Below are 111,210 nucleotides of genomic sequence, written 5' to 3'. Positions count from 1 at the left end.
CTACCCGGCCAAGGCCTTGCCGATTTCGCTTGCCGCCGTGTGCGGCCTGGGCTTGGTAGCCCTGTTCGTTGCCTGGCAGGAAAACCGCGAAGCCTCGCAATTGGCCCGCCTGGACCTGCGCCTGAGCTACGCTCCCGAGCAGTGCCCTGCCGACCGTGCCCTGCAGGTACGCATGAAGAACGGCAACAAGGCCCCGCTCACCGAACTGCGCTGGCGGGTAGCGGCGTATGCGCCGGGCGATACCGTGAACCTGGCCGAGAACACCTACAACGCCCCGCGTTACCGTGGACCGGGTGAGTTGCAGCCGGGGGCCGAGTGGAAAGACTGCCTGCCGGTGCCGCCATTGCGCTCCGGGTACCGACCGCAGACCCTGGAATTTCGCGCCGAGCACCTGCAAGGTACATTCGCCAATTAATCGAAGGCTTCTCCCATGCCCACTGTCCTGATTACAGGTTGTTCCAGCGGCATCGGCCGCGCCCTGGCCGATGCCTTTCGCGATGCCGGCCACCAGGTCTGGGCCACTGCCCGCAGGCCTGAAGATGTCGAGCAACTGAGCACCGCCGGCTACACCGCCCGGCAGTTGGATGTGAACGACGGTGAGGCGCTGGCCCGCCTGGCCAATGAACTGGAAAGCCTCGACATCCTGATCAACAACGCCGGCTACGGCGCCATGGGCCCGTTGCTCGATGGCGGCGTCGACGCCCTGCGCCAGCAGTTCGAAACCAACGTGTTCGCCGTGGTCGGCGTTACCCGCGCGCTGTTCCCGCTGCTACGCCGCTCACGCGGCCTGGTGGTGAACATCGGCAGCGTCTCCGGCGTGCTGGTCACGCCCTTCGCCGGTGCCTACTGCGCCTCGAAGGCCGCCGTGCATGCGCTGAGCGATGCCTTGCGCCTAGAACTGGCACCGTTCGGTGTGCAGGTGATGGAAGTGCAGCCGGGGGCGATTGCCACGCAGTTCGCCAGCCATGCCCAGCGCCAGGCCGAGCAGGTACTGGCGGCGGATTCGCCATGGTGGCCGTTGCGTGAGCAGGTGCAAGCACGGGCGCGGGCCTCGCAGGACAAACCGACCTCGGCGGCGGTGTTTGCCCAGGGGGTGTTGGCGGCAGTCGGCAAGGCACCCGTGCCAGGGCTGGTGCGGTTGGGCAATGGCAGCACGGCACTGCCGTTGATGGCCCGGTTGCTGCCGCAGCGCTTGCTCGACTGGGCGTTACGCAAGCGCTTTGGCCTGCTTCGCCCCCTCTGATTTTTTGGCGGCCTGTGCCGGCCTCTTCGCGGGCTCGCCCGCTCCCACAGAGATCGTGTTATGCCAAGGTTAACGCTGTACCTGTAGGAGCGGCCTTGTGCCGCGATGGGCCGCACAGCGGCCCCGCTTTTTAGGCTTTCTTCGCTGGCTGCTCATCAAACGCCTGCCAGCCACCGCCCAAGGCCTTGTACAACCCTACCAGCGCCTGCGACACCGCCGCCGAGCTGTCGATCCACTGCTCCTCGCTGGCCAGCAACGCCCCTTGCACCGTCAGCACATTGAGAAAGTCCACCGCCCCTTCCACATACTGGCGCTGGGCGGTTTCCAGGGCGATGCGGTTCTGCCGCACGGCCTCGGCCAAATGGTCGCGGCGCAATTGGCTGGCGTTGTACAGGCGTAGCACATCGTCAATTTCATGCCAGGCACCCAGCACCACCTTGCGGTAGTTCAACGCGGCCTCCTGCTGCTGTGCCTCGCGCAGTTCGAGGGTGCCCTTGAGCCGACCACCCTCGAAGATCGGCAGCGACAGCTGCGGCCCGAAGGCAAACCGGCGCGAGTCCCAGCCACCGAAATCAGACAATTGCATGGCCTGGAAGCCAACACTGCCCGACAGCCGGATGCTCGGATAGAAGTCCGCCTTGGCCACGCCGATGCTGGCGGTGGCAGCATGCAGGCGGGCCTCGGCCTGGCGGATGTCCGGGCGGCGCTCGGCCAGTTCGGAAGGCACCCCGATGGCAAATATCTGCTGCGGCGCCGGCAGCTCGCCGCGTTGCAGCAATTGGGTCTGCAAGCTGCGCGGTGGTTCGGCGGCGAGCAGGCTGAGGGCGTTGATCAGTTCATCACGGCGGGCTTCCAGGCTGGGCAGTCGCGACTCGATCGACGCGACCTGGGCGCTGGCCTGGGCCACATCCAGGCGCGTGGCAACGCCTTCGGCCTGGCGGTCCTCGGACAGCTTCAGGCTGTGCCGAGCAACCTTGAGGTTGTCCTGCGTCACCTCGAGGGTGTGCTGCACCGCGCGCAGCTGGATGTAGTTGCCGGCGGTTTCCGACAACAGGGCCAGCAGCACCCCGCGACGGTCGTTCTCGGCCACTTCGACGGTGGCATCGGCAGCCTCGACCTGGCGCCGCACACGGCCCCACAGGTCCAGCTCCCAACCTGCCACCAGGTCGCCCTGCCAGAGGTTGTACGCCGCTTTGCCCGCTTTACCGGACGGGTCGCTCAGGCCTTCGGCGCTGTTACGCGCGCGGCTATAGCCGGCGTTGGCGTCCACCGACGGCATTTCGTCGGCGGCCACGGTGCTGCGCAGGGCACGGCTTTGCAGCAACCGTGCGCTGGCCATCTGCAGGTCGAGGTTGCGTTCGGCCACCCGCTGGATCAAGGCGCTAAGCTGGGCATCGTGAAAGGACTCCCACCAGCGCAGTTCCAGCGGTTCGGCCTGCGGTTGGCTGGCCGCCGCCTCACCCTGCAGCGGCGCCCACTGTTGCGGTGCCTGGCTGTCGGGGCGCAGGAAGTCCGGGCCCATGGTGCAGCCGGCTAGCAACACGGCCAGCAGCAATGGGCTCATGCGTAATGCCGCTTTCATCGTGCGCTTACCTCTTTGCCATCGAGCTTGTCGCCACGGGTATCGATGGTCGCTTCCACCGACATGCCCACACGCAGGCGGGTGAGCAGTGGCTGGCCATCATCGAAAACGATCTTCACCGGAATGCGTTGCACCACCTTGGTGAAGTTGCCAGTGGCGTTGTCTGGCTTGACCGCGGCGAAGGTGACGCCAGTGGCCGGGGCAATGCTTTGCACATGGCCTTGCAGCTTTTCGCCGGAGAAGGTGTCGACGCTGATGCTCACCGGCTGCCCCGGCTGCACGTGGGTCAGTTGGGTTTCCTGGAAATTGCCGACCACATAGGCCTGTTGCAATGGCACCACCGACAGCAGGCGGGCACCTGGGTTGACGTAGGCACCGACGCGCAAGGCGCGTTCGCCGACCATGCCGTCAACCGGCGCAGTGATGCGGGTATAGGACAGATCCAACTGAGCCTTTTCCAGGCCCGCTTCGGCACGCTTGAGCTGGCCATCGGCGCTGGCCACCTGAGCGCTGAGAATGTCCACCTGCTTGCGCGCCGCCACCAGCGCCGCCTGGGCATTGGCCAGGCGTGCTCGGGCTTGATCGACACCGCTGCGCGCCTGCTGGGCGTTCTGCACGGTACCGGCGCCCTGCTCGGCCAGGCGGCTGTAGCGGTTGACTTCATGGTCGGCGAACGCCGCTTCGGCCTGGGCCGCTTTGACAGCGGCTTCGGCCTGGGCAATCAGCGCCGCCTGGCGCTCCAGGGTGGCGCGGGCATCGGCGCTTTGCGCCTGGGCTACCAGCAACTGCGCCTGCGCGGCATCCAGCGCGGCCTGGTAGTCACGGGCATCGATGGTCGCCAGTAACTGGCCAGCGGTGACCTGCTGGTTGTCTTCTACCAGCACTTCCTTGATGAAACCGGCGACTTTGGGCGCGACCACGGTGTAGTCGGCGATCACATAGGCGTCATTGGTGCTCTGGCGGTGGTCACTGCCAAACATCCAGGGGCCGACGATGCCAGCCAGGACGGCCACGGCCAGCACCGAGCCGATGAACAGGGTTTTGCGGTTGTTGGTCATTTCAGTATTTCTCGAATTCATCCAGGGTTCAGGCCACCGCACGCGGCGGATAGACCCGGGTAGGCACGAAAGGAATCAAGCAGATCAGGGCCACGGCAATGCAGGCCAGGACGAGGTACAGATCGGCCGAGGTCAGGACCAGCGCCTGGTCGTGGATGCGCTTGGCCAGGCCTGCAGCGCTGTCGTCGACCAGCGGGGCGTTGCCCAGGCTGTCCACCAGGTGGTTGGAATGGAAATGCCGGCGCAGCGTGCCAAGGGCGTCCAGCAGGCCAGCGGCGATGACGGCGGCCAGGCCCTTCACAGTGTTGAACCAGCTGGAGGCGAATGGGCCTTCCTGCGGGGTCATGCCATTGGTGGACAGCATCAGCAGCGGCAGCACCGCCATCGGCTGGCCAAACACCTGCAGCAGGTAGAACGGGTAGAAGTCGCCACGGATCCACTCGCTGGTCAGCAGGCTGCTGCCGACGCAGGACACCGCCAGCATCGCCAGGCCAATGCCCAGCACCCAGCGGCAGTCCACCGCACGGATGTTGCAAAGTGCCGCCGTCAGCGGCAGGGCGATCAGTTGCGGCATGGCCACCAACATCATCAGCGGGCTGGTCTGCGCCGGGCGGTAGCCCTGGATCTGCGCCAGGTAGGCCGAAGGGAGGCTGCCCACACCCGAGAGCACGATCAGGACACCGGCCAGGGTCACCAGGGCGAAACTCAGGTTGCGTCGCTGCAGCATGCGCAACTGGAAGAACGGCAGCGGCTCGGACCACTCGTTGAACATGAACAGCACCAGCAACACCAAGCCACCGCCCAGCAGCCAGCAGATCAGCGGCGAATCGAACCAGCCCCAGCGGTCGCCCAGCGACAGGCCCAGGACGATGCAACTGATAGCGGGCAGGCCGAGCAGTACGCCACGCCAGTCGAACTGCTTGAAACGCTCCAGCCGCAGCGGGTCCTGCGGCAGGCCCCAGCCGACGCAGGCAATCGCCAGCAGCGAGGGCAGGATGATCTGCCAGAACGCCCATTGCCAGCCAACGTACTCAGTCCACAGCCCTGCCAACGGCGTGCCGAGGTTTGGGCCAAAGGTGGCAGTCAGGGCGTAGCAAGCCAGGCCGTACACCTTGATACCTGGCGGCAAAAAGCGCAGGGCCACGCTCATCAGCATCGGCGGCAATGCGCCGGAGGCAAAGCCTTGCAGGATACGCAGCAACATGAGGCTGTGCAGGTTGGGGGCGAACGGTTGCAGCAGGCCGAGCACGGCGAACAGGCCGATGGCGCTCATGGTGAAGCGCCGCAGCGAGAAGGTGGTGGCCAGCCACGGCGCGAAGGCCATGGCCGATACCGAAGCGGCGCTGTACACCGCCAGCAACCAGGCACCTTCGTCGGCACCGATGCCCATGGCACCGCGGATGTCGGCCAAAGAAATCTTGGTCACCGACTCGTTGAGACCTGCGCACAGCACGGCCAGCAATACACCGAACAGCCCGACCACCACTTGCAGGCCGAACGCAGTCTGCGCAGGCGCGGCCGGCGCAGGGGCGGCGGCCAGCGCCGCAGAGGGCGCGGTCAGGGAACTCATTGGAATACATCTCCAGCAACAATTTCTAGGCTGGAGCAAGTTTAAGAAGGTCGAATGCTGACGAAAACTGACTTGTTGGCAGTTTTATATTGCGTCAGACGCAATCGACACCCTCCTCACGGGTCGATGCGGCCACAGGCTTTCAACGTCTGGCGCAACCAACGGTGCGCAGGGTCATTGTCGAAACGCGGGTGCCATGCCTGCTTCACATTGACCTTCTCCAACGGCACTGGGATCTCGAACGAGCGCAATGGCAACTTCAGCCGCTGCACACTGTTGAGGATATTGGCGGGTATTGGCAGGATCAGGTCGGAATCCGGTAGCGAAAACATCGCCGAGTGGAAGCTGGTGGTGATCAAGGCCACTCGCCGCTCCACTTTGTGGTTGGCCAACGCCACATCGATCGGGCCATTGGCACGGCCACGCCGCGATACGCTGATCTGCGGGTAGGCGGCGAAACGCTCAGGGGTGATTGGGGCGTCGAAGATCGGATGCCCCTCACGCGCCAAGCCCACGAAGTAGGTGTTGAACAGGCTCTGCACCTTGATTTCCGGGCCCAGCTCAACGGCCGAGCTGATGATCAGGTCGATATGCCCGTTGCGCAGCACCGCATCATCGTCCCCACTGCCCTCCGGGACGAACCGCAACACCGTACGCGGCGCCTGGTCCAGCATCATGCGCAGCAGTTGGGCCCCGTACAGGGCGATGAACAGGTCATTGGTGCGGATGTTGAAGGCACGGTCCAGGTTCACCAGATCGACATCGTCACGGCTGCGGAACACTTGCCCGGCCTGCTCTACCAGGCCATGCACCTGTTCGCGCAGGGCCAGCGCGCGCGGCGTGGGCACCAGGCCACGGCCGGCGCGCACCAGGATCGGATCGCCCATGGCCTCGCGAATGCGCCCCAATGTCCGGCTCATGGCCGCCGGGCTCAGGTTCATGCGCTGCGCCGCGCCGACCACGCTGCCTTCGTCGAGCAGGACATCGAGGGCGACGAGCAGGTTCATGTCCGGGAGTTGCATGGCCGTTTTCCGTTACAGCGGTAGGAATGGCGATGGTAGCAGGTTGGTGGATTGCACCAGACGCAATGCGCTCGTGCGTTGTGGGGCATTTATTCACCGACCGTGTTCGGCCTTAAATAGAGCATTGGCAGGTTCGGCCTCTTCGCGGGCACGCCCGCTCCCACAGGAACTCCACCATGCCCGAGCGGTGTGCAGGAGCTGTGGGAGCGGGCATGCCCGCGAAAGGGCCGATCCTGCAGATACACCCGCCAGCCATTGCCAAGGATCCCACATGCCCAGCCCCGTCCTGATCGCCATCGACGCCTCCCCGGCTTCCAGTGCCCTGCTGGCCCTCGCCCGCCGCTACTGCCGCCCCGGCGAGCACGAATTGCACGTGCTGCTGGCCATCGATTCCACCTTCGCCGTGCATGAGCAACCCGCGCCCTATACCACCGAAGAGTTGGAGGAATACCCCGCCGCTTGCGAGGAACAGCAACATGCCGACCACGCCGTGACCGAGGCCGTGTGCGAATTGCAACAAGCCGGCTTTACCAGCCGCGGTTGCATGGTGGCCGGGCAGCCGGTCGATGTGATCGTGACTAAGGCGCACGAACTCAATTGCGAGCTGATCATCATGGGCCACCGTCACCTGTCGCGGCTGGGGCGGTTGCTCGACCCTTCTATCAGCGCGAAGGTGATTGATCGGGTGAAGGTGCCGGTGTTGGTGGGGGCGGCGGGGTAGAAATCACAGAAGATTGGACGCTTGGCTCTGAGCTTCATTTGGGCATGCAGGTGCTCGCCATGATTTTTACAGCGCCTTTGAGATCAAGCGCCGCCCGCGCGGCGCATCGCGAGCGAAGCTCGCTCCTACGTTTGTTTCGGGCCAATTACGCCTGTGGGATTTGCGCGCGAACGCCTTGGCGCCTGGCGCGATACCGCGTCGAACAAACCAGGCGGTCGCGCGCGCCTGTCACAGGCGATACTGGCCCGAAACAAACGTAGGAGCGAGCTTCGCTCGCGATGCGCCGCGCGGGCGGCGCTCGATCTTCCTGACTACAAATCCCTCAAGGCGAACTCGGCTTCACCACCACCGTACAGGTCGTCCCCGCCGCCAGCAAAAACCCTTCCGGCACTTCATCGATGTGAATCCGCACCGGCACCCGCTGCGCCAGCCGCACCCAGTTGAACGTAGGGTTCACATCGGCGATCAGCTCGCGGCTTTGCGGGTTGTCGCGGTCGTAGATGCCACGGGCGATGCTCTCCACATGCCCCTTGATGCGCTCGCCACTCATCATCTGCAGCTCGGCCTGGTCACCCACCTTCACGTGCGGCAGCTTGGTCTCTTCGAAGAAGCCGTAGACCCAGAACGAGTTCTCGTCGACCACCGCCATCACCGCTTCACCGGTACGCGCATAGTCGCCCTTGTGGATATTCAGGTTGGTCACGTAGCCATCCACCGTGGCCACGATGTGCGTGCGCTTGAGGTTCAGCTCGGCGGCCGCCAGTTCGGCAAGGGCCTGCTGGTAGTCGGCCTGGGCGGAGTTGGCGATGTTGCTGGCGTCATCGCGGTTTTCCTTGGAGATCACCAGGTTGTCCATGTCGGCCCGGCGCTTGGCATTGACCTTGCGCATTTCCCAAGTGGCCTTGCGTGACGCGACCAGCGCCTTGGCCTGGTCGACCGCCAACTGGTAGTGCTCGGGGTCGATCTGAATCAGCAGGTCGCCCTTCTTCACCCGCTGGTTGTCTTTGACCGGCACGTCCACCACGTAGCCGGGCACGTCGGCGGCAACGTTGATGATGTCGGCACGCACGCGGCCGTCGCGGGTCCACGGCGTGGTCATGTAGTGCAGCCACAACTGACGACCGATGGCCACGGCAGCGACCAGCACCAGCAGGGTGGCGATCAGGCTGAAGAACTTTTTCATCGAAGGATTCTCACCAGTAGACAGTAAGCGCCATGGCGCCGAACAGGCAGACGAACAGGCTCAGGCGCAGCAGCGCCGGGTGCCAGAAGAAACGGTAGCCATCATGGCTGGCGATGAACCGGTCCAGGCCCCAGGCCAGGCCCAGGGCGAACAGGAACATCAAGGTCATGGTGGGCATGTACACGCCATGGAAGGCGATTTCACGGGGCATGGTGCAATCCTTTCGCCGGTGCCAGCGGCGACTGTGGGTCCAGCAGGGAAGAACGGATGAAGTGCAGGTAGCTTTGCGCGCGGCGCAGCACCGAAGTGTCGAAGTGCCGGGCGAATGGCTCGTCGGTGGCCTGCACGCGGGCGATGGCATGGTCCACGGCCACCAGTGCGCGCTCGTGGTTGCTGGCGCTTGGCTGCAGGAACAGCCGGGCCAGGGCCCGGCCCATGACGCGGATTGCCTGGCGCCACGGCTGCGACTCGGCGTAGGCCGGGTGCACTGGTGCGCGGGCCTGCTCTTTGCGCAACTCGATGACGGCGTGGCCGATCTCCAGCACGGTGAACATCCAGCCCATCAGCTGGCTCTGCACCTGCGGCTTGCCAGCCGCCAGGCCATAGGCCTGGTGCAGCAGATCGCGGGTGCGGCTTTCGAACGCCGTGCCAATGCCGCGCAGGCGGCCGCTGATGGCGAACAGCACCTGTTCGCGCAGCTCTTGCTCCAGGCGGCTCCACAACCAGCGGCTATTGGGCGGCAGGATGATCGCCCCGGCAGCGGCACAGACGAACATGCCGATGACCATGCCGATGTAGTCGTTGATGAAGGTGTACGGGTCATACACGGTGAGGTTGTTCGGCACCGAGCCAATCGCGAAGAACACCAGCAGGCCGATGCCGTAGCCGGCATAGGCCGGGCGCGACGACAAAAACGCGCCCAGCACGAACACCGGCGCCAGGACCATGCACAGCAGCGGGAAGCCGTCGATCCAGGGGAACACGAAGAAGGTTTCGAAGAACCCGACAAAAGCACCGATGGCGGTGCCGCAGGCCATCTGGAACGACATGCGCTTGGGGTTCGGTGACGCCGCCGAAAGGCCCACGGTGACCGTGGCGATCAGGGTCATCATGGCGCCGCTGGGCCAGTCACTGAGCAGCCAGTAACTGCCCAGCAGCAACAGCACCGCCGAGGCGCGCACACCGGCGGCCAGCGACACCAGCCAGCTGGTCTGTGCCACGTAGGGCTCGTCCCACTGTTCGCGCTCGTGCTTGTGCGCAGCCAGCGAGGCATGGGTTTCGGCGTAGCTGAACATCTCGTCGACGAAGCGGTACAGCAGTTCGAACGCGGTGTGAAAGTCGAGCAGGTCGGCCTCACTGGGCTCGGTTGCCAGGTACTCGGCCCGCAGGCCGCGCACCTGGGCCTGCAGGCCTTCCTTATAGGCGGCCAGCTCCAGGGTCAGGCGCAACGCATCGGCATCGGTCAGCGCCCGGCCCACATAGGGCTGCAGCAGCTCCACCAGGGTGTTCAAGCCCGGTTCGATGGCACTGACGATTTGCAGCGGGCCACGGGCACGCAGGCGTTCCAGCAAACGGTGCAAGGCATTGAAACGCGTGGTGATGGCCATGAACTCGCTGTTCATGCGCACCAGCCGGCCACTGCGGCGGCGCATGTGCGGGTCTTCGAAAGCGGTGACGTTGCGCAAGCTCTCAAGGCCCACGGCCTCGGCTACGAAGCGCACGTTGCTGCTCTCGAAACGGTCTTTTTGGCTATTGCCACGCAAGGCCTCGACCACCACCCCGGCGAACACGCCAAAGCGCTGGTACAGGGCGTTGCGCATCGCGGCACTGGCCGACTGCGGCAGGATCGCGGCGCTGACGAAGGTCGACACCAGAATGCCCAGGGCAATTTCCAGCACCCGCCATACTGCAGCCATGAACGCCTGGTCGGGGTGCTGCAGTACCGGCAGGCCGATCATCGCGGCGGTGTAGCCGGCCAGCACGAAGCCATAGGCACGGAAGGTGCGATAACGCATGGCACCGGCCGAGCACAGGCCCACCCAAAGCGCCAGGCTGGGCAGGAACAGTTCGGTGTTCTGCGGAAAGATGGCGATCAGCGCCACCATCATCGCCGAGCCCGCCAGGGTGCCGAGCACCCGGTAGAAGCTTTTGGCGAACACATGCCCGCTTTGCGGCTGCATGACGATGAACACGGTGATCATTGCCGTGCGCGGTTGCGGCAGCTCCAGGCGCATGGCCAGCCACAGCGTGATGAACGCGGCGGCCAGCACCTTAAAGATGTACACCCAGGTCACGCCGTCGGTGCGTGCCCAGGCAAAGAAGCCCCGGCGCCATTCCAGGCTTCGCAGCCAGCGCACGGGCAAACTGGAAGTGCTCATTCGGCGTTATCCGGCTTCTTGTCGAAAATGGCCAGGGTGGCCGGGGTTTTCGGCGCGGCCTGGCGTTCTTCGTCAGGTACATCCTGGCCGGCCTGCAGGCCGCCGCCCAGGGCGGTGACCAACTCGGCGTGGGCGATCAGGCGGGCGGCCTGCACCTGCTGCTGCACCTGCTGCTGGCGGAACAGCAAGGTTTGCGCATTGAGCACGTTCAGGTAGTCGGTGAGACCACGCTGGAAGGCGACCATGGCGATGTCGTAGGTTTTCTGTGCGGCAGCCACCGACTCGGCGGCGAAGTGCGACTGCTCTTTCATCGACTCGCGACGAATCAACTGGTCGGAGATGTTCTTCAGCGCACCGACCACAGTCTGGTTGTATCGCGCCACGGCCACGTCATAGCCAGCCGAGGCCACACCCAGCTGCGAGCGCAGGCGGCCACCGTCGAAGATCGGCAGGCTGATGGCCGGGCCGACGTTGTAGTTGAACTTGCGTCCGGTGAGGAACTCCAGCGGGCCGCCACCGGTGGCCATGAAGCCCAGGCTGCCAACCAGGTCGACGTTGGGGAAGAAGCCGGCATGGGCGACGTCGATGCCGCGCGCCTGCGCAGCCACCTGCCAGCGGCTGGCGACCACGTCGGGGCGTTGGCCGACCAGTTCGGCGGGCAGGTTCGAGGGCAGCTTCAGCGGCGCGGCCAGGGCCAGGGTCGGGCGCTGCAACTGCGCACCCTCCCCCGGCCCCTTGCCGGCCAGTGCCGCCAGCTGGTTGCGGGTCAGGGCGATTTCTTCGTCGAGGCTGTCGAGCTGGCGGTGGGTTTCCGGCAGCGGCGCTTCAGCCTGGCTGACTTCGAAGTGGGTGCCGATGCCGGCATCCAGGCGACGCTTGGCCAGCGCCAGGATCTGCTCCTGCTGCTCCAGTTCGGCCTTGACGATATCGCGCTGGGCAAAATGCAGGCTCAGCTGGATGTAGGCGCGCACCACGTTGTTCTGCAGTTCCAGCTGCGCCTGACGGGCTTCGGCCACACTCATGTGCGCCTGGTCCACAGCCTGCTCGCTGGCGTTGCGCTCGCGCCCCCACAGGTCGAGGGCGTAGCTGAAGCCGATGGCGGCGTTGTTGTCCCAGGTATTGGCACCCGACAGCGCGCCTGGGCCGTAGAACTGGTCTTCAGGCCAGTTGTGGCGCTTGAGCGTGGCCTGACCGTTGGCCTGGAGCTTTTCCGCCGACTCGACCACGCCAGCCATCGCCTTGGCTTCGCGGACCCGTGCCGTGGCCATGGCCAGGCTTGGGCTGCCGGCCACGGCCAGGCTTGGGCTGCCGGCCACGGCCAGGGCAATCCAGCGGTCCAGTTGTGGGTCGCCATAGGCGTGCCACCACTGCTGGTCGGGCCAATGGGCGTCGGTCGCGGCTTCGCGTATGGCCGCGTCGGTGGTCAAGGTATTGGCTTGCAGCGTCTTGCTTTGCGGGGCGATGCCCCAGGTTCCGATACAGCCACTCAAGGTGAGGGCAAGGGCACAGGCACTGAACGCATTGAGCGTTCTGATGATGCGACGCGGCACAGCTGCGATTTCCCGAGGAAGAGGTGAAGGGGCCGGGCAATTCTAGGGGGCGGCAGCACTGGCGATAAGCGCAGATTCCTGCGAATCTTTGTTACCAAAACAGCGATAATCCGCCTTTGGTCGAAGGCAACTTTTCATCTTTTTTACGTTACTTCGTGACACAATTTTGTCCTCTACATCGAGAGTGACCCATGGACACCCTGCAAAACATGCGTGCTTTCAGTTGCGTAGCCCAGCTTGGCAGCTTTACCGCTGCTGCCGCGCAACTGGATACGACCACCGCGAACGTGTCGCGGGCGGTCTCCAACCTGGAAGCCCATCTGCAAACAAGGCTGCTCAACCGAACCACCCGCCGCATTGCGCTGACCGAGGCCGGCAAGCGCTACCTGATGCGTTGCGAACAGATTCTTACCTATGTGGAAGAAGCTGAAGCCGAAGCCAGCGATGCCCACGCCCGCCCGGCCGGGCAGTTGAAGGTGCACTCGATGACCGGGGTCGGCCAGCATTTCGTGGTCGATGCCATTGCCCGCTACCGCGAGTCGCACCCGGACGTCACCTTCGACCTGACCATGGCCAACCGCGTGCCCGACCTGCTCGACGAGGGTTATGACGTGTCCATCGTACTGGCCACCGAATTGCCCGACTCGGGTTTCGTGTCGCAGCGTCTGGGCATCACCTACAGCATCGTCTGCGCCTCACCCGGTTACATCGCCCGCCACGGCACCGCGCACAAGCCCGCCGACCTGCTCAAGCACGCCTGCCTGCGCATGGTCAGCCCGGTGATCCCGCTGGAAAAGTGGCTGTTCGACGGCCCGGAAGGCCAGGAGATGGTCAACATCACCAGTTCACCGTTCATGGTCAACACCGCCGATGCCATGAAAACCGCGATCCGCAGCGGCATGGGCGTAGGTGTGCTGCCCATCTATTCGGCCATCGACGGCCTGCGTGACGGTAGCCTGGTGCGGGTGCTGCCGGAGTACCGCCTGCAGGAGCTGAACCTGTATGCCATCTATCCGTCGCGACAGTACCTGGATGCCAAGATCAAGACCTGGGTCGAGTACCTGCGCAACTCGCTGCCGGAGATTCTCGCGGCCCATGAGGCAGACCTGAAAACCCATCAGGTGCTGATCGCCACCTAAAAAGCTGCTGCACTGCGGGGGTGGACAATGGTAGGTTGCTAACCATTGCCCGCTCCCACAGCCCTCAAGGCCTGTACAGAACCTGTGGGAGCGGGTTTACCCGCGAAGAATCCACCCCTGTCCCACCGCCTTGCAGAGAAGTTGCCCGATGAAAAAGACCGTCCTGGCCTTCAGCCGTATCACCCCGGCCATGGCCGAGCGCCTGCAGCAAGACTTCAACGTGATCCTGCCCAACCCCAAGCTCGGCGACATCAACGCCCAGTTCAACGAAGCCCTGCCCGAGGCCCACGGCCTGATCGGCGTTGGCCGCAAGCTGGGTCGTGCCCAACTTGAAGGCGCGGCCAAGTTGGAGGTGGTGTCCAGTGTTTCGGTCGGCTATGACAACTACGACCTGGACTACTTCAACGAACGCGGCATCGCCCTGACCAACACCCCCGACGTGCTTACCGAAAGCACCGCCGACCTGGGCTTCTCGCTGATCATGGGCTGCGCCCGCCGCACCGCCGAACTGGATGCCTGGACCAAGGCTGGCAACTGGCAGGCCACCGTTGGCCCGGCCCATTTCGGCAGCGATGTGCATGGCAAGACGCTGGGTATCGTCGGCATGGGCAACATCGGCGCTGCCGTTGCCCGCCGTGGCCGGTTCGGTTTCAACATGCCGGTCATCTACGCTGGCAACAGCCGCAAGACCGCGCTGGAGCAAGAACTTGGGGCGCAGTTCCGCAGCCTGGACCAGTTGCTGGCCGAAGCGGACTTCGTCGTCATCGTGGTGCCGTTGTCCGACGCCACGCGCAAGCTGATCAGCGCCCGGGAGCTGAAACTGATGAAGCCAAGCGCCTTCCTGATCAATATCGCTCGCGGGCCGGTAGTGGATGAAGCGGCGTTGATCGAAGCCCTGCAGAACGGCACCCTTCGGGGGGCTGGCCTGGACGTGTACGAGAAGGAGCCGCTGAGCGATTCGCCACTGTTCAAGCTACCCAATGCGCTGACCTTGCCGCACATTGGCTCGGCCACCGCCGAAACCCGCGAGGCGATGGCCAACCGCGCGATGGACAACCTGCGTGCGGCGCTGCTGGGTGAGCGACCGCGCGACCTGGTGAACCCGCAGGTGTGGAAGGGCTGATAGCTCGCTACTGGCTGCACCGGCCCTTTCGCGGGCACGCCCGCTCCCACAGGTACTGCACAGGTTCCAAGGGCTGCAGGGTATCTGTGAGAGCCAAAAGTACTGCACAGGCCCCGAGGGTTGTGGGGTACCTGTGGGAGCCACAAGTACTGCACAGGCCCCAAGGGTTGTGGGGTACCTGTGGGAGCCACAAGTACTGCACAGGCCCCGAGGGTTGTGGGGTACCTGTGGGAGCCACAAGTACTGCACAGGCCCCGAGGGTTGTGGGGTACCTGTGGGAGCGGGCGTGCCCGCGAAGAGGCCGGTGCAGGCAACACATTGTCTATTTGGCCACCACAACGCCCACAGCCACCTTGGCTTTGGGCTTGCGAAACACCAGCACATTCCCCGCCATCACTGCCACCAGCCCTAACAACGCCGGCGCCGTCCACTGATACCCCTCGGCCACCGCCGACACATTCAACGCCACCAACGGGAACAGCACCGTGCAGTAGGCCGCCCGCTCCGGCCCCATGCGACCGACCAAGGTCAAGTAGGCAGTGAAGCCGATCACCGAACCCGGGATCACCAGATACATCAGCGAAGCGATGTAGCGGGTGTTCCACTCCATGGTGAAAGGAATACCGCTGAACAAGCAGTAAACCATCAGCATGGCAGCCCCGTAGAGCATGCCCCAGGCATTGGTGGTCATGGGCTTGAGCCCTGCCTTCTGCTGCATGCTCGACAGCATGTTGCCCGCCGAGAAGCACAGCGTACCGAGCAGCGCCAGGCCAAGGCCGTACAGGGTTTCGCGGCTGGCCGCGTGGTGCGACAGCTCGGGCCAGAACAGCAGCCCCAGGCCGATCAGGCCCAAGGCGCCGCCGCCCAGTACATTGGCGGCGATCTTCTGGCCGAAGAAGATTCGTGCATTGAGGGCGTTCCACAAAGTGGCGGTGGAGAACACCACGGCGATCAGACCACTGGCGATCCATTGGCTGGCAGTGAGGAAGCACATGAAGTTGACGCAGAACAGGCAAAAGCCCTGTGCCAGGCAGATCTGGTGGCCACGGCGGTTCATCGGCTGCAAGCGCCGGGTGAGTATTAGGATGGCGAACAGGATCAGGCCGGCCAGGGCGAAGCGATAGACGATCGAGACCGGGATGGCGACCACGCCCAGCTGGAGCTTCAAGGCGATCCAGGTAGTGCCCCAGATCAGGACGGTGAGCAGGTAGAGTGACAGGTTCATGGCGGTAGTTCCTTGGGCCTTTCAGGATCGGTGCCCGGCGCTTCGCGGGTAAACCCGCTCCCACAGGGATCACCAGTGTTCGCTCGATGGGCCTTTACCGGCTTGCACAAACTTGCGCTTTTCTTGTGCCAGTAGATGTCACGCTGTGCAGGGCGCAGTAGGATGGCTGACAAGAGGAACCACCCATGACGCCACTCACCCAGTTGCAAGTGTTCAACGCCATGCACGCCTCGCCCCACGCCCGGCTGGAGCTGAGCGCGCACCTGGGCGACGGGCTGGCGGCGGCGTTGTGGAGCAACCGTGACGATGCCCGCGACTACCAGGCACCGACTCATCACACCCTGTCGTGTTATATCGCCGACGGCACCGGCACCTTCCGCCGCCAACGCCCGGCCGACAAGGGCGCGCCCGGCAAGCTGTGCGTGATGCCGGCCGGGCAGGAATCGAACTGGGTGGTCAATGGTGCGATCCGCCTGGCGCACCTGTATGTCAGCGAGGCGCAGTTCGCCCTGGGCTGTGTGCGCCTGCTCGACCGTGAGCCACGGGAGCTGCAATTGCAGGAGGCGACCTTTCTCGACGACCCGCAGCAGGCGGCACGCTTTCGTCAACTCATTCAGCTGGACTGGGACGAGCCCGGCGAACGCCTGCTGGCCAGCAGCCTGGCACACGAAATCGTCGACCATGCGCTGCTCAGCCAGGTCGGGCTGCGCCAAGGCCTGCGCCTGAAAGGCGGGCTGGCGCCGAACCTGCGTCGGCAGTTGGTGGACTACATCGAGGCACACCTGGACCAGCCCATCACCCTGGGCGAACTGGCGTTGCGCTGCAACCTGTCCGAATACCACTTCGCGCGCATGTTCCGCGCCAGTTTCGGGCTACCGCCGCATCAGTATTTGCTGGCCCGTCGGCTGCAAAGGGCCTGCGAGTTATTGCGACTAGGGGAAATGCCGCTGGGAGAAATTGCCCTGTTATGCGGGTTTGCCAGTGCCAGCCATTTCAGTAACCGCTTCCGGCAGGCCCTTGGCGCAACACCGGGGGAATATCGTTCGGCCATTCGCGGCTAAAGCCGCTCCCTGTAGGAGCGGCTTTAGCCGCGAAGAGGCCGGCACAGGCTGGCTTAAAATTCAAAGGTACTGGACAAGCTCACCTGCCGCGCATCGCCGATCGCCACGAAATACTGGTTCACCGCCGAGCTGTAATAAACCTTGTCGAACAGGTTCTTCACGTTCAGTTGCAGCCGCACGTTGTGTTCGTCGAGCTTGGTCTCGTACGTGGCAAAAGCATCGGCAACGGTATAGCTGGGCAGGTCGAAGGTGTTGGTCGAGTTACCCGAACGCTCGCCCACATAACGGGCACCGGCCCCCAAGCGCAGGCGGTCACCACCGAACAGGCTGCCAAAGTCATACACCGCCGACAGCGAGCCACTGTGCTTGGCCACGTTCTGCAGGCGGTTGCCCTCAAGATCAGGGTCCTTGGTCACCTTGGCATCGGTAAAGGCATAGCTGCCGATCAGGCTCCAGCGCTCGCTGAGCTGGCCGGTCAGGTCAAGTTCCACACCCCGTGAATTGACCTCACCCGCATTGCTGTAAACCGTCTCGCTGGTGGTGGCGTCGAAGTTCGAAACCAGCACATTGCGTTTGGTGATATCGAACAGCGCCAGGGTACCCGTGATGCGGCCCGGCATATCGAGCTTGGCCCCCAGCTCCCACGACTTGCCCTCCTCAGGTGCCACCGACGAGTCGAGCACGACATTGCCGGTCAACGGTGCGATGGTGGAATTGGGCTTGAACGATTCGCTATAGCTGCCATAGAACGACAGCTGGTCGTCGACCTTGTAGACAATACCGGCGTGGGGTACCCAGGCCTGGCCACTGATGTCGGTATTGACGTGGAACGGGCGGCCGCGACCGGCGTACTGGTCGTACTGCTGGAAGCGCGCACCGGCTACCAGGATCCAGTGATCGTCCAGGTGCAACGCGTCCTGCACGAACACTGCATCGGTGCGCAGCTTGTCGGTTTGATCGCTGTCACTGGCGCGCACCGTACTGCCTTCCACTTCCTGACCGTAAACCGGGTCCACATAGCTGAACGTGGACTTCGCAGTCTGGCGAATCAGATCACCACGGAAAATCTTGCGGTCTTCATGGTCGATGCCGAACAGCAGGTCGTGCTGCATCCCCGCCAACTCGACATTGCCATTGAGGCTCAAGGTAGCGAACTGATCACGGCTCATGGCGTTATGGGTGCCGTCGATACTGCGTGTCAACGTGCCTTTGGCCTCGTTGACGCCCGTCACCCGCACCTGGCTGGCATCGTAGGTTTCACGGTTGAAGCTATAGCCAAAGTGCAGCTTCCAGTCATCGGTGAACTGATGGTCGACCTCCAGCCGATAGAGGTCGGAGCGCCCCTCCATATCGTTGAACGGCTCGTCCAGTCGGCGCGTGGCGGGGATGTCCAGCGGGTGGCCGTTGTTGCCGAACGCGGTGCCACGGTCGAAGGGGGAAAGAAACTCGCGGTGCTCGTAAGCCAGCACCACTTGGGTGTCTTCGCCCAACCAGGCCAGCGACGGCGCCACCAGCGATTCGCGGTGCACGCCGTAGTTGCGCCAGTAGTCTTCGTCTTCGTGGTCGACAATCAAGCGGTAGGCGAAGTGGCTGTCGCCCAGCGCACCCGTGCTGTCGAACCCGCCGCCACTGCCGTTCTTGCCACTGCCGTAGGTCGAGCCGCGCACGGTCAGGGCGTTGTACTGCTGCAGTTGCGGGCGTTTGCTGACCACGTTGATCACCCCACCCGGGTCCTGGATGCCGTACAGCAGCGAGGCTGGGCCCTTGAGCACTTCGACCCGCTCGGTGCTGGTGTTAAGGCTACGGCCCTGCACGATGGGCATGCCATCGCGCATGATCGAACCGTCGCGGTTGTCGCCGAAACCGCGCTTCATCACCGTGTCGGACGTGCCGCCGAAGTTGTTGCCCTGGGTGATGCCGCTGACGTTGGCCAAGGCGTCATCGAGGTTGCGCGGGGCCTGGTCGCGGATGACTTGCGCCGGTACCACGTTGATCGCCTGGGGGATGTCCTGGTTCGGGCCCTGCCCACGCATGATCGAGGCGCTGGCCGGGGGCTGATAGCTGTAGTCATCCAGTTGCGAGGTCACGGTGGTGGCCTGCAGGTTGAGGGCGCCGGAGGTATCCACGGTCTCCAGGGTCAGGGTGCGCCCATCGATACGGCGCCAGGCCAGGCCGCTAGTACCCAGCAGCTGTTGCAGGGCCTGTTCGGCGCTGTACCGGCCGTTTAGCGCAGGCGCCTGCACGCCAGGCAACTCGAGGGTGTAGACCACGCTCTGGCCGGTGGTGCGGCTGAAGGCGTTGAGTGCCTGGGCCAAGGGCTGCGCCGGCTGGGCGAAGGCGTAGGCCTGCTGTTGCTCGGCGGCGCCGGCCAGGGGGGCGACAGCGATGGCAGGCAGCGTAGCAAGGCCTAGCCAGAGGGGGACGCAACGCGGGGAGAACTTCATGGACGCTGACCTGTGAGAGGGATATGACTGCGAATGAATCGCACTTCCACTCATTACACGGATGCCACGTCCTGTTACCTCACCCGCTTTTTGAAAATATTTTGCCTGTGCCGGCCTCTTCGCAGCACAAGGCTGCTCCTACAGATCGAAAGCTGGCGCAGGGCCCTGTAGGAGCAGCCTTGTGTTGCGAAGAGGCCGGTACAGGCAACTACCGAATCAACGTCAACCGCCCCAACACCGTCTGCCGCGAAAAGCCCATCACCTTGCCCAGCGAATCCAGCGCCAGCAACGGTTCGGCCACCGGGAAACTGCCACTGACCTTGCGCTGCGCCAGTTCGCCATCCAGCAACAGGATGCGCCCCGGGTAATAGCGCCCAAGGTCTTCGACCACCTGCGCCAGCGGCACCTGGTAATAGTTCAGCCAACCCTGGCGCCAGGCCAGGCGGTTGTCACTGTCCACAACCTGGGTGTCGCCTACCCTGCCTGCGCTGTAGCTCACCTGCTGGTTGGCAGTCAGTTCACGCGCCAAAGTGCCCTGCGCAGGGCTAACCCCCACACGCCCACTGCGCACCGTCACCTGGGCGCCCTCGCCTTGCTCACGCACCTCGAACTGGGTGCCGAGCACGCGCACCTCGCCACCGGCAGCTTCGACCAGGAACGGCTCGCCGGTATGGGTCACCTGGAAAAACGCCGCGCCATGCAGCAACCGCACACGGCGCTCACCTTGAGCGAAATCGACCGCAATGGCACTGCCTGCATCCAGCGTGACCTGCGACTGGTCGGCCAACGTCACCTGGCGCACCTGCCCGGCACTGCTGTAGTCCGCCTGCAAGTCCTGCAACCAGTACCCCGGGTGCCAACCACCGGCAATACCCACGGCCAGCACCAGGCAGGCCGCCATCGCCAAGGCGGCCACCCGCCGCCACGGGCCACGGGGCACTGGCCTGGCCATGGCATCGAGGTAGCGTTGCAGGGCTTGCTGGTCTTCGTCGGCCAGCCGCTGCGCCGGTACGGCGCTTTTCTGCCACAGCACCTGGGCCTGTTGGTAGGCGGTACGGTGCGCGGGGTCAGCCAGCAACCAGCGCTTGAATGCCGCCCCTTCGGCGTGTGCGGGCTGCTCGTTGATGCGGCTGAGCCATTGCAATGCCGCTTGGGATTGCGCCTCGGTGATGGGGGGCATGCTGCTCATCGACGGGCGCTCCCTGGCCGGCGTGGAGTGGGCGCGGGCTCGGCGATACTCGCCTTGCACGCTTCGAGGGCGCGCATCATATGCTTTTCCACGGCACTCTGGGACAGTTGCATAGCGTTGGCGATCTCGCCGTACTTGCAACCGTGGATGCGGTTGAGCAGAAAGATCTGGCGGGTGCGCTCGGGCAAGGCGCGCAAGGCGGCTTCGATTCGCTGCAGGTCGTGGTCGATCTCCAAGGCCTGTTCGGGTGCCTGGGCCATGGCCAACCCGTCCACGGGCACAGCAGCTTCAGCCACGCGTTCGCGGCTGCCTTCACTGCGCAGGTGATCGATGGCCAGGTTACCGGCGCAACGCAACAGGTAGGTGTCCAGCGCTTCGACCTTGACGTCGGGGCGGCGCCAGAAGCGCAGGAACAGCTCTTGAACCAGGTCCGAAGCGGTGGCGCGGCAACCGACCCGCCGGCTGACCAGCGCTTCCATGCGCGCGCGCTGGGCCTGGAACACCTGGACGAAACGTGCACGCGCGCCTGCGCTGTCGGCGTCGGGCTCGATGATATCCCCCTGCTCGCTCACGGCTTCACACGGCAAACACGGCCAGCAACGGGCCCAGTACCACGCTGGCGGCGGCCAGGCCCAGCAACAGGCGCGGCTGGTAGGGCAAGCCGAAGACCCACAAGGTCACCCCGGCCATCATCACCGCCGTCCACTCCACCAGGCCATGGGCCCAACCCCGCAGGTGCACGCTGAGGACCAGCGACAGCATCAGCAGCAGCCAACCCGCAACACGCAACAGGCGCAACTGCCCTGGACGCGGCTTGCGCCCGAGCAGGTCACTGAAGTGTTTTTCCATGGCCAGGCACAGGGCGACGAAGCCTGCGAATGCGATCAGTGCGTTACCCAGCATCAGCTCGCCTCCGCCGTTTCAGTGCTCGGCTTTTTTGCCGCACGCGCGGCGCGCTTGGCCACCGGCTTGGGGCTGCGCAACATCTTGCTGGCCAGCCAGGCCAGGAACAGGCCAGTGCCCAGGGCCGTCAGGTCGAAGCCGGCCATGGCCCAGTCACCCTCCAGCAGCGAATGGTTCAAGCCCCGGTCGGTGGTCAGGCCATTGAGCAGCGGCAACAGGGTAAAGGCCAGCGCGCCCAGCGCCAGTTGCTCGCCCCAGGCCCTGCGCCCGCTGCGCAGCACGGCGTGCAGCAGCGACAGGCCCCAGGCGATGAAGAATGCATTGACCTCCCAGTCAGCCCGGCCTTCGACGCCCACAGGTATCAGCCGGTTGGCCAAGAAGAAACCCGCCACCGCCAATAGCAGGCCGCTCATGCTGGCGATGTTGAGCACTTCGACCAGGCGCAGCTCGCCCGGCATGCGCTCACTTTTGGCGTGCTTGAGCTGGCGCTTGCCCAGCCACATCACCAGCCCGGTGCCGATCACCGCGGTACCGGCCACGCCAAAGAAGAAGTACAGCCAGCGCAACCAGGGCCCGGCAAAGTTACCCATGTGCAGCCCGGCGAAACTGAACGCGGTCATCATCGCCCCGCTCTCTGGCTTGCCCTGGCTCAGCAGCGCACCACTGGCGCCATCGAAGGTCCAGTTGGCGCTACGCCGGTAAGCCACGTGGTCGGCCGCCGATTGCGTGAAGGTGACGCGGGCATTGCTGTCGCCCGGGTTCTGCACCTGGATGTTGCCGATGCGCGCCCCCGGCTGCAGGGCCTGCATCTTGGCGTACAGGCTCGGCAGCGCCACCAGCGGCGTGGCCACCTGGGCGGCCTTGGGGGCATCGTTGCGGCCGAACAGGTCATTGAAATATTTGTCGGTGTCATTGCCATAGCTGGCCATGATGCCGGCCGGCATCACCATGTACATGAACAGCACCAGGCTGCTGTAGCTGATCATCAGGTGGAACGGCAGCACCAGCACGCCAATGGCGTTGTGCCCATCCAGCCAGGAGCGTTGGCCTTTGCCGGGGCGGAAGGTGAAGAACTCCTTGAAGATCTTCTTGTGGGTGATGATGCCGGTGACCAGGCCCAGCAGCATGATGAATGCGCAGAATGTCGATAGCCAACGGCCAAACGGGTGCGGCATCTGCAGCTGGAAATGGAAGCGGTAGAAGAACTCGCCACCGCGGCTGTCGCGTGCCTCCACCGGCTGGCCGGTCTGGGTATCGAGGGTTTTGCTGACAAAGCCACGCGGCCCCCCATCGGGGTCGCGATAGCCCACGCTCAGGGCTGCTTCACGTTCGTTGGGCATGCGGATGAACCAGGTGCCCGAATGCCCGGCATTGTCCTGCAGGTAACGTTGCGCGACACCCAGGCTGTTGACTGGGTCCAGGTGATGGCTGCGCACTTCGGGCTGCGACCAGTGCGTGATTTCTTCCTTGAAATACGACAGCGTGCCGGTGAGGAAGATAGCGAACAACAGCCAGCCAAAGATCAGGCCGGTCCAGGTGTGCAGCCAGGCCATGGCCTGGCGGAAACCTTCTTTCATGGGTTTTGCATCCAGTAGGCAATGCCGCTGATCATGCCCAGCAGCAGGCTTGGCGCAAGTACGCCCAACCACGCGCGCCAAGCGCTGCGGCAAGCGAAACACCAGATGAACCCCAGCAGGTAGAAGACGAACGACAGCAGCAGGCCGGTGAGCGTGGCATCCACCTTGGGCAATGGCGCCAGCAAGGCAATGCAGACGCTCGCCAGGGACGCCAGCAGGTAGCCGCCCAGCAGCGCGGCCAGGCTGCGAGAGGTCACGGCCAGGCGATAGCTGAGCGGGAGGCCGGCGGTTTTGCGCGTCATGGCGAAGGTCCGGGCGTTTTCGGGGCTGCAATAATAATGATTTCAATTCTCATAAGCAAAGCCCGGAGACGAGCGACGATTGCCGAGAAACACGTCCGCCCATATAATGCGAACAATTCTTACTACCAGTTGCGCGCTCTAGCGCCGGAGTATCACGGTGCCCAGCGCGCTCGCTTCCACGGTCGAAGGCCTTTATCACGCCCATCACAACTGGCTCACCAGCTGGTTGCGCCGCCGCCTGGGCTGCCCGCAGAGTGCCGCCGACCTGGCCCAGGACACCTACCTGCGCCTGCTCCAGGCGCGGGAAGCGCCGCAACTGATCGAACCTCGCGCCTTTCTCGCCACCGTGGCCAAGCGTGTGTTGTGCAACCACTTCCGCCGCCAGGAGCTGGAGCACGCCTACTTGCTGGCCCTGGCCCAAGTGCCGGAAGCGGTGGCGCCTAGTGAGGAGCAAAAGGCAATCATCTTCGAGACCCTGCTGGAGCTGGACCGCTTGCTGGACGGCCTACCCCCATTGGTCAAACGCGCCTTCCTGTTGGCTCAGGTCGATGGCCTGGGCCAAAGCGAAATTGCCCGCGAACTGGGCATTTCGCTGGCCACGGTAAAACGCTACCTGAGCAAGGCAGCCATGCGCTGCTACTTCGCCCTGTGAACGCCTCGTTTTCCCCGCAGGTTGCGGAGCAGGCCGTGCACTGGCTGATCGAGTCGCAGGGCGATGACTTCGGCCAGGTACAACAACTGGCGCTTGAGCATTGGCTCAAGGCCGACCAGGAACACCAGCGAGCCTGGGCCCATATCCAGCAGGTCAACCAGCGCTTGCGCGGTGTGTCGTCGCCCGTGGTGCATGCAACGCTGCAAGCCCCGCCTTCGCCGGCCCGGCGCCGGGCACTCAAGGCGTTGCTGCTGGTCGGTGTGGCGAGTGCCACCGGGCTTGGCCTGCAACAGCACAATCCGCTGCCTGGTTTGATGGCCGACTACCGTAGCCCACTCGGCCAGCGTCGGCGCATGCAGCTGGGTGATGGCAGCGTGCTGCAGCTCAATACCCGCAGTGCTGCTGACGCGCGCTTCGACGGCCAGCAGCGGCAGGTGCGTCTGTTCGAAGGTGAACTGGCGTTGCAAGTGGCCAGCGATGCACGGCCACTGCTGTTGCGCACCGCTGAAGGGGCGCTGCGCCTGGACAGCGGGCGCTTCAACGTGCGCCAGTTCGACGGTTACAGCCTGGTATCGGTGTTCGAGGGCGCTGCCAGCGCGGCTGGGCAGCCACTGCAGGCCGGGCAACAGGCTCGCTTCACCGGCACCTGGCGAGCGGTGACGGCGCTCGACCCGAATGTCGGAGCCTGGGTCGACGGGATGCTGGTCGCGTCGCAGATGCGCCTGGCGGATTTTCTCGCCGAACTGGGTCGCTATCGCCATGGGCAGTTGGGGTGTAGCGAGCGTGTCGCCGACCTGCGTATTTCCGGGTCGTATCCGTTGGATGACAGTGAGCGCATCCTGCAGATGCTGGAGGTGGCGCTGCCGGTGCGGGTGCGACGGTTCACCCGGTACTGGGTGACGGTTGATGTTGGGTGATGGCTACCGGGTGATCGCCTTGGTTTTTGTGGTGGGGCGTAAAACGAGCGCCGCCCGCGCGGCGCATCGCGAGCGAAGCTCGCTCCTACATTTGTTTCGGGCCAATTTTTCCTGTGGGATTTGCGCGCGAACGCCTTGGCGCTTGGCTCGATATCGCGTCGTACAAACAAGGCGGTCGCGCGCGCCTATCAAAGGCAATACTGGCCCGAAACAAATGTAGGAGCGAGCTTCGCTCGCGATGCGCCGCGCGGGCGGCGCTCGGTCTCACAGGCAACAAAACGGTCATGCCGAACACCCGCGCAAAAAAAATCAAATCCACTGAGCCATTTTCCCAACCTCGCGTGACAGACATGGCAGAACCCTTCTTTCAGGACCCAACCCATGCCGTTGCGCCACAGCCCGTTCGTCCACGCCCTGCTGCTCACCACTACCCTCGGCCTGGCCACACCTGCCGCCCATGCCGAAGCCCGCAGCTACCATATCGCCGCCGGCTCGCTCGAAGACGCCCTCAACCAGTTCGGCCGGGAAAGCGGTGCGCTGATCTCGTTCGGCTCGCAACTGACCCAAGGCATCAGCACTCAAGGCCTGGATGGCCAGTTCGATGTGCGCCAGGGCCTGGACACCCTGCTGCGCGGCAGTGGCCTGCAAGTACGGCAAGAAACCGACAACGCCTTCAGCCTGCAGCCAATCGATACTCCCGTTGCAGGTGCCCCGGTCGAGCTCGGCGCCTCCACCGTGGTCGGCGACTGGCTGGCCGAGGCGCAGCAGGACAATGTGTTCGAGCACCCCGGTGCCCGCGACGTGGTGCGCCGTGAAGAATTCGAACGCAATGGCGCCACCACCGCTCGCGAAGTGCTCAACCGCATCCCCGGGGTCAACGCCCCCGACAACAACGGCACCGGTAGCCACGACCTGGCGCTGAACTTCGGTATCCGTGGCCTCAACCCGCGCCTGGCATCGCGCTCCACCGTGCTGATGGACGGCATCCCGGTGCCCTTCGCCCCGTACGGTCAGCCGCAGCTGTCGCTGGCGCCGCTGAGCATGGGCAACATGGACGCGGTGGATGTGGTGCGCGGTGGTGGCGCGGTGCGCTACGGCCCGCAGAACGTCGGTGGCATCGTCAACTTCGTCACCCGGGCGATCCCCGAGCAGGCCACCTTCAAGGCCGCCATGCAGAACCAGATCAGCCCGTCCTCCAGCCACGACGGTTTCAAGAACAGCGCCAACCTGCTGGTCGGCGGCACCAACGACAACGGCTTGGGCGGCGCCCTGCTGTACTCCGGCACCCGCGGGGGTGACTGGCGCGAACACAGCGACACGCAGATCGACGACCTGATCCTCAAGGGCAAGCTGCAACTGGACGAAGCCAACAGCCTGCATGCCATGGCCCAGTATTACGAGGGCGAGGCCCAGATGCCTGGTGGCCTGAGCACGGCCGACTTCGACGCCGACCCGTACCAGTCGACGCGCCTGAAGGACAAGTTCTGGGGCCGCCGCACCCTGTTCAACTTCGGCTACGACTACAAACAGGACGACCGTCAGTTCAGCGTCAACAGCTTCTTCACCAAGACCCTGCGCAGCGGCTACCTGGACCAGGGCAGCTTCGTTTCACTGTCGCCGCGCGAGTACTGGGTACGCGGCATCGAAACCCGCTTCTCGCAGGGCCTGGCCCTGGGCGACAGCTGGCACGAACTGGGCATCGGCTATCGCTATGTCAACGAAGCGGGTCACGAACTGCGCTTCCGCGAGCCGGTCAATGGCAGCCTGCCGACCACCGCCAGCCGCAACGACCGCGACACCCGTGGCAGCACCGAAGCCCACGCCATCTACCTGGATGACCGCATCGACATCGGCCGCTGGACCATCACCCCCGGCGTGCGCTACGAGATGATCGATTCCGAGCAGAGCAACAAGCTCAACGGCCAGCGTTACCAGGGCAGCTACAACACTGCGCTGCCAGCGCTGAACGTGATGTACCACCTGACCGACAGCTGGAACCTGTACGCCAATACCGAAGGTTCGTTCGGCAGCGTGCAGTACAGCCAGATGCCCAACCGGGTCAGCAGCGGCGAAGTGAAACCGGAGAAGGCGCGCACCTGGGAAGTGGGGACCCGTTACGACAATGGTGACCTGCAGGCCGAGATTGGCGCGTTCCTGATCAACTTCGACAACCAGTACGAAAGCAACCAGACCAACGACTCGGTGATCGCCCGTGGCGAAACCCGCCACCAGGGCATCGAGACCAGTGTGCGGTATGCGCTCGACGGCCTGAGCCCGGCCCTGGCGGGCTTCGATGTGCATGCCAGCTATGCGTTCGTCGACGCCACCATCCGCGAGGACGGGCCGAACAAGGGTAACCAGGTACCGTTCTCGTCGCGACACAAGGGCAACCTGGGCGTGGGTTATACCCAAGGGCCATGGCAGCTGAACCTGGACGGCAGCTTCCAGAGCAGCCAGTACGCCGACAACGCCAACACCGGCACGGAAAGCGCCGACGGCAGCAACGGGCGCATTCCGGGCTACATGCTGGTCAGCACCCGCGCCGGCTACGACTTTGGCCCGCAGTTGTCGAACCTGAAGGTGGCGGTTGGGGTGAAGAACCTGTTCAACCGCGAGTACTACACGCGCTCTTACGATGACAACAACAAAGGCAAGTACGTAGGTGAGCCGCGTACGTTGTATGTGCAAACGTCGGTAGCGTTCTGATACTGCCATAGGGCTGTCATGCGGCCCTAGCTTCTGTAGGAGCAGCCTTGTGCTGCGAAGAGGCCGGCAGAGCCAATGAATTTGTTTCGGCCATACTGGCCTCTTCGCAGCACAAGGCTGCTCCTACAGAATTCCTCCAGCCTGTATTTGCAACAAGAAATTTATTTTCAAAAAGGGCTTGAATTCGTTTCGCGGTTGCCTGACCTTAGAGTCAAGAGGCGCAGAAATTCCAAGGGTCTCAAGGGCCTAGGCGCGTCTCCATGCGAGCAAGCTGAATAAGGATTGAATCATGCAAATCCAGGTCAACAGCAGCAACCATTTCGAAGGCAACGCCCGGCTCGACCAGTGGGTCCGCAGCACACTGCAGAACTCGCTGGAACGTTACGAAGAAGACCTCACCCGCATCGAGGTTCACCTGCGCGACGAGAACGGCGCCAAGCCCGGACCGCATGACAAACGCTGCCAGATGGAGGCTCGCCCCAAAGGCCACCAACCGATTTCGGTGACCCACACCGCCACTTCGCTGGACCAGGCAGTGGACGGTGCCGCCACCAAGCTCAACCACGCACTGGAACACTTCTACGGCAAGCTGCGCAGCAAGCGCGGCGCCTTGGAACTGAGTGACCCAGACGCCTGATCGGCAATGCAAAACGCCCGGCCTAGAGCCGGGCGTTTTTATTCGTAGCGATCAACGGCACTGAACCAACCCGCCGTTTTGCCAGTCAACCTCTGCACTCATTCGCTGCAGAAGCCAGAACATGAACAACCCATTCGAATTGATCAGTGCCGCATTTGCCCCCGAGTACCGGGTCAACCTGAGCATCGAAAACCTCGATGGCAGCATCATGCTGACGCTGTCCGACGATGCCGGCGTGGTCGCCAAGCGCCTCATCAGCCAAGCCCAGCGCAACGACCCGGTGCGCCTGCAGCGGGTAATCGACAGCATCCGCCTGGGCCTGGCCATCGAACTCAACCAGAACCCCATGCAGGTGCTGGCCGCCTTGACCCGCGATGCTCGCCACCCGCCGCGCCATTTCGTGGCCAATTGAGGGCTACTTGCCCTCCTCCACTTCCTTGCCGTTGGCATCCAGCACCTTGGTCGAGGGATAGCGGTACGAGGCGTAGCGCACCACCAGGATCGAGAACGCCAGCAACAGGATGCCACCGCACAGGTACAGCAGCCCTTCGTCCGGTGCCTTGTGGTGCGAGACATCGCCGATCAGCAGGCGTGTCAGCGCGGTAATCGCCACGTACAACAGAAAGCGGATCGGCATGTGGTTGGTCTTGAAGTAGATACCGACCATCGCCCCCAGCTCCAGGTAGATGAACAGCAGCAGGATGTCATCGACACTGACCCCGCCCTTGCCGAGCATATCCAGGAAAGTCACCACTGCCGCATAGGCGGTAATCGCGCCAATGCCGAACAGCGCCAGGTAATGGAAGGCCTCGACGCACAGGTTGCCCAGCGAGTCCGCCGAGCCGTGCAGGCCCTTGCGCAGCTTTTCTGCCCATTTGATGTTCACGATGTTCCATTCCCCGATACGTCTTGAAGGATGATGCGCCACGGGTGTGACGCTTGTGCCATGCAGTTAAAGGGCCAGGCCCTTGGCTTGGAAGGCGACCGATTGCCGCAAGGCACCTGTGTACTAGGCTTTTGCCCTGAGAATCAGGTTGCGCGGTGATGGCAAATGCCATTACTGTATATAAATACAGTTAACCGCAACACAACCAGCAAAAAGGCATAGAGGTGATGAATGGCCGTCGAAGTGGTGTACCGCAGCAGCCGCGACCCGGAGCGCTTGTTCATGGATAAGGCCGAAGCAGACCGTCACGACAAGATGCTCGAACTGGCCGAGCGCCTGGCCGAAGTGCTGCACAAGGCAGTGCCTTCGCTGACCGAGCAGCAGGTCGAGGAAGCCGGTATCTACATGGCCAAGAACCGCGATGTATTCGCCCGGGCGTTCAAAAGCCAGCCGGATGCGCTGGCCGAACTGCTGGAAGGCGGTGCAGCTGAGTGATCACAGGCAGCTCCAAGGCACGCACGGAACCTGTAGGAGCAGCCTTGTGCTGCGAAGAGGCCTGTATGGCCGAAAAAATTCATCGGCTCTGCCGGCCTCTTCGCAGCACAAGGCTGCTCCTACCGGGCAGGCTGCTCCCGAAAAGTCAGCCGTAGAGCAACCGCTCCGCCAGCATCTGCGCCACCCGCGCCGGCGAACGCTTCTCCGCCTGCGCATGGCCAAACACTTCGGTCAGCCGCGAAGGAATGCGCGCCAGATGCGCAGTGATAGTGCCCAGGTCCTCGCCACGATGGGTCAGCGCCACATAGATCAGCCCACCGGCATTGATCACGTAATCGGGCGCATACAGTATCCCCCGCGACTCCAGCTGGTCTGCCACCTGCAAGGTGGTCAGCTGGTTGTTCGCCGCCCCTGCCACTGCCGCACAGCGCAGTTGCATCACGCTCTGTCCGTTCAGCACCGGCCCCACACCGCAGGGGGCGAAGATATCGCAAGGCGTGCTGATCAATGCATCGTTGGTCACAGGTTTGGCATCGAACTGCTCCATCGCCAGACGCACCCGCCCCGGGTCCAGGTCGCTGACCAGCAGCTCCGCGCCCACCGCGTGCAATTGCTCCGCCAGCGCATAGCCGACATTACCCAACCCCTGCACGGCTACCCGCAGGCCTCTCAAATCATCGCTGCCCAGCCTGAACGACGTCGTGGCGCGGATACCAGCGAATACCCCCATCGCCGCATGCGGCGAGGGATCACCCGAGGCCGTGGTGCTGGTCACATGGGGGGTGCTCTGGGCGATGCAATCCATGTCGAGGGTGGAGGTGCCGCTGTCCACGGCAATGATGAAGCGCCCATGCAAGGTATCGATGAAGCGGCCAAAGGCCTCGAACAGCGCGGCGCGGTTTTCCACATGCGGGTTGCGCATGATCACCGCCTTGCCGCCCCCCAGCGGCAAGCCGGCCAGTGCCGCCTTGTAGCTCATGCCTTGGGCCAGGCGAATGGCGTCGGTCATGGCGCTTTCGTCATCGGCATAAGGCAGGTAGCGGCAACCGCCCATGGCCGGGCCCAGGTGCTCACTGTGGATCGCCACAACCGCTTTCAGGCCCGTAGGTGGGTCATTGAACAAGTGCAGTGACTGGGTACGGGTACTTTGCATCAGTGCGAACATCGCCAGGCTCCCCACGAGGTGCTCCCTCCAGTATAGGCACGGCCCCGACGCTGACACCGCCGCCGGACCACTGGACGAAACCGCGCGCCACGGCTAATACTCAAGCGTGTGTGGAGATGCCCCATGAAGCCACGTCAAGCCTGCCTGGCCTGCCTGGAACGCGAGCCTGTCGCCCTGCTGGAAGCCGCATTGTGGATTGCCGCCGAGCACGACCCTAGTGTCGAGCCCGCGGCCAGCCTTGCCACCCTGCACGACCTGCAGCGCGAGATCAGCACCAAGCTGCCGATGCTGCCGCTGTGCGAACTGGCCCAGCCACTGCTGCGCCAATTGAATGCGCTGGGCTTCCAGCAAGATGAATACCACCCGTTGCGCCCGCATGCGGCGATGATGGACAAGGTACTGCAGCGCCGCCGCGGCCAACCACTGACCTTGGCCATCCTTGCCCTGGAGCTGGCCCGTCGCCTGTCCATCCCGCTGGAGGGCGTGGGCTTCCCTGGGCATTTCCTGCTACGCGTGCCGGGTGCCGACCACCTGCTCGACCCCTGCGGCGGCCGGCGCCTGTACCCCAGCGACTGCCGCGAGCTGCTGGCGCGCCAGTTCGGCCCGCATGTGGCGCTGACAGCGGAGCACCTGAGCCGCGCAAGCCCGCTGCAGATGCTGCAACGCCTGTCACGCAACCTGCGCCAACTGCACATCAGTAACGACAACCACCTGGCGGCGTTGATCGATGCCGAGCGGGTCATGCAGCTGGGCCCGGTGCAAGTCAGCGACTACATGACCCGCGCCTCGCTCTACCAGCACCTGGATTGCCCGCAGGCCGAGCGCTTCGACCTGGAGCATGCGCTGCTGCTGACCGAAGACCCGGTTCAGCGCCTGAAGCTGTCCGAGCGCATCGGCAAGCTTCCGGCGGCGAACCGTTCGCTTCACTGAGCCGGGCTGTCCGGCTGCTGGGCGGGGTGGGCCTGGGCGAACGCCGGGTGCCCGGCCGCCAGTGCGGCAACCCGCAAAATGCGCGGGAAGCGGTCGAGGTCGATGTTGAAGCGTTCGGCCGCGTACAACTGTGGGATCAGGTACACATCCGCCAGCCCAGGCGTATCGCCAAAACAGAAGCCATGATCGCCAATCAGTCGCTCCACTGCCGCCAGCCCCTGGCTGATCCAGTGGCCGATCCACTGGTTGACCTGCCCTTCGTCCTGGCCAGCCTGACGCAGTTGGTTGAGCACGCTGACGTTGTGCAGCGGGTGAATATCGCAACCGATGATGGCCGCCACGCCACGCACCTTGGCCCGTTCCACGGCTGTGGTCGGTAGCAACGCGGGCTGTGGATAAACCTCTTCCAGGTACTCGATGATTGCCGGCGACTGCACCAGCAATTCACCGCCGTCGGTACGCAAGGCCGGCACGCGGCCCTGCGGGTTGACAGCGACATAGTCCGCGCCGCGCTGCTCACCCTGCAGCAGGTTGACCGGCAGGGACTGGTAAGCCAGCCCCTTCAGTGCCAGGGCAATGCGCACCCGGTAGGACGAGGTGGAACGGTAATAGGTGTACAGCTCCATACCCCTGCCTCCTCAGTTGGCCGCGATGACCGTGCCACGGCATTCGCCGAAGCCGATGCTGGCCACGCCGTCACGCGTGCAGCGGGCACGCAGGATGATTTCGTCGCCATCTTCAAGGAACTTGCGCACCTCGCCACTGGCCAGCTCGACCGGCATCTTGCCGCCCTCGGTGATCTCCAGCAGGCTGCCGAACGAACCCGGCGTGGCGCCCGACAGCGTGCCCGAACCGAACAGGTCACCCGGCTGCAGTTGGCAGCCGTTGACGCTGTGGTGTGCCACCAGCTGCGCCACGGTCCAGTACATGCTGCGGGTGTTGCTCAGGGTCAGGCGGTGCGGGGCGACACCCTGCTCGCGCATGCGCTCGGTCAGCAGCAGCACTTCGAGTTCGATATCGAAGGCACCGGCGGCCTGATCACGCTTGTCCAGCAGGTACGACAGCGGCTGCGGGTCGCCTTCCGGGCGTGCAGGCTGAGCGCAGCGGAACGGCTCCAGCGCTTCGGCGGTAACCACCCAGGGCGATATGCTGGTGATGAAACTCTTGGACAGGAACGGCCCCAGCGGCTGGTACTCCCAGGCCTGAATATCGCGCGCCGACCAGTCGTTGAGCAGGCACAGGCCCGCTACGTGTTCGGCGGCATCGCCAACCGGGATCGCCTGGCCCATGTCATTGCCCTGGCCAATCCAGATGCCCAGCTCCAGCTCGAAGTCCAGCCGTGCGCAAGGGCCGAAACTCGGCTCGGTGTGCCCGGCCGGCAGGGTCTGGCCTTTTGGCCGGCGTACATCGGTGCCGGACGGGCGAATGGTGGAGGCACGGCCGTGATAACCGATCGGCACATACTTGTAGTTGGGCAGCAGCGGGTTGTCGGGGCGGAACAGCTTGCCGACGTTCTTGGCGTGCTCGATGCCTACGTAGAAGTCGGTGTAGTCACCAATCTGCGCGGGCACATGCAGCTGGCAGTCGCTGGCTGGATACAGCGCCGGCTTCAGGGCTGCCTGGTGCTCGCTGTGCTCGCCGAGCAGCACCTGCAAACGCTCGCGCAGGGCAACCCGGGCACTGCGGCCCAACGCGAAGTATGCGTTCAGTGCCCCACCACGGGTGGCTTCGACGGCGGCCTTGGCGGCACCGTCGAACAGGCCGGCGGCCAGCACCGCCTCCAGGTCGAGGATCGCGTCGCCGATGGCCACGCCACAGCGCCTGGCTTCACCCGGCCGGCTGAAGATGCCCAATGGCAGGTTCTGCAGCGGGAAGTCGCTGTGCCCGTTGGCGTGCTCGACCCAGCTACGGGCATTGGCAGTGTGGTTCATGGGTTATCTCCGGTTCGGGTTGAAGGTGCTCGGCAAGGTCGCCCAGCAACTATCGTAGTCGGCCTGCAATTGCGGGCATTCAAGGGCTTGCAGGCTCGGGCGCAGCACCTGGCTGGTCTCGAACATGAAGGCCATGGTGTTGTCGATCTTGTGCGGCGCCAAGTCAGCGGCAATGGCCTTTTCGCAGGTTTCGGCATCGGGGCCATGGGCGCTCATCACCCCGTGCAGCGAGGCACCGCCTGGCAGGAAGCCCTCGGCCTTGGCATCGTAGGCGCCGTTGATCAGGCCCATGAACTCGTTCATCAGGTTGCGGTGGAACCATGGCGGGCGGAAGGTGTTCTCGGCCACCATCCAGCGTGGCGGGAAAATCACGAAGTCCATGTTGGCCAGGCCATGCACGCTGGTAGGCGAGGTCAACACGGTGAAGATCGACGGGTCCGGGTGGTCGAAGCTGACCGTGCCGATGGTGTTGAAACGGCGCAGGTCGTATTTGTATGGCACGTTGCTGCCGTGCCAGGCCACCACGTCCAGTGGCGAATGCTGCAGTTCGCAGGCCCAGTGTTCACCCAGGAACTTCTGCACCAGTTGCACCGGCCCTTCGGCCTCCTCGTAGTGCGCCACCGGGGTGAGAAAATCCCGCGGGTTGGCCAGGCCGTTGCTGCCGATCGGGCCGAGGTCGGGAATACGCAGCGGCGCGCCGTGGTTTTCGGCGATGTAGCCACGGGCCTGGCCGTCGAGCAGCTCGACACGGAACTTCATGCCACGCGGGATCACCGCAATTTCCAGTGGCTCGACTTCCATCACGCCCAGTTCGGTGGCGATGCGCAGGCGGCCCTGTTCCGGCACCAGCAGCAATTCACCGTCGGCGTTGAAGAACACCCGCTCCATGGAACGGTTGGCGCGGTAGATGTAGATGCTCACGCCAGCGGGTTTTTCCGCTGCGGCGTTGGCCACCATTGGCAACCAGCCTTCGATGAAATCGGTCGGCTCGGCGGGCATCGGCTGCGGGCTCCAGCGCAGCCGGTTGGGGTTGATGCCCCCCAGCGGCCCGCTCAGTGGCTGGCGCGCCAGGCGCTCGAAACGTGGGTGCAAGGCAGACGGGCGAATGCGATACAACCAGGTGCGGCGCAGTTCGCTGCGGGCCATGGTGAAAGCCGTGCCCGAGAGCAGTTCGGCATACAACCCATAGGGCGCCTTCTGCGGCGAGTTCTGCCCGACCGGCAAGGCCCCTGGCAGCGCTTCGCTGGCAAACTCGTTGCCGAAGCCGCTGAGGTAGTGAAGGTCGGGTGAGGTGTCGCGATTCATCGATGCCTCCGGGCTCTGGCCGAGCCGTTGCGGGCAGCTGGCTGCTGGCCCGGTGTGGGGTGGCAGCGCGTCTGCATTGTTTTTATCGTAATCAGATTACGAATAACGTAATTTGCTCCGCGCATGACGTCAAGCTATAAAGGCCCGACTTGAAGAATCCGGAAGAAGATGTCCATGGCCAAAGCCAGCCCCCCCGCCGACAACGGCAAGCAGAAAGTCCGCTCGGCGGAAGTCGGCACCGACATCCTCAAGGCCCTTGCCGAGCTGTCCCCATCCACGTCGCTGTCACGCCTGGCGGAGCATGTGCAAATGCCGGCAAGCAAGGTGCACCGTTACCTACAAGCGCTGATTGCCAGCGGCTTTGCCGAACAGGATGCCGCCACCAACCATTACGGCCTGGGGCGCGAGGCATTGCGGGTGGGGCTGGCGGCGCTGGGCAGCATCGATGTGCTCAAGATTGCCGCGCTGCCGCTGTCGCAGCTGCGCGACGAGTTGAACGAAAGTTGTTTCATTGCCGTGTGGGGCAACCAGGGCGCGACCGTGGTCAGCATTGAACCGGCAGTGCGTGCAGTCACCGTGGTCACGCAGATGGGCTCGGTGCTGCCACTACTCACCTCGTCCACCGGCCTGGTGTTCGCCGCCTACCTGCCCGAGCGCGAAACCGTCGAGTTGCGTGACCGCGAGCTGGCCGCCCTGCGGCACGACGCCGATGACTACCAGGCCGTATTGGCCAGCATTCGTGAACGTGGCCTGCACCATGTGCATGGCCTGCTGATGCCAGGCGTGGACGCTCTGTCGGCACCTGTGTTCAATGCCATGGGGCAAATTGCGGCGGTGATGACGGTGGTCGGGCCGACGTCGATCTTCCATGCCGACGAACATGGCCCGGCGGCGCAGCGGCTGCTGGCGGCAGCGCGGGAAACCAGCTGGCGCATGGGCTACTCGCCCGCTGCCTGAGCGCCAGCTGCACTATTGCCCGATACGTAAAGGTGAATGTCATAAGCAGCTATTTTTCCCACAGGATCAAGCGCTTATTCTTAACTCACTGGCCGGCATGAAGGGCTCTCCCCCCCGCCTTTCAGGCCTGCGAGGTTCACCGACGTAGATTTTGAAGCTCCTTGATCTAACGTCTCGATTGGCCGCTGCGGCTTGCAGCGGCCTTTTTTATTCGGGCTGAAGAATCTTCAGCCCAGCGGGTATTTCTGCAGGTTGGCCATCATCTGCTGCAGTGCCTGCAAACTGTCCTGCGGATGCACCGCCCCATCAAAGTCGCCGATCCGCGCCCAGTTCTGGGCCACCTGCTCCGGGGTAAAGCCCTCGCGCGGATCGAAGCCCACCCCCAGGCTGCGTTCCCAGCGCACCTTGCCCACCCAACCGCCGCCCACCTCGAACAATTCCCCCGTGCCCTGACACTGCTCGCTGCCCAGGTAAACCACCAACGGGCTGACCAGCTCGGGCTTGAGCCGCTCGAACACCTGGGGCGGGATCAGCCCTTCGGTCATGCGGGTGCCGCCCGTGGGGGCAATGGCGTTGACCAGGATGCCGTGCTTGCGCCCTTCGATTGCCAGGGTGCGGGTCAGCCCGTACAAACCCAGCTTGGCCATGCCGTAATTGGCCTGGCCAAAGTTGCCGTAGATACCCGAGGTGGAAGCCGTGAAGATCACCCGCCCCCAGTTCTGTTCGCGCAAATGTGGCCAGGCGGCGCGGGTGACTTTGAAGGCGCCTTCCACATGCACCTGGTACACCTGCTCCCAGTCACTGTCATCCATCTTGTGGAAGGTCTTGTCACGCAGGATGCCCGCGTTGTTCACCAGCACATCGACCCGGCCAAAACTGTCCAGCGCCTGCTCGACGATACGCGCACCGTGGCTGACCGAATCATGGTTGGCGATGGCGCTGCCACCGGCGGCGCGGATCTCCTCCACCACCCGGTCGGCGGCCGAGGCGCTGGCACCTTCACCGTGGGTAGAGCCGCCAAGGTCGTTGACCACCACCCTGGCCCCGCGCGCGGCGAACAGCAGCGCGTGGGCGCGGCCCAGGCCGCCACCGGCACCGGTAACGATTACCACGCGATCTTGCAGGCGGACAGGCTCGGTCATGCTCATGGCTCCAGGCGGGTTCAGGTCAGCCGAGTGTCCGCCGCCAGCGGCAAGCGGACAATCAAGCTCACGCAGGCTGAATGCCTGGCAATAACGCAGGGCGATGAGGCCTCGTCAGGACCACGCCACTTTCGGCTGGTAGTAGCTCAGCGGTTGTTCACGAAAAGCCAGGTAATGGCGCAGTACCTGCACCGGCGCTTCGGTGTGCGGGTAATGGCCAATGCCCTGCAGTTGCACAGTGTCCGGCTCCGGCACCAGTTGCCGGTACCGCTCGAGCATGTGCGCGCCGGAAAGCGGGTCGACCACGCCATTGATGAAGCGCAGCGGTACGCCTTTGCGCTGCATCGCCCCGACCCAGCGTTCGCGGTGCAACCTGCGCTCCGGCATGTAGCCCACCAGCTTGTGCAGGATGCGCGTACCCCGGTTGGCAGCGATCAGGCTCCAGAAGTCATCCAGCGCGCTCTCGCTAGGGTGAGTGCAAGGGCCGTAGACCTGGGTCACGTTGCGCACCAGGTCGTCACGCCCGAACGAGCGCCCGACCAACCAGCCAAAGCGGCTGAGCAGCAGCTTCTGGATCAGCAGCATGCGGCAGCTTTCGGGGAACAACCCGCTGTTGAGAAACACGCAACTGGCGATGTCGGCACGTTGCTCATGGTGGCGCGCCAGCAGTTCCTGGGCCACGCTGCCGCCGTAGTCGTGGGCCAGCAGGTGCACCGGCTGCTCGACCTTGAGGTGGGCAAGCAACGCCTGTTGCAGGTCCGCTTGCTCCATCAGGCTGTAGGTGTGATCGACCGGTTTGGCCGAATCACCGAAGCCGAGCATGTCACAAGCGATCACCCGGAAGCGTTGGCTCAATGGTCCCCACAGGTAGTGCCAATCCCAGCTGGCGGTGGGGAAACCGTGCAACAAAAGCAGGGGCTCTCCTTGCCCTGCGGTCCAGTAGCGGATGCTCTGGCCCCGGAAGGTGAAACTCTGTCCCCGGGTACGCCAGACGCACAATGGAATTTCGGCCATAGGCATCAGAACGGTCCCGGTGATGTGGTGTTGGCGGAATAGGGCAAGGCTGCGGTCATTGCATGTCACCTCGGCACATACATGTGCTCTCTATGTCGAGGCAGAGTCTAGCTAGCAGCCAACTGGCTGGAACTTGCGTTGCCAGCCAGCTTGATGACTGAGCGAGTCAGTGGCACGAACGGTCAGAGCAGCATGGCCAGCAGCGGCGCCGCGAACAGGTTGAGCAGCCCGGTCAGGACCATGACCAGGCCGGCCACCGAGCCTTCTTCGCGGCCCACCTCCTGCGCCCGGCTGACCCCGGCGCCATGCGCGCCAACGCCAAACAACGCACCCCGTGCCAGCGGCGTGCGCAGCGGCAGCCAGCGCAACAGCACGCCACCGAACATGGCGCCGAGCACGCCGGTGAACATCACGAACACCGCCGTCAGCTCCGGCACGCCACCCAGGTCATGGGCCAGCGGCATGGCGAAGGGCGTGGTGATCGAGCGCGGCACCAGCGACAGGCTGGTTGCGCTGTCCAGCGCCAGAAGGTGCGCCAGGCCCCAGGAGCTGGCGATCGAAGCACTGCTGCCGGCCAGCATGCCCACCAGCAGGGCCGGCCAATGGCGCGCCAGCATGGCCCGCTGCTGCCAGATCGGTACCGCGAAGGCTACAGTCACTGGGCCAAGCACGCTCATCAACCAGTGCGTGTTGCGAGCGTATTCGGCATAGGCTGTATGCAGCGGCACGGCCACCGCCAACAGCAGCACAGGCACCAGAATCAACGGCGACAGCAGGTAGCGCTTGCTGCGCCGGTACAGCCAGCGGCTGCCCAGGTAAGCCAGCAAGGTCAGGGCCAGCCAGAACAGCGGCATGGGTTCAAGGCTCATGGCGCAACCTCCAGCGGCACACCAGCTCCACGGTCAATGCGGTCACCACCATCACCATCAGCGTGCTCACGGCGATCACCAGCAAGATGCGCCAGCCCTCTTCACGGATCAACGCGCCGTAGTCGAGCAGGCTCATCAGCGCCGGGATGAAGAACAGCAGCATCTCGGCCATCAGCCAGCCGGCGCCCAGTTGCAGCATGGCCGGCTTCATCACACCCGACGCGAACAATACCAGCAGCAAGGCCAGGCCCATCACGCCACCGGGGATCGGCCAGCCCAGCCAACTGGCAAGCTGGCCGCCGAGCAGGAACAGGGCACAGAGAATCGCCAGCTCGACGAGCAGGCGCAGGGCTTTTTTCACTAACGCGGGTTTCATGGGGGGGTCCTCGACAGGCCCTCATTTTAAGATTCGGCTGCCTAGGCCAGAAGCGAATTGTTAGACTGGCCACCATTCCATAATGGAATCGGAACATGGAATTCAAACAACTGCGCAGCTTTATCGAAGTGGTCCACCGCGGCGGTTTTACCCAGGCGGCACACACCCTGCACATCAGCCAGTCAGCGGTGAGCAAGCAGGTGGCCCAGCTGGAGCAAGATGTGGGCCAGCCGCTGCTGGAGCGCCAGGCTTCACAACTGCACCTGACCGCTGCCGGGCGTATCGTGCTGGAACGTGGTGAAGCCTTGCTGCGCCAGCGCCAGGCGTTGCTCAACGAACTGGACGATCTCAGCCAGATGGAACGTGGCGAACTGCGCCTGGGCTTGCCGATGCTGGGCAGCGACGCCTTGTTCGCCGGCCTGTTCGCCGAGTATCGACGGCGCCACCCGAACATCGCCATCCAGCTGCTCGAAGGTGGCAGCCGCAATGTCGAACAGGCCGTCAGAAGCGGGGAACTGGAGCTGGGCGGCAGCTTGACGCCCAGTGACGAAGCATTCGACTACCAGCCGTTCTGCAACGAACCCCTGGATGCCTTGCTACCGGCTGGGCATGCCTTGGCGGGCTCGGACGGGGTGGACCTGGGGCAACTGGCCGATACGCCGTTTCTGCTGTACCAGCGCAGTTTCGTGCTAAACGATCGGCTGTTGAAGGCGTGCCAACAGCAGGGTTTTACCCCCAAGGAAGGCGGGCGCAGTGGCCAAGCAGATTTTTTGGCGGCGCTGGTGGCGGCGGGCCAGGGCGTGGTGTTGCTGCCCCGGGTGGTGGCAAAAGCGCTGGAGCGCCCCGGGGTGGTGCGTTTGCCGCTGCGTTCGCCGGGGGATCTGCGTTGGGATATTGCCTTTATCTGGCGACGCGGGGCTTACCTGTCACGGGCGGCGAAGGCGTGGCTGGCCTTATTGCGCGAGTGGCCGGTGCTCCCCAGTTCACACCTGTAGGAGCAGCCTTGTGCTGCGAAGAGGCCGGTAAGGCAAACGACTCTTTCCGGCTTTATGGCCTCTTCGCAGCACAAGGCTGCTCCTACAGGGGCACCACAGTCCTCGCCTGGTCAGGCTTTCAGCGCACTCGCCAGCTCAGCCAACCACGGCTCGGCATCCGCCTCCGGGGTCACCGTCTCGCTCGCATCCAGGCGCAGCATCGGCTGCACTTCGCGCACGCCCAACTCGGCAAACAGCTCGCGCATCTGCTCGCCACCACCACAGTAGGTGTCGCCATAGCTGGAATCGCCCAGCGCAATCACTGCGCCCGGCAGGCCGCGCCAGGCCGCAGGCAGGGTGTCACGAATGGCGCTGTACAGCGGCATGAGGTTGTCTGGCAGCTCGCCCATACCGGTGGTCGAGGTCACGGCCAGCAAGGCGTCGGGGGCAAAGCCCTGAAGATCCTGAAGGGTGGCGCGCGCCGCATGCCAGGCCTCCAGCCCCGCGGCCTTGAGCAGCGATTCAGCGTGACGGGCGACTTCTTCGGCGGTGCCATAGACCGATCCGGAAATAATGACGACTTTCATCGGGAAGAGGATTCCGAAACTGAGTGAAAACGTAGGATACTAGCATCCAGCGATGGCAAAAGGCCGCCTCTACCAAAGTCGCCGCCTTCAGCCCAGCTTCGCACCCTTTCTTGCTCGATGGCCCGAACATGATCAACGCACAATTGCTGCAATCGATGGTCGATGCCTCCAATGATGGGATCGTGGTCGCCGAACAAGAAGGCGACGACACGATCCTGATCTACGTGAACGCCGCCTTCGAACGCCTTACTGGCTACAGCCGCGACGAAGTCCTCTATCAGGATTGCCGTTTCCTGCAGGTCCACGACCGTGACCAGCTTGGCCGCGCGCGCATCCGCAAGGCCTTGGCCGAAGGCCGCCCGTGCCGCGAAGTGCTGCGCAACTACCGCAAGGATGGCAGCGCCTTCTGGAACGAGCTGTCGATCACCCCGGTGAGGAGCGACGCCGACCAGCGCACTTACTTCATCGGCATCCAGAAGGACGTCAGCCGCCAGGTCGAACTGGAACGAGAACTGGCCGAGATGCGCGCTCGTCCGAAAGCCGACGAACGCACCTGAACCAAGTACGCCACGCACGGTCAATCCCGTTGAAGAAATCGCCACCTCCGAGTTCGATCATGCAAGCAGACGTGCTCCTGACCCAGGACGAGCTGGATTTCATACAGAACATGCAGCATTCGCCGCAATTGAACCTGGCCGACTCCATGTCGAGCCTGCTGGTCAATGGCGACCGCCGCATCCAGAACCTGCTCACCCGCCTGGTGGCCAACGAGCAAGTGACCTTGCAGGCCCAGTTCAATAACCAGCAGATCAGCTTCCCGCTGCAACTGGTGGAGGACGAGTTCCACGCCCTGCACCTGCAACTGGGTTCACCGGAAATCTACGAAGACGGCCCCATGCTGCGCCCGTGGCGCCTGTCGATGGACCAACCGAGCGCACTGCTCGATGCCCATGAGCAGACAAGTGGCCTTTGGGTGCGGGATATTTCCTTCAAAGGTGTGCTGGTGGAGGTGCGTGAATTACCTGCGGCACCCGCCCGCTTCGAGCTTCGCTTCGCCCCAGGGGGCATCAGCCCAATCGAACTGCATGGCGTGCTGGGCCGGCGCATCGGCCCGGACCTGGCAGCCTACGACCTCAGCCAAACCCCGGCCGAAGAAATCGAACGCCTGCGCGACTATATCCTCCAGGCCCATCGCCACGCCCACCCCGAGCTGCACACTCAGGTATCGAGCTGACCGGCCAAAAACTGCCGCAAGCGCTGGCGCATCACACTCCCCTGCGCCCCCAGGCAGGCGACAGGGCTGCCAGCCAGGCTCTCCTGCGCCACTTCCGCCGCTTCACCGGCCAGTAGCAACGGGCACTCCAGCACCGCCGCCAGGCGCGTAAGGTGGCGGGTAAGCTCCGCTGTCGGCGCCTGATGCGAAAACAGCACCAGGGCGGCCGGGCGCAGGCGTTCGCAGACCAGCGCCAGCTCTTGCAGCGGCTGCCCGCTCGCCAAGGGAATCACACCTGTTTCGTCGCTGCCCAGGAGCAAGCTGGTTACCAGCAACTCAAGCTCATGGCACTGCCCCGGCAACGGCGCCAACAGCACGCTACGGCTGCGCGGCACATGGGCAAGCTGCAGGCGGGCGAACACCCGACCGCGCAGGAACTGGTCAAGGAACAGCCATTCACTGGTCTGCCCGTAGCCGCCTTGCCGAACCGCCATGTCGTGCCACACAGGCATGAACACTTCGGCGAACACCTGGTCGAGGGTGCAGGCGGCAAACACGGCTTCGTACAGGCGATCCAGGCCTGCCACGTCGAAACCCTGCACCGCCAGGCGAATCTGGTGCTGCCAGCGCAGCCAGGCATCGGTCGCGCCGCCCGCCTGCCCGGCAAGGGCATGGCCCCGCGCAAGAATACTGCCCACCTTGCTGACCGCCACACCGCGCTCCAGCCAGCCGAGGATACGGCGGATTTCATCGATGTCGGCCTGTGAGTACAGGCGGTGGCCACTGTCGGTACGAATGGGCTGGATCAGGCCATAGCGGCGCTCCCAGGCACGCAGGGTCACGGCATTGACGCCGGTCAGACGGGAAACTTCACGAATCGGAAACAGCTCCTGCTGCTCGAAGCTGGCATCGATCACCGGATTACGTCCCTGTTCGTTCATCTGCACGGTGTACCCTGAGTGCGCACGTTGAACACGTAGTCTACTACGCCAGCACCCGCCGCAGGGTGCAACCGTTTGCCGGCGATCGCAACTGCGCGATAATCCGCGCCCGATTCTTGCATGCACGCCTGCGTCGCCCACCACCCCGGGCCACGCAGCCAAAGGGGCCAGCTACCCGCCAGCCCCGTTGCCAGGAGATACACGATGTCTACCCCACCCGTCACCCTGATGGTGTCGCGCCGCGCCGCCCATGGCCGCTACCAGGACCTGCTGGCCTGGTTGCACGAAGGCGAGCAGCTGGCCACTGACTTCCCCGGCTACCTCGGCTCGGGCATTCTCGCCCCGCCCCGCGATGGCGACGAATTTCAGATCATCTTCCGCTTTGGCGACGAGCCCACCTTGCACGCCTGGGAACATTCCGCCTCGCGCCGGGCCTGGTTGCAGCGCGGCAATGGCTTGTTCGAACGCCCCAAAGAGGCGCGCGTAAGTGGTATCGACGACTGGTTTGGCACCAACATGGTGCAAAAACCACCCCGTTGGAAGCAGGCCGTGGCCATCTGGTTGGCGTTCTTCCCCGTCTCGCTGGCATTCAACCTGCTGTTCGGTCACTGGTTGACGGCACTCGACCTGATACCGCGAGTACTGCTCAGCACCCTGGCCCTGACGCCGCTGATGGTGTACCTGTTCATCCCGTTGTCCACCCGCCTGCTAGCCAGTTGGCTGCAGGCCTCCCCGGCCACCGCTGGCGCCTTGCGCAGCCGCTGAGGCCAGGCCATACAACAGGGAAACAGTTCGGGTATGCTGGGTGGCAACCAAAGGACAGACAAGTTGACCGCCCTGAACATGAACAGCCCCATTCTCGTTACCGGAGCCAGCCAGCGCGTCGGGCTGGCCCTGGCCCTTGAACTGGCACAGGCCGGCCATACGGTGGTCAGTGCCAGCCGCAGCATCCAGCCACAGGCGGCCCACCCGAACATCGTGCAGTTCCAAGCCGACCTGTGCCAGGCGGCCGACCGCCAGGCGCTGATCGACCACCTGCACAACCATTACGACGGTTTGCGCGCCATTATCCACAACGCCTCGCTGTGGCTGGACGACGGCCTCGACAACCTCGAGACCATGTTCCGCCTGCACGTCGAAGCGCCCTACCACCTCAACTTGGCCTTGGGCGACCTGCTGGCCAAGGTGGGGAAGGCCGACATCATCCACATCTGCGACGAAACCTCTTCACGCGGCAGTAAAAGCCACATCGGCTATGCCGCCACCAAGGCCGCGCTGCAGAACATGGTGCTGTCATTCGCCGAAAAATATGCGCCCAAGGTGCACGTGAACGGTATCCTGCCCGGGCTGCTGATCCTCAAGGAAGGGGGTGACGAAACCTACCGCCAGCAAACCCTGAAAAAGGCCCTGCTGGAATTCGAACCCGGCGCCGGCCCGCTGATCGAGACAGTCAAGTACCTGCTCGCCAGCCAGTACAGCACCGGCAGCCAGGTGGTCATCAACGGTGGCCGCCACCTGAAGAACCGCATGACTTGAGAGACGCCCATGACGCCACAACAACAGCTCGAACTTGAGGCCGCCGCCTTCCGGCGCCTGGTCGAACACCTGCAAAAACGCACCGATGTACAGAACATCGACCTGATGAACCTGTCCGGTTTCTGCCGCAACTGCCTGTCCAAGTGGTACAAGGCCGCGGCTGACGAGCGCCAGCTCGACCTGAGCCTGGATGACGCCCGCGAAGCGGTGTATGGCATGCCCTACGCCGAGTGGAAAGCCCAATACCAGAAAGAAGCCAGCGCCGAACAACAAGCGGCGTTCGAAAAAGGAAAACCTCGTGACTGATCTGAACACCCTGCGCGCCAGCCTGGCCAGCGGCCAACATGTATTTGCCGATACCCTGGCGTTCATTGCCGACCACTACAGCTACCAGCCTCAGGCTTTCAACAATGGTGGCGTGGAGAATGCCGCCGGGCAGAACGAAGGTTCGTGCAAGACCCTGGGCCTGGCACTGCTGGAAGGGCTGAGCGACCAGGAAGCGCTGCTGGCCTTTGGCGAGCATTACCGTGACGTGGTGGCCACGCCTGAAGGCAACGACCATGGCAATATCCGCGCGCTGATCAACAATGGTTTGGCGGGTGTGAAATTTGCCGGGCAGCCACTGTCGCGCAAGGCTTGATATCGCCGGGGCCGCATTGCGGCCCATCGCGGCACAAGGCCGCTCCTACAGGGACCGCGAAACCTCCATCAATCGATGATTGTTCCCGGTACCTCAGTGGCCAACAACCCTTGCTGCAACCACTGCAAGGCTATCGGCCACAGGCTTTCGCGAAACCGGTCATGGAAAAACGCGAAATGGCCAATCTCCTCGACCGAGATATCCACAGGCGCGATGCGCAGGTGCTGGGCACCCTGTAGATAACCCAGCAACCGCTCGGTGGCGGCAACGGTGCCGAATGGGTCGTCGGTCAGGCTGATGGCCAACGTCGCCGCACGCACCTGAGCGAACGGTAGCGTCGCGAGCGCCCGCCCGCTGGGACGGTGCTCATAACGTGGGGTTCGGGTGGTCCAGTCACGCACCACGCCAGATGGCGTGTCCTCCAGCCAGCCCAGGCGCTTGCCGGGGAAATAGCCGAATAGCCGAGTCAGTATCGGCATTACCACATGCCACTTGCCCACCAGCTGCCAGCGCTGGGCGGCTGCGTAGTCGCGCCAGTAGGCGAACTGCGCGCCCACCATCACCACCCGCCGCACCTGGCCTGCCGACGGTGCCAGCCCCACCGCGCAGCCGCCGAAGCTGTGCCCCACCACATCCACCGGCTGACCAGGAAAATGCGCTGCCGCATGCGCCAGCATGGCTTCGAAGTCCAGCCGGCCCCAATCGCTCCACGAGGCCTGGAAACCCCGTAGCGATGCCGGGCGGGATTCGCCGATGCCACGGTAGTCATAGGTCAGCACATCGCAGCCTTGGGCGAACAGGTAGTCGGCAAAGCGGGAGTAATAGCGGCAGCGTACCGAAGTGGCAGCGTTGATGATCACCAGCGGGCGCTGGGGGTCAGGGCGAGCGTGGCGCCAGCGGAAGCCACCGAGGCTGTAGCCGTCAGCTGTGGCCTGGCGAAATGGGGCGGCGGGTTGGGTGAGGCTACTCATGGCGCATTCCCTGTTGTCGTGCGCCAAAACTAGCAAAGATTTCGTAGCCTGTACCGGCCTCTTCGCGGGCATGCCCGCTCCCACAGGGATTGCGCATGCCTTGAGGTAAGCACTGAACCTGTGGGAGCGGGCAAGCCCGCGAAGAGGTCGGTACAGGCTGGCCCGATTACAGCTCGATGCAGTCGAACTTCACATCGGTCGCCACCTCTTCGTCGTAGTTGACGTCAGCGCGCTCGAAACCGAACAGGTTGAGGAACTGCTTCTTGTAACCGGCGTAGTCGGTCAGCTCGAACAGGTTCTCGGTGGTCACCTGTGGCCACATGGCCTTGCAGGCGTCCTGCACGTCGTCGCGCAGTTCCCAGTCGTCCAGGCGCAGGCGAGCTTTCTCGTCGACCTCGGCCGGGGCACCATCGGCACGGTACATGCGGTCGCGGAACATGCGGTCCAGCTGGTCCTGGGTGCCTTCGTGAACGCCCTTCTCCTGCATGATCTTGAAGACCATCGACAGGTACAGCGGCATCACCGGGATGGCCGAGCTGGCCTGGGTGACCACCGACTTCAGCACCGCCACATTGGCGCCGCCTTTCACTTCACCGGCCAGTTTCTTGTCCAGGCGCAGGGCGGTTTCGTCCAGGTCCTGCTTGGCCTGGCCCAATGCACCGTGCCAGTAGATCGGCCATGTGATTTCAGTGCCGATGTAGCTGAAGGCCACGGTACGGGCGCCTTCGGCCAGCACGTTGGCGCCAGCCAGGGCATCGATCCACAGTTGCCAGTCCTGGCCACCCATGACGGTGACGGTGTCGGCAATTTCCTGCTCGGTGGCCGGCTCGATGCTGGCCTCGATGATGGTGTCCTTGTTGGTGTCGATGGCGGTCGACTTGTACGGCTGGCCGATCGGCTTGAGTGCCGAACGAATCACTTCACCGGTCTGCGGCAGCTTGCGCACGGGCGAAGCCAGCGAGTAGATGACCAGGTCGACCTTGCCACCCATTTCGTTCTTGATCAGTTCGATGACCTTGGCACGGGCTTCGTCGGAGAAGGCGTCACCGTTGATCGACTTGCTGTACAGGCCCTCGGCCTTGGCGAACTTGTCGAAGGCAGCAGCGTTGTACCAGCCAGCGGTGCCAGCCTTGGTCTCGGTGCCTGGCTTTTCGAAGAACACGCCCAGGGTGTCGGCCTTGAAGCCGAACGCCGCGGTGATGCGGGCTGCCAGGCCGTAGCCGCTGGAAGCACCGATGACCAGGACCTTCTTCGGGCCATCCTCGCGCACGCCCAGCTTGCGGGTGGCTTCGATCTGGTCACGGACGTTGAGCTCGCAGCCCTTCGGGTGAGTCGTGGTGCAGATGAAACCGCGAACCTTAGGATGAATGATGGCCAATGTCTGTACCTCGTCAGGTTTATGCCGGGGAAGCGCCGCTCGGGGCGATTCCGATTGATCAGAGGGTGAGACTACCCCCGCAAGTTATCCGACACATATTACGGGGTGATCAAAAGGATGCAAAACCGAAACAGGCAATATCAACCTGACAGCAGAGCGGCTTTCAACCAGTCCAGAAACTGCCGGGCCAGCGGATCCTCCTGACTGTCTCGATGCACCAGGCAAGCCCACGCAGGCCCACGCACGCGCTGCACCGACAACGCCTGCAAACGCCCCTCGCCCACTGCCCGCCGCGCCAGCAACTGGCTGACCAGTGCCACCCCCAACCCCTCGCTCGCCGCATCCAGCAACAACCCCGGGTCGGAAAAATTCAGCCCCTTGCCCTGCTGCCCAACATCCTCGCCGCCCTCCAGTTGCCAATGGCTCCAGTCCATTTCCCGTTCGCCATGCAAGGTAGTGCGCGCGGGCGAAGTCGCCAGTGAGGGATGGCAGGCCGGGTACAGCTGGTCCTGGTGCAACACGCTGAAACTGCACTCGGCCTGGGCACTTAGGTCATCGCGGATGGCCAGGTCGATGGTCTCGGTGGCCATGTCCGGCACCTCGAAACTGGTGAACAACCACAGGTCGACGTCCGGGCAGCGCTGGTGAAAGTCCGCCAGCCGCGGCAGCAACCAGTGCCTGGCAAACGCCGGGCTGGTATTCACCACCAATTGGTTGGGTTTGCGGTACTGCTCCAACCGACGAATGCCTACGGCCAGGTGCTGCAACAGCGATTGCGTGGTGCTGAGCAAGTCGTGCCCGGCGTCGGTCAGGCTCACGCTACGGCCACTGCGATGGAACAGCGGCTGCTCCAGGTAGGTTTCCAGGCTGCGAATCTGCTGGCTGATGGCGGACTGGGTCAGGTTCAACGCCTCGGCAGCCTTGTGGAAGCTGCCCAGTCGCGCAGCAGCCTCGAAGCCGCGCAGGGCATTCAGGGGTGGCCAGTGTTTAAGCATGATCGATAAGCCCTACTGATCAGATATGCGCTAAATCTATCGTTTGTCGCGGGCCAAGCCTAGCCATAGCATGGACACCAACACCCGCGACGGCGGGCTTCGTTGATAAAAATCCTTAATAGATCGGAGTTCACTATGCACCTGTCCCTCGACAGCGGCTGGCGTATGCCTGCCGAATGGGCCCGCCACGCGGCAACCTGGATGGTCTGGCCACACAATCAGGCCCTGTGGGAAAGCGGCTGGCACGTGCGCCTGGCCGATGTACAGCAGGACTACGCCCGTGTCGCAGCGGCCATCGCCCGGTTCGAGCCGGTAAAGATGGTGGTCGATCCGTCCGCCGTGGCCAGCGCCCGTGCCCTGTGTGGCGCCAATATCGAGCTGATCGAACTGGCCGTGGACGACAGCTGGTGCCGCGACAGCGGCCCGAGCTTCATCTGCCACCCGCAGCAGGGCCTGGCTGGGCTGAGTTGGCGCTTCAACGCCTGGGGCGGCAAGTCGCAACACAGCCTTGACCGCAGCCTGGGCCGGCGCATCCTCGACCAGCTCGGCCTGGACGGGTTCAGCACCTCGCTGTGCAACGAAGGGGGTGCGATCCATGTGGATGGCGAAGGCACGCTGATCACCACCGAGTCGGTGCTGCTCAACCCCAACCGCAACCCAGGCATCGGCAAAGCCGAGTTCGAGGCCTGCTTCGCCCGCTACCTGGGCATCAGCAAGACCATCTGGCTGCCGGGTGACCCGCAGTACGTCACCGGCGACATGACCGACGGCCACGTCGATGGCGTATGCGCCTTCGCCCGACCAGGCGTGCTGCTGGTCGACGCCACCCATGACCCACACTCGGTGTACGCCGAAGTGGTGCGAGAAAACCGCCGCGCCCTGGAACTGGCCACCGACGCCCAAGGCCGCCATTTCGAACTGCTCGACCTGTACGAGGCCAGCGCCGCCGTCGATCAGGACGCCGAGGTGTTCTGCGCGTCATACACCAACTTCTACATCGCCAACGGCGCGATCATCATGCCGGCCTATGGCATCGCTGCCGACCAGGAGGCCGCTGCGCAACTGGCCCACGCCTTCCCAGGCCGGGAGATCGTGCCGGTGCGCATCGACCACATTGCCTACGGCGGCGGCGGCATTCATTGCATCACCCAACAGCAGCCCGAGGTGCAACCATGAGCCGGCTGCGCATTGCCACCACGCAAATGCCGTGCAGCTGGAACCTGCCCGACAACCTCGACCGTGCCGAACAGCTAGTACGCCAGGCCGCTGCCAAGGGCGCCCAGGTGATCCTGCTGCAGGAGCTGTTCGCCACCCCGTACTTCTGCATCGAGCAGGACCACCAGCACCAGGCCCTTGCCCAGCCCTACCCCGACAGCCCGATCCTGCAACGTTTCGCCGCACTGGCCGGCGAGCTGGGCGTGGTGTTGCCGCTGAGCTGGTACGAGCGCGCCGGCAATGCCTTCTTCAACTCGCTGACCGTGGCCGATGCCGACGGCCGCCTGCTCGGCGTATACCGCAAAACCCACATCCCCAACGCCATCGGTTACCAGGAGAAGGAGTACTTCAGCCCCGGCGACACCGGCTTCAAGGTCTGGGATACCGCCTTTGGCCGGCTGGGCATCGGCATCTGCTGGGACCAGTGGTTCCCCGAGACAGCCCGCTGCCTGGCACTGATGGGCGCCGAAGTCCTACTGTTCCCCACCGCTATCGGCTCCGAGCCCGGTTGCGCCGCACTGGACTCACGGGATCACTGGCAGGTCGCCATGCGCGGCCATGCAGCCGCCAACCTGCTGCCGGTGGTGGCGGCCAACCGCGTTGGCGAAGAGGTCGCCGCCAGCGATGCCGAATTGGCCATGCGCTTCTATGGCTCGTCGTTCATCTGCGACCACAAGGGCGCCATGCTTGCCGAAGCCGACCGCGACAGCAGCGGCATTTGGCTGCATGACCTGGACCTTGCCGGCATGCGCGAAGACCGCCTGAGCTGGGGCATCTACCGTGATCGCCGCCCAGAAATGTACGCAACGCTGCTGACCCTGGACGGCACACACCCACACAGCCTGAGGGCCTGAGCATGAAACGCCACGTTCTAGCCGCATTGGCGCTGGCTGCCTGCGCCAGCCAGGCCCAGGCCGAACAGCCGGTGCTGCGCCTGTACAACTGGGCCGACTATTTTGCCGAGGACACCCTCAAGCAGTTCACCGCCGAAACCGGTATCCAGGTAATCTACGACGTGATGGACGGCAGTGAGGTGCTCGAAGCCAAGCTGATGTCCGGGCGCAGTGGCTACGACCTGGTGTTCCCCGGTGATACCGTTGCCGAGCGTTTGATGCGCGCCGGCAGCCTGCAGCCACTGGACCACAGCCGCCTGGAAGCGCTCGACGATATCGAACCCGGCTTGCGCAAGCTGCATGCCCAGTACCCCAAGGCCAGCCAGGCCACGGTGCCCTACACCTGGGGCACCATCGGCCTGACAGTGAATGCCGACAAGGTCCGCCAGCGCATGCCCGATGCACCGCTGGACAACCTCGACTTGCTGTTCAAACCGGAACTGGCGGCCAAGTTCGCCGACTGCGGTATCTCGGTCATCGACTCGCCCGATGAAGTACTGGCCGTGGTGCTCAATTACCTCGGCCGCGAGCCACGCAGCGCCAAGCGTGAAGACCTGGCCGCCGCCAGCGAGCTGCTGAAGGCCATACGCCCGTATGTCCGCAAGTTCCAGTCACAACCGGTGACCGAACTGGTCAACGAAAACCTGTGCCTGTCACTGGGCTACAGCGGTGATGTGATCCAGGCCCAGCGTACCGCCGAGTCTGCGGGCAAGCACCTCGACTTCCAGTACCGCGTACCGCGCCAAGGCACCACGGTGTGGATGGACACCATGGCCATCCCGGTCGATGCCAAGCACCCGGAATACGCCTATCGTTTCATCAACTTCGTCATGCGTCCGGCGAACATGGCTGCCATCAGCAACTTCACCGGTTACCCCACCGCAAGCGCCAAGGCGCGCCAGGCGGTGGACCCACGCATGCGCGACAACCCCGATATCTATCTCGACCAAGCCACCTATGCCCGGCTGATTCCGGGCCGCGATATACCACAGGCCGACATGCGGGCACGCATGCGCGTGTGGACGCGCTTCAAGACTGCACAGGACTGAACCATGCCAAGCCGTAGAACCTTCCTGCAACTGTCGTTGGCCGCCGGCCTCGGCGCCGGCCTTGGCTTGCCGCTGGGCCTGGCTCGCGCCGAAGATCCAGGGCGCTGGTTCATGCCAGACGAGGGTGAACCGCAACAGCGTGCGTTCATCGCTTTTGGCGCCCAGGCTGCAATCTGGGAAGACTTTACCGCCGATGTACAGGCCGCACTCGGTCGCATCACCCAGGCCATCGCACGCTATCAGCCGGTGACGGTGTTCTGCCGCGCCAGCGAACGCCAGCTGGCCGAGCAGCACTGCGCCAGCCCGCGCACACGCTTTGTCGAGTGCAACCTGGACGACATCTGGATGCGCGACATCGGCGCTAACTTCGTCCTCGATGACGACGGCGCGCTGGGCGCGGTGGACTTCAACTTCAACGGCTGGGGCAACAAGCAGCGCCACCGCAACGATGCCCAACTGGCCAAGCGGGTGGCCACCCTGGCCGGCGCCCGCTACCAGCGCAGCGAACTGGTGGGTGAAGGTGGCGCCATCGAAGTGGATGGCCATGGCACCGGCATCATGACCGAAAGCAGCTGGATCAATGCCAACCGCAACCCAGGCTGGAGCAAGGCCGACGTCGAGGCCGAGCTCAAGGAGCGCCTGGGGTTGAGCAAGCTGATCTGGCTGCCGGGCATCGCCGGCAAGGACATTACCGACGGGCATGTGGATTTCTATGCCCGCTTCGTGCGGCCTGGGGTGGTGATCGCCAACCTGGACAACGACCCGGATTCGTATGACCACGCAGTGACACGCAGGCACCTGGAGATACTCAAGCGCGCCACGGATGCCGAGGGGCGGACGTTGCAGGTTCATGTCGTGTCACCGCCACAGCGTGGGCGGCGTAACAGGTTCAGTAAAGGGAACGACGACTTCGCAGCGGGTTACATCAACTACTTCGTGATCAACGGCGCGATCATCGCACCGCAGTTTGGTGATGCGCAGGCAGATGAGAAGGCCCGGGCGTTGCTGGCGGCGTTGTATCCGGGGCGGGATATCGTGCAGTTGGACATCGATGCCATTGCGGCCGGAGGAGGAGGGATTCACTGCGTGACCCATCAGTGCCCGGCCGTTTGAATGATGTTGCCTGTACTGACCTCTTCGCGGGCTCGCCCGCTCCCACAGGAAATTCCCAAATCTCAAGACCTGTGCATTACCTGTGGGAGCGGGCAAGCCCGCGAAGAGGCCAGTACCGGTCACCTCAATCTCGACGCCGGCGACGCCCGGTGATCATCGACAAAGGCAAGTTCTCGCGCAGCAGCACGCTTTCGTAGATGGCCGCTAGCACATGCACACACACCAGCGCCAACACCGCATTGGCCAGCCAGCCATGCAGGTCGGTCGGCCAATCGGCGCCCCACAGCGCGTCCACTTCCTGCGACGCCCAACCGGTCAGGCCCAGGCCAGCGATACCCGTCAACATCAACAGCATCACCAAAGCGCCGATCGGCGAATGGCCCAGGCGATGACAAGGCTCCCCGCGCAGCAGCTTGCGTGCATGCCCGGCCAGGCGCGCCGGGGTTGGCCAGAAGTCGGCCCAGCGCGCACTGGCTGGCCCGACGAAGCCCCAGACTACGCGCACCACGACACAACCCAGTGCGTAGTAACCCAGCCACTGGTGCCAGTCGTCGCCCTCTTCGTTGAAAAAGTAGTTGGCGAAGAACACCACGGCGATCGACAGGTGGCACAGCCGCAGGAGAGGGTCCCACAGCCGCACCGTGCCGTCGCTGTTCAATCGTGGTACTCCGACTTGACCGCCTTGCCGGTCACCGGGTCATGGTAGATCTCCACCTTGCGACCATCCTTGTCGAAGCCATAAATCTCGTAGCAGTTGCCCTTGGTAACCTTGAACTTGTTGATTTTGTAGCCCTGCTCCTTGAGCTGGGCCTGGAACTTTTCCTGGTCTTGCCAGGTGCTTTTATCTGCGCTGGTGCATTGGGTGGCGGCGAATGCTGTGCTGCTGCCGATCAGGAGGGTCAGTGCGATCAGGATGCGCATGGGCATGGGCTCCGTTCAGTTGAGTGAAACAGCACGGAATTCAGCTTAGTTGGACAGAGCGCCAAGCGCCCATTGATTTGTTTTCCACATTAATCCGAAAGAAAAACAAACTTAACAAATAAGCCAAACCCGCCGATGCTGGCGGCACTACGCCCATTGCACGGAGAACAACAAGATGAACGACGTGGTTATCGTCGCTGCAACCCGTACCGCCATCGGCAGCTTTCAGGGCGCCCTGGCCACTGTACCTGCTGTCGACCTTGGTGCCGCCGTGATCAAGCGGCTGCTGGAACAGACCGGGCTGGACCCGGCGCAAGTCGACGAAGTCATCCTCGGCCAAGTGCTCACCGCCGGCGCCGGGCAGAACCCGGCGCGCCAGGCTGCGATCAAGGCCGGCCTGCCCTTCAGCGTACCGGCCCTGACCCTGAACAAGGTGTGCGGCTCGGGTCTCAAGGCCTTGCACCTGGCCGCCCAGGCCATCCGCTGTGGCGATGCCGAGGTGGTGATTGCCGGCGGCCAGGAGAACATGAGCCTTGCCCCCTACGTAATGCCCTCGGCCCGTACTGGCCAGCGCATGGGCCATGGCCAACTGATCGACAGCATGATCACCGATGGCCTGTGGGATGCTTTCAATGACTACCACATGGGCATCACTGCCGAGAACCTGGTGGACAAGTACGGCCTCACCCGCGAACAGCAAGATGCCTTTGCTGCCGAATCGCAGCGCAAGGCGGTGGCGGCGATCGAGGCTGGCCGTTTCGACGCTGAAATCACCCCCATCGTGTTGCCGCAGAAAAAGGGCGAACCCAAAGTCTTCGCCCGTGACGAGCAGCCACGCCCGGACACCACTGCCGAGTCCCTGGGCAAACTGCGCCCGGCATTCAAGAAGGACGGCAGCGTCACGGCAGGCAATGCCTCCAGCCTGAACGACGGCGCCGCCGCCGTACTGCTGATGAGCGCAGCCAAGGCCAAGGCGTTGGGCTTGCCAGTGCTGGCGAAGATCGCCGCCTATGCCAGTGCCGGGGTAGACCCGGCAATCATGGGTATCGGCCCGGTTTCGGCGACCCAGCGTTGCCTGGAAAAGGCTGGTTGGCAGTTGGCCGAACTGGACCTGATCGAAGCCAACGAAGCCTTTGCCGCACAGGCGCTGGCCGTGGGCAAAGCGCTGGAATGGGATGCCGCGCGGGTCAACGTGAATGGCGGTGCGATTGCCCTGGGCCACCCGATTGGTGCTTCCGGGTGCCGGGTGCTGGTGACCTTGCTGCACGAGATGATCAAGCGCGATGCCAAGAAAGGTCTCGCGACCTTGTGCATTGGCGGTGGCCAAGGGGTGGCGCTGGCGATCGAACGTTGATCGAAATCTGACTAAAACAGGCCCGGCCTCTTCGCGGGCTTGCCCGCGAAAGGGCCGGGCCTGCTTACACAGCACTCTCAGGTATCAGAACCGCTCATCGGCAATAGCCGGCAAGGTCAGCTCGCGCACATAACTGGCCGGCGAAAGCTCCAGCAACGTGCGCACCATCAGCACCACATCGTGCAACGGTATCAGCCCGCCTTCCCCACGCGCCGCAGCCTCGGCCACCGGCACATCCAGGCTGTCTTCAGTGTTCAGGTACCCCAGGTTCAGGCAGGTCACCCCAAGCCCCTGCCCACGGTAGCCTTCGCGCAGAGCCTCGGCGATGCCGCGCAAGGCGAATTTCGAGGCGGCGAAGGTCACTTCCGGGCGACCACTCTGGGGCAGGCCCGAAGTGGAACCGGTCAGGATGATCCGTGGTTTTTCGCTTTCAAGCAGCAGCGGCAGCAGCCGCTTGATCAGCAGGATGGTGGCGGTGATGTTGCAGTCGACCATGCGCTGCAGCGCTGCATCACAATCATCAAGGAAGCTGTAGTGGTCTTCGAACGCTTCGGCCTCCCACAGGCCGAGGTTGTAGATCAGCGTATCCACGCCACCCTCAGCCAGCGCATGGGCTATTGACTCTACCGCAGCGGCAGGCTGGCCAAGATCGGCCTCGACCCACTGGGCGTCAATACCATTACCGACATTCACTGGCGCAGGTTTGCTGCGCGACACCCCGATCAACGTATCGCCGGGTTTGCCCAGCCCTTCCATGAAAGCCTTGCCCAGACCTTTGCTGGCGCCGACTACCAGAACACGCATCGCATCACTCCCTGTCGATTTGATCGGAGTCGGCATTCTAGAGGTTTTGCATCTGCCATGCCGATGATTAAGCCGCCGCGCGGTTCTGTTCCAGCGCAGCAGCGAGCACGGCCACTTCCTGGCATTTCTGCACGGCTACTTCCACCGGGCTGGGCGACAACGAGCAGGCCGGCGCCAGCCACAGCCGCTCCCCCAGACGCTCATGGGCATCGTGCAGCAGGTCCAAAGTGTGTCCCAGATCGCAAGGTGCGGCGTTGTGGCCGTCGACCAGGCCAAGCGACAGCACTTTATAGGCCGGCAGGCGGTCGAGAATGGTCACGTACTGGTCGGGTGCCTGCACCAGATCGATGTGCAGGCCATCGACCGGCAGGTTCGCGGCCAGGCCGAGGTTGCCTTCAAGGCCACCGGAGTAAATGGCGATGAGCTTCTTCAATGGCGCGCGCTGAAGGATGTTGTAGGCGCGTTCGTAAGCGTTTTTCCAGTCCTGCGGCAGGTCTTGGGCAAGGGTCGGTTCATCGATCTGCACCCACTCGACGCCCAGGGCCGCCAGGCGGTTGAGATACTGGTCATACAGCGGCAGCAGGCGGTCGAGCAGCTCCAGCTTGTCGATGCCGTCGTGGCTCTCGCCCTGCCACAGATAGGTCAATGGGCCGATCACCACTGGCTTGACCGCATGGCCCAAGGCCTTGGCTTGAGCCACTTCGTCGAAAAGTTGCGCCCAGCTCAGCTCGAACGGTTGGTCACACCAGGCAAAGTCACCCACCGGCAAAAGTTCGATGCCGGCGTCTTTTTGCACCTGCCAGTGGCGGGCACGCAGCTCTTGGTCGCGGCCAATGCGTGGAAAGCCCAGGTTGTGTGCCAGTGCCATGTCTTGTCCCTTCAGCATGCATAAAGTAATCAAGGGATTGTGCGGTTGACACTGGATTGAGACAAACTCATTAAATTTGAGATGAACTCAAGATTTCTTCATGATCATGGCGATGTCTCATTTGGAGCATCACCCTGCGCACCCGGACATGACCTCGCCCGCCTTCTGCCGCACAATGCCACCCTGACCACACCAGGTGCCCGGCCACATGAGCCTGTTGAAAACCGCGCTGCGCGAACAGAACTTCGTCTGCGTCATGGAGTTCGTCCCCAAGCCTTCGGCAGAACGCTTCGCCGCCATGGAAGCGATCCTGGCCCGTGCGCACCTGTGCGGCTGGCCGATGACCGTGGCCATCGGCGATCGCGTTGGCAGCCCGCTGGACATGTCGCCGCTGGACGCCCTCGCCTCGTTCAGCAACCCGGTACCTGCCTTGCCGCATTTTTCCGGCAAGGACCGTGAACGCCACCACCTGCTCGCGCAACTGCAACGCATGGACGCCGCTGGCCTCGACCAGCTATTGCTGCTGACCGGCGACCGCCTGCCCGGTCATGAACCTGGCCAGCGCCCGGTGCGCTATCTGGAATCGGTCGCCGCCCTGCAGATTGCCCGCCAGGCCTGCCCGCACTGGCTGCTGGGCGCGGCGCTGAACCCGTTCAAGTACCACGAGGAAGAAGGCGGCGCGCAGTATTTCAAGGCCGAGAAAAAGCTGGCAGCGGGGGCCGACTTCTTCACCCTGCAACTGGGCTTCGATGCCACCAAGCACCAGGAAGCCATGCACTGGATGCGCCGCCAGCCCACGCCCAAGCCCATGCTGGCTTGCCTCATGAGCCTCACCCATGGGCGCGCGGCAATGCTCGGCCACGTGGCCGGCGTCACGGTCACCCCGTCCATGCGCGACATGCTCGAAGCGGAGACCGCGCAGTCCAAGGCATTTGCCCAGGCGCGCAGTGTTGACCGCCTGGCCTTGCAGATCATCGGTGTAAAGCTGATGGGCTACGCCGGTGTGCACCTGTCGGGGGTTCACGAACTCAAACAGTTGCTGGCCCTGGAAGCCCGTATCGAGCACTGGCAAACCCAGGTTCACAATCTGGAGCAATGGGCGCCCGCCTGGCAGGCCAGTTGGCAGATGCCCGGCTTGCCGGCGGTGATCTTCCATCCGCCACAGGCGGGCTGGCGCCTGGGCGAGTCACGGGTGGATGCCTCCATCAAGGAAAAAGCCCGCTATCACCTGATGCATGGCCTGCATTCACTGCTGTTCAGCCGCCGTAACGGCCTGAGCAAGACCTTCGGTTGGGCGGTGCGCCAGCCGCTGTGGGCTACGCACCGTGGCGCACAAGTGCTGCACAGGTTGGAGCGCAGTGTGAAGCGCCCGCTTGTGGGTTGTGATACCTGCGGCCGTTGCCGCCTGGAAGACACCCTGTACATCTGCCCGGAAACCTGCCCCAAGGGCCTGGCCAATGGCCCCTGCGGCGGAACCGCGCTGAACCGCTGCGAATTCGGCGACCGTGAGTGCATCCACAGCGTCAAGTACCGCACCGCCAAGGCAGTGCGGCAAACCGCCGTGCTGACCGAGCGCCTGATCCCGTGCATCGAGGTCGAAACCCGCCAGCGCAGCTCCTGGCCGCAGTGGTTCGTAGCGCAGCCGCCGCGGCGGCTCAGCCCGCAGCCAGCGCCTCGAAGCCAGCCCGAATAGTAGCCTCGGGCAGTTCATCGGCGATGAACACCATCACGCTCTCGCGGGGTTCGCCAGCGGCCCACTCGACGTCCCAGTCAAAACCATAGAGTTTGAGCACGCCCTGGAACACCAACTTGCGTTCCTCGCCGGCAATGTTCAGCACGCCCTTGTAGCGCAGCAGCTGCTTGCCGTGGGTTTCCAGCAGCTCGTTCATAAAGTCGCTGAGGCGGTCGATATCCAGCGCGGTTTCCGTGCGCAGCACCAGGGTGGAGATACGGTCCGGGGTGGCGGGCTTGAGCACTGGGCGCAGCATCGATTGCACGTTCGCACCCAGGTCGGGGTTGAGGTTGAAACCTCGCACATCCAGTAGTTCGGCCAAGTCGATGCAGCCGTGTTCGACCACACGGATCGCCGCCCGGCCATTGATGCGGGCCAGGCGCTCGCGCAGGGCTTCTACCGCAGCCGGCTCGACCAGGTCGGTCTTGCTCAGCAGCAGGCGATCGGCAAAGCCGACCTGGGCCTGAGCGATGGTCTGGGTCAGGTGCAGTTCGGCATGCGCGGCATCGACCAGGGTGATGATACCGTCGAGGATGTAGCGCTCACGCAGCTCCTCGTCGATGAAGAACGTTTGCGCTACCGGCGCCGGGTCGGCCAGGCCGGTGCATTCGATAACCAGGCGATCGAAGGCGATTTCACCGGCATCCAGGCGTTCCAGCAGCAGGTACAAGGCGCGAGTCAGGTCGCCATGGATGCTGCAGCACACACAACCGTTGGCCAGGGTCATCACCTGCACCGGCTGGTCACCCAGCAGTTGGCTGTCGATACCAGCCTCGCTGAATTCGTTTTCGATCACCGCGAGCTTCAGGCCGTGCTCGGCCTTGAGCATGTGCTTGAGCAAAGTGGTTTTGCCGGCACCGAGGAAGCCCGTGAGGACGGTTACGGGAATAGGCGTCTGCACGCAGAAAGTCTCCTGAATCTGAAAATGACTGTGGGAGCCGGTTACCCAGGCTCCCACAGGTTCACACGTGTCGCAGGCTCAACAGCACTTGGGCCCGGACTTGCCACCGTAACGCGCTTCTTGTCGTTCGCGGAAGAACGCTTCGTAGCTCATCACCGGCTTGTCCGGGTGCGTCTTGCGCATGTGCTCGACGTAGTTGTCGTAGTCGGGCATGCCGACCATCAGGCGGGCGGCCTGCCCCAGGTATTTTCCCAGTCGACCCAAGTCGTTGAACATAACTGCAGCCCTCTCGATTACGCGTCAGGCAACGCCTGGAACGGGGTTTCCTTGTCGCTGCGCTCCTTGCGGCCCAGGGCGGCGTAGCCGACCTTGATGGCGAAGAACAGGATGCTGAAGACCACCAGCAGGAACAGAATCGTCAGGCCCGCGTTGGTGTAGGCGTTGAAGATCACGTGCTGCATCTGCCCGATGTCCTTGGCCGGGGCCAGTACCTGGCCGGCGTCCAGCGCGGTGCTGTACTTCTTGGCCAAGGCCAGGAAGCCAACCGCCGGGTTCGGGTCGAACAGTTTGATCAGGCCTGCGGCAGTGGTGCAGATCAGCAGCCAGACAGCCGGCAGCAGGGTGACCCAGATATAACGCTGACGCTTCATCTTGATCAGCACCACGGTACCGAGCATCAAGGCGATACCGGCCAGCATCTGGTTGGAAATGCCGAACAGCGGCCACAGGGTGTTGATGCCGCCCAGCGGGTCGATCACGCCCTGGTACAGCAGGTAGCCCCAAAGTGCCACGCAGCCAGCGGTGGCCAGTAGGTTTGCGCCCCACGATTCGGTGCGTTTGAGCGCCGGCACGAAGCTGCCCAGCAGGTCCTGCAGCATGAAGCGCCCGGCACGGGTACCGGCGTCCACCGCCGTGAGGATGAACAGCGCCTCGAACAGGATCGCGAAGTGGTACCAGAAGGCCATGGTGTTTTCACCTGGCAACACCTGGTGCAGGATCTGCGCGATACCGACCGCCAGGGTAGGCGCACCGCCAGCGCGGGCCAGGATGGTGTGCTCGCCGATGTCACGGGCGACGGCTTCGAGCTGCTCGGGTGTAATCAGGAAGCCCCAACTGCTGACCGTCTGCGCCACCGACGCAACGTCGGCACCAACCACTGCGGCCGGGCTGTTCATGGCGAAGTACACGCCTGGCTCGATCACCGAGGCGGCAACCATGGCCATGATGGCGACGAACGACTCCATCAGCATGCCGCCATAGCCGATATAGCGGGCGTTGGTTTCGTTATCCAGCAGTTTTGGCGTGGTCCCCGAGGAAATCAGCGCGTGGAAGCCCGACACCGCACCACAGGCAATGGTGATGAACAGGAACGGGAACAGGGTGCCTTTCCATACCGGGCCGGTGCCGTCGGTGAACTGGGTCAGCGCCGGCATTTTCAGCTCGGGGGCAATGATCAGGATACCGATGGCCAGGCCCACGATGGTGCCGATCTTGAGGAAGGTCGACAGGTAGTCACGCGGTGCGAGTACCAGCCATACCGGCAGCACGGCGGCGACAAAGCCGTAGCCCACCAGCATCCAGGTGATCTGCACACCGGTGAAGGTGAACGCCGGGCCCCACACAGGGTCCGCGGCGATCACACCGCCCAGCCAGATCGAGGCCAGCAGCAGTACCACGCCGACGACCGAGATTTCGCCAATGCGGCCCGGGCGGATGTAGCGCATGTAGATGCCCATGAACATCGCGATCGGGATGGTCGCCATCACCGTGAACATGCCCCACGGGCTTTCGGCCAGGGCCTTGACCACGATCAGCGCCAGCACCGCGAGGATGATGATCATGATCAGGAAGCAGCCGAACAGGGCGATGGTGCCCGGAATACGGCCCATCTCCTCGCGCACCATGTCGCCCAACGAGCGGCCATTGCGGCGAGTGGACAGGAACAGGACCATGAAGTCCTGCACCGCACCGGCCAGCACCACGCCGGCGATCAGCCACAACGTGCCGGGCAGGTAGCCCATTTGCGCGGCGAGTACCGGGCCGACCAAGGGGCCAGCGCCCGCGATGGCGGCGAAATGGTGACCGAAAAGAATGTGTTTGTTGGTCGGGACGTAGTCCAGGCCGTCGTTGTTGAGCACCGCCGGGGTGGCACGGCGCGGGTCGAGTTGCATCACCTTGGTGGCGATGAACAGGCTGTAGTAGCGATAGGCGACCAGGTAGATGGCCACTGCCGCGACCACGATCCACAAGGCGTTGATCGCCTCACCGCGACGCAGGGCGACCACACCCAGCGCGCAGGCCCCTATGACTGCCAGCGCCAGCCACGGAATGTGGCGTAGCAGGCTATTATTGTTGTTCATGGTTTGCTTCCAGCTGGTGGATTGGAAAGACCGCCTACCGAGTCTAGGGCCAGTCAAGGCGCATTGCCATACTTGCTTTGGTCTAGAGCCTCTGCGGCCAGATTGCGGTACCTGATGAACACATCAAATCAACTATAGTCAGGATGTCACCCGAGGGCCTACGTCATGAGCGATCACGAAGAACGCCGCCGCTTTCAGCGCATCGATTTCGATGCACCCGCCGAGCTGCGGCAAGGCCTGAAACGCTGGCCCGCCAAGCTGCTGGACCTGTCCCTCAAAGGGTTGTTGATAGAGCGCCCGGACAACTGGAATGCCGACCTGACCCAGGACTTCGACGCCATCATCCATCTGGGCAGCGAGGCACGCGTGCAGATGCAGGTCGAACTGCGTCACGAAGAGCCCGACCGCCTTGGTTTCATCTGCCTCTACATCGACCTCGACTCGATGAGCCATTTGCACCGTCTTGTGGAGTTGAACGTGGCTGACAGCACCGAAATGATGCGTGAGCTGCGCGAACTCATCGAATAATGAAATCTCTTAGCTAGCTAATAGCTTTCCCGCTTGGTGTTTCCTGTCTACCCAGACAGCTTTAAGCCTGGGTAGCAACACTTTGTACACACCCCTCTAATACAGCTTCTGACGAGTTGGTACGCCTTCTGCATTGGGTTTTCGCGCACCACGCGGCCGCGACTGTGCGCGCTCCAATCAAAATATTGTATACAATTCTTGTGGCAATCATTTGCAGGAAGTGTCTACAGTAGCGACACAACAATAAACAGAGAGCCTGCTCCATGACTACGTCCCCTAGCACGTCTCCCGCCAAGCGCCCCGAGGATGAAAACCTCGGTCTTGGTGCCAACCTGGCCTATGGTCTGCAGCATGTGCTGACCATGTACGGTGGGATCGTCGCAGTACCCCTGATCCTGGGGCAGGCCGCGGGCCTGAACGGTGCCGAAATCGGCATGCTGATCGCCGCCTCGCTGTTTGCCGGTGGCTTGGCCACCCTGTTGCAGACCCTGGGCTTGCCCTTCTTCGGCTGCCAGCTGCCGCTGGTGCAGGGCGTGTCGTTCGCCGGTGTGGCAACCATGGGCGCAATCCTCAGCAGCGAAGGCGGCGGTGGCCTGCCGGGTGTGCTGGGCGCAGTCATGGCGGCGTCGCTGATCGGCTTCCTGATCACCCCGGTGTTCTCGCGCATCACCAAGTTCTTCCCACCGTTGGTGACCGGTATCGTCATCACCACCATCGGCCTGACCCTGATGCCGGTGGCCGCACGCTGGGTGATGGGCGGCAACAGCGCTTCTCCGGAGTTCGGCAGCGTGGCCAACATCGGCTTGGCGGGGTTGACCTTCGCCATCGTGCTGCTACTGAGCAAGCTGGGCAGCGCGACCATTTCGCGCCTGTCCATCCTGCTGGCCATGGTGATCGGCACGCTGATCGCGTGGGCACTGGGCATGACCGACTTCAGCAAGGTCAGCGAAGGCCCGATGTTCGCCTTCCCCACGCCGTTCCACTTCGGTATGCCGGAGTTCCACATCGCCGCGATCCTGTCGATGTGCATCGTGATCATGGTGACCCTGGTGGAAACCTCGGCGGACATCCTCGCCGTGGGTGAGATCATCGAAACCAAGGTCGACTCCAAGCGCCTGGGCAACGGCCTGCGCGCCGACATGGCGTCGAGTATCCTGGCACCCATCTTCGGCTCGTTCACCCAAAGCGCGTTCGCCCAGAACGTTGGTCTGGTGGCCGTGACCGGGGTCAAGAGCCGCTACGTAGTGGCCACCGGTGGCGTAATCCTGGTAGTACTCGGCCTGCTGCCGATCATGGGCCGGGTGATTGCCGCCGTGCCTACCCCGGTACTGGGCGGCGCCGGCATCGTGCTGTTCGGCACCGTGGCGGCCAGCGGTATCCGCACCTTGTCCAAGGTCAGCTACAAGAACAACGTCAACCTGATCATCGTCGCGGCCTCGCTGGGCTTCGGCATGATCCCGATTGCCGCGCCAACCTTCTACCACCACTTCCCGAACTGGTTCGAGACCATCTTCCACTCGGGCATCAGCTCGGCGGCGATCATGGCCATCCTGCTGAACCTGATCTTTAACCACTTCACCACCGGCAACTCGGAAAACCAGTCGGTGTTCGCGGCAGCCTACGAGCGCACTATCCAGTATTCGGACATTTCAGCACTGCGTGATGGTGACTACTTCAAGGATGGCAAGCTGTTCGATGCCGAGGGTAATGAAGTGCCGATGCTGGAACTGGACGAGCATGGCAATGAAACCGTGAGGCGCACGGCGGTTGCCGAGCATTGACCGCTGACTGAGCGGTGAGGTGTGGGCCGATGCGCATCATCGGCCCCTTTTTCGTTTACCTGTCGGCAAACAATTCAGGGCATACGCGGAACCTGTAGGAGCAGCCTTGTGCTGCGAAGAGGCCATTACTGCCCATGCAAATCTACTGGCCATACCGGCCTCTTCGCAGCACAAGGCTGCTCCTACCGATACCGTGCCATCCTGAAGACGGCGAGGTACCTACTCGAACAATGCATCCAGGGCTTGTTCCAGCCGGGTCACGGCAATCACCTGCAACCCCGCCGGCGCCTCTTTCGGCGCATTGCCCTTGGGCACGATGGCGCGTTTGAAGCCGTGCTTGGCCGCTTCCTTCAAGCGCTCCTGGCCACTGGGCACCGGCCGCACCTCACCCGACAGGCCGATCTCGCCAAACACCAGCAGACCATGGGCCAACGGCCGGTTACGCAGGCTGGACATGACCGCCGCCAGCAGCGCCAGGTCCGACGCTGTTTCCAACACCTTCACCCCACCGACCACGTTAAGGAACACGTCCTGGTCATGGGTGGGAATACCACCATGGCGGTGCAGCACCGCCAGCAACATCGCCAGACGGTTCTGGTCCAGGCCCAGGGTCACCCGCCGCGGGTTGGCCAGGTGGCTATCGTCGACCAGCGCCTGCACTTCGACCAGCATCGGCCGGGTGCCTTCCCAGGTTGCCATCACCACGCTACCCGGCACTTCTTCCTGGGTGCGGTTGAGGAATATCGCCGATGGGTTGGACACTTCCTTGAGGCCACGGTCGGTCATGCCGAACACACCCAGCTCGTTGACCGCGCCAAAGCGGTTCTTTACCGCCCGCAACAAACGCAGGCGGCCATCGGACTCGCCTTCGAAATACAGCACGGTGTCGACCATGTGCTCCAGTACCCGCGGGCCCGCCAGCGAGCCTTCCTTGGTGACGTGGCCGACCAGGAAGATCGCCGTACCGCTTTGCTTGGCATAACGCACCAGCAACGCCGTGCTTTCGCGCACCTGGGCCACGCCGCCGGGAGCCGATTGCAACTGCTCGGTGAAAATCGTCTGGATCGAGTCGATCACCATCACCCTGGGCTTCTCGACGCGTGCCGTGGCAATGATGGTCTCGATGCAGGTTTCGGTCATGACCTTGAGCTGGTCCTGGGGCAGGCCCAGGCGCCGCGAGCGCATGGCGACCTGTTGCTGCGACTCCTCACCGGTGACATACAGCGCCGGCATGCCTACGGCGATGTTGCACAAGGTCTGCAGCAAAATGGTCGACTTGCCGATGCCGGGGTCACCACCAATCAGCACCACAGAGCCATCCACCAGACCACCACCCAGCACGCGATCCAGTTCGGTGCTGCTGGTGGTGAAACGCGGGATCTCTTCGACACTGACTTCGGCCAAGGTCTTGATCTGCGCCTGCTGCCCGGTCCAGCCTGCGCGGCCGCTGCTGGGCGCCGCAGCGCCGCCGCTTTCGATCATGGTTTCGACCAAGGTGTTCCAGGCCCCGCATTCGCCGCACTGGCCGGCCCATTTGGGGAAGGTCGCGCCGCACTCGGTGCAGCCATACAAGCGCTTGGCCTTGGCCATGGGTGGGGTCTCCTGGAAAAAACCGCCATGATAGCCGAGCGGGACGTGTCTCGAACGCTTCGGGATGCGACAAAACTATTCGTTCTAACTGCAGTCAGTAGCCCTGAACACAACGCATGAAGCGTTTTAGTGGCTTACACTGCGTTAACCTTACCTTTTGTTACAAGGAACCAAACATGGGCATGCTCAACGAGTTCAAGGCTTTCGCGGTCAAAGGCAATGTCGTCGACATGGCGGTCGGTATCATCATCGGCGCGGCCTTCGGCAAGATCGTCTCGTCCTTCGTCGGCGACGTGATCATGCCGCCACTGGGCCTGCTGATCGGTGGTGTGGACTTCAGCGACCTGGCCATCACCCTGAAGGCTGCCGAAGGCGACGTGCCAGCGGTGGTGCTGGCGTATGGCAAATTCATCCAGACCGTGATCGACTTCGTGATCGTGGCCTTCGCCATCTTCATGGGGGTGAAGGCGATCAACAGGCTCAAGCGTGAAGAAGCCGTGGCACCGACTACGCCGCCAGTGCCTTCGGCTGAAGAGACGCTGCTGACTGAGATTCGCGATTTGCTCAAGACGCAGAACCAGAATCGCCTGCCCTGAAATGGCTGGGGGCCGCTTTGCGGCCCCCAGGATTTACCAGTAGTTCTCGACCGCCACCTGCCCCGGCCGCTTGCTCAGGCTCAACTGCAAGTCACGCGCCTTCAGCACTTTTCGGGTCTCGTCGATCATTTCCGGGTTACCGCACAGCATCACCCGCGAGTGCTCCGGCGAAAGCTCCAGCCCCGCCGCCTTCTCCAGCTCGCCATTCTCGATCAACGTGGTAATGCGCTGATTCAGTGCCCCTGGGTGCTGCTCGCGGGTCACCACTGGAATGAACTGCAACTTGCCGGCGTACTCAGCCAGGTAATCGCGCTGTTCCAGCCCGGCGATTTCATCCACATAGGCCAGCTCCTTCGCCTCGCGCACCGAGTACACCAGCTTGATGCTGTCGAAACGCTCCCAGGCCTCGAAGTCCTGGAGGATCGACATAAATGGCGCAATGCCAGTACCAGTGGCCAGCAGCCACAGGTCGCGACCACCGACGAAGCGGTCGAGGGTGAGGAAGCCGAAGGCCTGGCGGTCGATCAGCAAGGTATCGCCTGCACCCAACCGGCTCAGCTCACTGGTGAACTCGCCACCGGGTACCACGATGGAGAAAAAGTCCAGGTGCTCGTCATGCGGCGCGCTGACCATGGAATAGGCGCGCCATACCACGCTGCCATCGGCCTTGGTCACGCCAAGGCGGGCGAACTGGCCGGAACGGAAGCGGAACCCCGCGTCGCGCGTAACCCGCAGGCTGAAGAGGTTCGGCGTCAGCGGCTGAACATCGAGCAGGGTCTGGCGGGTGAACTTTTCGGCGCTAGCGGTCATATCGGGCTCCAGGGTTGGCGTGTGCACAGTGTCGCCTAAAGTGGCCTGGATAAAAACCACCGCTTTGTAGGGCCTCATCACGGGTGATCGTACTGAAGTCGCAGAAAAAACTGAGCGCTATAACAAAAAAATCCCAATGCCATGGTAGGTCTTTCCTACAATGATTCGGGTACCCAAATGGATTGGATCCTTCACCCTGAGGAGGGTTTCAGATGCTTCACTGGAAACCCGAGCATCTTCATGCGTTCGTCAGCGAACGCAACCCGCGGAAGCTGTTCGACATCGCAGTCCATCTGGCTCAGGACCTGGACATGGATTACCTTGGGCTCAATATCCGCATCCAGATCGCCACGCAAACGCCAAGGCTGTACCTCTACAGCAACTACCCAATTGAGTGGATCGAGCGCTATCAGCGCGACGATTTCTACAAGCAGGACCCGGCAGCGAACGTGAGTCACAGCTCGACCATGCCCGTGCTGTGGACTGACGACCTGTACCGAGAAGCCCCAGAATTTCGCGAAGAAGCCTGCCAGCACGGCTTACGTCATGGCTGGACGCAATCGCTGCACGACCTGCAGCACAACGAAAGCCAGATCAGCGTGGCCAGGCCAGCCGAAATGATCGACATCGCCGAGCTTTACGACAAGGCCGGCAGCGTGCAGTGGCTGTGCCATACCCTGCATGCAGTGCTCGGCGAACACCACCTGAATACGCTGTGCCCTCCCCAACCGAAAATGAGCGAGCGTGAACTGGAAGTGCTGAAATGGTCGGCCGCCGGCAAGACCGCTGCCGACGTTGCCTGCATCTTGTCACTGTCGCAAAGCACGGTGAACTTCCACATCCGCAGCGTGATCACCAAGACCAACGCCGCCAACAAGGCTGGCGCCATCGCCATCGCCGCCCTGCGTGGCTGGATCTGACCTTCACAACCCTGCGACCTTGGCCAAAGCCCTGTAGAATCGCCCGGCAAAGCCCGTTGCGAACCGCAACGGGCAGTTTCGTACCCGAGCCAAACGCCATGCCCCTGTTGACCACCCCCTACGCCGAACTCGACCTGATCCGCCAGCCGGAGCAGGCCAACGACCCGTTGCAGGCTTTCGATGCCGCCGATGAGTACCTGCTTGCGCAGCTGCACGAACAGGCTCCTGACGCCAACTGCCGGGTACTGGTGCTCAATGACAGCTTCGGCGCCCTGGCCGCCAGCCTGGCGGGCCAGCTGCAGGTAGTCAGCAGTGGGGATTCGCACCTGGCACACCTGGCCTTGGAAAAGAACCTGGCACGCAATGGCCTGCCATTCGACAGCGTGCCGTTCGTACCGGCCAGTGAGCACTGGCAAGGCCTGTTCGACCGGGTGCTGGTGCGGGTGCCCAAGACGCTGGCCCTGCTCGAGGAGCAGTTGATCCGTCTGCAAGGCCATCTGGCACCCGGTGCCCAGGTGATTGCCGGGGCAATGATCAAGCACCTGCCACGGGCAGCCGGTGACCTGCTGGAGAAGTACATCGGCCCGGTGCAGGCTTCGCTGGCACAGAAAAAGGCCCGCTTGCTGACGGCAACGGTGGCCGAACGCCCGCTCGCCCGCTCACCCTACCCTAGCCGCTACCACCTCGATGCGCCGGCGCTGGCGTTGGTCAACCATGCCAACGTGTTTTGCCGCGAGGGCCTGGACATTGGCACCCGGGCGTTTCTGCCGCACCTGCCCCGCGACCTGGGCAACGCGCGCGTGGCGGACCTGGGCTGCGGCAACGGCGTGCTGGCGATTGCCAGCGCCCTGGCCAACCCAGACGCTCAGTACACCTTGGTCGATGAGTCGTACATGGCAGTGCAGTCAGCGCAGGAGAACTGGCAAGCTGCACTGGGCGAACGTGCAGCGAATTTCATCGCGGCCGATGGGTTGGCCGGGGTAGAGAAACAATCGCTGGACGTGGTGCTGTGCAACCCGCCGTTCCACCAGCAGCAAGTGGTGGGAGACTTCCTGGCCTGGCGCATGTTCCAACAGGCGCGTGAAGCGCTGGTGGTGGGTGGGGCGCTGTATATCGTTGGGAACCGGCACCTGGGCTACCACAGCAAGCTGGCGCGGTTGTTCCGGGGGGTGGAGCAGGTGGCGGCGACACCCAAGTTCGTCATTCTGAAAGCCCGTAAATAAGAGCCCGCGCCGCCCCTGTGGGAGCAACTGTCTTGTGCTGCTTGTGCCGGCCTCTTCGCGGGCATGCCCGCTCCCACAGGGATTGCGCATGCCTTGAGGTAAGCACTGAACCTGTGGGAGCGGGCTTGTCGATGCGTCGAACCGCCGCGAACACCGGCGAAGCCGGTGCCATCTATCGCGTTGCCTGCTTCGCGGGCACGCCCGCTCCCACAGGCGCCCCCGCTGCTCTCAATGGGTGGTCAATCCCGCAGCCCCCATGAACAAGCGCATCACCCACGCCGCCACACCCAGGGCCGCCACGCTCATCGCCCAGATCAGCAGTAGCCAACCCAGCCGCTGCCACAGCGGTTTCTTGTCTTCCAAACCATGCTTGCCCGTCATCATGTGGCCCTCCTAGTGATAGCCGTCTTCGTGGGTCACCTTGCCGCGGAACACGTAGTAGCTCCAGAAGGTATACATGAGGATGAACGGCAGGATGAATAGGGTGCCCACCAGCATGAAGCCCTGGCTTTGCGGTGGCGCCGCGGCATCCCAGATCGAGATCGACGGCGGGATGATGTTCGGCCACAAGCTTATGCCCAACCCGCTGTAGCCCAGGAAGATCAACACCAGGGTGAGCAGGAACGGCGTGTAGTGCGCATTGCGCGCTACCGCCTTGAGCAGCCCGTAGAAGGTCACCAGCACCAGCAGCGGCACCGGCATGAACCAGAGCAGGTTGGGCATGCTGAACCAACGGTCGGCGATTTGCGGGTAGGCGATGGGCGTCCACAGGCTGACGATACCGATCACCGCCAGCAGCACCAACGCCAGTGGCCGGGCCATGTCGTGCATTTTCTGTTGCAGCGGCCCTTCGGTCTTCATGATCAGCCAGGTGCACCCCAGCAGCGTGTAGGCAACGATCAGCCCCAAACCACAGAACAGGCTGAACGGCGTGAGCCAGTCGAGGGTGCCGCCGGCGAAATGGCGATCGACCACTTTGAAGCCTTCGAGGAAGGCCCCCAGGGCCACACCCTGGAAGAAGGTGGCAACCAGCGAACCCCAGATGAATGCCTTGTCCCAGATATGCCGCTTGTCGGCCTTGGCCTTGAAGCGGAACTCGAAGGCCACACCACGGAAGATCAGGCCGATCAGCATTAGGATCAGTGGCAGGTAGAGCGCCTCGAGCACCACGGCATAGGCCATCGGGAAAGCGCCGAACAGCCCGGCACCGCCCAGGATCAGCCAGGTTTCGTTGCCGTCCCATACAGGTGCGACAGTATTCATCATCACATCACGGTCCTGCTCGCCCTTGACGAAGGGAAAGAGCATGCCGATTCCCAGGTCGAAGCCGTCCATCACCACGTACATCATGACGCCGAAGATGATGATCACGGCCCAGATCAGCGGAAGGTCGATACCCATGGCTCAGTTCCCCTTGTTCAGGCTGGCAGAGGTGGCCTCTCGGCCATCATCGGCGGCGGACAACGGCCGCGCCGGCGTGCGTTTCTGGCCAGGGCCACCCGGTGTGTGCTCGTCACCCTCGCCGGTCTGCGGGCCTTTGCGCACCAGCCGCATCATGTAGCCAAGGCCTGTGCCGAACAGGGCGAAGTACACCACCACGAAGGCCACCAAGGTAAAGCCAAGCTGGGCGTAACTGTGGTTGGACACGCCGTCCGCCGTGCGCATCAGGCCGTATACCACCCAGGGCTGGCGGCCGATTTCGGTGGTAAACCAGCCGGCCAGTAGCGCAACCAGCCCGGACGGGCCCATCCACAGGGCCACATGCAGGAACGGACGCGAGCTGTACAGCGTGCCGCGCTTGCGCAACCACAGGCTCCACAGGCCGACGAAGATCATCAGGAAGCCAAGCCCGACCATGATCCGGAACGACCAGAACACGATGGTCGAGTTGGGCCGGTCCTCAGGCGGGAATTCCTTCATCGCCGGCACCTGCTTGTCCAGGCTGTGGGTCAGGATCAGGCTGCCGAGCGCCGGAATCTCCACCTTGAACCGGGTCGTCTCGGCCTTCATGTCGGGAATGCCGAACAGGATCAGCGGGGTCGGCTCGCCGGGCACGTTCTCCCAATGGCCTTCGATCGCGGCAATTTTCACCGGTTGGTGCTTGAGCGTATTGAGGCCGTGGAAGTCGCCGATCACAGCCTGAATCGGGGCGACGATCAGCGCCATCCACATGGCCATCGACAGCATCTTGCGCACCGCCGGGTTGTCACGCCCGCGCAGCAAGTGCCAGGCCGCCGAGGCGCCGACGAAGAACGCGGTGGACACGAACGCGGCAGTGGCCATGTGCATCAGGCGGTAGGGGAACGAGGGGTTGAACACCACCGCGAACCAGTCCACCGGTACCACCCGGCCATCGATGATCTCGTGACCTTGCGGGGTTTGCATCCAGCTGTTGGAGGCGAGGATCCAGAACGTCGAGACCAACGTGCCGAGCGCCACCATCACCGTGGAAAAGAAGTGCAGGCCACGGCCGACGCGGTTCCAGCCAAACAGCATGACCCCCAGGAAGCCAGCCTCGAGGAAGAACGCAGTGAGGACTTCGTAGGTGAGCAGCGGGCCGGTGACGGCGCCGGCGAAGTCGGAGAAGCGGCTCCAGTTGGTGCCGAACTGGTAGGCCATGACCAGGCCGGAGACCACGCCCATGCCAAAGTTGACGGCGAAGATCTTTGACCAGAAATGGTAGAGGTCACGGTAGACCTGGTTGTGGGTCCGCAGCCAGAGGCCTTCGAGGACTGCCAGGTAGCTCGCCAAGCCAATGGTGATGGCCGGGAACAAGATGTGGAACGACACGGTAAAGGCAAACTGCATTCGGGCGAGCTCTAAGGCCTCTATTCCGAACATGGTGCTTCCTCTTCAGATAATCCGGCGTCCGGGCGTGTGGCCCCAGTCGCCCACTGCCCCCACTTGGTCGAGTACGGCGAGTTGGAATTGTTCTGTTCGATCGCAGGGATTCCGGCCCAGAGGGCCAATTCGTTGAATCTGGAACGATTGACCCAGATCAACGAATGCTAGGAAGCATAGTCCCGAATGGCCCGGCGGGCCGTGTGGTTGATTGCCGCGTGACCAGTTGCCCCACCCTCTTTCACAACGCGTGAAAAAGTGCCGACCTGGGCAAACAGTAACCGTTTGTTACAAACAGATGATACGCTGCGCACCCCTCTACTGCGCCGAGGCCCCTGGTTTCCGATGTCCGATTCCGCACCGCAGTTGTTGCGTCACCACCGCCCTTTCCTGGCCTTCTGGCTGGCCCGTGTGTTCACCGCAAGCGGCTTCCAGATGCTCACTGTGGCCATTGGCTGGCACCTCTATCAGTTGACCGGCAATGTGCTGGACCTGGGCCTGGTCGGCCTGGTCGAGTTCGCCCCACGGGTGCTGTTCATGCTGCACACCGGGCATGTCGCCGACCGCTATGACCGGCGCAAGGTCGCCGCCCTGTGCCAGAGCCTGCAGGGGCTGATTGCCCTGGCGCTGGCGGTGGGCAGCGCTACCGACAACGTCACCCGCGAACTGATTTTCGGCCTGGCCTTCCTGCTCGGTGCCACCCGCTCGTTCGAAATGCCGGCCACCCAGGCACTGCTGCCCAATGTGGTGCCGCCCGGGCTGTTCCCACGGGCTGTGGCGGCTTCGGCATCGGCCACCCAATCGGCAACCATCGTGGCGCCGGCGGTGGGCGGTTTCCTGTATGCCTTCGGCAGTATCTGGGTGTACGGCCCCACCGTGGCCCTGTACGCCATCGCCTGCGTGCTGACCCTGAGCCTGCAGGCGCGCGGCCAGGTCGCCCAGCGCGGGCGCGCCAGCATCGAGTCGCTGCTGGCCGGCATCCGCTTCATCCGCAGCCGGCCCGACATTCTCGGTGCCATCTCGCTGGACCTGTTCGCCGTTTTGCTGGGGGGTGCCACCGCGCTGCTGCCGGTATTCGCCAAGGACATCCTGCTGACCGGCCCGATGGGCCTTGGCCTGCTGCGCTCGGCGCCAGCGGTGGGGGCGTTGCTGATGTCGCTGTGGCTGGCGCGTTTCCCGTTCGAGCGCAATGTCGGGCGCACCATGTTCACGGCGGTCGGCGTGTTCGGCGTGGCCACCATCGCCTTCGGCCTGTCGACCTCGTTCTGGTTCTCGTTGGCGGTATTGGTGGTGCTGGGCGCGGCGGACATGATCAGCATGGTGATTCGCAGTTCGTTCGTGCAGTTGGAGACCCCGGATGAAATGCGCGGGCGGGTGAGCGCGGTGAACGGCTTGTTCATCGGTGCCTCGAACCAGCTCGGCGAGTTCGAATCGGGGGTGACCGCGCACTGGTTTGGCACAGTGCCGGCGGTGGTGCTAGGCGGGGTGGGCACGCTTCTAGTGACGGGGGTGTGGATAAAACTGTTCCCGACACTGGCCAAGCGGGATCGGTTGCATAACAACTGAAGGGTTGGCCTCAAGCCCTGCGCTGACTCTTGTAGGAGCAGCCTTGCGCTGCGAAGAGGCCGGTCTGACTAAAGATTCATTATGGCAGTAAGGGCCTCTTCGCAGCACAAGGCTGCTCCTACAAGAGTCAGCGCAGGCTTTGCGGGGATTGGAAAAACCCATCCCCAACGGCCATAGGCCCCCGCCATCCATGCTGGTATGATGCGCGGCTTTTTTCCTCCCCACACAAAACCACGGCAACCGGTACGGTCTGTGCTTTGCTGATGGGGTCGATACATTCATGGCGCCGGGGGCGCCTTGGGGAGCGGGCATGCTGGAAAGGCTGTTTCAACTAAGAGCACACAACACCAACGTGCGCACCGAGATTCTCGCGGGCGTCACCACCTTCCTGGCCATGGCCTACATCCTGTTCGTCAACCCGAGCATCCTCGGCGAGACCGGCATGGACAAAGGGGCGATCTTCGTCGCCACCTGCCTGGCAGCGGCCATCGGCTCCACCACCATGGGCCTGATCGCCAACTACCCGATCGCCCTGGCGCCGGGCATGGGCCTGAACGCGTTCTTCACCTACACCGTGGTGCTGCACATGGGCCACACCTGGCAGGTGGCGCTGGGCGCGGTATTCCTGTCGGCGGTGATGTTCTTCCTGCTGTCGATCTTCCGCATTCGCGAATGGATCGTGAACAGCATCCCGCTGCCGCTGCGTTCGGCGATCGCAGCCGGTATCGGCCTGTTCCTGGCGCTGATCGCCCTGCATAACGCTGGCATCGTCGTCGATAACCCAGCCACTCTGGTAGGCCTGGGCGATCTCAAGCAACCCGCACCGATCCTCGCCACCCTGGGCTTCTTCCTGATCGTCGGCCTGGAGTCGCTGAAAGTGCGCGGCGCCGTGCTGATCGGCATCCTGGCAGTGACCATCGCCTCGATCGTGATGGGCGTGACGCCGTTCGGCGGCATCGTCTCCATGCCGCCTTCGTTGGCGCCAACCTTCCTGCAATTGGATATCGCCGGCGCGCTGGACGTGGGCCTGGTCAGCGTGATCTTCGCTTTCCTGTTCGTCGACCTGTTCGACAACTCCGGCACCCTGATCGGCGTGGCCAAGCGCGCCGGGCTGATGGGCAAGGACGGCCATATGCCGAAAATGGGCCGCGCGCTGATCGCCGACAGCACCGCCGCCATGGCCGGTTCACTGCTGGGCACTTCGACCACCACCAGCTACATCGAGTCCGCAGCGGGCGTGAGCGCCGGTGGCCGCACCGGCCTGACCGCCATCGTGGTCGCCGTGCTGTTCCTGCTGGCGCTGTTCTTCGCCCCGTTGGCCGGTAGCGTGCCCGCCTTCGCCACCGCCCCGGCGCTGCTGTTCGTCGCGGTACTGATGGCTTCGGGCCTGGCGGAAATAAACTGGGACGACGTCACCGAAGCCGCGCCGGTGGTGGTGACCGCCCTGGCCATGCCGCTGACCTATTCGATCGCCAACGGCATCGCCTTCGGCTTCATCTCCTGGACCGCCGTCAAACTGATTTCCGGTCGCCACCGCGACCTGAACCCGGCCCTGGTGATCCTTTCCATCCTGTTCGTCATCAAGCTGGGCTGGTTCAACGCATGAGTGCTGCTTTCGACCCTTCCTCCTACGCCACCCAGCTGGATGCCAAGGTAGCCCGGCTGCGCGAGCTGCTGGCACCGTTCGGCGCGCCGGAACCGGCTGTTTTCGACTCGCCGCGCGAGCATTATCGCCTGCGCGCCGAGTTCCGCCTGTGGCGCGAAGATGGCCAGCGCCACTACGCCATGTTCGCCCCAGGCGAGAAGCACAAGGCGATCCTGATCGACGACTTCCCCATTGCCAGCCAGCGCATCAATGCACTGATGCCGCGCCTGAAGGCGGCTTGGCAGGCCAGCGAGGAACTGGGCAACCGCCTGTTCCAGGTGGAGTTCCTGACCACCCTGGCCGGCGATGCGATGATTACCATGTGCTACCACCGCCCGCTGGACGAGGCGTGGGAAGTGGCCGCACGGCAACTGGCCGAAGCACTGGGCGTCAGCGTGATTGGCCGCTCCAAGGGCAAGCGCCTGGTGATCGGTCGCGACTATGCGGTGGAAAAGCTCGACGTGGCCGGCCGGGTGTTCAGCTATCGCCAGCCGGAAGGCGCGTTCACCCAACCCAACGGTGCGGTGAACCAGAAGATGCTGAGCTGGGCTTTCGAGGCCATTGGCGAGCGTGAGGACGACCTGCTTGAGCTGTACTGCGGCAACGGCAACTTCACCCTGCCGCTGGCCACCCGCGTACGCAAAGTACTGGCTACCGAAATCAGCAAGACGTCGGTCAATGCCGCATTGAGCAACCTCGACGAGAACGCTGTGGATAACGTGCGTTTGGTGCGTTTGTCGGCAGAGGAGCTGACTCAGGCGCTGAATGAAGTGCGGCCGTTCCGTCGCCTGGAAGGCATCGACCTGAAAAGCTATGAGTTCGGTACGGTGTTCGTCGACCCGCCGCGAGCGGGGATGGACCCGGATACCTGCGAGCTGACCCGGCGATTCGAGCGGATTCTATACATCTCGTGCAACCCGGAAACGCTGGCGGCGAACATCGCCCAGTTGCAGGACACGCACCGCATCGAGCGTTGTGCGCTGTTTGACCAGTTCCCCTATACCCACCATATGGAGAGTGGGGTGCTGCTGGTTCGGCGTTAACTGAATAGACCGCTGGGGCCGCGTTGCGGCCCATTCGCGGCACAAGGCCGCTCCTACAGGGGAACGCGATCCTCTGTAGGAGCGGCCTTGTGCCGCGAATGGGCTGCAAAGCAGCCCCCGGCCCTACTCAGAAGTCGAAGAACACTGTCTCCCCTTCCCCCTGAATACGGATATCAAAGCGATACGCCGTCTTCCCGTCCACCTCGCATCGCTTGGCAATCAACGTCTCACGCCGCTGCGGCTGCTCGATCAGGTTGAGCACCGGGCATTTGGCATTGGCCTGGGCCTCATCATCGAAATACAGGCGCGTGTGCAAGTGGATATTGATGCCACGGGCAAACAGGCTGATGTTGATATGCGGCGCCATCGGCACGCCAGCAGCGTTGTTCACCACCCCCGGCTTGACCGTGTGCAGCGTCCACTCACCGGCATCGAAGGTGGTAGCGGTGCGGCCAAAGCTGTTGAAGGCGTTTTCCAGGTTGTAGGCATCCTGGTACTCGCCATTGGCGTCGGCCTGCCACACCTCCAGGAACGAATCGCGCACCAGGTGGCCGTTACCGTCGTATACCTGGCCGATCAGCAGAATGTGCTCGCCCGGCGCGTCAGGTTTGGCCAGGCGGTTCCAGATTTCCTGGTCACGGGTCGGGTTACCGGCCGCTTCCAGGGCCAGGCCGATGTGCACATAGGGGCCGGCAGTCTGCGAAGGGGTTTCCGGCAGCAGTTCGATTGGCATGGCGGGGTCCTCAGCAGTTTTCGAAGTGGGTCTTGCGCTGGCCGCGCAGCACGATGTCGAAGCGATAGGCCAGGCAGTCCATCGGGTTGGCGTTGCTCATGTCGAGCTTGGCGATCAACTGCTGTACGGCTTCAGGGTTGGCGATCGACTTGACGATCGGGCACATCGGGATCAGCGGGTCACCCTCGAAATACAACTGGGTAATCAGCTTGGTGGCGATCGACGGGCCGCTGATGGCGAAGTGGATATGCGCCGGACGCCAGTCGTTCGGGCCGTTGCGCCATGGGTACGGGCCCGGCTTGATGGTGCGGAAGCTGTAGTAGCCGTCGCGGTCGGTCAGGCAGCGGCCAACGCCACCGAAATTCGGGTCCAGCGGTGCCAGGTAGCGGTCGTTCTTGTGGCGGTAGCGGCCACCGGCGTTGGCTTGCCACATTTCCACCAGGGTGTTCGGCACAGGCTTGCCGTACTGGTCGACGACACGACCGGCGACGATGATGCGCTCGCCAATCGGCAAGCCACCGTTGTTGAAGTTCAGCAGCAGGTCATGGTCGTGGGTACCGAAACCCAGGTGGGAAAAGTCCGGGCCGGTGGTTTCGCTGATCGACTGCGGAATGCTGACCAGTGCCTGGCGCGGCGAGCGGGCAATGGACGTCTTGTAGTCAGGCGTAAGGGCTTTGGGGTGCCAGTTGCGATCACGGATCACGAAGCGGCTGTTGTCCTGGGCGGGCATGCCGATTTCCTCTCTTGGAATTATGAGAACGCCTGGGCGTGGCAGGCGGACTTACAGTTTCCGGCAGGTCACGCACGATGAATATTGAAATCGACCACTCCAAACATAACCATATGGTTATGTATAAGCACTTTGCCCTGACACCCGTCGCTGTCGTGAACTAATCTTTGTCTTCTTGTTTCACGCTCTGGAGAGCACACATGGAATGGCGAAAAGGCCGACGCAGCGACAACGTGGTCGATGCCCGAGGCGAAGGTGGCGGTGGCGGCGGCATGCGTTTTGGCGGCGGTAAAGGGTTGGGCCTTGGGGCGATTCTGTTGATCGTCGGCATCGGCTGGCTTACCGGCCAGGACCCTTTGCAGATTCTTGGCCAACTCGCCGGTCAGATGGAACAGCAGCAGCAAACAGCCCCCAGTGGTGCGGGCGGCAAGGCCCCCCCGGCCAACGACCAGCAGGCCGATTTTGTCGCCTCGATCCTGGGCGATACCGAAGACACCTGGAAGGCTCTGTTCGCCGAGGCTGGCAAGCAGTACCGCGACCCCAAGCTGGTGCTGTTCAGCGGCCAGGTCAATTCGGCGTGTGGTTTCGCCTCGGCGGCGGTCGGGCCGTTCTATTGCCCGGCGGACCAGCGCGTGTACCTGGACATGTCGTTCTTCCGCGAAATGGAAACTCGTTTCGCCGCCGCCGGCGACTTCGCCCAGGCCTACGTGATCGCCCATGAAATCGGCCACCATGTGCAGACACTGCTTGGCGTTTCGGCCAAGGTCGATGCCGCACGTCGCAGCGGCCAACGCATGGAGGGCGACAACGGCCTGTTGGTGCGCCAGGAGTTGCAGGCCGACTGCCTGGCCGGGGTATGGGCCTACCAGGCACAGAAGCGCCTGAACTGGCTGGAGCCCGGTGATGTCGAGGAAGCGCTGAATGCGGCCAATGCCATTGGCGATGACCGCCTGCAACAGCAAGGCCGCGGGCGTGTAGTGCCAGACTCGTTCACCCACGGCACCTCCGCGCAGCGGGTGCGCTGGTTCAAGACCGGGTTCGCCGAAGGCGAGGTGAACCGCTGCGATACCTTCAGCGCACGTAATCTCTGACGCCACACCCAGCAGGCTGGCTCGGTCATTGTAGGAGCGGCTTTAGCCGCGAACACCGGCAAAGCCGGTGCCATGCACCGCGTCGCCTGCTTCGCGGGTAAACCCGCTCCTACAAAGGAGCGCGGGAGTCAACGTAAGTCCGCGTGCTGTTTTTTGCTGAAAAAGCGTTTCAGCTTCCCAAATCATTGCCGATAACCCCTGCACGAGTCAGCGGGCATCCAGAACAAGAAAGCCTGGCGATCGAAGATCAAGAGAGCGAAATCTACTTCTGGAGAGCGTGCATGAACAGCTGGTTCGCCAACATCAGCGTCAACCTTAAACTCGGCCTGGGCTTCGGCCTGGTGCTGGTCCTCACCGGCCTGCTGGCCCTCACCGGCTGGACCAGCCTGGGCAGCCTGATCGACCGCAGCAACTGGATGGGCGATATCGGCCAGTTGAACAAGGACCTCACCGACCTGCGCATTGCGCGCCTGCAGTACATGATCGCCAACGGCGACGACACCGCCGCCGCCAACACCCAGGCCAAGCTGGACGCCTTCAGCAAGCAGCAGGCCTACCTGGCCCGCACCTTCAAAAGCCCGGAGAACATCAAGCTGCTGGGTGAGCTGGGCGAAACCATCAGCGCCTACAAGCTGTCGCTGAACAAGATGCGCCAGGGCTACGACGCCACCCGCGCCGCGCGCGTTACCATGGACAGCTCGGCCAGCCGCGCCGACCAGGCCATGGATGCGCTCAGCCAGGAGGTGATGGCTCGCCCGGAGGCCGACAGCGTGCGCCTGGCCCAATACCAACTGATCAGCAAAGCTCGCCAGCAGTTGCTGCAGGTGCGCATCGATGTACGTGGCTACATCGCCGACAACAGTAGCGCCAACGAGCAGGCCGCCCTGCGCCAGCTGGATGCGGCGCTGGCCGATATCGACAACCTCAAGCGCCAGCTGCCCGCCGAAGACGCCCGCCTGCAACAGTTCGAAAACTCGGTACTGGCCTACCGCGACGCCGTGCGCCAGTTCCGCGACGCGGTCGCCAACATCACCACCTCTCGCGCCGAGATGACCGTGCAGGGCGCCGATATCGTCAAGCGCAGCGATGCGCTGTACCAGATCCAGCTGCAGCGCCGTGACGTTGAGAGCACTCAGGCCCGCAGCCTGCAGGCCATCGCCACGCTGCTGGCGCTGCTGGTCGGTGTGCTGGCAGCGGTATTGATCACCCGCCAGATCACCCGGCCGTTGCACGACACCTTGGTGGCCGTGGAAAAAATCGCCAGCGGCGACCTTACCCAGCACATGCGCGTCACCCGCCGCGACGAACTGGGGGTGCTGCAGCAAGGCATCGCGCGCATGGGCACCACCCTGCGTGAGCTGATCAGCGGTATCCGCGATGGCGTCACCCAGATCGCCAGCGCCGCCGAAGAGCTGTCGGCGGTGACCGAACAGACCAGTGCCGGCGCCAACAGCCAGAAGGTCGAGACCGACCAGGTGGCCACCGCCATGCACGAGATGGCCGCCACCGTGCAGGAAGTGGCGCGCAATGCCGAGCAGGCCTCGCAAGCCGCCACCGGTGCCGATGGCGAAGCCCGTGCCGGCGACCGCGTGGTCGGCGAGGCGATTGGCCAGATCGAGCGCCTGGCCGAAGACATGCACCGCTCTACCGAGGCCATGAACCTGCTGCAGCAGGAAAGCCAGAAGATCGGCAGCGTGATGGACGTGATCAAGTCGGTGGCCGAGCAGACCAACCTGCTGGCGCTCAACGCGGCGATCGAGGCGGCGCGGGCCGGTGAGGCCGGGCGCGGCTTTGCGGTGGTCGCCGATGAAGTGCGCGGCCTGGCCCAGCGCACGCAGAAGTCCACCGAAGAGATCGAGGAGCTGATTGCCAGCCTGCAGCACGGCACCCAGCAAGTGGCCAGTGCCATGCAGGGCAGCCGTACCCTGACCGACAGCAGCGTCGAGCTGGCGCGCAAGGCCGGGGCCTCGCTGGAAAGCATTACCAGCACGGTGTCGAACATTCAGTCGATGAACCAGCAGATTGCCGCGGCGGCAGAGCAGCAGAGTGCGGTGGCTGAAGAAATCAGCCGCAGCATTCTGAATGTGCGTGATGTGTCGGAGCAGACGGCGGCGGCCAGTGACGAGACCGCGGCGTCGAGCGTTGAGCTGGCACGGTTGGGTGGCCAGTTGCAGACGCTGGTCAGCCAGTTCCGCGTCTGACCTTGAGATAGCATTCGCGGCGGTTCGACGCCTCGACAAGCTCGCTCCCACAGGAGTAGTGCAATCTTCAAATCTTGCACTGTACCTGTGGGAGCGGGCAAGCCCGCGAATGCGTCAGCACTGCCTACGCAAGATTACTTGACGATCATCCCTACCCCACGCCCACGCGGATCGGAAGCGGTCTCAAGCTTCGCCCCATCCACCCGGATCGCCTGGATATCGCCCATTTCCCAGCCCTGGTCCTCCAGCACGTAGCCCATCTTCTTCAGTTCATCCGCCACCGGCCCGGTCAGGGGCGCATAGGCGTCAAAGTAGATGGTGTCCTTGGGCAGCAGCTGATGGTGTACGCGCTGCGCCGCCACCGCCTTGTCTAGCGGCATGCCGTAGTCGTACAGGTTGTTCATCACCTGGAAGATCGAGGTAAAGATCCGCGAGCCACCCGGGGTGCCGATGACCAGTTCGACCTTGCCGTCACGGGTCATCAGGCTGGGGCTCATCGAAGACAGCATGCGCTTGCCCGGTTCGATGGCGTTGGCATCCCCACCCACCACGCCAAAGGCATTCGCCGCGCCCGGCTTGGCGCTGAAGTCGTCCATCTCGTCGTTGAGCAGGAAGCCGGCGCCCTTCACCACCACGCCACTGCCATAGTCGAGGTTGAGGGTGTAGGTGTTGCTGACCGCGTTGCCCTGCTTGTCGACGATGGAGAAGTGCGTGGTCTGGTGCGGCTCCAGGCCCGGTTTGACCTTGTCGGTGTCGGAAATGGCCTTCGCGTTGACCTGCGCGGCACGCTTGGCCAGGTAATCCTTGGCCACCAACTGATCCACCGGCACCTTGGTGAACGCCGGGTCGCCTAGGTAGTCGGCGCGGTCGGCGAACACTCGTTTCTCAATTTCGGCCAGCAGGTGGATGTACTGCGCCGAGTTGTGCGCCACCCCTTTGAAGTCCGCCGCACGGTCCTCCTTGATGCCCAGCAGTTGCGCGAGGGCAACGCCGCCAGAGCTGGGAGGCGGTGCGGTATAGACCACATTGCCACGCCAGCTGACGGCCATCGGCTCACGCCATACCGCCTTGTAGTCCTTCAGGTCCTCCTTGGTGATCAAGCCTTTGTCGGCTTGCATCTGCGCCACCAGCAGGTCGGCCGTCTTGCCTTGATAGAACTCGCTCACGCCCTTGTCGGCGATGCGCTCCAGGGTCTGGGCCATCTCCGGCTGCTTGAACAGCTCGCCGACCTTCATGTTGCCGAAGTAGTCGTTGAAGTTGGTCGCTGTCTTGAACATGCCCTGGGCATCGTTGCGGTACTGGTACTGTTTTTCCGCCACCTTGAAGCCGTTCTTGGCATAGCCGATGGCCGGGGTCAGCAACTCGCTCCAGGGCAGCTTGCCGAATTTCTGGTGCGCTTCCCACAGCCCCATCACCGTGCCGGGCACGCCAGCGGCGCGTACTCCAACCAGGCTGAGGTTCTCGATGACCTCGCCCTTGTCGTCCAGGTACATGTTGCGCGTGGCGGCCTTGGGCGCCACTTCGCGGTAGTCGAGGAAGTAAGGCTTGCCATCGACGAACAGGGTCATGAAGCCGCCGCCGCCGATGTTACCGGCCTCGGGGTAGGTCACCGCCAGGGTGAAGGCGGTGGCCACTGCCGCGTCTACTGCGTTGCCGCCCTTTTTCAGAATGTCGGCAGCTACCTGTGCACCATATTGATCGGGTGCAGCCACCGCACCGCCCTCCAGGGTGGCGGCGTAAACCGAGGAACAGCTCAGGGTCGCGGCTGCGAGAGCCAGGTACTGGAACGGGACAATACGCATGACACTTCCTTGGTGTTGTTTTTGTTGAGCAGTCAGTAAGGCCGAAGCGCTTCGACTGTGCAATCAACCGTAGGAAGTTTCGCCGCCAGTGGACAGGACTTGTCGCGTTCAGGCAACTCAGCAGGCGTAAATTGCCAGCTTGCGCTGGATGAAATCCAGGAAGCACTGGATGCGCAGCGCCAGCTGGGTGTTGCGGTAGTACACCGCGTGGATCGGCTGCCGGTAGCCGTTGTTGGCCTCGCTCAGCAGCACCTGCAGGCGACCGCTGCGGATGTCTTCATGGGTCATGAAGTGCGACAGGCTGACGATGCCCTCCCCGGCTAGTGCCAGCTGGCGCAGGGTCTCGCCGCTGGAGGCAATCAGCGCCGGGCGGATGCTGAAGCGGTCGCCCTGGGCGTGGCGTAGCGGCCAATGATTGAGCGACTCGGGCTGGCTGAAGCCGAGCAGGCAGTGGTTAGCCAGGTCCTCGACCCGCTGTGGCGTGCCGTGCTGCTCGAGGTAGGCCGGGCTGGCCAGCACCTGCACCGGGCTGCAACCCAGGTTGCGCGCATGCAGGCTGGAGTCGGCCAGCTCACCGATGCGGATCGCCACATCGGTGCTTTGCTCCAGCAGGTCGATGATCAGGTCGTCGGTGTTCAACTCCAGCTCGATGCCTGGGTACTGGCGGCGGAACTCGCCGATCCACGGCAGGATGGCATGCAGCATGAACGGCGCGGCGGCGTTGATGCGCAGACGACCGGTGGGGGTCTGGCGGTTCATCGACAGGCGCTCTTCCATCTCGTCCATCTGCTCCAGGATCAGCCGCGACCGCGCGAGGAAGAAACGGCCCTCTTCGGTGAGGTCCATGCGCCGGGTGGTGCGGTTGACCAGCGTGGTGCCCAGCTTGCCCTCCAGCCGCGACAGGGTGCGGCTGACGGCGGATGGGGTTTGGCCCATCTGCTCGGCGGCGGCGGAGATCGAGCCGCAGTCGATGACGGCGACGAATACCTGGAGTTCTTCGGATCGAGTTTTCACATCTGGGCCTGTGGCGGGTCTGTGCAAGGATTAGATAGCCGCTTGTCGAGGCCAAGTCCAGTGGTGCCTGTGTGGGCCTCTTCGCGGGCTCGCCCGCTCCCACAGCTTACTGTGCCTTGCCGAATACCTTTTCAAGATGCGCCTCATAGGCCGCCAACGCCGCCGGCACATCCGGGCGCTTCATCACATCCACCGCCAGGAAGGTCGGCAGGCCGGTCATGCCTAGGAACTGGTTGGCCTTGTGGAATGGGAAGTACACAGCATCCACGCCCTTGCCTTCAAAGAAATCGCTGGGGTCATCGAACGCCTGCTGCGGCGCGTTCCAGGTCAGCGACAGCATGTACTGCTTGCCGTGCACCAGGCCACCGCTACCGTACTTCTGCGAGTGGTCCGAACGGGTGCGGCCGTCATTGGCGTAGAGGCTGCCGTGGCCTGCGGTGAAGACTTCGTCGATGTACTTTTTCACCGTCCATGGCGCGCCCATCCACCAACCCGGCATCTGGTACACGATCACATCGGCCCAGAGGAATTTCTCCACCTCGGCCTGCACGTCGTAGCCACCGTCGATAAATGTCTGCTGCACGTCGAAACCGGCCCGGTCCAGATGGGCGATGGCCGCTTCGTGCAAGGTTGCATTGAGACGGCCGTCGGAGTGTGCGAACTGTTTACCACCATTGAGCAGAAGGATCTTTTTCATGCTGGCCTCCAGGGCCGAATCAAATATTCAGGCCGCCAGGTTAGAGGCTCGCGGGTGCGGGATACAGCAACGACGGGGCAAAATACAATTGATTTTAAGTCACGAATTAGCACTGCATTATTGCCGTAGAATCGGTTCACCAACCATCATCGAGTAGCACCCCATGAGTGAGCAGTTCGCCTTCATCCTCAAAGCCAAGACCCGCCCGGAAATGGCTGATGCGTTCGAAACCCTGTTCCGTTCCTACGTCGAGCCAAGCCGCCAGGAGCCGGGCTGCATCGAGTACCACATGCTGCGCGACCAGCAGGACCCAAGCCTGTTCGTGTTCTTCGAAGTGTGGGCCGACCAGGCCGCGCTGGACGTGCACTCGGCGCTGCCGCACATGACCGCGTTCTTCGAAAAGCGCATGGACTACCTGGAGCGCGATTTCGATATCCAGCGGGTCGCCATGCTCAGCGCATCATCCGCTAGCCGTTGATCAGCAGGTGGCCGCCCAGTACGGCCAGGCCGATGAAGAAACACCGCTTGAACAGCAGCGCGCTGATGCGCTGACGCATCCACTGCCCGGCCAACATGCCGAGCAAGGCTGGCCCCAGCATCAGCAGCGAAGCCCCTAACGCCTGGCCACCGAGGGCATCCTGCCCGGCCAGGCCCATGGCCAGGGCCAGGGTCGAAACCGTGAATGACAGGCCCAGGGCCTGGATCATCTGTTCGCGGCTCAGGCCCAGGCTCTGCAAGTAGGGCACTGCCGGCATCACGAACACCCCGGTGGCCGCCGTGACCACGCCGGTCACCAGCCCGCAAAGCGGCCCCAGCCAGCGCTCATGCCCCTGCGCTACCTGCAAACCTGGGCCAATCAGCCCGTACACCGCATACACCAGCAAGGCCGCACCCAGTGCGTGGACGGCCCATGGGCCGCTGTCGATACCCAACCAGGCACTACCCAGCAAGGTGCCTATGAAGATCGACGCCAACATCGGGCCTAGCCGCACCATCAACGCCCGAAGATGCCCACCACAGGCCAACTGCCAAAGGTTGGTGAGGGTCGAGGGCACGATCAGCAGCGCTGCAGCCTGCGCCGGAGGCATAGCCAGGCCCAGCAGGCCCATGGCGATGGTCGGCAGGCCCAGACCGATCACCCCTTTGACCGCGCCGGCCAGCAGGAAGGTCAGTACCACCAGCAGCGACAGCGCAGGCCCGATGTCTAGGTAGAAAGCGAGTAAGGTATTCATGCGCCAATGATGGCGTGTAGCGGGCAAGGTGAAAATCTGCCATACCATTAGCCAGACTCTTGTACAGACAGAGCCACATGCATTTCACCCTGATCGACCTGAAACTTTTCCAGCACACCCTGGAGTGCGGCAACATCACCGCCGGCGCCAGCCGCAGTCATCTGTCGCTGCCGGCCGCCAGTGCGCGCATCCGCGCCATGGAAGCATCGCTGGGCATCCCGTTGCTGGAGCGCAACCGCCGTGGTGTGCAGCCGACCCCGGCCGGCCAGGCGTTGTTGCAACATGCCCGCCTGATTGCACAGCAGGTCGAACGCCTGCAGTTCGACCTGAGCCAGTACGCACAGGGGCAGCAGGGCCAGGTACGCTTGCTGTGCAACACCGCGGCGCTCACGGAGTACTTGCCTGAGTTGCTGGCCCGGTACCTGGCGGAAAACCCAAGGGTCAGCGTGGATGTGCAGGAATTGCCGAGCCTGCGCATCGTGCACGCGATTGGCCAGGGGATGGCGGACCTGGGCATCGTGTCCACCGCTGCGCCGAGCGAGCACCTTCAGACCCGCACGTTTCGCGACGACCCGCTGGTGCTGGTGACACCGCTGGGCCACCCGCTTGCCAAACAGGTTGCACCCAGCTTCGTCGATAGCCTGGCGCATGGCTATGTCGGGCTGGGGGCCGCCAGTGCATTGGCGCTGTACCTGGAAGAACAGGCACTGCGGGAGGGGTTGCGTATGCAGGTGCGGGTGCGGGCCGAAGGGTTTGACGGGGTCATTCGCATGGTTGCCGGCGGTGCCGGGGTCGGGGTGGTGCCGCTGGCGGCGGTGAAGCGCTGGCAAGGGATGCTGCCGCTGCATTGGGTGGCCCTGGCGGAACCCTGGGCCAACCGCCGGTTGCTGGTGTGTGCACGGGACTTTGCGGCGTTGCCCGGGTATGCATCGGGGTTGGTTGAACGGTTGGTGGAAGCTTGAAGTTAATGCGCTACCTCTAATGTCGAATTTGCCGATTTACCCGTGAAGAAGGCCCTCACAAAATGGCGCCATGACGCCTCACTAGAATGGAGTTTCCAGTGACCTCGATCTACCAGCTCAAACCGCGCTTCCAGGCCCTGCTGCGCCCGACCGTGCAGCGCCTGCATGACCGGGGCGTCACCGCCAACCAGGTCACCGTCACCGCCGCTGTGGTGTCGATCCTGCTGGGCCTGCTGCTGGCCGCCCTGACGCACATCACCTGGTTGTTCATGCTGCTACCGGTATGGATGCTGCTGCGCATGGCGCTGAATGCCGTCGACGGCATGCTGGCCAGGGAATTCGGCCAGCAATCCACCCTTGGCGCCTACCTCAACGAACTCTGCGACGTGATCGCCGACGCCGCCCTGTACCTGCCCTTTGCCCTGCTGGCCGGGGTTTCACCCACGCTGGTGGTGCTGGTGGTGCTGTGTGCCACCTTCAGCGAGTACGCCGGGGTCATGGGGCCGCTGGCCGGTGCCTCGCGGCGTTATGACGGCCCCATGGGCAAAAGCGACCGCGCCTTCGCCTTTGGCGTGCTAGGCACCGGCGTCGCCCTTGGCCTGCTGAACGGCAGCTGGATCAATGGATTGCTGCTGTTCATCCTCGCACTCTCGCTCTATACCCTCTACAACCGGGTTCGCCAGGGGCTGGCCGAAACCCGTAAAGCCTAAAGTCGTCGCAAAAGGACGTTGACCATGCGCCAAGCGCAAGCGCTGCACTTCTCCACCCATGACGGTGTCGAGCTGCACTACCGACATTGGCCTGCCACCCGCAACGAACACCAGCCACGCCGGGCCGTGGTGATGTTCCACCGCGGCCATGAACACGGCGGGCGCATGGCCCACCTGGCCGATGAGCTGGACATGCCGGGCTATGACTTTTTCGCCTGGGACGCCCGCGGCCATGGTCAGTCGCCGGGCGCACGCGGCGACAGCCCTGGGTTCGCCACCAGCGTGCGCGACGTGCAAACCTTCATCCAGCATATCCAGGCCCACCACGGCATTGCCGAACAGGACCTGGTGGTACTGGCGCAAAGCGTCGGCGCGGTGCTGATCGCCACCTGGGCTCACGACTACGCGCCCAAGGTGCGCTGCCTGGTACTGGCCTCGCCGGCATTCAAGGTCAAGTTGTACGTGCCATTCGCCCGCCCCGGCCTGAAACTGCTGAAGGCCTTGCGCGGCAACTTCTTCGTCAATAGCTACGTCAAGCCGCGCCTGCTTACCCACGACCCCGAGCGGGTCATGTCGTACGTGGCCGACCCGCTGATCAGCCGACCGATTTCGGTGACCATGCTGCTGGGGCTGTACGAAGCGGCCGACCGGGTGGTGGCGGATGCGCAGGCCATTCAGGTGCCGACCCAGTTGCTGGTCTCCGGTGCCGACTTCGTGGTCGAGCGCCAGCCCCAGGAACGCTTTTTCGAACGGCTGGGCAGTGCCCGCAAGGAAATGCACATACTGCCCGGTTTTTTCCACGACACCCTCGGCGAGCGTGATCGGGCCCATGCCCTGAGGCGCATCGAGCGGTTTGTCGAACATTGCTTCAGTCACCCCGTCGCGGTGCCGTCGTTGCTGGATGCCGACAAGACCGGCGCCAGCTGCGCCGAGGCCGAGAGCCTGGCCGCACCGTTGCCGCGCAATTCGCCCCGCGACCTTTACTGGCGTGCCACCCGCGCCGGGTTGAGCCTGGGCAAGAGACTGTCTGCGGGCGTGAAGCTGGGTTTCGACACCGGCTTCGATTCAGGCAGCACCCTTGACTACGTGTACCGCAACCAGCCGACCGGCAAGGGCAAGCTGGGCCGCCTGGTCGACCAGAACTACCTCGACGCCATCGGCTGGCGTGGTATTCGCCAGCGCAAGCTGCACGCCGAAGAATTGCTGCGCCTAGCCATCGCCCACCTGCGCGAACAACAACGGCCATTGCACATCGTCGATATCGCCGCCGGCCATGGCCGCTACATCCTCGAAGCCCTGCAAGGCCTGGAGCGATTGCCAGATTCGATCCTGCTGCGCGACTACAGTGAGTTGAACGTGCAACAGGGCAGCGCGCTGATCGCCGAAAAAGGCCTTGCCGACATCGCCCGCTTCGTCCAGGGCGATGCTTTCGACCGCCAGAGCCTGGCCACGCTTGAACAACCCCCAACACTGGCCGTGGTTTCGGGGCTGTACGAACTGTTCCCCAGTAACCGGTTGGTGAGCAACTCGCTGGCTGGGCTGGCAGATGCCGTGGAAGATGGCGGCTACCTGATCTACACCGGCCAGCCGTGGCACCCGCAACTGGAGATGATCGCCCGCGCCCTCACCAGCCATCGTGGTGGGGAAGCCTGGGTGATGCGCCGGCGCAGCCAGGCTGAAATGGACCAGCTGATTGAGGCGGCGGGCTTTCGCAAGCTGGCCCAGCGCATCGATGAATGGGGAATCTTCAGTGTCAGCCTCGCGCAACGGGTGCGTTGAATGAGCTCGCCGCGCGAGCCTGGGCTGATACGCCGTGGCGTGTATTGGCTTCTGCTGCTGGGCCCCTTTTTCTTCATCAGCTACGGGCTGACGAATCACTACACGGCTGGGCGCAGTGATGTCGGCAGCCTGGTGTTCGGCTGGGAGCACGGCATGCCGCTGTGGCCCTGGACGATCCTCCCGTACTGGTCGATCGACCTGCTCTACGGGCTTTCCTTCCTGCTGCCGCGCACGAGCCAGGAAATGGACCGGCATGCGCTGGCACTGCTCAGCGCACAGGTCATCAGCGTCACCTGTTTCCTGCTGTGGCCGCTGCGGTTCACCTTCGAGCGGCCGGAGCTGGGCGGATTGTTCGGCTGGCTGTTCGATGTGCTGATGGGCTTCGACAAGCCGTTCAACCAGGCTCCGTCGCTGCACATTGCGCTGCTGGTGATCATCTGGACGATGTTCGCCCGGCACGTGCAGGGCCAGCCCTGGCGATGGCTGATGCATGGCTGGATGGCGTTGATCGGGGTGTCGGTGCTGACCACCTGGCAGCATCATTTCATCGATGTCCCTACGGGGGCGCTGGCGGGGTTTGCCTGCCTGTGGCTTTGGCCGTATCAGGGGCGCTTGCCCTTTGCAGCGGCCCGCCTCGCTCGGGATGCCAAGCGTTGGAAGGTAGCCTGTAGTTATGGCGTGGGCGCGCTGCTGTGTGCGCTTGCAGCGGCTGTACTGGGCGGTATCTGGCTTTGCTTGAGTTGGCCGGCAGTGTCACTGGGGATGGTGGCCCTGAACTATGCCGTGCTCGGGGCGGGCGGTTTTCAGAAAGGTGCCGACGGGCGCTTGTCGAATGCCGCTAGCTGGCTGCTGGCACCTTACCTGATCGGGGCGTGGGCCAATTCCCGGCTATGGACCCGGCACCATCCGCAGGCGGATGAAGTGTGCGATGGCGTGTATCTGGGAAGGATTCCAGGGCGCGGCGACGGAGAGCAATTTGCTGCAGTGGTCGATTTGTGTGCAGAGCTGCCATGCGCCCTTACAAGCCCTGCTGCGAACATTTGTGGGAGCGCTGACTCTGTGGGGGCGGGCATGCCCGCGAACACGGGCGCAGCCCGTGCCATCAACCGCGCTGCCTGCTTCGCGGGCGCGCCCGCTCCCACAGAGGTCACGCCAGCTTTGGGCTACCGGTGTTTTCCTGCCCTGGACTTGATAGCACCAGACAACGCCCTGCTACAACAGGCCGCCAACGCCATCGAACGCCTGCGCGCCCAAGGGCCCGTGCTGGTTTGCTGCGCCTTGGGTTACTCACGCAGCGCCACCGCCGTGGCCGCCTGGCTGATCATTACCGGCCGCTGCAACGATGCCCAACAGGCAGCAGCGCTGATTCGCAAAGCCCGCCCCGGTATCGTCCTGCACAACGCGCATCACCAGGCCCTGCAACAGCTTGGAGCACAGCCATGAACCTGCGCGTGGTCGCCAGCCTGCTGGGCCGTGGCAAACAGCTGGAACGCCTGTCCGATGGCCTCTCCCTGCTGGCCCTGGCCTACGGCCTTGCCCCCTTGCTGGGTGCCCCACTGCAACCACTGGCCAGCCTGCTGTGCGGCGTGCTGCTGGCACTCGGCGTGCTGCACAAGTACTGGGCCATCCGCGTGGCAATAGATGCAGAACTGTTCGCCCACCTCGCCAACAGCAGCGACTTGACGGCAGACACCCAGGCCCTGGACCAAGCCTTGTTCGAGCTGAAACTCAAACCGCACACCACGCAGCCCCGCGCCTGGCCTGCCCGCAGCCAGGCTGCACTTGGGTTGTTGCGTCGCCAGGCAGCATGCTTGGGCCTGCAGTTGTCGCTAGCCTTGGCTACCCTACTGACACTGGCTCTGAAGGGATAACAACTGATAAATGCTCGCCAACCTGACCGCCTACATCATCACCTCCGCCGCCCGCCTGATCACCGGCGCCCGCGCCCTGTGGCTGGGTTGCACGCCGCTGCCGGTACAGCGCCTGTACTTTGCCAACCACAGCAGCCACGGTGACTTCGTGCTGCTATGGGCCTCTTTGCCGCAGCCACTGCGCAAGCGCACCCGCCCCGTGGCCGGCGCGGACTACTGGGCTAAACCGGGCATCCGCGACTTTCTCATTCGCAAGGTGTTCAACGGCATATTGATCGACCGGCAACGCAATGAAGGCCATGGCAGCCCGCTACAGCCGATCTTCGAGGCGGTGGCCCAGGGCGACTCGCTGATCTTTTTCCCGGAGGGCACGCGCAACCTGGGCGACGAGCCACTGATGCCGTTCAGGAGCGGCTTGTACCACCTGGCGGCGGCCAACCCCGATGTCGAGCTGGTACCGGTATGGATCGCCAACCTCAACCGGGTGATGCCCAAGGGCCGTGCCCTTCCCTTGCCCCTGCTGTGCACGCTGAGCTTTGGCGAACCGCTGCACCTGCAGGCTGACGAAAGCAAGCAGGCCTTTCTCGAGCGGGCCAGCCAGGCCCTGCTGAACCTGGCCCCGAAGGATGCCTGACATGGACGACAATACCCTTTCCCTGTTCACCGGCATCGGCGCCCTGCTGCTGCTCGCAAGCGTGATCGGCCGCCTGCTCAAGTGGCGCGCCGGCCCGGCACCGCACGCGGTGATCGACAACCTCAACGCCCGTATAAACGCCTGGTGGGTGATGGTGCTGGTGATCGGCATCGCCTTCCTGTTCGGCAATTACGGTGTGATCGTGCTGTTCTATGGTGTGTCGTTCTACGCCCTGCGCGAGTTCATGACCCTTACCCCGACCCGGCGTAGCGATTACCCGGCGCTGGTGGCGGCGTTCTATGTGGCGCTGCCAGTGCAGTACATACTGATCGCCATGGATTGGTACGGCCTTTTCAGCATTTTCATCCCGGTGTACCTGTTCCTTTTGCTGCCGATTCTGGCCAGCTTCGGCGGCGATACCACGCGTTTTCTGGAGCGTGCGTCAAAAGTGCAGTGGGGGTTGATGATCGCGGTGTACTGCGTGTCGTCGGTACCGGCGTTGATGACGCTGGACATTCCGGGTTACGAGGGCCACAACCTGCTGCTGATCGCCTGGCTGATCCTGGTGGTACAGATCAGCGACGTGCTGCAGTACGTGTGCGGCAAGTTGTTCGGCAAGCACAAGGTCGCACCCAACCTGTCCCCGTCCAAGACGGTCGAAGGCCTGGCCGGTGGCGTGGCACTGGCCACCTTGATCGGCGCCCTGCTGTGCTGGATCACCCCGTTCACCTTCTGGCAGGCCGCGCTGATGGCGCTGACCGTGAATACCATGGGCTTCTTCGGCGGGCTGGTGATGTCGGCAATCAAGCGCGACCGCGGGGTAAAGGACTGGGGGCACATGATCGAAGGCCACGGCGGCATGCTCGACCGCATGGACTCGGTGTGTTTTGCAGCACCGGTGTTCTTCCACTTTGTGCGGTACTGGTGGGCGTAACGCGTGCGCTTGTACCGACGTTCAGTGTGAAAGTGCCAATTCTCGCAACGCAGCCGAAGCCAGAAAACCGGAGCGGGATGCGTAGCGATGGTCACGCTTCACTTTTTCGTCTATCCGCTGAAGCAGGTTTTCTGGCAGCGTTGCATTGAAGCGAACTGCCTTGCCCAGGTAAGGGGTGACGTCAAAATCCACCACGGCCCACACCCCGCCTTCATAGTCGGGGTTCGCCACATGGACATCGATTTCCCGAGCCTGCGGCAAGGCCTCGTTATCGGCCACCAACCCTTCGAAATGCAGCGCCAACGCTTCCTGCACATTTTCCAGCGCTGATGCGACTGTGGCACCGGCGGAGAAACAGCCAGGAACATCGGGAACGGTCACGCCGTAATCCGAATCGGCGTCCTTGTGCAATACGACCGGGAATTTCATTGCGCGTCTCCACTGATGCTCGAGGTATCGAAGCCGCTGCACGGCTTCAAGCCTGCTTGTTTCAGGATGCTGTGTACGGTGCCTTTAGGCAGATCGGTTTTGGGATGGGGGACTGTCACCCTACCCTTCTTGATCGGGTGCCTAAACTGGTGATGGCTGCCCTTCACCTCAATTTCGTACCACCCATCTGCCTCAATGAGCTGGATCACTTCACGACTGCGCATACACCCTTCCTTCGGCAGTCGATGTGTATGATACACACCGAATTAACCAAAACGAAGCGCAGTACACACCACGCACACTTCAACCGACCAGAGGAGGGTTCATAACGGCTAGTAGGCTTTGGCTGATAGCCATGCAGGAAATAGGCAACCTTGCCGTATACCCCCAGGGGGTATTACTTAAGGTACGACCGCAGCAACGCCGCCACTTTGTCCGCCTCGTCCTGCCGTTCTTCGGCACTCAGCCCGTCCGCCACCAGGTGTTCGCGGATATGCCCTTCCATCACTTCGGCCATCAGCCCGTTCACCGCGCCGCGCACGGCGGCGATCTGCTGCAGGATCGCCAGGCAATCCTTGTCCTGTTCCAGCGCCGTCTCCAGGGCGGCGGCCTGGCCTTTGATCTTGCGCACCCGGGTCAGCAGCTGCTTCCTGTTCTTCTGGGTATGTGCCATTGGTTTTACCATCATGATAGGTATACTGGGGTATAGTATATTTCTCGATCTTCCGGGAGCATGATAAACCATGGCGACACAAACCTCAGACCGCTGGCAGCACAGCCACCAGTTCCATACCAGCAACCTGGGCGCAGAGCGCAAGACCCGCCTGGCGGTATGGCTGACCGCTCTGATGATGGTGGCGGAAATTGCCGGAGGCTGGTTCTTCAATTCCATGGCGTTGCTGGCCGACGGCTGGCACATGAGCTCCCACGCCCTGGCCCTTGGCCTGTCCTTGCTGGCCTACGCCGCCGCACGGCGCTTTGCCGGCGACCGGCGCTTTGCCTTCGGGACCTGGAAAATCGAGATTCTCGGCGGCTACTCCAGCGCCCTGCTGTTGCTGGGCGTAGCTGGGTTGATGGCGTTCCAATCGGTGGAGCGGCTGCTGACACCGGGGCCGATCCACTACGACGAGGCAATCTTCATCGCCGTGGTGGGCCTGGCCGTCAACCTGATCTGCGCATGGCTGTTGCGCGATGACCACCACCATCATGATCATCACCACCCTGAGCATGACCACGGTCATCATCACCACGACTTGAACCTGCGCTCGGCCTACCTGCATGTGATGGCCGATGCCGCCACATCGGTGCTGGCCATCGTTGCCCTGCTGGCTGGTAAGTTCTGGGGCGCCAGCTGGCTCGACCCGGTCATGGGCCTGGTAGGCGCGCTGCTGGTGGCGCTGTGGGCCCGTGGCCTGTTGCGCGATACCGGGCGGGTGCTGCTGGATGCGGAGATGGATGCGCCAGTGGTGGAAGAAATTCGCGAGGTGGTGGCGCAGTTGCCGGTGCGGGCCAGCATCACCGACCTGCACGTGTGGCGAGTGGGCAAAGACCAGTATGCCTGCATTCTTGGCCTGGCCACCCCTGCCGCGCTGAACGCCGACAGCGTGCGCCAGGCGCTGGCCGTGCACGAGGAGTTGGCGCACATCACGGTCGAGGTAAACCACTTGGCATAGCGCGGCCAGACAGCTGGACGTCGAGCCCAGGCAACTGCGGCTCGGCCGATAGCCCTATGGTGACTCGTCATTCAACCAGTCACCAGGAGTTGTGCCATGTCCGATTTCATCACCGTCCTGCGCGAAACCTGCCCGACACCGGTCGTGGACGCCACCAAGTGGAAGCGCATCGGCGGCGATCCGCACACCGTCAACCTCAATGCCTACCTGTCGGCCGACGGCAGCAAGATCATGGGCACCTGGATCTGCACCCCGGGCAAGTTCGAGGTCAACTACGAGAAGTGGGAGTTCTGCCACTTCCTCGATGGTTACTGCATCATCACCCCGGAAGGCGAAGAGCCGAAGCACCTGAAAGCGGGTGATGTGTTCGTGATCGAACCTGGGATGAAAGGGACCTGGGAAGTGGTCGAGACTGTGCGCAAGTATTTCGTCTTTGCCTGATTTCGCAGGCCGCATGTAGGAGCAGCCTCTTCGCAGCACAAGGCTGCTCCTACAACGAGACTCGAGCCTTGAGTACGGGCAAAAAAAATCGCGGATCAGGTGCCCTTCCCTCTGGTGCGCAGTTACAGAGGGAAGACCACCTGGCCCGCGATGAAGCCCACCTCTTGCATCAATCTTTCTTGCGGTAGCCCTCGACGATGGCCGAGAAGTCCTTGCCACCTTCGCCGCGCAGGCTCATAGCCTGGTACAGCTGCTGGGCCACGGCACCGAGGATCACCGGCTGGTGTGCCTGGCGTGCCGCTTCGGTGGCCAGGCCCAGGTCCTTGAGCATCAGTTCGGCACCAAACCCTCCGGTGTAGCCCCGCGAGGCGGGCGCTGTTTCGATGATGCCCGGCCACGGGTTGTAGGTGTCCGAGCTCCAGCAACGCCCGGTCGAGCTGTTGATGATGCCGGCCAGCACCTTGGTGTCGATGCCCAGCGCGTTGCCCAGGGCCATGGCCTCGGACACGCCGATCATCGAGATGCCCAACAGCAGGTTGTTGCAGATCTTGGCGATCTGCCCGGTACCGACTTCCCCGCAGTGCACGATGTTGCGGCCCATCTGCTCCAGTACCGGCTTGAGGCTGGCGAACAGCTCGGCACTGGCGCCGACCATGAAGGTCAGGGTGCCAGCCGCCGCGCCGCCAGTGCCACCGGACACCGGCGCGTCGCCCATGTCCACGCCCTTGGCCGCCGCGGCCTTGGACACGTCACGGGCGGTATGCGGGTCGATGGTGCTGCAGTCAACGGTCGGTGTGCCGGGACGGATACCGGCCAATACGCCGTCCTCGTTCAGGTACACGCTACGCACGTGGGCTGCGGCCGGGAGCATGGTGATCACCAGGTCGCTGTTGGCCGCCGCGTCCTTGGGCGACGGGCTGATCTGCCCGCCCAGTTCTGCCAGCTCGGCCAGCACGGCCTTGTTCAGGTCGAACAGGTTCAGCTGGTGCCCGGCTTTGATCAGGTTGCGGGCCATGGGCGCGCCCATGTTGCCCAGGCCGATGAATGCGATACGCATGACTTCTCCTTAGCGCAGGCTGATGGTGGTGTTCACACCGTCGTTGACGCTGTCGTCATCGAACCAGCGGGCAGTGACGGTCTTGGTCTGAGTGTAGAACTGCACCACTTGCTTGCCGTACGGGCCGAGGTCGCCGAGCTTGGAGCCGCGCGAGCCGGTGAAGCTGAAGAACGGCACGGGTACCGGGATCGGGATGTTGATGCCGACCTGGCCGATATCGATTTCGCTCTGGAACTTGCGTGCAGCCGCGCCACTCTGGGTGAACAGGCCGGTGCCGTTGCCGAACGGGTTGGCGTTGACCAGGGCGATGGCCTCGTCGAGGGTGTCGACCTCCAGGGTCACCAGCACCGGGCCGAAGATTTCCTGGGTGTACACCTGCATGTCGGTCTTCACGCCCGAGAACAGGGTCGGGCCAACGAAGTTGCCTTGCTCGTAACCCGGAACCTTGACGTCGCGGCCGTCCAGTTCAAGCTTGGCACCTTCTTTGATGCCGCTTTCGATCAGGCCCAGCACACGCTCCTTGGCACGTTTGGAAACCACCGGACCTACGTCGGTGCCCGGCTCGCAGCCGGCATTGACCTTGAGCTTGCTGGCGGCCTCTTTGATATCCGGCAGCCAATCGCGGGCCTTACCCACCAGCACCGCCACCGAGGTGGCCATGCAGCGCTGGCCCGCCGCGCCAAAGGCAGCACCGACCAGCGCATTGATGGTTTGCGTGCGGTTGGCATCAGGCAGCACCACCGCATGGTTCTTGGCGCCCATCATCGACTGCACACGTTTACCGTGCTGGCTGCCGAGGTTGTACACGTGGGTGCCGACTTCGGTTGAGCCGACGAAGGAAATCGCCTTGATATCCTGGTGGGTGCAGATGGCATCCACTACCTGCTTGCCACCGTGCACCACGTTCAGCACGCCGGCTGGTACACCGGCTTCCAGCGCCAGCTCCACCAGCAGCATGGTCGACAGCGGGTCCTGTTCGGACGGCTTGAGCACGAAGGTGTTGCCGCAGACGATGGCCATGGGGAACATCCACAACGGGATCATCGCCGGGAAGTTGAACGGGGTGATGCCGGCGCACACACCGATCGGTTGGCGCAGGGTGTAGGTATCGACACCGCCTGCAACGTTTTCGGCAAATTCGCCCATCTGCAGGGTGCCGATGGAGGCGGCGTGCTCGACCACTTCCAGGCCGCGGAAAATATCGCCTTCAGCATCGGCCAGGGTTTTGCCCTGCTCGGCACTGAGCACCTGGGCAATGCGTTTGGTGTGTTCGCGGATCAGCGCCTGCAGTTTGAGCATGATGCGCATGCGCGCGCCAATCGGGGTTTCGCGCCAGGTCTGGAAGGCACGGTGGGCAGCGGCCACGGCAGCGTCGACTTCTTCGACGGTGGCGAACGGCACGCGCGCCAGCACTTCCTGGGTGGCTGGGTTGACGATGTCGCGCCATTCGGTGGTTTTCGACTCGACCCACTGGCCGTCGATCAGCAGTTTCACCTGCTCGACCTTGGTTGGGTTCGGGGATTGCGGTGCGTTCATCTGCGTTCTCCTTGGAATTATTGTCGGGACGAGATCGCCAGCGCCGGGCAAACGCGAGGTGGCGTCCTGAGGCTTGTTTCGAGTATAGATGTGCAAACATCCAACAAGAACGCACAAAAAAACCGGATCATCATGCAAAAAGACCTCACATCCCTGAGCGCGCTCAACTGGGACGATTTGAAGTTCTTCCTCGAAGTGGCCCGCACCCGCAAGGCCAGCAGCGCCGCCAAACGGCTGAGCGTGGACTACACCACGGTGTCACGGCGCATCAGCTCGCTGGAGGGCGCGCTGGGCACCTTGCTGTTCGAAAAGTCACGGACCAACGGCTTTGTGCTGACCGCCGAAGGGCAGCGCCTGCTGGGCTATGCCGAGTCGATCGAGAGTACGCTGCACATGGCTTGCGAGCAGGTGTCCGGGTCGGGCGTGGCGTTGTCGGGGCATGTGCGCATGGGCTGCACCGAAGGCTTTGGCAGCTTCTTCATCACCCCGCAGCTAAGCCATTTCGTCGATGCCTACCCGGCAATTTCGGTGGACATCCTGCCGCTGCCGCACTTCATCAGCCTGTCCAAGCGCGAGGCGGACATCGTCATCGCGCTGGAGCGGCCGGAGCATGGGCCTTATGTGTGCTGCAAGCTGTGCGACTACCGCTTGCGGCTGTATGCGACCCAGGACTACCTGGACAGCCATGCGCCGATCCGCCAAGTGGCAGATTTGGCCAAACACCCGTTCATCAGTTACGTGGACGACCTGGCGTTCAGCTCCGAGCTGCTGTACCTGGCCAACCTGATCCCCAGCGCCAGCGCGCATTTGCGCAGTACCAGCGTGATCGCGCAGTACACCGCAGCGTTGCAGGGGCGTGGGTTGGCGATCTTGCCGTGCTTCCTCGCCGCGCAGGACCCGCGATTGGTGACGGTGTTGCCAGAGGAAATCGAGGTGACTCGGCAATTCTGGATGTATTGCCGGGAGGATTTGCGCAAGTTGAAGCGCATTACCCTGTTGTGGGATTACATCCGCGGGGTGACGGAGGCGAATGCGCCATTGCTGATGGGGGAAACTCGGGAGATGCGCTTTGCCCGGGAATGAGGGGCTGTTGCGTGGCCCATCTGTAGGAGCAGCCTTGTGCTGCGAAGGGGCCAGCCCAGGTCCAGCAATGGTGTTGCCATGACTGGCCTCTTCGCAGCACAAGGCTGCTCCTACAGAGAAATGTGATCGGTGGTCAGTAGGAAGCTACCACGATAGAGACGCGCCGGTTCTCGGTGCGCCCGGCACTGGTGCGGTTGTCCGCCACCGGCTGGGTACTGCCCAGGCCACGGCTCTGGATGTTCTGCGCCAGCATGCCAACCCCGACCAGCGCCTTGGTCACGCTCTGCGCGCGGCGTTCGGACAGTTGCTGGTTGTACGCCGCCTTGCCCGAGGAGTCGGCATGCCCATCTACCCGCACGCCCTGGATGCCAACGCCAAGCAGCGCCTTGCCAATGCGTTCGACGATCGCCTGGCTCTGCTCATTGAGGCCGTCCAGATCGCTACCGAACAGCACCTTGCCAGACAAGTCGTAGGCCCAGCCTTCGTCCGTCGGGGTAAAGCCTTCGCGCTTGAGCACGGCAATCTGTTCGGGGGTAAGGCCCTTGGGTGGGGCGGTCTGGCAACCACTCAGCGCCAGCAGGGCGAGCAACAAGGCCCAAAGCGGAAAACGTAAAGCTTGTATCACGGGTTCAACTCCTGTTCTTGATTTCGTTGGCGGACCGTTCCGTCTGCGCCACTTGCCAATGGCCACGGCGCTTGCGCTTGGCCTGGTACATCGCCGCATCGGCGGCATTGAGAAGACTGGCGGGGTCAGCGCCGTCATCCGGGTAATAGGCAATACCGACACTCAGTGAGGTAGCGATACTGCGACCACTGTCCAGCTGCACCGGCAGCTTCATGCTGGCAACGATCTTCTCGGCAATGTGCTCGGCATCCTTGCGCGACTGCAAAGGCGTCAGCAGCACGGCAAACTCATCACCGCCCAGGCGCGCCACCAGATCGTGCTCGCGCAGCTGGGCACGGACGCGGTCGGCCACGCTGATCAGCACCTCGTCGCCTACGGCATGGCCAAGGGTGTCGTTGATCTGCTTGAAGTGATCGCTGTCGAGGAACAGCAGCGCCAGGTGGTCCTGCTGCCGCGCAGCATTGCGTACACTGCGGCTCAGACGCCCCTCGAAGAACGCGCGGTTGGGCAGGCCGGTAAGGCTGTCGTGGCTGGCCTGGTGAGCCAAGGTCTGGTTTTCGCTCTGCAGGTGGCTGTGCCATACCTCCAGCTCGTCCAGCAGGGCATTGAAGTCGTTCCCCAGTTCGTTGAGCTCGGCAATCGGCGCTTCCGGTACGCGCCGGTCGAAGCTGCGCTCGCGGCGGGCGGCGTGGGCAACACTGGCCAGGCCACGCAGCGGGCGGGTGATGTTGCTGAGCAGGCGACGCGACAGATACTGAGCAGCCAAGGCGCTGAGGATCGTGCAGAACAGGATGCCGGCCAGGCCGCTGAGCAGGAACAGCAACAGGCTACGGCCCTGGCCGACCAGTTCGATGTGCCCGACCTGTTGTTGCTGGTGCAGGATTGGCAGGTTGACCGGCTCATCCAGCAAGGCGGTGGCAACCTGCACTTCCAACTGCGCGAGCATGCCAGTATCTGCGCGCTGCCAATGCGCCAGTAGTTCACCCTCGTCGTTGAACACCTTGGCCTCGGCCACCTCCTCGGTACTGGCGATCAGCGCCAGCGATTCATTGGCTGCAGCGCTGTCATCGAACACTACCGCCGCCTCAACGGTGTAGTTGATCGAGCGGGCGATCAGTTGCAGGTTTTGGTTGGCATAGACGCGCAGGGCAAGCACGCCCAGCAGGGTGAGGGAAATACCGGCCAGGCCCACAGCCAGCAAGGCGACGCTGAGGTGGCCACGGCCCAGCACCGAGCGCAGGGTCGGGCGCGCGCTACGCTTGCGGGTCGGCTTCATGGCTGCACCGCCCGGCGCCGCGACAATTGCAGCACGCTCGGGTGAATGCGCACGCCGGAGCGCGCCACCGAGTCGAGGTTGACTTCAAAGGCCACCTGCTGGTCGCTGACCCGCAGGCAGAACAAGCTGCCGACCGTGCACGGGTCATCCGCCTCGCTGATGCTCAGTACCGGGTGGCCGCTGACACGCTGGAACAGCCGGTCGCGCTGGCCCTGGTCGAGCTTGCCGATGTAGATGGCGTCACAGGCCTGGGCGACCTGGGCGTCTTCCGCCAGCAAGCGCCGAACCTGCAGCGGGCGGCCGGACTCCTGCACATGGCCCTTGATCAGGTCATCGGCGTATTCGGTCGGGCCGATCAGGCACAGACGCAGGGGTGAAGGTTCGGCGGGCCAACGGGCGTAGCTGAAGATACCCAGTACGACCTGGGTGACCGCCTTGGCGCGTTGCTGTGCCTGAGCGGCGGTCGTAGCGGTGTCTGCCCGGGCAGGGCCTGCACAAAGCAACAGGGCGGCCAGCAATAGCGAAAGCGCACAGCTTGTCACTCGCCTTGCGGCCACGTTCATGTGGGCAATCTCTTAAAGTCCCTTCCGATCTCGGCGCAACGATAGCACATGGCCGCATCGTTGTATGAAAGACGCTGATCGCAGAGACACATGCGCGCCCTGTAGGCGCGCATCTGCCTTCAGACTTGTTCCAGCATCAGCCCGGAAATCCGCCGCACCTTGCGCGCCACTGCTTCTTCGAAAATGCCCTGGCGTGGCTCGACCAGGCTGAAGCAGTGCTTGGCGCGGGTAATGCCGGTGTACACCAGTTCCTTGGTCAGCACCGGGTTGAGCGCATCGGGCAGCACCAGCGCGGTGTGGCTGAACTCCGAGCCCTGGGACTTGTGCACGGTCATGGCGAACACCGTTTCCACTTCGTTGAGCCGGCTGGGCAGGACGAAGCGCACGCCACCACTGCCATCGTTACGCGGGAAGGCCACCCGCAGCAGCGGCTCACCGCGCTCATCCGGCAAGCGCAGGGCGATGCCGATGTCACCGTTCATCAGGCCAAGCCCGTAGTCGTTGCGGGTTACCAGTACCGGGCGCCCTTCGTACCAGGGTTGCTGGCTGTCAATCAGCCCGGCATTGTGCAGCACCCGCGCCACCCGCTCGTTCAGGCCATCGACACCCCAGGCGCCACGACGCACCGCACACAGCAACTGGAAGTCCTCGAAGCTGCGCAGTACCTTGCCTGCCCATTGCTCCCAGGCGGGGTCGTCAAAGGCGGTATCGAGTGCCGGCCGGTAACGGCCAAGGGTACGCAGGTAGCTGCGATAGCCTTGCGGGCCGTCGCTGCCACGGTTGAGGCCGTCGAGCAACAGGCGGTCGAAGGCGCGGTCCTGCTCGTGCTTGAGCGCCAGGCTGTGCACGTCGGCCGGCGGCGTGGCCAGCAGGTTGCGCGCCGCATGGGAGTCCTGTCGATTGACCAGGCGGGCCAGTTGGCCAATACCACTGCCTTCACCAAAGCGGCGTGAAAAACGCAGCATCACCACTTGCTGGGCCAGCGGGTTGCGCTGTTCATCGCCGACTTTGAGGCCGCTGCCGGCCAGCGACTCGCCGCTGAGCTGTTCCAGCCACGCGGTGGTCGCCGGGGAGTAATAGCCCTCCTCGGCATCGCGGCACAAGTCGCCCAGTACCGCACCGGCCTCGACCGAGGCCAGCTGATCCTTGTCTCCCAGCAGTACCAGGCGTGCCCGGGGCGGCAAGGCATCAAGCAGGTTGGCCATCATTTCCAGGTCGATCATCGACGCTTCGTCGACCACAAGCACGTCCAATGGCAATGGGTTGCCGGCATGGTGACGGAAATGCCGGGAGCCCGGACGGCTGCCGAGCAGACGGTGCACGGTGCTGACTTCAGTGGGGATTTGCTCGCGCACTGCGGCGCTGACTTGCAGGCGCTCGACTTGCTGGCCAATGGATTCGGTCAGGCGTGCAGCGGCCTTGCCAGTTGGCGCGGCCAAGCGGATGCGCAGGGGCCTGCCCAGCTCCACGGCCGGCCCCTGCAGCAAAGCCAGCAGGCGCACCACGGTGGTGGTTTTCCCCGTGCCGGGGCCACCCGTGATGATGCTGAACCCGGCACGGGTGGCCAATGCACAGGCCAGCTTCTGCCAGTCCACCTGGCCGGCTGGTGCACCGCCGTCGAACAGTTGCGCCAGGCGCCCTGTCAGGTCGCTCAGCGGCGCTTCGGCCTGGGTCAGCCGCTGGCGAAGTGTATGGTCGATACGCCGCTCGTAGCGCCAGTAACGGCGCAAGTACAGACGCTCGCCGCTGAGCACCAGTGGCCGCGCTTGCTGGCCTGGGTTATCGCCCTCCGCCACCAGCGAGCTGGCGGCGATGCGTTGGCGCCAGGCATTCAAGTCAAGCTTGGCCAGCAATTGCGACGGCAGTAGCAAGGGGCCGGTCAGGGCATCGCCTTCCGGCGGTAACGACAGGGCGAAATCAGGCTCGGCCAAGGTTTGTTGCAGGTCGAGGCAGACGTGCCCATGCCCCAGTTGGTGGCTGGCCAGCGCCGCCGCCAGCAGTAGCAAGGGATCACTGCCAGGGGCGCGCTCTTCGAGGAACGACACGAATGCGCGGTCCAGGGCGCGCAGCCAGCCCCGTTCCACCCAGCGGTCGAGCAGTTGCAGCAAGTCGTCGCTGTCTTGCTGTGGCGCCAGCGCCTGCAGGTGCTCGGCGTGCAACGGCGTGGGCAAAAGGTCGACTAGGTTTCGGCTCATATCACGGCTCCGGCAAACAGGTCCTGCTGTGCCGGCGGGTGCTCGCCACGGAACAGCGCATCGAGGCTTTCAATCAGCTCACGTGGTGGCTTGGCATGATAGACACCGTGGCCGCTGCTGCTGGCACCGCGCAGGAAGATGAACAGGGCGCCGCCAACATGGCGGTCGTAATCGTAGTCCGGCAGGCGCGCGCGCAACTGGCGGTGCAGGGCCAACAGGTACAGCACATACTGCAGGTCGTAGCGGTGCTCCAAAATGGCCTTTTCCATGGCGATGGCATCGTAGGCCTGGATGTCCGCGCCCAGCCAGTTGGACTTGTAGTCAGTCACGTAGTAACGCCCGTCCAGCTCGAACGCCAGGTCGATGAAGCCTTTGAACATGCCGTTGAGCACAGTCGGCTGCGCTGCCGGGCGCGTCTGGCCGGGGTGGGTGTGACGTGCCACCAGGCGGTCAAGTTGTTCGGCGTCGACCTGGTGGCTGGCGAACCAGAACTCCATTTCGATCTGGTAATGACGCAACTGGCCCAGCGTCACGCGCTGGTCGCTGCCCGGCAATGGCAACGCCTCGCCCAGCAAGCGTTGCATCCAGTGGCTCAGGGTAGGGATCCAACCGGTCCAGTCACGGCGGTTGCAGCGCTGGCCAACGGTGCGTTCGATCAGCTGTGGGTTACCGCTGACCTGGCTAAAACCCTCGCGGCCCGCCCATTCCAGCAAGCCATGCAGGAAGGTGCCGGGGTTCGGCCCACGCGGAAAGCGGTGAATATCGCCACTGTCGGCAGGGACCTCGCGCAGTGCCTGGGCACCGATCACTTCGTCATCCAGCAGCTGCTGGGCTTGTGAACTGTCGGCAACCAGCGCCTGATCGCCGATACGCAGGGCGCTGTACGAGGCGATCCACCAATGCTCGGCTGCCGCGCGGCGGGGCTTGCGTGCGGGCAGTAGCTCGCGTTCTGCGTGCGGCATGCGGTACACCTGCTCATCCGCCTGCGGCAGACCTGGGCACGTGATGTGCGGGCATGCCGACGTCAACGCCTGCAACCAATCGGTAAGCTGCTGCGAGCTGGTCAGGGCAAGGCCACCACCCAGCAGGTAGCCCAATGCCGAGCGGTGCAGCTGCGAACTCTTCTGGTTGCCACGCTTGAGGTCGGCAACGCCCAGCCAGCAAGCATGCTGGGCGCGGGTCAAGGCTACGTAGAGCAGGCGCAGGTCTTCGGCCAGGCGCTCGTCGTCGGCGCGCTCGATCTGCTCCTGGTCCGGGGTGAGGGTAAGGTGGGCATTGCCTTCGCTATCGTGCCAGGCCAGCGGCAGGCGGCTGCCATCCACCGGCTTGCTGGTGCAGATGAACGGCAGGTAGACCAGGGGGTATTCCAGCCCCTTGGACTTGTGGATGGTCACCACCTTGACCAATTGTTCGTCGCTCTCCAGGCGCAGGATCTGCTCTTCTCCGGCCTGCCCGGAACTGGCCAGATGCTCGGCCAAGTGGCGGATCAGCGCCTGCTCGCCATCCAGCTCGCCGGCAGCCTGTTGCAGCAACTCGGCCAGGTGCAGCAGGTTGGTCAGCACCCGCTCGCCATCACTGCGGCGAATCAGTGTGCGCGGCAGCTGGAAGTCATGCAGCAGGTGCCGCAGCATGGGTAGCACGCCTTGGCGTTGCCAGGTCTCGCGATAATGGCGAAAACGCATGACCCAGTCTTCCCAGACTCGCTCGTCCTGGTTCAGCCGGTCCAGCGCGGCCAATGACAGGCCCAGGGTAAGGCTGGCCAGCGCGGCCTTGAGCAGGCGCTCCGAGTCGGGCTCGGCGCAGGCCTTGAGCCAGGCCAGCAGGTCGTGGGCTTCCTGGGCGGCGAACACCGAGTCCTTGTCGGACAGGTACACACTGCGCACTTCGCGCGCAGCCAGTTCGGCGCGGACCATTTGTGCTTCATGGCCGTCACGCACCAGAATGGCAATGTCCGAGGGCAGGCAGGGGCGCAACTCGCCCTCGGCATTCTGGAAGCCCGATGTGCCTTGCTGGCCGCCATTGAGCAAGGCGACGATATGACTGGCGCAGCTGGCGGCCAACTGCTGGCGGTAGACACTGCTGGAAACAGGCTCTTCGCTTTCCAGTTGCCAACACCGCAGGGCCGCACTGGCTTCACCGTCAATCAACAGCTGTTCGCCACGGCCCTTGGCGCGCACCTCGATGAACGGCAATGGATTGTCATCGGCCTCACGGAACAGGAATGCACCGCGCCCCGTTTCGCGCGCCTCGGCCTGCAGGAACACCTGGTTGACCGCAGCGACCATGGCCTTGCTTGAGCGGTAATTGGTGTCCAGGCTGTGCAGCCGGCCACGGGTGGCGCGCCGCGCGGCAAGGTAGGTGTAGATGTCGGCACCACGGAAGGCGTAGATCGCCTGCTTGGGGTCACCGATCATGAACAGGCCGGTTTCTGCGTGGTTTTCGCTGATCTGGTAGATGCGCTCGAAAATGCCGTACTGAACCGGGTCGGTGTCTTGGAATTCGTCGATCAGCGCTACCGGGAACTGCTCGCGGATCAGGCTGGCCAGGCGCTCGCCGGCCTCGCTGGCGAGCGCGTGCTGCAGGCGCACGAGCATGTCGTCGAAGCCCATTTCCGCACGCCGGCGCTTCTCCACTTCGAAGCGTGCCGATACCCAATTGGCAGCATGCTCAAGCAAGGGCGCATCCGGGCTGTCCAGGGCCTGCAATTGTTGCGGCAGGCTCTGCATGGCGTTGAGGCCAGGGTGTTCGGGAGGCTCGCCCTTCCAGGCCTCGGCCATGCCTGCCGGGGTCAGGCGGGTAAAGCCCGTGCCCAAGTCCAGCTCAACCTGCTGCTCATCACCAGCCCAGGCGCAGAGCTTGTCGAACCAGGGCTCGAAGTAACGGGCCTGCATCTTGCGGCCGTCGACCTGCTTGGCGGCCAGTGCATCGCGGCAGATTTGCCGCAGGTCCTCGGCCCACTGCGCCCAGGGTGCCTTGAGCCGGGCCAACTGTTCGCCACGTTGCTGCAGCGATGCTTGGATCAATGCGGCGGGCTCCGGTCCATCCTGCTGGGCGCGCACACGGCCGAACAGTGGGCGAATGCGCGGCAGCAAAGCGTCGGGGCTCCCCCAGTTGCTGCGCACCCAGGCCAATGCATCACCTTGCATGCCATAACAGAAGCGCCGCCAGTAATCACGCATGACCTGGCCCAGCAACTCGCTGTGGTCGGTTTCCAGTGTCTGGGTGAACAGGCTGCCGCTGTCGAAGGCATGCTCGCGCAGCATGCGCTGGCACCAGCCGTGGATGGTCGAAACCGCAGCCTCGTCCATCCACTGCACGGCAATTTCCAGGCGACCGGCACAACGCGGCCAAGCCTCTGGCGGGTAATCGTCGCGCAGTTGGTGCAACAGCGGGTCGGCACCTTCCAGTTCGCCACGGAAGAACCGTGCGGCTTCTGCCAGGCGGGCCCGTATACGTTCGCGCAGCTCTTTGGTGGCGGCGTCGGTGAAGGTCACCACAAGGATCTGCGGAGGCAGCAGCTCGCGGTCAAAGCCCTGTTCACCACCGTGGCCAAGGATCAAGCGCAGGTACAGCGCCGAAATGGTGAAGGTCTTGCCCGTGCCGGCGCTGGCCTCGATCAGCTGGCTGCCGTGCAGGGGGAAACTCAATGCCAGGGGACGGTCCTGGGTCATGCGCCTTTCTCCGGGTTGCCCAGGGTCTGCCAAGGGGCGGTGAACAACGGGCGGTACAAGGTTTCGCACCAGCCTTCGAAGGTTTCGTCAGCCATGAGTGCGGCAAAGTCACGGAACTGGCGAGCCAGGGCGATGCTTTCGCTGCGCTCGCCAAAGCTGGTGCGCTCGTCGCCTTCGTAGGCGCGGGCTGCGGCGGCCATCGCTTTATCGGCATCCTCCTGGGCCAGCCAGGCGAACGCGGTCTTGGCCGCGACTGGCAATGGCGCATTCATCGCTGCCTGACGAGCGACCAACAGGTCGCCCAGCAGTTGCGCCGCCTGCGTTTGCGGCAGCGGGGCAAGCAACAGGGTAAGGTCGCTGGCTACCAGCGCACTGTTGTAGGGGTAACCCGCCGCGCAGGCCGCCAGGTGCGTAACCCAAGGAGCGATCAGGCGGTGCCACTTGAAGTTGTTGCGCCCGGCGCTGATGGTGTTGGGTACCGTGGTGATGCTGAGCAAGCTCTGGTCATCCGCCTGGAACACCCGCCCCAACCAGCCTTCAAGCCGATGCTGAGCGTGCTCGAAATGCACCGGCAGGGCTCCCTCGACGAGCTGCGGCCAGCGCTGCAGCAACTGCTGGTGACGTTGCAGCAAGTCGGGTAGCGGTTCGATCAGCTCGTGTTGCAGCAGTTCGCCGAAACCGGCCAGCGGCAGCAAACCGCAGGCCTGCAGGCGCCGGGCCTGGGCCCGTAGCGCCTGTTCGGCGTTGTCCGGTTCGGCCAACGCTGCGCCAAGCAGGCTTTCACTGGCGCCATAGCGTTGCAACGTATCGAGGGCGAAGGGTTCTTCGTCCGGGGTCGGCGCTTCCAGCGCCTCGAAGTACACCTTCAAGCGCTGGCTGAAGAAATGCCGCACTGGGTGGCGCAGAAAGTCATTCAGCTGGGTGAGGCTCAGGGCTTCATCATCGAGGTAAGGCGGCAGGCCGGGGGCGCCTTGTTCATCCTCCTCGCCTTGCTGGTGCAGCAGTTGCCATTCGTGGGCGAAGCTGAACAGCGGGCTACCCTTCTGGAAGTAGCGTGGGCTGAACGGCTGCAGTGGGTGCTCCTGGGTCAGCGCGTGCAGCAATTGCTCGCCCGGTTCCGCTGGCTGCCCCTGCTGCGCGCCGGCCAGATGCCAGCCCGCAGCGATGTGATCGCGCAACTGGCCAATCAGCACCGATGCCGGGCGTTCGCTGTTGTCGCGGATACTGCGCCCTACCCAGCTGACATACAGCTGATCACGTGCCGACAGCAGCGCTTCCAGCAACAGGTAACGGTCGTCTTCGCGGCGTGAACGGTCACCGGGGCGGTAGTCGCTGGCCATCAAGTCGAAGTCCAGCGGTTGCTGAGCGCGCGGGTAATCGCCATCGTTCATGCCCAACAGGCAAACCACCCGGAACGGGATGGCGCGCATGGGCATCAGGGTACAGAAGTTCACCGAGCCGGCGAGGAAGCGTTGCGACAGCTTGCCCTGGTCGAGGCCCGACAGCCAGGCTTCACGCACCACGGTCAGCGGCAATGGGTCTTGCAGGCCAACGGTCTCGCACACTGCAAGCCAGCTTTCGCGCAGATCCTGCAGCTGTATCAGCAGAAACTCATCGCGCTCGCCTTCTGCGAGGAAGAACACCTGCAGCAAGGCATGCAGGCGTTCGCCCCACTGGCTGACGGTAGCAGGCTCGGACAAGGCCTGGCAGGCGACTTCGAGCGCATCGAGCAGTGCGACCAGTGGGCCGATCAGTGCCGCGTCCAGGCCACCAATTTCATCGTAGGGCTCAATGCCGTCACAGGCCTCGCCCACACCCACGGCGTAGCCCAGCAGCATGCGCCGCAGGCCGAAGCGCCAACTGTTCTGCTCGAGCCCGGCAGGCAAACCCAGGCTCGCCCGCTGTTCGGCGTTCAGGCCCCAGCGGATGCCGGCGCCTTCGATCCAGCGGTGCAGCGTGGGCAGGTCGTTTTCGCGGATGCCGAAGCGGGCGCGCACTGCGGGCACGTCCAACAGGTCGAGTACTTCGCTGACAGCGAAGCGGCTGTCCGGCAGTTTGAGCAGGTGCTCTAGCGCGATCAACAGAGGCTCGCGACCGCGCTGGCCCTGGTCGGTCAGGGTGAACGGGATGTAGCGCGGGTCGTTGCGCTGCAACTGGCCGAATACAGCGCGAATGTGCGGCGCGTAAGTGTCGATGGCCGGCAGCATGACGATCACGTCTCGCGGGCGCAAAGTAGGGTCGGCGCTGAAGCGGGCCAACAACTGGTCGTGAAGGATTTCCACTTCACGTTGTGGGCTGTGGGCAATGTGGAAGCGGATCGAGCGGTCCTTGGCGGTGTCTACTGGCGGCCACAGCTCACGGGTTTCGGCGAGCGGGCGCAACTCCAGGATGTCGTCCTGCAGTTGGTTGAGTAGCGTGGTGGGCGAACCGTCACTGAACAGGTCGATGCGGCCATCGCTGAACACGCCCTGGTAGCTGCCCGGGTCGTCATAGCTGTCGAGCAGGTTGATGTAGTCACGGCCTTGCTTACCCCAGGCGGCCAGCAACGGGTGGGCATGTTGATGCAGCGACTGATCGTCCAGTTGCAGGGGCATGCCCTGCTTGCGTTGCTGGCGCTTGTACTGATGGCGTAGCAGGTCCTTGTCGGCAACGATGTCGGCCCAGTGGTGGCGGCATGGGTTGTGAACGCACAGCAGTACCTGGCTGAAACGCGCCAGGCCTGCCAATGCTTCCAGGGCCTGGGCTGGCAGTGAAGAGATGCCGAACACGATCACCCTTGGCGGCAGCCCGGCAGGCGCCTGCTCCAGGTTGTGGATTGTCTCGATGAAGCGTTGATGTACCCCGGCGCGGCTCTGCGCCATGCCCTGCTCGCCAACATCCTCCAGTAATGCTCGCCACAACTCGGCTTGCCAACGGTTACCCGGCGGTAGCGGTTTACGCTCGCCGCGGGCGCTGTTGAGAATGTGCTCGCCAGCGGCCCAGTCCTTGAGCCAGTCGGCACGGTAGACCTGGTACTGGTCGAACAGGTCGGCCAGTCGCTCGGCTAGCTGGTAGCGCTTGCGCAGGTCGTTGTCGTCGGTAAGAAAGCGCCGCAGTGGCTCGAAATGCGGGCGCTCGATCAGAGCGGGTAACAGGCGCATCAGGCGCCAGGTCAGTGGGGCCTTGTCGAGCAGGGACACTTCGGGAATTTCGTCGCGCCCCAGCACGCTTCGGTACAGCTGCCACATGAAGCTGCCGGGCAGTTGGACATCGATTGCGGCGGCGATGCCACAGCCGCCCTGGTCATCTTCCTGCGGGTCTTCGGCCAAGGCCAGCTTGAGCCATTGGGCGATGCCATTGCTTTGCACCAGGGCAATTTCGTTTTCCAGCGGCGCCAGGGGATAGCGGCGCATCCAACTCACTACCAGGCTGCGCAAGTCGTCGAGGCGGTTGCCGTGGACGATCATGAAGCCGGGATGGAGGCGGGTGGTGTGGGGCATCGGAAGGTCTCTGACGGGCGCTGAAAGCTGAGGGGGAACGATATCACGCGAACATGTTTTCAGAGCAGGCAAGGTCACTGTAGGAGCAGCCTTGTGCTGCGAAGAGGCCCGTACGGCTGAAAGTGATGGGTCGGCTATACGGGCCTCTTCGCAGCACAAGGCTGCTCCTACAAGGATCGCGTGGTGCCTGTTTTTGGCGCCACAAAGACAAAACCCCTACCTGCATGCGCAGATAGGGGTTTTGCGAAATGAATCTTGACGATGACCTACTCTCACATGGGGAAACCCCACACTACCATCGGCGATGCATCGTTTCACTGCTGAGTTCGGGATGGGATCAGGTGGTTCCAATGCTCTATGGTCGTCAAGAAATTCTGTTGCCAGAATGTCCGTGAACACTCTTGGCTAATTCGGATATGCGATATTTGTGGGCTTACGAATTTTCGGTTATTTCGTCTTCACCACCACAATTTGGCTTTCGTGCGCAAATTGCTTGGGTGTTATATGGTCAAGCCTCACGGGCAATTAGTATTGGTTAGCTCAACGCCTCAC

The 111,210-nt window shown here is 63.5% G+C and carries 106 protein-coding genes, 1 rRNA gene and 1 pseudogene (1 of these 108 only partly in view); 49 read left to right on the top strand and 59 right to left on the bottom strand.

From position 1 onward, the window contains the following. Positions 1-415 carry the 3' portion of a hypothetical protein gene (locus tag ACNFBR_RS11385; RefSeq protein WP_012274112.1) on the top strand. It extends 50 nt beyond the left edge of the window, so only the last 415 of its 465 coding nucleotides appear in the window; the start codon falls outside the window, past its left edge; its stop codon occupies positions 413-415. Between the two features lie 15 nt (positions 416-430). Then, positions 431-1,243 carry an SDR family oxidoreductase gene (locus tag ACNFBR_RS11380; protein WP_416735016.1) on the top strand — a complete coding sequence of 271 codons (813 nt, stop codon included), beginning with the start codon at positions 431-433 and terminating at the stop codon, positions 1,241-1,243. Positions 1,244-1,373: 130 nt separating this feature from the next. On the opposite strand, the gene ACNFBR_RS11375 is transcribed toward ACNFBR_RS11380, so the two are convergent. From ACNFBR_RS11375 to ACNFBR_RS11360, 4 genes are all read right to left on the bottom strand, one after another. Continuing rightward, positions 1,374-2,825, bottom strand: coding sequence for an efflux transporter outer membrane subunit (locus tag ACNFBR_RS11375; protein WP_416735015.1), 1,452 nt, complete (start codon positions 2,823-2,825; stop codon positions 1,374-1,376). Further along, positions 2,822-3,883: an HlyD family secretion protein gene (locus ACNFBR_RS11370; protein WP_416735014.1), complete on the bottom strand. Its 1,062-nt coding sequence runs from the start codon at positions 3,881-3,883 to the stop codon at positions 2,822-2,824. The genes ACNFBR_RS11375 and ACNFBR_RS11370 overlap by 4 nt, the downstream gene beginning before the upstream one ends. Positions 3,884-3,911: 28 nt before the next feature. Beyond that, positions 3,912-5,453, bottom strand: coding sequence for an MFS transporter (locus tag ACNFBR_RS11365; RefSeq protein ID WP_416735013.1), 1,542 nt, complete (start codon positions 5,451-5,453; stop codon positions 3,912-3,914). A 116-nt stretch (positions 5,454-5,569) separates the two neighbouring features. Continuing rightward, positions 5,570-6,475: a LysR family transcriptional regulator gene (locus tag ACNFBR_RS11360; RefSeq protein WP_416735012.1), complete on the bottom strand. Its 906-nt coding sequence runs from the start codon at positions 6,473-6,475 to the stop codon at positions 5,570-5,572. A gap of 271 nt (positions 6,476-6,746) precedes the next feature. Between ACNFBR_RS11360 and ACNFBR_RS11355 the strand changes: the two genes are divergently transcribed. Next, positions 6,747-7,196: a universal stress protein gene (locus tag ACNFBR_RS11355; RefSeq protein WP_416735011.1), complete on the top strand. Its 450-nt coding sequence runs from the start codon at positions 6,747-6,749 to the stop codon at positions 7,194-7,196. A gap of 322 nt (positions 7,197-7,518) precedes the next feature. On the opposite strand, the gene ACNFBR_RS11350 is transcribed toward ACNFBR_RS11355, so the two are convergent. Genes ACNFBR_RS11350 through ACNFBR_RS11335 form a run of 4 tightly spaced genes read right to left on the bottom strand, consistent with a single transcriptional unit; the run spans position 7,519 to position 12,307 of the window. After that, the gene (locus tag ACNFBR_RS11350; protein WP_416735010.1) at positions 7,519-8,379 is read right to left on the bottom strand and encodes an efflux RND transporter periplasmic adaptor subunit; all 861 of its coding nucleotides are present in this window, start codon (positions 8,377-8,379) and stop codon (positions 7,519-7,521) included. A gap of 10 nt (positions 8,380-8,389) precedes the next feature. Then, positions 8,390-8,590 (bottom strand): DUF1656 domain-containing protein, encoded by a 201-nt coding sequence (locus ACNFBR_RS11345; RefSeq protein WP_009685040.1) that lies wholly within the window; start codon positions 8,588-8,590, stop codon positions 8,390-8,392. Next, entirely contained in the window at positions 8,580-10,757 is a 2,178-nt protein-coding gene (locus ACNFBR_RS11340; protein WP_416735009.1) for an FUSC family protein, read from the bottom strand. The genes ACNFBR_RS11345 and ACNFBR_RS11340 overlap by 11 nt, the downstream gene beginning before the upstream one ends. Further along, on the bottom strand, positions 10,754-12,307 hold the full coding sequence (locus ACNFBR_RS11335; RefSeq protein WP_416735008.1) for an efflux transporter outer membrane subunit: 1,554 nt from the start codon (positions 12,305-12,307) through the stop codon (positions 10,754-10,756). Before ACNFBR_RS11335 ends, ACNFBR_RS11340 begins: the two co-directional genes overlap by 4 nt. Before the next feature lie 191 nt (positions 12,308-12,498). On the opposite strand from ACNFBR_RS11335, the gene ACNFBR_RS11330 reads away from it, so the two are divergent. Further along, positions 12,499-13,446 (top strand): LysR family transcriptional regulator, encoded by a 948-nt coding sequence (locus ACNFBR_RS11330; RefSeq protein ID WP_416735007.1) that lies wholly within the window; start codon positions 12,499-12,501, stop codon positions 13,444-13,446. A 148-nt stretch (positions 13,447-13,594) separates the two neighbouring features. After that, positions 13,595-14,569 (top strand): 2-hydroxyacid dehydrogenase, encoded by a 975-nt coding sequence (locus ACNFBR_RS11325; protein ID WP_416735006.1) that lies wholly within the window; start codon positions 13,595-13,597, stop codon positions 14,567-14,569. Positions 14,570-14,891: 322 nt separating this feature from the next. Here ACNFBR_RS11325 and ACNFBR_RS11320 read toward each other — a convergent pair whose 3' ends face one another. Further along, on the bottom strand, positions 14,892-15,794 hold the full coding sequence (locus ACNFBR_RS11320) for a DMT family transporter (RefSeq protein WP_416735005.1): 903 nt from the start codon (positions 15,792-15,794) through the stop codon (positions 14,892-14,894). Between the two features lie 185 nt (positions 15,795-15,979). Here ACNFBR_RS11320 and ACNFBR_RS11315 point away from each other — a divergent pair, with 185 nt between their 5' ends. Beyond that, positions 15,980-16,855, top strand: a complete 876-nt coding sequence (locus ACNFBR_RS11315; RefSeq protein ID WP_416735004.1) for a helix-turn-helix domain-containing protein — start codon at positions 15,980-15,982, stop codon at positions 16,853-16,855. 53 nt (positions 16,856-16,908) lie between these two features. Here ACNFBR_RS11315 and ACNFBR_RS11310 read toward each other — a convergent pair whose 3' ends face one another. From ACNFBR_RS11310 to ACNFBR_RS11285, 6 genes are all read right to left on the bottom strand, one after another. Continuing rightward, positions 16,909-19,299, bottom strand: coding sequence for a TonB-dependent siderophore receptor (locus ACNFBR_RS11310; protein ID WP_416735003.1), 2,391 nt, complete (start codon positions 19,297-19,299; stop codon positions 16,909-16,911). 208 nt (positions 19,300-19,507) lie between these two features. Beyond that, positions 19,508-20,488 (bottom strand): FecR family protein, encoded by a 981-nt coding sequence (locus ACNFBR_RS11305; RefSeq protein WP_416735002.1) that lies wholly within the window; start codon positions 20,486-20,488, stop codon positions 19,508-19,510. Then, positions 20,485-21,060, bottom strand: coding sequence for an RNA polymerase sigma factor (locus ACNFBR_RS11300; RefSeq protein ID WP_416735001.1), 576 nt, complete (start codon positions 21,058-21,060; stop codon positions 20,485-20,487). Before ACNFBR_RS11300 ends, ACNFBR_RS11305 begins: the two co-directional genes overlap by 4 nt. Positions 21,061-21,064: 4 nt before the next feature. Then, positions 21,065-21,391, bottom strand: coding sequence for a DUF3325 domain-containing protein (locus tag ACNFBR_RS11295; RefSeq protein ID WP_416735000.1), 327 nt, complete (start codon positions 21,389-21,391; stop codon positions 21,065-21,067). Continuing rightward, the gene (locus ACNFBR_RS11290; protein ID WP_416734999.1) at positions 21,391-22,968 is read right to left on the bottom strand and encodes a PepSY-associated TM helix domain-containing protein; all 1,578 of its coding nucleotides are present in this window, start codon (positions 22,966-22,968) and stop codon (positions 21,391-21,393) included. Before ACNFBR_RS11290 ends, ACNFBR_RS11295 begins: the two co-directional genes overlap by 1 nt. Next, a complete protein-coding gene (locus tag ACNFBR_RS11285; RefSeq protein WP_416734998.1) occupies positions 22,965-23,270 on the bottom strand; it encodes a DUF3649 domain-containing protein in 306 nt (101 codons plus the stop codon). The genes ACNFBR_RS11290 and ACNFBR_RS11285 overlap by 4 nt, the downstream gene beginning before the upstream one ends. A gap of 157 nt (positions 23,271-23,427) precedes the next feature. On the opposite strand from ACNFBR_RS11285, the gene ACNFBR_RS11280 reads away from it, so the two are divergent. From ACNFBR_RS11280 to ACNFBR_RS11260, 5 genes are all read left to right on the top strand, one after another. After that, positions 23,428-23,922 carry a sigma-70 family RNA polymerase sigma factor gene (locus ACNFBR_RS11280; RefSeq protein ID WP_416734997.1) on the top strand — a complete coding sequence of 165 codons (495 nt, stop codon included), beginning with the start codon at positions 23,428-23,430 and terminating at the stop codon, positions 23,920-23,922. Then, positions 23,919-24,839: a FecR domain-containing protein gene (locus ACNFBR_RS11275; protein WP_416734996.1), complete on the top strand. Its 921-nt coding sequence runs from the start codon at positions 23,919-23,921 to the stop codon at positions 24,837-24,839. The genes ACNFBR_RS11280 and ACNFBR_RS11275 overlap by 4 nt, the downstream gene beginning before the upstream one ends. Positions 24,840-25,220: 381 nt before the next feature. After that, positions 25,221-27,545: a TonB-dependent Fe(3+) dicitrate receptor FecA gene (gene fecA / locus ACNFBR_RS11270; protein ID WP_416734995.1), complete on the top strand. Its 2,325-nt coding sequence runs from the start codon at positions 25,221-25,223 to the stop codon at positions 27,543-27,545. A 289-nt stretch (positions 27,546-27,834) separates the two neighbouring features. Beyond that, the gene (locus ACNFBR_RS11265; protein ID WP_105945688.1) at positions 27,835-28,182 is read left to right on the top strand and encodes an HPF/RaiA family ribosome-associated protein; all 348 of its coding nucleotides are present in this window, start codon (positions 27,835-27,837) and stop codon (positions 28,180-28,182) included. Between the two features lie 121 nt (positions 28,183-28,303). Beyond that, entirely contained in the window at positions 28,304-28,594 is a 291-nt protein-coding gene (locus tag ACNFBR_RS11260) for a DUF3509 domain-containing protein (protein ID WP_416734994.1), read from the top strand. Between the two features lie 3 nt (positions 28,595-28,597). Here the strand turns inward: ACNFBR_RS11260 and ACNFBR_RS11255 are convergent, their stop codons facing one another. Continuing rightward, the gene (locus ACNFBR_RS11255) at positions 28,598-29,068 is read right to left on the bottom strand and encodes a phosphate-starvation-inducible protein PsiE (protein WP_012274137.1); all 471 of its coding nucleotides are present in this window, start codon (positions 29,066-29,068) and stop codon (positions 28,598-28,600) included. A 231-nt stretch (positions 29,069-29,299) separates the two neighbouring features. On the opposite strand from ACNFBR_RS11255, the gene ACNFBR_RS11250 reads away from it, so the two are divergent. Then, positions 29,300-29,563, top strand: a complete 264-nt coding sequence (locus ACNFBR_RS11250; protein ID WP_016489064.1) for a YebG family protein — start codon at positions 29,300-29,302, stop codon at positions 29,561-29,563. Between the two features lie 145 nt (positions 29,564-29,708). On the opposite strand, the gene ACNFBR_RS11245 is transcribed toward ACNFBR_RS11250, so the two are convergent. Continuing rightward, positions 29,709-30,728, bottom strand: coding sequence for a Leu/Phe/Val dehydrogenase (locus ACNFBR_RS11245; RefSeq protein WP_012274139.1), 1,020 nt, complete (start codon positions 30,726-30,728; stop codon positions 29,709-29,711). A gap of 123 nt (positions 30,729-30,851) precedes the next feature. Here ACNFBR_RS11245 and ACNFBR_RS11240 point away from each other — a divergent pair, with 123 nt between their 5' ends. Then, positions 30,852-31,658: a SirB1 family protein gene (locus ACNFBR_RS11240; RefSeq protein WP_416734993.1), complete on the top strand. Its 807-nt coding sequence runs from the start codon at positions 30,852-30,854 to the stop codon at positions 31,656-31,658. On the opposite strand, the gene maiA is transcribed toward ACNFBR_RS11240, so the two are convergent. Genes maiA through hmgA form a run of 3 tightly spaced genes read right to left on the bottom strand, consistent with a single transcriptional unit; the run spans position 31,652 to position 34,894 of the window. After that, positions 31,652-32,284 (bottom strand): maleylacetoacetate isomerase, encoded by a 633-nt coding sequence (gene maiA / locus ACNFBR_RS11235; protein WP_416734992.1) that lies wholly within the window; start codon positions 32,282-32,284, stop codon positions 31,652-31,654. The genes ACNFBR_RS11240 and maiA overlap by 7 nt on opposite strands. Positions 32,285-32,296: 12 nt before the next feature. Further along, complete coding sequence (gene fahA, locus ACNFBR_RS11230; RefSeq protein WP_416734991.1) at positions 32,297-33,589, bottom strand: fumarylacetoacetase; 1,293 nt, start codon at positions 33,587-33,589, stop codon at positions 32,297-32,299. Positions 33,590-33,592: 3 nt separating this feature from the next. Beyond that, positions 33,593-34,894 (bottom strand): homogentisate 1,2-dioxygenase, encoded by a 1,302-nt coding sequence (gene hmgA, locus ACNFBR_RS11225; protein WP_416734990.1) that lies wholly within the window; start codon positions 34,892-34,894, stop codon positions 33,593-33,595. Positions 34,895-35,068: 174 nt separating this feature from the next. Between hmgA and ACNFBR_RS11220 the strand changes: the two genes are divergently transcribed. Continuing rightward, on the top strand, positions 35,069-35,851 hold the full coding sequence (locus ACNFBR_RS11220; RefSeq protein ID WP_416734989.1) for an IclR family transcriptional regulator: 783 nt from the start codon (positions 35,069-35,071) through the stop codon (positions 35,849-35,851). A 227-nt stretch (positions 35,852-36,078) separates the two neighbouring features. Here the strand turns inward: ACNFBR_RS11220 and ACNFBR_RS11215 are convergent, their stop codons facing one another. The 4 genes from ACNFBR_RS11215 to ACNFBR_RS11200 form a co-directional block, all read right to left on the bottom strand. Beyond that, positions 36,079-36,993: an SDR family oxidoreductase gene (locus tag ACNFBR_RS11215; protein WP_416734988.1), complete on the bottom strand. Its 915-nt coding sequence runs from the start codon at positions 36,991-36,993 to the stop codon at positions 36,079-36,081. A gap of 114 nt (positions 36,994-37,107) precedes the next feature. Further along, entirely contained in the window at positions 37,108-38,013 is a 906-nt protein-coding gene (locus ACNFBR_RS11210) for an alpha/beta fold hydrolase (protein ID WP_416734987.1), read from the bottom strand. 176 nt (positions 38,014-38,189) lie between these two features. Continuing rightward, positions 38,190-38,876: an LrgB family protein gene (locus tag ACNFBR_RS11205; protein ID WP_416734986.1), complete on the bottom strand. Its 687-nt coding sequence runs from the start codon at positions 38,874-38,876 to the stop codon at positions 38,190-38,192. Next, complete coding sequence (locus tag ACNFBR_RS11200) at positions 38,866-39,252, bottom strand: CidA/LrgA family protein (protein WP_416734985.1); 387 nt, start codon at positions 39,250-39,252, stop codon at positions 38,866-38,868. The genes ACNFBR_RS11205 and ACNFBR_RS11200 overlap by 11 nt, the downstream gene beginning before the upstream one ends. Positions 39,253-39,347: 95 nt before the next feature. On the opposite strand from ACNFBR_RS11200, the gene ACNFBR_RS11195 reads away from it, so the two are divergent. Beyond that, positions 39,348-40,247, top strand: a complete 900-nt coding sequence (locus tag ACNFBR_RS11195; RefSeq protein WP_416734984.1) for a LysR substrate-binding domain-containing protein — start codon at positions 39,348-39,350, stop codon at positions 40,245-40,247. A 110-nt stretch (positions 40,248-40,357) separates the two neighbouring features. Here ACNFBR_RS11195 and ACNFBR_RS11190 read toward each other — a convergent pair whose 3' ends face one another. Further along, positions 40,358-40,813 (bottom strand): flavodoxin, encoded by a 456-nt coding sequence (locus tag ACNFBR_RS11190; RefSeq protein ID WP_416734983.1) that lies wholly within the window; start codon positions 40,811-40,813, stop codon positions 40,358-40,360. A gap of 128 nt (positions 40,814-40,941) precedes the next feature. On the opposite strand from ACNFBR_RS11190, the gene ACNFBR_RS11185 reads away from it, so the two are divergent. Both ACNFBR_RS11185 and ACNFBR_RS11180 read left to right on the top strand, forming a co-directional pair. Continuing rightward, positions 40,942-41,370, top strand: coding sequence for a PAS domain S-box protein (locus ACNFBR_RS11185; protein WP_416734982.1), 429 nt, complete (start codon positions 40,942-40,944; stop codon positions 41,368-41,370). Between the two features lie 59 nt (positions 41,371-41,429). Continuing rightward, positions 41,430-42,047, top strand: a complete 618-nt coding sequence (locus ACNFBR_RS11180; protein WP_416734981.1) for a hypothetical protein — start codon at positions 41,430-41,432, stop codon at positions 42,045-42,047. On the opposite strand, the gene ACNFBR_RS11175 is transcribed toward ACNFBR_RS11180, so the two are convergent. Then, positions 42,032-42,967, bottom strand: a complete 936-nt coding sequence (locus tag ACNFBR_RS11175) for a MerR family transcriptional regulator (RefSeq protein WP_416734980.1) — start codon at positions 42,965-42,967, stop codon at positions 42,032-42,034. The two genes, ACNFBR_RS11180 and ACNFBR_RS11175, sit on opposite strands and share 16 nt — an antisense overlap. A 204-nt stretch (positions 42,968-43,171) precedes the next feature. Here ACNFBR_RS11175 and ACNFBR_RS11170 point away from each other — a divergent pair, with 204 nt between their 5' ends. From ACNFBR_RS11170 to ACNFBR_RS11155, 4 genes are read left to right on the top strand one after another with little or no spacing between them, the layout of a single operon-like run. Then, positions 43,172-43,732 (top strand): antibiotic biosynthesis monooxygenase, encoded by a 561-nt coding sequence (locus ACNFBR_RS11170; RefSeq protein ID WP_416734979.1) that lies wholly within the window; start codon positions 43,172-43,174, stop codon positions 43,730-43,732. Positions 43,733-43,765: 33 nt separating this feature from the next. Continuing rightward, entirely contained in the window at positions 43,766-44,503 is a 738-nt protein-coding gene (folM, locus tag ACNFBR_RS11165) for a dihydromonapterin reductase (RefSeq protein ID WP_416734978.1), read from the top strand. Positions 44,504-44,512: 9 nt separating this feature from the next. Then, on the top strand, positions 44,513-44,809 hold the full coding sequence (locus ACNFBR_RS11160) for a DUF1244 domain-containing protein (RefSeq protein ID WP_010955294.1): 297 nt from the start codon (positions 44,513-44,515) through the stop codon (positions 44,807-44,809). Next, entirely contained in the window at positions 44,802-45,143 is a 342-nt protein-coding gene (locus ACNFBR_RS11155) for a HopJ type III effector protein (RefSeq protein WP_416734977.1), read from the top strand. Before ACNFBR_RS11160 ends, ACNFBR_RS11155 begins: the two co-directional genes overlap by 8 nt. A 68-nt stretch (positions 45,144-45,211) precedes the next feature. Here the strand turns inward: ACNFBR_RS11155 and ACNFBR_RS11150 are convergent, their stop codons facing one another. The 3 genes from ACNFBR_RS11150 to ACNFBR_RS11140 all read right to left on the bottom strand — a co-directional run bounded on the left by ACNFBR_RS11150 (position 45,212) and on the right by ACNFBR_RS11140 (position 48,487). Continuing rightward, positions 45,212-46,114: an alpha/beta fold hydrolase gene (locus ACNFBR_RS11150; RefSeq protein WP_416734976.1), complete on the bottom strand. Its 903-nt coding sequence runs from the start codon at positions 46,112-46,114 to the stop codon at positions 45,212-45,214. Between the two features lie 166 nt (positions 46,115-46,280). Further along, positions 46,281-47,492, bottom strand: a complete 1,212-nt coding sequence (gene fabV, locus ACNFBR_RS11145; protein WP_416734975.1) for an enoyl-ACP reductase FabV — start codon at positions 47,490-47,492, stop codon at positions 46,281-46,283. 140 nt (positions 47,493-47,632) lie between these two features. Beyond that, the gene (locus tag ACNFBR_RS11140; protein WP_416734974.1) at positions 47,633-48,487 is read right to left on the bottom strand and encodes a LysR substrate-binding domain-containing protein; all 855 of its coding nucleotides are present in this window, start codon (positions 48,485-48,487) and stop codon (positions 47,633-47,635) included. Between the two features lie 135 nt (positions 48,488-48,622). Between ACNFBR_RS11140 and ACNFBR_RS11135 the strand changes: the two genes are divergently transcribed. From ACNFBR_RS11135 to ACNFBR_RS11120, 4 genes are read left to right on the top strand one after another with little or no spacing between them, the layout of a single operon-like run. Beyond that, positions 48,623-49,663 carry an agmatine deiminase family protein gene (locus tag ACNFBR_RS11135; protein WP_416734973.1) on the top strand — a complete coding sequence of 347 codons (1,041 nt, stop codon included), beginning with the start codon at positions 48,623-48,625 and terminating at the stop codon, positions 49,661-49,663. Beyond that, positions 49,660-50,556 carry an N-carbamoylputrescine amidase gene (gene aguB / locus ACNFBR_RS11130; RefSeq protein ID WP_416734972.1) on the top strand — a complete coding sequence of 299 codons (897 nt, stop codon included), beginning with the start codon at positions 49,660-49,662 and terminating at the stop codon, positions 50,554-50,556. Before ACNFBR_RS11135 ends, aguB begins: the two co-directional genes overlap by 4 nt. 2 nt (positions 50,557-50,558) lie before the next feature. Then, on the top strand, positions 50,559-51,644 hold the full coding sequence (locus tag ACNFBR_RS11125; protein WP_416734971.1) for an extracellular solute-binding protein: 1,086 nt from the start codon (positions 50,559-50,561) through the stop codon (positions 51,642-51,644). Between the two features lie 3 nt (positions 51,645-51,647). Further along, on the top strand, positions 51,648-52,757 hold the full coding sequence (locus ACNFBR_RS11120; protein WP_416734970.1) for an agmatine deiminase family protein: 1,110 nt from the start codon (positions 51,648-51,650) through the stop codon (positions 52,755-52,757). A gap of 124 nt (positions 52,758-52,881) precedes the next feature. Here ACNFBR_RS11120 and ACNFBR_RS11115 read toward each other — a convergent pair whose 3' ends face one another. Continuing rightward, positions 52,882-53,415, bottom strand: a complete 534-nt coding sequence (locus ACNFBR_RS11115; protein WP_416734969.1) for a cytochrome b/b6 domain-containing protein — start codon at positions 53,413-53,415, stop codon at positions 52,882-52,884. Further along, positions 53,412-53,678, bottom strand: a complete 267-nt coding sequence (locus tag ACNFBR_RS11110) for a PepSY domain-containing protein (protein ID WP_416734968.1) — start codon at positions 53,676-53,678, stop codon at positions 53,412-53,414. Before ACNFBR_RS11110 ends, ACNFBR_RS11115 begins: the two co-directional genes overlap by 4 nt. A gap of 175 nt (positions 53,679-53,853) precedes the next feature. Between ACNFBR_RS11110 and ACNFBR_RS11105 the strand changes: the two genes are divergently transcribed. Then, complete coding sequence (locus ACNFBR_RS11105) at positions 53,854-55,032, top strand: acetyl-CoA C-acetyltransferase (protein WP_416734967.1); 1,179 nt, start codon at positions 53,854-53,856, stop codon at positions 55,030-55,032. An 84-nt stretch (positions 55,033-55,116) separates the two neighbouring features. Here the strand turns inward: ACNFBR_RS11105 and ACNFBR_RS11100 are convergent, their stop codons facing one another. Further along, the gene (locus ACNFBR_RS11100) at positions 55,117-55,836 is read right to left on the bottom strand and encodes an SDR family NAD(P)-dependent oxidoreductase (protein ID WP_416734966.1); all 720 of its coding nucleotides are present in this window, start codon (positions 55,834-55,836) and stop codon (positions 55,117-55,119) included. Between the two features lie 67 nt (positions 55,837-55,903). Continuing rightward, entirely contained in the window at positions 55,904-56,704 is an 801-nt protein-coding gene (locus tag ACNFBR_RS11095) for a 5-methyltetrahydropteroyltriglutamate--homocysteine methyltransferase (RefSeq protein ID WP_416734965.1), read from the bottom strand. 208 nt (positions 56,705-56,912) lie between these two features. On the opposite strand from ACNFBR_RS11095, the gene ACNFBR_RS11090 reads away from it, so the two are divergent. Next, on the top strand, positions 56,913-58,397 hold the full coding sequence (locus ACNFBR_RS11090) for a methylenetetrahydrofolate reductase C-terminal domain-containing protein (protein ID WP_416734964.1): 1,485 nt from the start codon (positions 56,913-56,915) through the stop codon (positions 58,395-58,397). Here the strand turns inward: ACNFBR_RS11090 and yjiA are convergent. From yjiA to ACNFBR_RS11075, 3 genes are all read right to left on the bottom strand, one after another. Then, the gene (yjiA, locus tag ACNFBR_RS11085) at positions 58,360-59,337 is read right to left on the bottom strand and encodes a GTPase (protein ID WP_416734963.1); all 978 of its coding nucleotides are present in this window, start codon (positions 59,335-59,337) and stop codon (positions 58,360-58,362) included. The two genes, ACNFBR_RS11090 and yjiA, sit on opposite strands and share 38 nt — an antisense overlap. A gap of 78 nt (positions 59,338-59,415) precedes the next feature. Next, positions 59,416-59,613, bottom strand: coding sequence for a YbdD/YjiX family protein (locus tag ACNFBR_RS11080; protein ID WP_416734962.1), 198 nt, complete (start codon positions 59,611-59,613; stop codon positions 59,416-59,418). A gap of 17 nt (positions 59,614-59,630) precedes the next feature. Next, a complete protein-coding gene (locus ACNFBR_RS11075) occupies positions 59,631-61,697 on the bottom strand; it encodes a carbon starvation CstA family protein (protein WP_284357175.1) in 2,067 nt (688 codons plus the stop codon). A 165-nt stretch (positions 61,698-61,862) separates the two neighbouring features. Here ACNFBR_RS11075 and ACNFBR_RS11070 point away from each other — a divergent pair, with 165 nt between their 5' ends. Together ACNFBR_RS11070 and ACNFBR_RS11065 are read left to right on the top strand one after the other, a co-directional pair. After that, the gene (locus ACNFBR_RS11070; protein WP_416734961.1) at positions 61,863-62,225 is read left to right on the top strand and encodes a PilZ domain-containing protein; all 363 of its coding nucleotides are present in this window, start codon (positions 61,863-61,865) and stop codon (positions 62,223-62,225) included. Between the two features lie 263 nt (positions 62,226-62,488). After that, complete coding sequence (locus ACNFBR_RS11065) at positions 62,489-64,006, top strand: nucleobase:cation symporter-2 family protein (protein ID WP_416734960.1); 1,518 nt, start codon at positions 62,489-62,491, stop codon at positions 64,004-64,006. Between the two features lie 219 nt (positions 64,007-64,225). Here ACNFBR_RS11065 and radA read toward each other — a convergent pair whose 3' ends face one another. Beyond that, a complete protein-coding gene (gene radA, locus ACNFBR_RS11060) occupies positions 64,226-65,596 on the bottom strand; it encodes a DNA repair protein RadA (RefSeq protein WP_003251626.1) in 1,371 nt (456 codons plus the stop codon). A gap of 176 nt (positions 65,597-65,772) precedes the next feature. Here radA and mscL point away from each other — a divergent pair, with 176 nt between their 5' ends. Then, positions 65,773-66,192, top strand: a complete 420-nt coding sequence (mscL, locus tag ACNFBR_RS11055) for a large-conductance mechanosensitive channel protein MscL (protein WP_012274176.1) — start codon at positions 65,773-65,775, stop codon at positions 66,190-66,192. 33 nt (positions 66,193-66,225) lie between these two features. On the opposite strand, the gene ACNFBR_RS11050 is transcribed toward mscL, so the two are convergent. Then, positions 66,226-67,002: a ferredoxin--NADP reductase gene (locus tag ACNFBR_RS11050; RefSeq protein WP_014592355.1), complete on the bottom strand. Its 777-nt coding sequence runs from the start codon at positions 67,000-67,002 to the stop codon at positions 66,226-66,228. A 212-nt stretch (positions 67,003-67,214) separates the two neighbouring features. Between ACNFBR_RS11050 and ACNFBR_RS11045 the strand changes: the two genes are divergently transcribed. After that, entirely contained in the window at positions 67,215-67,922 is a 708-nt protein-coding gene (locus ACNFBR_RS11045) for an autoinducer binding domain-containing protein (RefSeq protein WP_416734959.1), read from the top strand. Positions 67,923-68,020: 98 nt separating this feature from the next. Continuing rightward, entirely contained in the window at positions 68,021-69,145 is a 1,125-nt protein-coding gene (locus tag ACNFBR_RS11040; RefSeq protein ID WP_416734958.1) for a methyltransferase, read from the top strand. Positions 69,146-69,373: 228 nt separating this feature from the next. Here ACNFBR_RS11040 and ACNFBR_RS11035 read toward each other — a convergent pair whose 3' ends face one another. The 3 genes from ACNFBR_RS11035 to ACNFBR_RS11025 are packed head-to-tail and all read right to left on the bottom strand — an operon-like array spanning position 69,374 to position 71,986. Then, positions 69,374-69,529 carry a DUF2474 domain-containing protein gene (locus ACNFBR_RS11035; RefSeq protein WP_012274180.1) on the bottom strand — a complete coding sequence of 52 codons (156 nt, stop codon included), beginning with the start codon at positions 69,527-69,529 and terminating at the stop codon, positions 69,374-69,376. Between the two features lie 9 nt (positions 69,530-69,538). Then, entirely contained in the window at positions 69,539-70,546 is a 1,008-nt protein-coding gene (gene cydB / locus ACNFBR_RS11030) for a cytochrome d ubiquinol oxidase subunit II (RefSeq protein WP_416734957.1), read from the bottom strand. Positions 70,547-70,549: 3 nt separating this feature from the next. Next, entirely contained in the window at positions 70,550-71,986 is a 1,437-nt protein-coding gene (locus ACNFBR_RS11025) for a cytochrome ubiquinol oxidase subunit I (RefSeq protein WP_012274182.1), read from the bottom strand. Positions 71,987-72,331: 345 nt separating this feature from the next. Between ACNFBR_RS11025 and ACNFBR_RS11020 the strand changes: the two genes are divergently transcribed. The 3 genes from ACNFBR_RS11020 (at position 72,332) to trmA (ending at position 76,240) form a co-directional block, all read left to right on the top strand. Continuing rightward, a complete protein-coding gene (locus ACNFBR_RS11020) occupies positions 72,332-73,552 on the top strand; it encodes an MFS transporter (RefSeq protein ID WP_416734956.1) in 1,221 nt (406 codons plus the stop codon). 310 nt (positions 73,553-73,862) lie between these two features. Further along, positions 73,863-75,158, top strand: a complete 1,296-nt coding sequence (locus ACNFBR_RS11015; RefSeq protein WP_056801600.1) for an NCS2 family permease — start codon at positions 73,863-73,865, stop codon at positions 75,156-75,158. Further along, positions 75,155-76,240 carry a tRNA (uridine(54)-C5)-methyltransferase TrmA gene (gene trmA / locus ACNFBR_RS11010; protein ID WP_416734955.1) on the top strand — a complete coding sequence of 362 codons (1,086 nt, stop codon included), beginning with the start codon at positions 75,155-75,157 and terminating at the stop codon, positions 76,238-76,240. The genes ACNFBR_RS11015 and trmA overlap by 4 nt, the downstream gene beginning before the upstream one ends. 127 nt (positions 76,241-76,367) lie before the next feature. Here the strand turns inward: trmA and pcaG are convergent, their stop codons facing one another. Then, positions 76,368-76,973 (bottom strand): protocatechuate 3,4-dioxygenase subunit alpha, encoded by a 606-nt coding sequence (gene pcaG, locus ACNFBR_RS11005; RefSeq protein WP_012274187.1) that lies wholly within the window; start codon positions 76,971-76,973, stop codon positions 76,368-76,370. A gap of 10 nt (positions 76,974-76,983) precedes the next feature. After that, on the bottom strand, positions 76,984-77,703 hold the full coding sequence (pcaH, locus tag ACNFBR_RS11000) for a protocatechuate 3,4-dioxygenase subunit beta (protein ID WP_012274188.1): 720 nt from the start codon (positions 77,701-77,703) through the stop codon (positions 76,984-76,986). 200 nt (positions 77,704-77,903) lie between these two features. Here pcaH and ACNFBR_RS10995 point away from each other — a divergent pair, with 200 nt between their 5' ends. From ACNFBR_RS10995 to ACNFBR_RS10985, 3 genes and pseudogenes are all read left to right on the top strand, one after another. Continuing rightward, a complete protein-coding gene (locus ACNFBR_RS10995) occupies positions 77,904-78,794 on the top strand; it encodes a neutral zinc metallopeptidase (protein ID WP_416734954.1) in 891 nt (296 codons plus the stop codon). A 281-nt stretch (positions 78,795-79,075) separates the two neighbouring features. Then, positions 79,076-80,140: pseudogene (locus ACNFBR_RS10990) on the top strand (methyl-accepting chemotaxis protein); the annotation flags it as partial. After that, positions 80,132-80,995: a methyl-accepting chemotaxis protein gene (locus ACNFBR_RS10985; RefSeq protein WP_416735250.1), complete on the top strand. Its 864-nt coding sequence runs from the start codon at positions 80,132-80,134 to the stop codon at positions 80,993-80,995. The pseudogene ACNFBR_RS10990 and the gene ACNFBR_RS10985, both read left to right, overlap by 9 nt. Positions 80,996-81,129: 134 nt before the next feature. Here ACNFBR_RS10985 and ggt read toward each other — a convergent pair whose 3' ends face one another. The 3 genes from ggt to ACNFBR_RS10970 all read right to left on the bottom strand — a co-directional run bounded on the left by ggt (position 81,130) and on the right by ACNFBR_RS10970 (position 84,508). Then, positions 81,130-82,797 carry a gamma-glutamyltransferase gene (ggt, locus tag ACNFBR_RS10980; protein ID WP_416734953.1) on the bottom strand — a complete coding sequence of 556 codons (1,668 nt, stop codon included), beginning with the start codon at positions 82,795-82,797 and terminating at the stop codon, positions 81,130-81,132. A gap of 117 nt (positions 82,798-82,914) precedes the next feature. Further along, positions 82,915-83,811, bottom strand: a complete 897-nt coding sequence (locus ACNFBR_RS10975; protein WP_416734952.1) for a LysR family transcriptional regulator — start codon at positions 83,809-83,811, stop codon at positions 82,915-82,917. Positions 83,812-83,917: 106 nt separating this feature from the next. After that, positions 83,918-84,508 (bottom strand): NAD(P)H-dependent oxidoreductase, encoded by a 591-nt coding sequence (locus tag ACNFBR_RS10970; RefSeq protein ID WP_416734951.1) that lies wholly within the window; start codon positions 84,506-84,508, stop codon positions 83,918-83,920. 163 nt (positions 84,509-84,671) lie between these two features. Here ACNFBR_RS10970 and ACNFBR_RS10965 point away from each other — a divergent pair, with 163 nt between their 5' ends. Next, positions 84,672-84,986 carry a putative quinol monooxygenase gene (locus tag ACNFBR_RS10965; protein WP_416734950.1) on the top strand — a complete coding sequence of 105 codons (315 nt, stop codon included), beginning with the start codon at positions 84,672-84,674 and terminating at the stop codon, positions 84,984-84,986. Here the strand turns inward: ACNFBR_RS10965 and ACNFBR_RS10960 are convergent. Next, positions 84,976-85,740: a sulfite exporter TauE/SafE family protein gene (locus ACNFBR_RS10960; RefSeq protein ID WP_416734949.1), complete on the bottom strand. Its 765-nt coding sequence runs from the start codon at positions 85,738-85,740 to the stop codon at positions 84,976-84,978. The genes ACNFBR_RS10965 and ACNFBR_RS10960 overlap by 11 nt on opposite strands. A gap of 77 nt (positions 85,741-85,817) precedes the next feature. Between ACNFBR_RS10960 and ACNFBR_RS10955 the strand changes: the two genes are divergently transcribed. From ACNFBR_RS10955 to ACNFBR_RS10925, 7 genes are all read left to right on the top strand, one after another. Next, on the top strand, positions 85,818-86,702 hold the full coding sequence (locus ACNFBR_RS10955) for a LysR substrate-binding domain-containing protein (RefSeq protein WP_416734948.1): 885 nt from the start codon (positions 85,818-85,820) through the stop codon (positions 86,700-86,702). A gap of 98 nt (positions 86,703-86,800) precedes the next feature. Then, positions 86,801-87,412, top strand: coding sequence for a CDP-alcohol phosphatidyltransferase family protein (locus ACNFBR_RS10950; protein WP_416734947.1), 612 nt, complete (start codon positions 86,801-86,803; stop codon positions 87,410-87,412). Between the two features lie 24 nt (positions 87,413-87,436). Next, a complete protein-coding gene (locus ACNFBR_RS10945; RefSeq protein ID WP_416734946.1) occupies positions 87,437-89,191 on the top strand; it encodes a bifunctional alpha/beta hydrolase/class I SAM-dependent methyltransferase in 1,755 nt (584 codons plus the stop codon). Beyond that, complete coding sequence (locus tag ACNFBR_RS10940; protein WP_416734945.1) at positions 89,192-90,634, top strand: phosphatase PAP2/dual specificity phosphatase family protein; 1,443 nt, start codon at positions 89,192-89,194, stop codon at positions 90,632-90,634. Further along, positions 90,631-91,062, top strand: coding sequence for a hypothetical protein (locus tag ACNFBR_RS10935; protein ID WP_416734944.1), 432 nt, complete (start codon positions 90,631-90,633; stop codon positions 91,060-91,062). The genes ACNFBR_RS10940 and ACNFBR_RS10935 overlap by 4 nt, the downstream gene beginning before the upstream one ends. A 10-nt stretch (positions 91,063-91,072) precedes the next feature. Next, on the top strand, positions 91,073-91,696 hold the full coding sequence (locus ACNFBR_RS10930; protein WP_416734943.1) for a lysophospholipid acyltransferase family protein: 624 nt from the start codon (positions 91,073-91,075) through the stop codon (positions 91,694-91,696). Position 91,697: 1 nt separating this feature from the next. Continuing rightward, positions 91,698-92,630, top strand: a complete 933-nt coding sequence (locus ACNFBR_RS10925; protein WP_416734942.1) for a phosphatidate cytidylyltransferase — start codon at positions 91,698-91,700, stop codon at positions 92,628-92,630. Between the two features lie 21 nt (positions 92,631-92,651). On the opposite strand, the gene ACNFBR_RS10920 is transcribed toward ACNFBR_RS10925, so the two are convergent. From ACNFBR_RS10920 to ACNFBR_RS10910, 3 genes are all read right to left on the bottom strand, one after another. Beyond that, positions 92,652-93,059, bottom strand: coding sequence for a type II toxin-antitoxin system HicB family antitoxin (locus ACNFBR_RS10920; RefSeq protein WP_416734941.1), 408 nt, complete (start codon positions 93,057-93,059; stop codon positions 92,652-92,654). Beyond that, positions 93,056-93,283 (bottom strand): type II toxin-antitoxin system HicA family toxin, encoded by a 228-nt coding sequence (locus ACNFBR_RS10915; RefSeq protein ID WP_416734940.1) that lies wholly within the window; start codon positions 93,281-93,283, stop codon positions 93,056-93,058. Before ACNFBR_RS10915 ends, ACNFBR_RS10920 begins: the two co-directional genes overlap by 4 nt. A 173-nt stretch (positions 93,284-93,456) precedes the next feature. Then, positions 93,457-93,732 (bottom strand): metal/formaldehyde-sensitive transcriptional repressor, encoded by a 276-nt coding sequence (locus ACNFBR_RS10910; RefSeq protein ID WP_416734939.1) that lies wholly within the window; start codon positions 93,730-93,732, stop codon positions 93,457-93,459. A gap of 70 nt (positions 93,733-93,802) precedes the next feature. Between ACNFBR_RS10910 and dmeF the strand changes: the two genes are divergently transcribed. Together dmeF and ACNFBR_RS10900 are read left to right on the top strand one after the other, a co-directional pair. Then, entirely contained in the window at positions 93,803-94,732 is a 930-nt protein-coding gene (gene dmeF, locus ACNFBR_RS10905; RefSeq protein WP_416734938.1) for a CDF family Co(II)/Ni(II) efflux transporter DmeF, read from the top strand. A 96-nt stretch (positions 94,733-94,828) separates the two neighbouring features. After that, on the top strand, positions 94,829-95,173 hold the full coding sequence (locus ACNFBR_RS10900) for a cupin domain-containing protein (RefSeq protein ID WP_003258412.1): 345 nt from the start codon (positions 94,829-94,831) through the stop codon (positions 95,171-95,173). Between the two features lie 169 nt (positions 95,174-95,342). Here ACNFBR_RS10900 and mmsB read toward each other — a convergent pair whose 3' ends face one another. Beyond that, positions 95,343-96,230: a 3-hydroxyisobutyrate dehydrogenase gene (mmsB, locus tag ACNFBR_RS10895; protein WP_416734937.1), complete on the bottom strand. Its 888-nt coding sequence runs from the start codon at positions 96,228-96,230 to the stop codon at positions 95,343-95,345. Positions 96,231-96,239: 9 nt separating this feature from the next. Continuing rightward, positions 96,240-97,766, bottom strand: coding sequence for a CoA-acylating methylmalonate-semialdehyde dehydrogenase (locus ACNFBR_RS10890; RefSeq protein ID WP_416734936.1), 1,527 nt, complete (start codon positions 97,764-97,766; stop codon positions 96,240-96,242). 132 nt (positions 97,767-97,898) lie between these two features. On the opposite strand from ACNFBR_RS10890, the gene ACNFBR_RS10885 reads away from it, so the two are divergent. Next, complete coding sequence (locus ACNFBR_RS10885; RefSeq protein WP_416734935.1) at positions 97,899-98,849, top strand: LysR family transcriptional regulator; 951 nt, start codon at positions 97,899-97,901, stop codon at positions 98,847-98,849. 133 nt (positions 98,850-98,982) lie between these two features. Here ACNFBR_RS10885 and ACNFBR_RS10880 read toward each other — a convergent pair whose 3' ends face one another. The 7 genes from ACNFBR_RS10880 to rrf all read right to left on the bottom strand — a co-directional run bounded on the left by ACNFBR_RS10880 (position 98,983) and on the right by rrf (position 111,027). Next, positions 98,983-99,474 carry an OmpA family protein gene (locus ACNFBR_RS10880; RefSeq protein ID WP_416734934.1) on the bottom strand — a complete coding sequence of 164 codons (492 nt, stop codon included), beginning with the start codon at positions 99,472-99,474 and terminating at the stop codon, positions 98,983-98,985. A gap of 4 nt (positions 99,475-99,478) precedes the next feature. Continuing rightward, positions 99,479-100,750, bottom strand: a complete 1,272-nt coding sequence (locus tag ACNFBR_RS10875; protein ID WP_416734933.1) for a diguanylate cyclase domain-containing protein — start codon at positions 100,748-100,750, stop codon at positions 99,479-99,481. Next, positions 100,747-101,313 (bottom strand): YfiR family protein, encoded by a 567-nt coding sequence (locus ACNFBR_RS10870; RefSeq protein ID WP_416734932.1) that lies wholly within the window; start codon positions 101,311-101,313, stop codon positions 100,747-100,749. Before ACNFBR_RS10870 ends, ACNFBR_RS10875 begins: the two co-directional genes overlap by 4 nt. 119 nt (positions 101,314-101,432) lie before the next feature. Then, positions 101,433-103,508: an exodeoxyribonuclease V subunit alpha gene (gene recD, locus ACNFBR_RS10865; protein WP_416734931.1), complete on the bottom strand. Its 2,076-nt coding sequence runs from the start codon at positions 103,506-103,508 to the stop codon at positions 101,433-101,435. After that, positions 103,505-107,179 carry an exodeoxyribonuclease V subunit beta gene (gene recB, locus ACNFBR_RS10860; protein WP_416734930.1) on the bottom strand — a complete coding sequence of 1,225 codons (3,675 nt, stop codon included), beginning with the start codon at positions 107,177-107,179 and terminating at the stop codon, positions 103,505-103,507. The genes recD and recB overlap by 4 nt, the downstream gene beginning before the upstream one ends. Then, positions 107,176-110,658: an exodeoxyribonuclease V subunit gamma gene (recC, locus tag ACNFBR_RS10855; RefSeq protein ID WP_416734929.1), complete on the bottom strand. Its 3,483-nt coding sequence runs from the start codon at positions 110,656-110,658 to the stop codon at positions 107,176-107,178. Before recC ends, recB begins: the two co-directional genes overlap by 4 nt. A 253-nt stretch (positions 110,659-110,911) precedes the next feature. Then, positions 110,912-111,027: ribosomal RNA gene (gene rrf / locus ACNFBR_RS10850) — 5S ribosomal RNA — on the bottom strand. Positions 111,028-111,210 lie beyond the last annotated feature (183 nt).

The organism is Pseudomonas sp. NY11955 (assembly GCF_048068035.1).
GTDB lineage: Bacteria > Pseudomonadota > Gammaproteobacteria > Pseudomonadales > Pseudomonadaceae > Aquipseudomonas.
This window is presented reverse-complemented; position numbering and strand designations above follow the sequence as displayed.

What these genes read in the sequence shown, in the direction of transcription:
- ACNFBR_RS11380 (WP_416735016.1), top strand. Translation starts at nt 431, where the DNA reads ATGCCCACTGTCCTGATTACAGGTTGTTCCAGCGGCATCGGCCGCGCC.
- ACNFBR_RS11375 (WP_416735015.1), bottom strand. Translation starts at nt 2,825, where the DNA reads ATGAAAGCGGCATTACGCATGAGCCCATTGCTGCTGGCCGTGTTGCTA.
- ACNFBR_RS11370 (WP_416735014.1), bottom strand. Translation starts at nt 3,883, where the DNA reads ATGACCAACAACCGCAAAACCCTGTTCATCGGCTCGGTGCTGGCCGTG.
- ACNFBR_RS11365 (WP_416735013.1), bottom strand. Translation starts at nt 5,453, where the DNA reads ATGAGTTCCCTGACCGCGCCCTCTGCGGCGCTGGCCGCCGCCCCTGCG.
- ACNFBR_RS11360 (WP_416735012.1), bottom strand. Translation starts at nt 6,475, where the DNA reads ATGCAACTCCCGGACATGAACCTGCTCGTCGCCCTCGATGTCCTGCTC.
- ACNFBR_RS11355 (WP_416735011.1), top strand. Translation starts at nt 6,747, where the DNA reads ATGCCCAGCCCCGTCCTGATCGCCATCGACGCCTCCCCGGCTTCCAGT.
- ACNFBR_RS11350 (WP_416735010.1), bottom strand. Translation starts at nt 8,379, where the DNA reads ATGAAAAAGTTCTTCAGCCTGATCGCCACCCTGCTGGTGCTGGTCGCT.
- ACNFBR_RS11345 (WP_009685040.1), bottom strand. Translation starts at nt 8,590, where the DNA reads ATGCCCCGTGAAATCGCCTTCCATGGCGTGTACATGCCCACCATGACC.
- ACNFBR_RS11340 (WP_416735009.1), bottom strand. Translation starts at nt 10,757, where the DNA reads ATGAGCACTTCCAGTTTGCCCGTGCGCTGGCTGCGAAGCCTGGAATGG.
- ACNFBR_RS11330 (WP_416735007.1), top strand. Translation starts at nt 12,499, where the DNA reads ATGGACACCCTGCAAAACATGCGTGCTTTCAGTTGCGTAGCCCAGCTT.
- ACNFBR_RS11325 (WP_416735006.1), top strand. Translation starts at nt 13,595, where the DNA reads ATGAAAAAGACCGTCCTGGCCTTCAGCCGTATCACCCCGGCCATGGCC.
- ACNFBR_RS11320 (WP_416735005.1), bottom strand. Translation starts at nt 15,794, where the DNA reads ATGAACCTGTCACTCTACCTGCTCACCGTCCTGATCTGGGGCACTACC.
- ACNFBR_RS11315 (WP_416735004.1), top strand. Translation starts at nt 15,980, where the DNA reads ATGACGCCACTCACCCAGTTGCAAGTGTTCAACGCCATGCACGCCTCG.
- ACNFBR_RS11310 (WP_416735003.1), bottom strand. Translation starts at nt 19,299, where the DNA reads ATGAAGTTCTCCCCGCGTTGCGTCCCCCTCTGGCTAGGCCTTGCTACG.
- ACNFBR_RS11305 (WP_416735002.1), bottom strand. Translation starts at nt 20,488, where the DNA reads ATGAGCAGCATGCCCCCCATCACCGAGGCGCAATCCCAAGCGGCATTG.
- ACNFBR_RS11295 (WP_416735000.1), bottom strand. Translation starts at nt 21,391, where the DNA reads ATGCTGGGTAACGCACTGATCGCATTCGCAGGCTTCGTCGCCCTGTGC.
- ACNFBR_RS11290 (WP_416734999.1), bottom strand. Translation starts at nt 22,968, where the DNA reads ATGAAAGAAGGTTTCCGCCAGGCCATGGCCTGGCTGCACACCTGGACC.
- ACNFBR_RS11285 (WP_416734998.1), bottom strand. Translation starts at nt 23,270, where the DNA reads ATGACGCGCAAAACCGCCGGCCTCCCGCTCAGCTATCGCCTGGCCGTG.
- fecA (WP_416734995.1), top strand. Translation starts at nt 25,221, where the DNA reads ATGCCGTTGCGCCACAGCCCGTTCGTCCACGCCCTGCTGCTCACCACT.
- ACNFBR_RS11265 (WP_105945688.1), top strand. Translation starts at nt 27,835, where the DNA reads ATGCAAATCCAGGTCAACAGCAGCAACCATTTCGAAGGCAACGCCCGG.
- ACNFBR_RS11260 (WP_416734994.1), top strand. Translation starts at nt 28,304, where the DNA reads ATGAACAACCCATTCGAATTGATCAGTGCCGCATTTGCCCCCGAGTAC.
- ACNFBR_RS11250 (WP_016489064.1), top strand. Translation starts at nt 29,300, where the DNA reads ATGGCCGTCGAAGTGGTGTACCGCAGCAGCCGCGACCCGGAGCGCTTG.
- ACNFBR_RS11245 (WP_012274139.1), bottom strand. Translation starts at nt 30,728, where the DNA reads ATGTTCGCACTGATGCAAAGTACCCGTACCCAGTCACTGCACTTGTTC.
- ACNFBR_RS11240 (WP_416734993.1), top strand. Translation starts at nt 30,852, where the DNA reads ATGAAGCCACGTCAAGCCTGCCTGGCCTGCCTGGAACGCGAGCCTGTC.
- maiA (WP_416734992.1), bottom strand. Translation starts at nt 32,284, where the DNA reads ATGGAGCTGTACACCTATTACCGTTCCACCTCGTCCTACCGGGTGCGC.
- fahA (WP_416734991.1), bottom strand. Translation starts at nt 33,589, where the DNA reads ATGAACCACACTGCCAATGCCCGTAGCTGGGTCGAGCACGCCAACGGG.
- hmgA (WP_416734990.1), bottom strand. Translation starts at nt 34,894, where the DNA reads ATGAATCGCGACACCTCACCCGACCTTCACTACCTCAGCGGCTTCGGC.
- ACNFBR_RS11220 (WP_416734989.1), top strand. Translation starts at nt 35,069, where the DNA reads ATGGCCAAAGCCAGCCCCCCCGCCGACAACGGCAAGCAGAAAGTCCGC.
- ACNFBR_RS11215 (WP_416734988.1), bottom strand. Translation starts at nt 36,993, where the DNA reads ATGACCGAGCCTGTCCGCCTGCAAGATCGCGTGGTAATCGTTACCGGT.
- ACNFBR_RS11210 (WP_416734987.1), bottom strand. Translation starts at nt 38,013, where the DNA reads ATGCCTATGGCCGAAATTCCATTGTGCGTCTGGCGTACCCGGGGACAG.
- ACNFBR_RS11205 (WP_416734986.1), bottom strand. Translation starts at nt 38,876, where the DNA reads ATGAGCCTTGAACCCATGCCGCTGTTCTGGCTGGCCCTGACCTTGCTG.
- ACNFBR_RS11200 (WP_416734985.1), bottom strand. Translation starts at nt 39,252, where the DNA reads ATGAAACCCGCGTTAGTGAAAAAAGCCCTGCGCCTGCTCGTCGAGCTG.
- ACNFBR_RS11195 (WP_416734984.1), top strand. Translation starts at nt 39,348, where the DNA reads ATGGAATTCAAACAACTGCGCAGCTTTATCGAAGTGGTCCACCGCGGC.
- ACNFBR_RS11190 (WP_416734983.1), bottom strand. Translation starts at nt 40,813, where the DNA reads ATGAAAGTCGTCATTATTTCCGGATCGGTCTATGGCACCGCCGAAGAA.
- ACNFBR_RS11185 (WP_416734982.1), top strand. Translation starts at nt 40,942, where the DNA reads ATGATCAACGCACAATTGCTGCAATCGATGGTCGATGCCTCCAATGAT.
- ACNFBR_RS11180 (WP_416734981.1), top strand. Translation starts at nt 41,430, where the DNA reads ATGCAAGCAGACGTGCTCCTGACCCAGGACGAGCTGGATTTCATACAG.
- ACNFBR_RS11175 (WP_416734980.1), bottom strand. Translation starts at nt 42,967, where the DNA reads ATGAACGAACAGGGACGTAATCCGGTGATCGATGCCAGCTTCGAGCAG.
- ACNFBR_RS11170 (WP_416734979.1), top strand. Translation starts at nt 43,172, where the DNA reads ATGTCTACCCCACCCGTCACCCTGATGGTGTCGCGCCGCGCCGCCCAT.
- folM (WP_416734978.1), top strand. Translation starts at nt 43,766, where the DNA reads ATGCTGGGTGGCAACCAAAGGACAGACAAGTTGACCGCCCTGAACATG.
- ACNFBR_RS11160 (WP_010955294.1), top strand. Translation starts at nt 44,513, where the DNA reads ATGACGCCACAACAACAGCTCGAACTTGAGGCCGCCGCCTTCCGGCGC.
- ACNFBR_RS11150 (WP_416734976.1), bottom strand. Translation starts at nt 46,114, where the DNA reads ATGAGTAGCCTCACCCAACCCGCCGCCCCATTTCGCCAGGCCACAGCT.
- ACNFBR_RS11140 (WP_416734974.1), bottom strand. Translation starts at nt 48,487, where the DNA reads ATGCTTAAACACTGGCCACCCCTGAATGCCCTGCGCGGCTTCGAGGCT.
- ACNFBR_RS11135 (WP_416734973.1), top strand. Translation starts at nt 48,623, where the DNA reads ATGCACCTGTCCCTCGACAGCGGCTGGCGTATGCCTGCCGAATGGGCC.
- aguB (WP_416734972.1), top strand. Translation starts at nt 49,660, where the DNA reads ATGAGCCGGCTGCGCATTGCCACCACGCAAATGCCGTGCAGCTGGAAC.
- ACNFBR_RS11125 (WP_416734971.1), top strand. Translation starts at nt 50,559, where the DNA reads ATGAAACGCCACGTTCTAGCCGCATTGGCGCTGGCTGCCTGCGCCAGC.
- ACNFBR_RS11120 (WP_416734970.1), top strand. Translation starts at nt 51,648, where the DNA reads ATGCCAAGCCGTAGAACCTTCCTGCAACTGTCGTTGGCCGCCGGCCTC.
- ACNFBR_RS11110 (WP_416734968.1), bottom strand. Translation starts at nt 53,678, where the DNA reads ATGCGCATCCTGATCGCACTGACCCTCCTGATCGGCAGCAGCACAGCA.
- ACNFBR_RS11105 (WP_416734967.1), top strand. Translation starts at nt 53,854, where the DNA reads ATGAACGACGTGGTTATCGTCGCTGCAACCCGTACCGCCATCGGCAGC.
- ACNFBR_RS11100 (WP_416734966.1), bottom strand. Translation starts at nt 55,836, where the DNA reads ATGCGTGTTCTGGTAGTCGGCGCCAGCAAAGGTCTGGGCAAGGCTTTC.
- ACNFBR_RS11095 (WP_416734965.1), bottom strand. Translation starts at nt 56,704, where the DNA reads ATGGCACTGGCACACAACCTGGGCTTTCCACGCATTGGCCGCGACCAA.
- ACNFBR_RS11090 (WP_416734964.1), top strand. Translation starts at nt 56,913, where the DNA reads ATGAGCCTGTTGAAAACCGCGCTGCGCGAACAGAACTTCGTCTGCGTC.
- ACNFBR_RS11080 (WP_416734962.1), bottom strand. Translation starts at nt 59,613, where the DNA reads ATGTTCAACGACTTGGGTCGACTGGGAAAATACCTGGGGCAGGCCGCC.
- ACNFBR_RS11075 (WP_284357175.1), bottom strand. Translation starts at nt 61,697, where the DNA reads ATGAACAACAATAATAGCCTGCTACGCCACATTCCGTGGCTGGCGCTG.
- ACNFBR_RS11070 (WP_416734961.1), top strand. Translation starts at nt 61,863, where the DNA reads ATGAGCGATCACGAAGAACGCCGCCGCTTTCAGCGCATCGATTTCGAT.
- ACNFBR_RS11065 (WP_416734960.1), top strand. Translation starts at nt 62,489, where the DNA reads ATGACTACGTCCCCTAGCACGTCTCCCGCCAAGCGCCCCGAGGATGAA.
- radA (WP_003251626.1), bottom strand. Translation starts at nt 65,596, where the DNA reads ATGGCCAAGGCCAAGCGCTTGTATGGCTGCACCGAGTGCGGCGCGACC.
- mscL (WP_012274176.1), top strand. Translation starts at nt 65,773, where the DNA reads ATGGGCATGCTCAACGAGTTCAAGGCTTTCGCGGTCAAAGGCAATGTC.
- ACNFBR_RS11050 (WP_014592355.1), bottom strand. Translation starts at nt 67,002, where the DNA reads ATGACCGCTAGCGCCGAAAAGTTCACCCGCCAGACCCTGCTCGATGTT.
- ACNFBR_RS11045 (WP_416734959.1), top strand. Translation starts at nt 67,215, where the DNA reads ATGCTTCACTGGAAACCCGAGCATCTTCATGCGTTCGTCAGCGAACGC.
- ACNFBR_RS11040 (WP_416734958.1), top strand. Translation starts at nt 68,021, where the DNA reads ATGCCCCTGTTGACCACCCCCTACGCCGAACTCGACCTGATCCGCCAG.
- ACNFBR_RS11035 (WP_012274180.1), bottom strand. Translation starts at nt 69,529, where the DNA reads ATGATGACGGGCAAGCATGGTTTGGAAGACAAGAAACCGCTGTGGCAG.
- cydB (WP_416734957.1), bottom strand. Translation starts at nt 70,546, where the DNA reads ATGGGTATCGACCTTCCGCTGATCTGGGCCGTGATCATCATCTTCGGC.
- ACNFBR_RS11025 (WP_012274182.1), bottom strand. Translation starts at nt 71,986, where the DNA reads ATGTTCGGAATAGAGGCCTTAGAGCTCGCCCGAATGCAGTTTGCCTTT.
- ACNFBR_RS11020 (WP_416734956.1), top strand. Translation starts at nt 72,332, where the DNA reads ATGTCCGATTCCGCACCGCAGTTGTTGCGTCACCACCGCCCTTTCCTG.
- ACNFBR_RS11015 (WP_056801600.1), top strand. Translation starts at nt 73,863, where the DNA reads ATGCTGGAAAGGCTGTTTCAACTAAGAGCACACAACACCAACGTGCGC.
- trmA (WP_416734955.1), top strand. Translation starts at nt 75,155, where the DNA reads ATGAGTGCTGCTTTCGACCCTTCCTCCTACGCCACCCAGCTGGATGCC.
- pcaG (WP_012274187.1), bottom strand. Translation starts at nt 76,973, where the DNA reads ATGCCAATCGAACTGCTGCCGGAAACCCCTTCGCAGACTGCCGGCCCC.
- pcaH (WP_012274188.1), bottom strand. Translation starts at nt 77,703, where the DNA reads ATGCCCGCCCAGGACAACAGCCGCTTCGTGATCCGTGATCGCAACTGG.
- ACNFBR_RS10995 (WP_416734954.1), top strand. Translation starts at nt 77,904, where the DNA reads ATGGAATGGCGAAAAGGCCGACGCAGCGACAACGTGGTCGATGCCCGA.
- ACNFBR_RS10985 (WP_416735250.1), top strand. Translation starts at nt 80,132, where the DNA reads ATGGGCACCACCCTGCGTGAGCTGATCAGCGGTATCCGCGATGGCGTC.
- ggt (WP_416734953.1), bottom strand. Translation starts at nt 82,797, where the DNA reads ATGCGTATTGTCCCGTTCCAGTACCTGGCTCTCGCAGCCGCGACCCTG.
- ACNFBR_RS10970 (WP_416734951.1), bottom strand. Translation starts at nt 84,508, where the DNA reads ATGAAAAAGATCCTTCTGCTCAATGGTGGTAAACAGTTCGCACACTCC.
- ACNFBR_RS10965 (WP_416734950.1), top strand. Translation starts at nt 84,672, where the DNA reads ATGAGTGAGCAGTTCGCCTTCATCCTCAAAGCCAAGACCCGCCCGGAA.
- ACNFBR_RS10960 (WP_416734949.1), bottom strand. Translation starts at nt 85,740, where the DNA reads ATGAATACCTTACTCGCTTTCTACCTAGACATCGGGCCTGCGCTGTCG.
- ACNFBR_RS10955 (WP_416734948.1), top strand. Translation starts at nt 85,818, where the DNA reads ATGCATTTCACCCTGATCGACCTGAAACTTTTCCAGCACACCCTGGAG.
- ACNFBR_RS10945 (WP_416734946.1), top strand. Translation starts at nt 87,437, where the DNA reads ATGCGCCAAGCGCAAGCGCTGCACTTCTCCACCCATGACGGTGTCGAG.
- ACNFBR_RS10940 (WP_416734945.1), top strand. Translation starts at nt 89,192, where the DNA reads ATGAGCTCGCCGCGCGAGCCTGGGCTGATACGCCGTGGCGTGTATTGG.
- ACNFBR_RS10935 (WP_416734944.1), top strand. Translation starts at nt 90,631, where the DNA reads ATGAACCTGCGCGTGGTCGCCAGCCTGCTGGGCCGTGGCAAACAGCTG.
- ACNFBR_RS10930 (WP_416734943.1), top strand. Translation starts at nt 91,073, where the DNA reads ATGCTCGCCAACCTGACCGCCTACATCATCACCTCCGCCGCCCGCCTG.
- ACNFBR_RS10925 (WP_416734942.1), top strand. Translation starts at nt 91,698, where the DNA reads ATGGACGACAATACCCTTTCCCTGTTCACCGGCATCGGCGCCCTGCTG.
- ACNFBR_RS10920 (WP_416734941.1), bottom strand. Translation starts at nt 93,059, where the DNA reads ATGAAATTCCCGGTCGTATTGCACAAGGACGCCGATTCGGATTACGGC.
- ACNFBR_RS10915 (WP_416734940.1), bottom strand. Translation starts at nt 93,283, where the DNA reads ATGCGCAGTCGTGAAGTGATCCAGCTCATTGAGGCAGATGGGTGGTAC.
- ACNFBR_RS10910 (WP_416734939.1), bottom strand. Translation starts at nt 93,732, where the DNA reads ATGGCACATACCCAGAAGAACAGGAAGCAGCTGCTGACCCGGGTGCGC.
- dmeF (WP_416734938.1), top strand. Translation starts at nt 93,803, where the DNA reads ATGGCGACACAAACCTCAGACCGCTGGCAGCACAGCCACCAGTTCCAT.
- ACNFBR_RS10900 (WP_003258412.1), top strand. Translation starts at nt 94,829, where the DNA reads ATGTCCGATTTCATCACCGTCCTGCGCGAAACCTGCCCGACACCGGTC.
- mmsB (WP_416734937.1), bottom strand. Translation starts at nt 96,230, where the DNA reads ATGCGTATCGCATTCATCGGCCTGGGCAACATGGGCGCGCCCATGGCC.
- ACNFBR_RS10890 (WP_416734936.1), bottom strand. Translation starts at nt 97,766, where the DNA reads ATGAACGCACCGCAATCCCCGAACCCAACCAAGGTCGAGCAGGTGAAA.
- ACNFBR_RS10885 (WP_416734935.1), top strand. Translation starts at nt 97,899, where the DNA reads ATGCAAAAAGACCTCACATCCCTGAGCGCGCTCAACTGGGACGATTTG.
- ACNFBR_RS10875 (WP_416734933.1), bottom strand. Translation starts at nt 100,750, where the DNA reads ATGAAGCCGACCCGCAAGCGTAGCGCGCGCCCGACCCTGCGCTCGGTG.
- ACNFBR_RS10870 (WP_416734932.1), bottom strand. Translation starts at nt 101,313, where the DNA reads ATGAACGTGGCCGCAAGGCGAGTGACAAGCTGTGCGCTTTCGCTATTG.
- recD (WP_416734931.1), bottom strand. Translation starts at nt 103,508, where the DNA reads ATGAGCCGAAACCTAGTCGACCTTTTGCCCACGCCGTTGCACGCCGAG.
- recB (WP_416734930.1), bottom strand. Translation starts at nt 107,179, where the DNA reads ATGACCCAGGACCGTCCCCTGGCATTGAGTTTCCCCCTGCACGGCAGC.
- recC (WP_416734929.1), bottom strand. Translation starts at nt 110,658, where the DNA reads ATGCCCCACACCACCCGCCTCCATCCCGGCTTCATGATCGTCCACGGC.